The organism is Priestia sp. D3YE.R1 (assembly GCF_049199565.1).
GTDB lineage: Bacteria > Bacillota > Bacilli > Bacillales > Bacillaceae_H > Priestia > Priestia aryabhattai.
Window position 1 is genome coordinate 57,534 of sequence record NZ_JBLTHW010000001.1, and the last position, 115,343, is coordinate 172,876.

The 115,343-nt window shown below is 38.6% G+C and carries 111 protein-coding genes and 4 other annotated features (1 of these 115 only partly in view); of the genes, 90 read left to right on the top strand and 21 right to left on the bottom strand.

Annotated elements, in window-relative coordinates; all coding sequences use genetic code 11:
* Both ACOZIR_RS00325 and ACOZIR_RS00330 read left to right on the top strand, forming a co-directional pair.
* A protein-coding gene (locus ACOZIR_RS00325; RefSeq protein WP_310878338.1) for a polysaccharide biosynthesis protein crosses the window boundary here: on the top strand, positions 1-225 show its 3' portion. It extends 1,419 nt beyond the left edge of the window; only the last 225 of its 1,644 coding nucleotides appear in the window; its start codon lies off the left edge, out of view; the stop codon is at positions 223-225.
* 51 nt (positions 226-276) lie between these two features.
* A complete protein-coding gene (locus ACOZIR_RS00330; RefSeq protein ID WP_045291263.1) occupies positions 277-993 on the top strand; it encodes a pseudouridine synthase in 717 nt (238 codons plus the stop codon).
* 221 nt (positions 994-1,214) lie between these two features.
* On the opposite strand, the gene ACOZIR_RS00335 is transcribed toward ACOZIR_RS00330, so the two are convergent.
* Complete coding sequence (locus ACOZIR_RS00335) at positions 1,215-1,436, bottom strand: DeoR family transcriptional regulator (protein WP_013059517.1); 222 nt, start codon at positions 1,434-1,436, stop codon at positions 1,215-1,217.
* Between the two features lie 408 nt (positions 1,437-1,844).
* Here ACOZIR_RS00335 and pepV point away from each other — a divergent pair, with 408 nt between their 5' ends.
* Complete coding sequence (gene pepV, locus ACOZIR_RS00340; protein WP_045291261.1) at positions 1,845-3,248, top strand: dipeptidase PepV; 1,404 nt, start codon at positions 1,845-1,847, stop codon at positions 3,246-3,248.
* Between the two features lie 32 nt (positions 3,249-3,280).
* On the opposite strand, the gene cysK is transcribed toward pepV, so the two are convergent.
* Positions 3,281-4,213, bottom strand: a complete 933-nt coding sequence (cysK, locus tag ACOZIR_RS00345; protein ID WP_045291259.1) for a cysteine synthase A — start codon at positions 4,211-4,213, stop codon at positions 3,281-3,283.
* A 189-nt stretch (positions 4,214-4,402) separates the two neighbouring features.
* Between cysK and thpR the strand changes: the two genes are divergently transcribed.
* From thpR to ACOZIR_RS00365, 4 genes are all read left to right on the top strand, one after another.
* Positions 4,403-4,957: an RNA 2',3'-cyclic phosphodiesterase gene (gene thpR / locus ACOZIR_RS00350; RefSeq protein WP_310878337.1), complete on the top strand. Its 555-nt coding sequence runs from the start codon at positions 4,403-4,405 to the stop codon at positions 4,955-4,957.
* 135 nt (positions 4,958-5,092) lie between these two features.
* Positions 5,093-6,019, top strand: a complete 927-nt coding sequence (locus ACOZIR_RS00355) for a hypothetical protein (RefSeq protein WP_045291255.1) — start codon at positions 5,093-5,095, stop codon at positions 6,017-6,019.
* A gap of 92 nt (positions 6,020-6,111) precedes the next feature.
* The gene (gene pulA, locus ACOZIR_RS00360; RefSeq protein ID WP_045291253.1) at positions 6,112-8,253 is read left to right on the top strand and encodes a type I pullulanase; all 2,142 of its coding nucleotides are present in this window, start codon (positions 6,112-6,114) and stop codon (positions 8,251-8,253) included.
* Positions 8,254-8,444: 191 nt separating this feature from the next.
* Positions 8,445-9,239, top strand: coding sequence for a phosphotransferase (locus ACOZIR_RS00365; protein ID WP_421535487.1), 795 nt, complete (start codon positions 8,445-8,447; stop codon positions 9,237-9,239).
* A gap of 6 nt (positions 9,240-9,245) precedes the next feature.
* Here ACOZIR_RS00365 and ACOZIR_RS00370 read toward each other — a convergent pair whose 3' ends face one another.
* Complete coding sequence (locus ACOZIR_RS00370) at positions 9,246-9,524, bottom strand: YtzH-like family protein (protein WP_045291248.1); 279 nt, start codon at positions 9,522-9,524, stop codon at positions 9,246-9,248.
* Between the two features lie 127 nt (positions 9,525-9,651).
* On the opposite strand from ACOZIR_RS00370, the gene trmB reads away from it, so the two are divergent.
* Positions 9,652-10,302 carry a tRNA (guanosine(46)-N7)-methyltransferase TrmB gene (gene trmB, locus ACOZIR_RS00375; protein ID WP_045291247.1) on the top strand — a complete coding sequence of 217 codons (651 nt, stop codon included), beginning with the start codon at positions 9,652-9,654 and terminating at the stop codon, positions 10,300-10,302.
* 75 nt (positions 10,303-10,377) lie between these two features.
* Entirely contained in the window at positions 10,378-11,235 is an 858-nt protein-coding gene (locus ACOZIR_RS00380; RefSeq protein ID WP_310878336.1) for a YtnP family quorum-quenching lactonase, read from the top strand.
* On the opposite strand, the gene ACOZIR_RS00385 is transcribed toward ACOZIR_RS00380, so the two are convergent.
* The gene (locus ACOZIR_RS00385) at positions 11,204-11,515 is read right to left on the bottom strand and encodes a PepSY domain-containing protein (protein ID WP_045291243.1); all 312 of its coding nucleotides are present in this window, start codon (positions 11,513-11,515) and stop codon (positions 11,204-11,206) included. The two genes, ACOZIR_RS00380 and ACOZIR_RS00385, sit on opposite strands and share 32 nt — an antisense overlap.
* A 152-nt stretch (positions 11,516-11,667) precedes the next feature.
* Here ACOZIR_RS00385 and ACOZIR_RS00390 point away from each other — a divergent pair, with 152 nt between their 5' ends.
* The 8 genes from ACOZIR_RS00390 (at position 11,668) to murC (ending at position 21,302) form a co-directional block, all read left to right on the top strand.
* Complete coding sequence (locus tag ACOZIR_RS00390) at positions 11,668-12,741, top strand: M42 family metallopeptidase (protein ID WP_045291242.1); 1,074 nt, start codon at positions 11,668-11,670, stop codon at positions 12,739-12,741.
* 58 nt (positions 12,742-12,799) lie between these two features.
* Positions 12,800-13,324, top strand: coding sequence for a DUF84 family protein (locus ACOZIR_RS00395; protein WP_045291240.1), 525 nt, complete (start codon positions 12,800-12,802; stop codon positions 13,322-13,324).
* Between the two features lie 153 nt (positions 13,325-13,477).
* Positions 13,478-13,795: a thioredoxin family protein gene (locus ACOZIR_RS00400; RefSeq protein WP_013059504.1), complete on the top strand. Its 318-nt coding sequence runs from the start codon at positions 13,478-13,480 to the stop codon at positions 13,793-13,795.
* Between the two features lie 72 nt (positions 13,796-13,867).
* On the top strand, positions 13,868-14,680 hold the full coding sequence (locus tag ACOZIR_RS00405; RefSeq protein WP_014457994.1) for a DUF1444 domain-containing protein: 813 nt from the start codon (positions 13,868-13,870) through the stop codon (positions 14,678-14,680).
* Positions 14,681-14,682: 2 nt separating this feature from the next.
* The gene (ytpR, locus tag ACOZIR_RS00410) at positions 14,683-15,288 is read left to right on the top strand and encodes a YtpR family tRNA-binding protein (protein ID WP_045291238.1); all 606 of its coding nucleotides are present in this window, start codon (positions 14,683-14,685) and stop codon (positions 15,286-15,288) included.
* Positions 15,289-15,717: 429 nt separating this feature from the next.
* Entirely contained in the window at positions 15,718-18,822 is a 3,105-nt protein-coding gene (locus tag ACOZIR_RS00415; RefSeq protein WP_310878335.1) for a DNA translocase FtsK, read from the top strand.
* A gap of 339 nt (positions 18,823-19,161) precedes the next feature.
* Complete coding sequence (locus ACOZIR_RS00420) at positions 19,162-19,815, top strand: hypothetical protein (RefSeq protein ID WP_045291236.1); 654 nt, start codon at positions 19,162-19,164, stop codon at positions 19,813-19,815.
* A 185-nt stretch (positions 19,816-20,000) separates the two neighbouring features.
* Positions 20,001-21,302 carry a UDP-N-acetylmuramate--L-alanine ligase gene (gene murC / locus ACOZIR_RS00425; protein WP_310878334.1) on the top strand — a complete coding sequence of 434 codons (1,302 nt, stop codon included), beginning with the start codon at positions 20,001-20,003 and terminating at the stop codon, positions 21,300-21,302.
* 41 nt (positions 21,303-21,343) lie between these two features.
* Here murC and ACOZIR_RS00430 read toward each other — a convergent pair whose 3' ends face one another.
* Positions 21,344-22,459: an aminopeptidase gene (locus ACOZIR_RS00430; protein WP_310878333.1), complete on the bottom strand. Its 1,116-nt coding sequence runs from the start codon at positions 22,457-22,459 to the stop codon at positions 21,344-21,346.
* Positions 22,460-22,739: 280 nt separating this feature from the next.
* Here ACOZIR_RS00430 and ACOZIR_RS00435 point away from each other — a divergent pair, with 280 nt between their 5' ends.
* From ACOZIR_RS00435 to motS, 7 genes are all read left to right on the top strand, one after another.
* Positions 22,740-23,225, top strand: coding sequence for a DUF948 domain-containing protein (locus ACOZIR_RS00435; protein ID WP_013059497.1), 486 nt, complete (start codon positions 22,740-22,742; stop codon positions 23,223-23,225).
* Positions 23,226-23,252: 27 nt separating this feature from the next.
* Positions 23,253-23,708, top strand: a complete 456-nt coding sequence (locus ACOZIR_RS00440; protein ID WP_013059496.1) for a YtxH domain-containing protein — start codon at positions 23,253-23,255, stop codon at positions 23,706-23,708.
* Between the two features lie 398 nt (positions 23,709-24,106).
* Positions 24,107-24,430, top strand: coding sequence for a bacillithiol system redox-active protein YtxJ (gene ytxJ / locus ACOZIR_RS00445; RefSeq protein ID WP_045291234.1), 324 nt, complete (start codon positions 24,107-24,109; stop codon positions 24,428-24,430).
* Positions 24,431-24,658: 228 nt separating this feature from the next.
* Positions 24,659-25,735: a bifunctional 3-deoxy-7-phosphoheptulonate synthase/chorismate mutase gene (locus ACOZIR_RS00450; protein ID WP_045291231.1), complete on the top strand. Its 1,077-nt coding sequence runs from the start codon at positions 24,659-24,661 to the stop codon at positions 25,733-25,735.
* A gap of 559 nt (positions 25,736-26,294) precedes the next feature.
* Positions 26,295-27,293, top strand: coding sequence for a catabolite control protein A (ccpA, locus tag ACOZIR_RS00455; protein ID WP_025750682.1), 999 nt, complete (start codon positions 26,295-26,297; stop codon positions 27,291-27,293).
* Between the two features lie 53 nt (positions 27,294-27,346).
* Entirely contained in the window at positions 27,347-28,150 is an 804-nt protein-coding gene (gene motP, locus ACOZIR_RS00460) for a flagellar motor protein MotP (RefSeq protein WP_033579602.1), read from the top strand.
* Positions 28,116-28,796 carry a flagellar motor protein MotS gene (gene motS, locus ACOZIR_RS00465; RefSeq protein WP_074678001.1) on the top strand — a complete coding sequence of 227 codons (681 nt, stop codon included), beginning with the start codon at positions 28,116-28,118 and terminating at the stop codon, positions 28,794-28,796. Before motP ends, motS begins: the two co-directional genes overlap by 35 nt.
* 29 nt (positions 28,797-28,825) lie before the next feature.
* On the opposite strand, the gene ACOZIR_RS00470 is transcribed toward motS, so the two are convergent.
* Genes ACOZIR_RS00470 through ACOZIR_RS00480 form a run of 3 tightly spaced genes read right to left on the bottom strand, consistent with a single transcriptional unit; the run spans position 28,826 to position 31,293 of the window.
* Positions 28,826-29,989 carry an acetoin utilization protein AcuC gene (locus ACOZIR_RS00470; RefSeq protein ID WP_045291229.1) on the bottom strand — a complete coding sequence of 388 codons (1,164 nt, stop codon included), beginning with the start codon at positions 29,987-29,989 and terminating at the stop codon, positions 28,826-28,828.
* Positions 29,989-30,630 (bottom strand): acetoin utilization AcuB family protein, encoded by a 642-nt coding sequence (locus ACOZIR_RS00475; RefSeq protein WP_045291227.1) that lies wholly within the window; start codon positions 30,628-30,630, stop codon positions 29,989-29,991. Before ACOZIR_RS00475 ends, ACOZIR_RS00470 begins: the two co-directional genes overlap by 1 nt.
* 30 nt (positions 30,631-30,660) lie before the next feature.
* Positions 30,661-31,293, bottom strand: coding sequence for a hypothetical protein (locus ACOZIR_RS00480; RefSeq protein WP_045291225.1), 633 nt, complete (start codon positions 31,291-31,293; stop codon positions 30,661-30,663).
* Positions 31,294-31,578: 285 nt separating this feature from the next.
* On the opposite strand from ACOZIR_RS00480, the gene acsA reads away from it, so the two are divergent.
* Positions 31,579-33,294: an acetate--CoA ligase gene (gene acsA, locus ACOZIR_RS00485; protein WP_045291223.1), complete on the top strand. Its 1,716-nt coding sequence runs from the start codon at positions 31,579-31,581 to the stop codon at positions 33,292-33,294.
* A 139-nt stretch (positions 33,295-33,433) separates the two neighbouring features.
* Positions 33,434-33,644 (top strand) — a binding site (T-box leader).
* Between the two features lie 73 nt (positions 33,645-33,717).
* Positions 33,718-34,977 carry a tyrosine--tRNA ligase gene (gene tyrS, locus ACOZIR_RS00490; protein WP_045291221.1) on the top strand — a complete coding sequence of 420 codons (1,260 nt, stop codon included), beginning with the start codon at positions 33,718-33,720 and terminating at the stop codon, positions 34,975-34,977.
* A 73-nt stretch (positions 34,978-35,050) separates the two neighbouring features.
* Here the strand turns inward: tyrS and rpsD are convergent, their stop codons facing one another.
* Positions 35,051-35,653 (bottom strand): 30S ribosomal protein S4, encoded by a 603-nt coding sequence (gene rpsD, locus ACOZIR_RS00495; RefSeq protein WP_013059485.1) that lies wholly within the window; start codon positions 35,651-35,653, stop codon positions 35,051-35,053.
* A 416-nt stretch (positions 35,654-36,069) separates the two neighbouring features.
* Positions 36,070-36,549: a GAF domain-containing protein gene (locus ACOZIR_RS00500; RefSeq protein WP_014458011.1), complete on the bottom strand. Its 480-nt coding sequence runs from the start codon at positions 36,547-36,549 to the stop codon at positions 36,070-36,072.
* A gap of 217 nt (positions 36,550-36,766) precedes the next feature.
* Between ACOZIR_RS00500 and refZ the strand changes: the two genes are divergently transcribed.
* Positions 36,767-37,414, top strand: a complete 648-nt coding sequence (refZ, locus tag ACOZIR_RS00505) for a forespore capture DNA-binding protein RefZ (protein ID WP_013059482.1) — start codon at positions 36,767-36,769, stop codon at positions 37,412-37,414.
* Here the strand turns inward: refZ and hisJ are convergent.
* On the bottom strand, positions 37,406-38,200 hold the full coding sequence (gene hisJ, locus ACOZIR_RS00510; protein ID WP_045291220.1) for a histidinol-phosphatase HisJ: 795 nt from the start codon (positions 38,198-38,200) through the stop codon (positions 37,406-37,408). The two genes, refZ and hisJ, sit on opposite strands and share 9 nt — an antisense overlap.
* Before the next feature lie 213 nt (positions 38,201-38,413).
* Here hisJ and ezrA point away from each other — a divergent pair, with 213 nt between their 5' ends.
* The 5 genes from ezrA (at position 38,414) to ACOZIR_RS00535 (ending at position 44,735) form a co-directional block, all read left to right on the top strand.
* Entirely contained in the window at positions 38,414-40,105 is a 1,692-nt protein-coding gene (gene ezrA / locus ACOZIR_RS00515) for a septation ring formation regulator EzrA (RefSeq protein WP_013059480.1), read from the top strand.
* 276 nt (positions 40,106-40,381) lie between these two features.
* Positions 40,382-41,524 (top strand): cysteine desulfurase family protein, encoded by a 1,143-nt coding sequence (locus ACOZIR_RS00520; RefSeq protein ID WP_045291219.1) that lies wholly within the window; start codon positions 40,382-40,384, stop codon positions 41,522-41,524.
* A gap of 6 nt (positions 41,525-41,530) precedes the next feature.
* Positions 41,531-42,742, top strand: a complete 1,212-nt coding sequence (thiI, locus tag ACOZIR_RS00525; protein WP_045291217.1) for a tRNA uracil 4-sulfurtransferase ThiI — start codon at positions 41,531-41,533, stop codon at positions 42,740-42,742.
* Between the two features lie 88 nt (positions 42,743-42,830).
* Positions 42,831-43,019: an alpha/beta-type small acid-soluble spore protein gene (locus tag ACOZIR_RS00530; protein WP_013059477.1), complete on the top strand. Its 189-nt coding sequence runs from the start codon at positions 42,831-42,833 to the stop codon at positions 43,017-43,019.
* A gap of 123 nt (positions 43,020-43,142) precedes the next feature.
* A complete protein-coding gene (locus ACOZIR_RS00535; protein ID WP_421535488.1) occupies positions 43,143-44,735 on the top strand; it encodes an amidohydrolase in 1,593 nt (530 codons plus the stop codon).
* A 23-nt stretch (positions 44,736-44,758) separates the two neighbouring features.
* Here the strand turns inward: ACOZIR_RS00535 and ACOZIR_RS00540 are convergent, their stop codons facing one another.
* A complete protein-coding gene (locus ACOZIR_RS00540; RefSeq protein WP_045291213.1) occupies positions 44,759-45,559 on the bottom strand; it encodes an NAD kinase in 801 nt (266 codons plus the stop codon).
* Positions 45,560-45,708: 149 nt separating this feature from the next.
* Here ACOZIR_RS00540 and sppA point away from each other — a divergent pair, with 149 nt between their 5' ends.
* From sppA to ACOZIR_RS00580, 8 genes are all read left to right on the top strand, one after another.
* Positions 45,709-46,719, top strand: coding sequence for a signal peptide peptidase SppA (gene sppA / locus ACOZIR_RS00545; protein WP_310878331.1), 1,011 nt, complete (start codon positions 45,709-45,711; stop codon positions 46,717-46,719).
* Between the two features lie 10 nt (positions 46,720-46,729).
* Positions 46,730-47,233 carry an RDD family protein gene (locus tag ACOZIR_RS00550; protein ID WP_071270314.1) on the top strand — a complete coding sequence of 168 codons (504 nt, stop codon included), beginning with the start codon at positions 46,730-46,732 and terminating at the stop codon, positions 47,231-47,233.
* A gap of 224 nt (positions 47,234-47,457) precedes the next feature.
* A complete protein-coding gene (locus ACOZIR_RS00555) occupies positions 47,458-48,156 on the top strand; it encodes a DUF2953 domain-containing protein (protein WP_071270317.1) in 699 nt (232 codons plus the stop codon).
* Positions 48,157-48,169: 13 nt separating this feature from the next.
* A complete protein-coding gene (gene ytfJ / locus ACOZIR_RS00560; protein ID WP_013085211.1) occupies positions 48,170-48,634 on the top strand; it encodes a GerW family sporulation protein in 465 nt (154 codons plus the stop codon).
* A 138-nt stretch (positions 48,635-48,772) separates the two neighbouring features.
* Entirely contained in the window at positions 48,773-49,306 is a 534-nt protein-coding gene (tpx, locus tag ACOZIR_RS00565; RefSeq protein WP_045291207.1) for a thiol peroxidase, read from the top strand.
* A gap of 147 nt (positions 49,307-49,453) precedes the next feature.
* Positions 49,454-50,446 carry a class I SAM-dependent methyltransferase gene (locus ACOZIR_RS00570; RefSeq protein WP_421535489.1) on the top strand — a complete coding sequence of 331 codons (993 nt, stop codon included), beginning with the start codon at positions 49,454-49,456 and terminating at the stop codon, positions 50,444-50,446.
* Between the two features lie 196 nt (positions 50,447-50,642).
* The gene (locus ACOZIR_RS00575; protein ID WP_013059468.1) at positions 50,643-51,833 is read left to right on the top strand and encodes an acetate kinase; all 1,191 of its coding nucleotides are present in this window, start codon (positions 50,643-50,645) and stop codon (positions 51,831-51,833) included.
* Positions 51,834-52,061: 228 nt separating this feature from the next.
* Positions 52,062-52,907, top strand: coding sequence for an EcsC family protein (locus tag ACOZIR_RS00580; protein ID WP_237758411.1), 846 nt, complete (start codon positions 52,062-52,064; stop codon positions 52,905-52,907).
* Between the two features lie 25 nt (positions 52,908-52,932).
* Here the strand turns inward: ACOZIR_RS00580 and ACOZIR_RS00585 are convergent, their stop codons facing one another.
* Complete coding sequence (locus ACOZIR_RS00585; protein WP_028411794.1) at positions 52,933-53,247, bottom strand: hypothetical protein; 315 nt, start codon at positions 53,245-53,247, stop codon at positions 52,933-52,935.
* Positions 53,248-53,561: 314 nt separating this feature from the next.
* Between ACOZIR_RS00585 and ACOZIR_RS00590 the strand changes: the two genes are divergently transcribed.
* The 8 genes from ACOZIR_RS00590 (at position 53,562) to ACOZIR_RS00625 (ending at position 60,594) form a co-directional block, all read left to right on the top strand.
* Positions 53,562-54,770: an argininosuccinate synthase gene (locus tag ACOZIR_RS00590; RefSeq protein WP_033579611.1), complete on the top strand. Its 1,209-nt coding sequence runs from the start codon at positions 53,562-53,564 to the stop codon at positions 54,768-54,770.
* Positions 54,767-56,155, top strand: a complete 1,389-nt coding sequence (gene argH / locus ACOZIR_RS00595; protein WP_045291201.1) for an argininosuccinate lyase — start codon at positions 54,767-54,769, stop codon at positions 56,153-56,155. Before ACOZIR_RS00590 ends, argH begins: the two co-directional genes overlap by 4 nt.
* A 163-nt stretch (positions 56,156-56,318) precedes the next feature.
* On the top strand, positions 56,319-56,486 hold the full coding sequence (locus ACOZIR_RS00600) for a hypothetical protein (protein ID WP_310878330.1): 168 nt from the start codon (positions 56,319-56,321) through the stop codon (positions 56,484-56,486).
* 150 nt (positions 56,487-56,636) lie between these two features.
* Positions 56,637-57,758 (top strand): alanine dehydrogenase, encoded by a 1,122-nt coding sequence (gene ald / locus ACOZIR_RS00605; protein ID WP_013059462.1) that lies wholly within the window; start codon positions 56,637-56,639, stop codon positions 57,756-57,758.
* Positions 57,759-57,871: 113 nt separating this feature from the next.
* Positions 57,872-58,549 (top strand): metal-dependent hydrolase, encoded by a 678-nt coding sequence (locus ACOZIR_RS00610; protein WP_045291287.1) that lies wholly within the window; start codon positions 57,872-57,874, stop codon positions 58,547-58,549.
* A 132-nt stretch (positions 58,550-58,681) separates the two neighbouring features.
* On the top strand, positions 58,682-58,861 hold the full coding sequence (locus ACOZIR_RS00615) for a hypothetical protein (RefSeq protein WP_080890147.1): 180 nt from the start codon (positions 58,682-58,684) through the stop codon (positions 58,859-58,861).
* Between the two features lie 98 nt (positions 58,862-58,959).
* Positions 58,960-59,196 (top strand): hypothetical protein, encoded by a 237-nt coding sequence (locus ACOZIR_RS00620; RefSeq protein WP_074677783.1) that lies wholly within the window; start codon positions 58,960-58,962, stop codon positions 59,194-59,196.
* A gap of 81 nt (positions 59,197-59,277) precedes the next feature.
* The gene (locus tag ACOZIR_RS00625) at positions 59,278-60,594 is read left to right on the top strand and encodes a CBS domain-containing protein (protein ID WP_045291199.1); all 1,317 of its coding nucleotides are present in this window, start codon (positions 59,278-59,280) and stop codon (positions 60,592-60,594) included.
* Positions 60,595-60,619: 25 nt separating this feature from the next.
* Here the strand turns inward: ACOZIR_RS00625 and ACOZIR_RS00630 are convergent, their stop codons facing one another.
* Positions 60,620-60,916, bottom strand: a complete 297-nt coding sequence (locus ACOZIR_RS00630) for a YtpI family protein (RefSeq protein ID WP_045291198.1) — start codon at positions 60,914-60,916, stop codon at positions 60,620-60,622.
* A 251-nt stretch (positions 60,917-61,167) separates the two neighbouring features.
* On the opposite strand from ACOZIR_RS00630, the gene ACOZIR_RS00635 reads away from it, so the two are divergent.
* Positions 61,168-62,106: a DHH family phosphoesterase gene (locus tag ACOZIR_RS00635; RefSeq protein ID WP_045291196.1), complete on the top strand. Its 939-nt coding sequence runs from the start codon at positions 61,168-61,170 to the stop codon at positions 62,104-62,106.
* Between the two features lie 38 nt (positions 62,107-62,144).
* Here ACOZIR_RS00635 and ytrI read toward each other — a convergent pair whose 3' ends face one another.
* Together ytrI and ACOZIR_RS00645 are read right to left on the bottom strand one after the other, a co-directional pair.
* The gene (ytrI, locus tag ACOZIR_RS00640) at positions 62,145-62,663 is read right to left on the bottom strand and encodes a sporulation membrane protein YtrI (protein WP_045291194.1); all 519 of its coding nucleotides are present in this window, start codon (positions 62,661-62,663) and stop codon (positions 62,145-62,147) included.
* Positions 62,660-62,995 (bottom strand): YtrH family sporulation protein, encoded by a 336-nt coding sequence (locus tag ACOZIR_RS00645; RefSeq protein WP_045291192.1) that lies wholly within the window; start codon positions 62,993-62,995, stop codon positions 62,660-62,662. Before ACOZIR_RS00645 ends, ytrI begins: the two co-directional genes overlap by 4 nt.
* A gap of 141 nt (positions 62,996-63,136) precedes the next feature.
* Between ACOZIR_RS00645 and dnaE the strand changes: the two genes are divergently transcribed.
* The 7 genes from dnaE (at position 63,137) to ACOZIR_RS00680 (ending at position 73,392) form a co-directional block, all read left to right on the top strand.
* The gene (gene dnaE, locus ACOZIR_RS00650) at positions 63,137-66,487 is read left to right on the top strand and encodes a DNA polymerase III subunit alpha (protein ID WP_045291190.1); all 3,351 of its coding nucleotides are present in this window, start codon (positions 63,137-63,139) and stop codon (positions 66,485-66,487) included.
* 201 nt (positions 66,488-66,688) lie between these two features.
* Positions 66,689-67,918 carry an NAD(P)-dependent malic enzyme gene (locus ACOZIR_RS00655; protein ID WP_013059453.1) on the top strand — a complete coding sequence of 410 codons (1,230 nt, stop codon included), beginning with the start codon at positions 66,689-66,691 and terminating at the stop codon, positions 67,916-67,918.
* Positions 67,919-67,997: 79 nt separating this feature from the next.
* Entirely contained in the window at positions 67,998-68,600 is a 603-nt protein-coding gene (locus tag ACOZIR_RS00660) for a FadR/GntR family transcriptional regulator (protein ID WP_045291188.1), read from the top strand.
* A gap of 226 nt (positions 68,601-68,826) precedes the next feature.
* Positions 68,827-69,708, top strand: coding sequence for an acetyl-CoA carboxylase, carboxyltransferase subunit beta (accD, locus tag ACOZIR_RS00665; RefSeq protein ID WP_013059451.1), 882 nt, complete (start codon positions 68,827-68,829; stop codon positions 69,706-69,708).
* The gene (gene accA / locus ACOZIR_RS00670; RefSeq protein ID WP_045291186.1) at positions 69,702-70,679 is read left to right on the top strand and encodes an acetyl-CoA carboxylase carboxyl transferase subunit alpha; all 978 of its coding nucleotides are present in this window, start codon (positions 69,702-69,704) and stop codon (positions 70,677-70,679) included. The genes accD and accA overlap by 7 nt, the downstream gene beginning before the upstream one ends.
* A gap of 479 nt (positions 70,680-71,158) precedes the next feature.
* Entirely contained in the window at positions 71,159-72,919 is a 1,761-nt protein-coding gene (gene pyk, locus ACOZIR_RS00675) for a pyruvate kinase (protein ID WP_045291184.1), read from the top strand.
* 80 nt (positions 72,920-72,999) lie between these two features.
* Positions 73,000-73,392, top strand: coding sequence for an FxsA family protein (locus ACOZIR_RS00680; protein WP_025750656.1), 393 nt, complete (start codon positions 73,000-73,002; stop codon positions 73,390-73,392).
* Between the two features lie 39 nt (positions 73,393-73,431).
* Here the strand turns inward: ACOZIR_RS00680 and ytvI are convergent, their stop codons facing one another.
* Positions 73,432-74,541, bottom strand: a complete 1,110-nt coding sequence (gene ytvI / locus ACOZIR_RS00685; RefSeq protein ID WP_045291182.1) for a sporulation integral membrane protein YtvI — start codon at positions 74,539-74,541, stop codon at positions 73,432-73,434.
* 113 nt (positions 74,542-74,654) lie between these two features.
* Between ytvI and ACOZIR_RS00690 the strand changes: the two genes are divergently transcribed.
* The 23 genes from ACOZIR_RS00690 (at position 74,655) to ACOZIR_RS00800 (ending at position 98,146) form a co-directional block, all read left to right on the top strand.
* A complete protein-coding gene (locus ACOZIR_RS00690) occupies positions 74,655-75,116 on the top strand; it encodes a DUF441 domain-containing protein (RefSeq protein ID WP_045291179.1) in 462 nt (153 codons plus the stop codon).
* Between the two features lie 360 nt (positions 75,117-75,476).
* The gene (citZ, locus tag ACOZIR_RS00695; protein WP_016765709.1) at positions 75,477-76,595 is read left to right on the top strand and encodes a citrate synthase; all 1,119 of its coding nucleotides are present in this window, start codon (positions 75,477-75,479) and stop codon (positions 76,593-76,595) included.
* 75 nt (positions 76,596-76,670) lie between these two features.
* Positions 76,671-77,963, top strand: a complete 1,293-nt coding sequence (icd, locus tag ACOZIR_RS00700; protein ID WP_255255780.1) for an NADP-dependent isocitrate dehydrogenase — start codon at positions 76,671-76,673, stop codon at positions 77,961-77,963.
* Positions 77,964-77,991: 28 nt separating this feature from the next.
* Positions 77,992-78,930 (top strand): malate dehydrogenase, encoded by a 939-nt coding sequence (mdh, locus tag ACOZIR_RS00705; RefSeq protein WP_013059443.1) that lies wholly within the window; start codon positions 77,992-77,994, stop codon positions 78,928-78,930.
* A gap of 133 nt (positions 78,931-79,063) precedes the next feature.
* A complete protein-coding gene (locus ACOZIR_RS00710) occupies positions 79,064-79,540 on the top strand; it encodes a MaoC family dehydratase (protein ID WP_045291177.1) in 477 nt (158 codons plus the stop codon).
* 178 nt (positions 79,541-79,718) lie between these two features.
* Positions 79,719-80,435 (top strand): response regulator transcription factor, encoded by a 717-nt coding sequence (locus ACOZIR_RS00715; protein WP_045291175.1) that lies wholly within the window; start codon positions 79,719-79,721, stop codon positions 80,433-80,435.
* The gene (pnpS, locus tag ACOZIR_RS00720) at positions 80,428-82,200 is read left to right on the top strand and encodes a two-component system histidine kinase PnpS (protein WP_045291173.1); all 1,773 of its coding nucleotides are present in this window, start codon (positions 80,428-80,430) and stop codon (positions 82,198-82,200) included. The genes ACOZIR_RS00715 and pnpS overlap by 8 nt, the downstream gene beginning before the upstream one ends.
* A gap of 328 nt (positions 82,201-82,528) precedes the next feature.
* Positions 82,529-85,156 carry a DNA polymerase I gene (polA, locus tag ACOZIR_RS00725; RefSeq protein WP_045291172.1) on the top strand — a complete coding sequence of 876 codons (2,628 nt, stop codon included), beginning with the start codon at positions 82,529-82,531 and terminating at the stop codon, positions 85,154-85,156.
* Positions 85,157-85,177: 21 nt separating this feature from the next.
* Positions 85,178-86,011: a DNA-formamidopyrimidine glycosylase gene (gene mutM, locus ACOZIR_RS00730; RefSeq protein WP_045291171.1), complete on the top strand. Its 834-nt coding sequence runs from the start codon at positions 85,178-85,180 to the stop codon at positions 86,009-86,011.
* Positions 86,012-86,071: 60 nt separating this feature from the next.
* The gene (gene ytaF, locus ACOZIR_RS00735; RefSeq protein WP_033579623.1) at positions 86,072-86,701 is read left to right on the top strand and encodes a sporulation membrane protein YtaF; all 630 of its coding nucleotides are present in this window, start codon (positions 86,072-86,074) and stop codon (positions 86,699-86,701) included.
* A gap of 23 nt (positions 86,702-86,724) precedes the next feature.
* Positions 86,725-87,321 carry a dephospho-CoA kinase gene (gene coaE / locus ACOZIR_RS00740; protein WP_071270351.1) on the top strand — a complete coding sequence of 199 codons (597 nt, stop codon included), beginning with the start codon at positions 86,725-86,727 and terminating at the stop codon, positions 87,319-87,321.
* Between the two features lie 274 nt (positions 87,322-87,595).
* Positions 87,596-88,627 (top strand): glyceraldehyde-3-phosphate dehydrogenase, encoded by a 1,032-nt coding sequence (locus ACOZIR_RS00745; RefSeq protein ID WP_013059435.1) that lies wholly within the window; start codon positions 87,596-87,598, stop codon positions 88,625-88,627.
* 424 nt (positions 88,628-89,051) lie between these two features.
* Positions 89,052-89,432, top strand: a complete 381-nt coding sequence (gene speD, locus ACOZIR_RS00750) for an adenosylmethionine decarboxylase (protein WP_013059434.1) — start codon at positions 89,052-89,054, stop codon at positions 89,430-89,432.
* Positions 89,433-89,525: 93 nt separating this feature from the next.
* Complete coding sequence (locus tag ACOZIR_RS00755; RefSeq protein WP_045291167.1) at positions 89,526-89,912, top strand: hypothetical protein; 387 nt, start codon at positions 89,526-89,528, stop codon at positions 89,910-89,912.
* 243 nt (positions 89,913-90,155) lie between these two features.
* Positions 90,156-90,617, top strand: coding sequence for a transcriptional regulator NrdR (gene nrdR / locus ACOZIR_RS00760; protein WP_013059432.1), 462 nt, complete (start codon positions 90,156-90,158; stop codon positions 90,615-90,617).
* A 72-nt stretch (positions 90,618-90,689) separates the two neighbouring features.
* A complete protein-coding gene (locus ACOZIR_RS00765) occupies positions 90,690-92,105 on the top strand; it encodes a replication initiation and membrane attachment family protein (RefSeq protein ID WP_045291165.1) in 1,416 nt (471 codons plus the stop codon).
* Positions 92,106-92,136: 31 nt separating this feature from the next.
* Positions 92,137-93,069 (top strand): primosomal protein DnaI, encoded by a 933-nt coding sequence (gene dnaI, locus ACOZIR_RS00770; protein WP_075419707.1) that lies wholly within the window; start codon positions 92,137-92,139, stop codon positions 93,067-93,069.
* 96 nt (positions 93,070-93,165) lie between these two features.
* Complete coding sequence (ytxC, locus tag ACOZIR_RS00775) at positions 93,166-94,026, top strand: sporulation protein YtxC (protein ID WP_045291163.1); 861 nt, start codon at positions 93,166-93,168, stop codon at positions 94,024-94,026.
* 60 nt (positions 94,027-94,086) lie between these two features.
* Positions 94,087-94,335, top strand: a binding site (T-box leader).
* 43 nt (positions 94,336-94,378) lie between these two features.
* The gene (thrS, locus tag ACOZIR_RS00780) at positions 94,379-96,337 is read left to right on the top strand and encodes a threonine--tRNA ligase (RefSeq protein WP_253202932.1); all 1,959 of its coding nucleotides are present in this window, start codon (positions 94,379-94,381) and stop codon (positions 96,335-96,337) included.
* Between the two features lie 171 nt (positions 96,338-96,508).
* Positions 96,509-96,631 (top strand) — a sequence feature (ribosomal protein L20 leader region).
* A gap of 69 nt (positions 96,632-96,700) precedes the next feature.
* Positions 96,701-97,204, top strand: coding sequence for a translation initiation factor IF-3 (gene infC, locus ACOZIR_RS00785; protein ID WP_013059427.1), 504 nt, complete (start codon positions 96,701-96,703; stop codon positions 97,202-97,204).
* A gap of 21 nt (positions 97,205-97,225) precedes the next feature.
* A complete protein-coding gene (gene rpmI / locus ACOZIR_RS00790; protein ID WP_013059426.1) occupies positions 97,226-97,426 on the top strand; it encodes a 50S ribosomal protein L35 in 201 nt (66 codons plus the stop codon).
* A gap of 39 nt (positions 97,427-97,465) precedes the next feature.
* On the top strand, positions 97,466-97,825 hold the full coding sequence (gene rplT / locus ACOZIR_RS00795) for a 50S ribosomal protein L20 (protein ID WP_013059425.1): 360 nt from the start codon (positions 97,466-97,468) through the stop codon (positions 97,823-97,825).
* Positions 97,826-97,885: 60 nt separating this feature from the next.
* The gene (locus ACOZIR_RS00800; protein ID WP_045291160.1) at positions 97,886-98,146 is read left to right on the top strand and encodes a DUF1294 domain-containing protein; all 261 of its coding nucleotides are present in this window, start codon (positions 97,886-97,888) and stop codon (positions 98,144-98,146) included.
* 18 nt (positions 98,147-98,164) lie between these two features.
* Here ACOZIR_RS00800 and ACOZIR_RS00805 read toward each other — a convergent pair whose 3' ends face one another.
* A complete protein-coding gene (locus ACOZIR_RS00805; RefSeq protein ID WP_045291158.1) occupies positions 98,165-98,542 on the bottom strand; it encodes a hypothetical protein in 378 nt (125 codons plus the stop codon).
* Between the two features lie 132 nt (positions 98,543-98,674).
* Between ACOZIR_RS00805 and ACOZIR_RS00810 the strand changes: the two genes are divergently transcribed.
* Positions 98,675-99,163: a dUTP diphosphatase gene (locus ACOZIR_RS00810; protein WP_045291156.1), complete on the top strand. Its 489-nt coding sequence runs from the start codon at positions 98,675-98,677 to the stop codon at positions 99,161-99,163.
* Between the two features lie 77 nt (positions 99,164-99,240).
* Positions 99,241-100,326, top strand: a complete 1,086-nt coding sequence (locus tag ACOZIR_RS00815) for a M42 family metallopeptidase (protein WP_045291154.1) — start codon at positions 99,241-99,243, stop codon at positions 100,324-100,326.
* A gap of 56 nt (positions 100,327-100,382) precedes the next feature.
* Here ACOZIR_RS00815 and sspI read toward each other — a convergent pair whose 3' ends face one another.
* Complete coding sequence (sspI, locus tag ACOZIR_RS00820) at positions 100,383-100,589, bottom strand: small acid-soluble spore protein SspI (RefSeq protein ID WP_013059420.1); 207 nt, start codon at positions 100,587-100,589, stop codon at positions 100,383-100,385.
* 140 nt (positions 100,590-100,729) lie between these two features.
* On the opposite strand from sspI, the gene ACOZIR_RS00825 reads away from it, so the two are divergent.
* The 3 genes from ACOZIR_RS00825 (at position 100,730) to pheT (ending at position 105,295) form a co-directional block, all read left to right on the top strand.
* Positions 100,730-101,494: a TrmH family RNA methyltransferase gene (locus ACOZIR_RS00825; protein WP_421535490.1), complete on the top strand. Its 765-nt coding sequence runs from the start codon at positions 100,730-100,732 to the stop codon at positions 101,492-101,494.
* A 48-nt stretch (positions 101,495-101,542) separates the two neighbouring features.
* Positions 101,543-101,778, top strand: a binding site (T-box leader).
* Positions 101,779-101,832: 54 nt separating this feature from the next.
* Complete coding sequence (pheS, locus tag ACOZIR_RS00830; RefSeq protein WP_014458064.1) at positions 101,833-102,867, top strand: phenylalanine--tRNA ligase subunit alpha; 1,035 nt, start codon at positions 101,833-101,835, stop codon at positions 102,865-102,867.
* Positions 102,868-102,880: 13 nt separating this feature from the next.
* Positions 102,881-105,295, top strand: coding sequence for a phenylalanine--tRNA ligase subunit beta (pheT, locus tag ACOZIR_RS00835; protein ID WP_045291149.1), 2,415 nt, complete (start codon positions 102,881-102,883; stop codon positions 105,293-105,295).
* Between the two features lie 33 nt (positions 105,296-105,328).
* On the opposite strand, the gene rnhC is transcribed toward pheT, so the two are convergent.
* Entirely contained in the window at positions 105,329-106,243 is a 915-nt protein-coding gene (rnhC, locus tag ACOZIR_RS00840) for a ribonuclease HIII (protein WP_421535491.1), read from the bottom strand.
* 143 nt (positions 106,244-106,386) lie between these two features.
* On the opposite strand from rnhC, the gene zapA reads away from it, so the two are divergent.
* The 5 genes from zapA to ACOZIR_RS00865 all read left to right on the top strand — a co-directional run bounded on the left by zapA (position 106,387) and on the right by ACOZIR_RS00865 (position 112,084).
* Positions 106,387-106,647, top strand: coding sequence for a cell division protein ZapA (zapA, locus tag ACOZIR_RS00845; RefSeq protein ID WP_013059415.1), 261 nt, complete (start codon positions 106,387-106,389; stop codon positions 106,645-106,647).
* Complete coding sequence (locus ACOZIR_RS00850) at positions 106,644-107,201, top strand: CvpA family protein (RefSeq protein WP_014458067.1); 558 nt, start codon at positions 106,644-106,646, stop codon at positions 107,199-107,201. Before zapA ends, ACOZIR_RS00850 begins: the two co-directional genes overlap by 4 nt.
* Positions 107,202-107,399: 198 nt before the next feature.
* Complete coding sequence (gene polX / locus ACOZIR_RS00855) at positions 107,400-109,112, top strand: DNA polymerase/3'-5' exonuclease PolX (protein ID WP_045291145.1); 1,713 nt, start codon at positions 107,400-107,402, stop codon at positions 109,110-109,112.
* Positions 109,113-109,131: 19 nt separating this feature from the next.
* Positions 109,132-111,495 carry an endonuclease MutS2 gene (locus tag ACOZIR_RS00860; protein ID WP_045291142.1) on the top strand — a complete coding sequence of 788 codons (2,364 nt, stop codon included), beginning with the start codon at positions 109,132-109,134 and terminating at the stop codon, positions 111,493-111,495.
* A 181-nt stretch (positions 111,496-111,676) separates the two neighbouring features.
* On the top strand, positions 111,677-112,084 hold the full coding sequence (locus tag ACOZIR_RS00865; RefSeq protein WP_013059411.1) for a DUF350 domain-containing protein: 408 nt from the start codon (positions 111,677-111,679) through the stop codon (positions 112,082-112,084).
* Positions 112,085-112,235: 151 nt separating this feature from the next.
* Here ACOZIR_RS00865 and ACOZIR_RS00870 read toward each other — a convergent pair whose 3' ends face one another.
* The gene (locus ACOZIR_RS00870) at positions 112,236-113,342 is read right to left on the bottom strand and encodes a 5-methyltetrahydropteroyltriglutamate--homocysteine S-methyltransferase (protein ID WP_045291141.1); all 1,107 of its coding nucleotides are present in this window, start codon (positions 113,340-113,342) and stop codon (positions 112,236-112,238) included.
* 218 nt (positions 113,343-113,560) lie between these two features.
* Here ACOZIR_RS00870 and ACOZIR_RS00875 point away from each other — a divergent pair, with 218 nt between their 5' ends.
* Positions 113,561-115,252, top strand: coding sequence for an AMP-binding protein (locus tag ACOZIR_RS00875; RefSeq protein ID WP_310878321.1), 1,692 nt, complete (start codon positions 113,561-113,563; stop codon positions 115,250-115,252).
* The last annotated feature ends 91 nt before the right edge of the window (positions 115,253-115,343 follow it).

Here is a 115,343-nt window from a genome sequence, read left to right on the forward strand (position 1 = left end):
ATTATGGGAATCAGCGTAAAAATTGTCGCAGCAGTGATTGGTCTGTTTACAGAGCCAGGACGATTCTCCGCCACTGTTATTACGATTATAGGAGCAGCAGTAGGCGGCCTTATTTACTTTATCATTACCTATCGTTCAAGCCTGCTTGAAAAAGTAATGGGAGCGAGGGTAACAGGTGCAATTGAACGAAAGATACTGCGCCGAAATAAACAGCGCAGTGCATAAGAAGATGACTCGTTAGAGTCATCTTCTTTTCAAAAAAGAGGAGGATATTACATGCGTTTGGATAAATTGCTTTCTACTATTGGGTACGGAAGCCGAAAAGAAGTGAAAGGTCTTTTAAAGACAGGAGTTGTTAAGGTAGATGGTACAGCGGTTAAAGATGCCAAGGTACACGTTAATCCAGATGAACAAGAAATAACTGTACATGGCGAAGCCGTTTCTTACCGAGAATTTGTTTACTTTATGCTGCATAAGCCGCAAGGTGTCATATCAGCGACCGAAGATTCTCTTCATGAAACAGTGTTGGACTTACTTGAACTTGACGATGCTGTGTACGATCCATTTCCGGTAGGGCGTTTAGACAAAGATACAGAAGGGCTCTTGCTGCTGACGAATGACGGTCAGCTTGCACATCAGCTGCTATCTCCTAAAAAGCATGTTCCTAAAACGTATTTTGCAAAAATTAATGCACCGGTGACTGAAGAAGATGCTGAAGCATTTAGACAGGGTGTCACTCTTGATGATGGATACGTAACAAAATCAGCAGAATTAAAGATACTAACAAGCAATATGGAATCAGAAATTGAATTAACGATCGTTGAAGGGAAATTTCATCAAGTGAAGCGTATGTTTGAAGCAAGAGGAAAAAAAGTAACGTATTTAAAACGTTTATCTATGGGAGCTTTGCTATTAGACGAGTCGTTAGATTTAGGAGAGTACAGGGAGTTAACCGAAGAAGAACTAGCTTTATTACAAAAATCAAATGCCTAAGAAGAGGCGAAAGAAAAAGGAACCTAAGTCTAAAATGGTTCCTTTTTTGTCCACTTTATTAGACAAGTGAAACATTTCACGTTAAAGCACTTAAACGAGTACCAACTCTGCTTGACGTGCAAATGGAGCGGGGGACTATGCACTCGTCCAAGTCTTGACTTTCTACTGCGTAGAATTTTATCTCTATATATAAATCACTTACTACCCTTGAAATAAACTTACTAGGATGACATCTTGACCTTCTTTTGCGTAGTCGTCCATGTACCGCGACTTGGGCTGCGAACTAAATCATTATATGCTAACACATTCAAGTCACGCTGAATGGTTCTTGGTGTAATACCAAATTCGTCTACGAGCTCTTGCGTTGTAACTGTTCCATTTTTACAAATGAACATATAGACCGATTTGATACGAGTTAGCATTCGATTAGTTGAAGGTTTCAAAAAACCACTTCCTTATTCGTTTTTCGTAAGGCACAACTTCTTTATAACTCTGAGATGTCAAGCACTATTTCAGTCCTTATCCTTATTGTACACAAAATCGACAGAAAAATAAAAGAGAAAACGCAAATTAACACAATATTTACAAAAAATGATATAAATATGTAATCCTTTCGTAACATCTCCTTCCTCTATTTGCACATTTTTTATAGTATATGTAAACAATAAACAAATAGAATCCGTTTTTATCGATTGTGCCTACAAATTATTTCCCGGAATTTTGACTCTGTAAACCTTTGATATGAAAGGAAAGAGACAATTATTTCTTTCTATATAAAGGTATGATAAAGTTAAATTTACCAATAGTAATGATAGATACAATCTGGAAAAGCAGGCAAAGGAGACAAATAGATGACGGCAATTAATTGGAAAGAGGAAGTTCAAAAAAGAGAAGCTGAAATTCTAGCTGAGACGCAGCGTTTTCTACAAATTAAAAGTGTTTTGACAAGCACAGAAAAACAAGAAGAGCCATTTGGACCTGGAATTGCCCAAGCGCTTCACTTTCTTTTAAATAAAGGAAAAAATGACGGGTTTTCCGTCAAGAATGTGGATGGATATGCAGGCCATATTGAAGCGGGAGAAGGAAAAGACCTTCTTGGCATTCTTTGTCACGTAGACGTTGTTCCTGAAGGAGACGGATGGTCGGTTGATCCATACGGCGGCGAAATAAAAGATGGGAAAATTTTTGCTAGAGGAGCAATCGATGACAAAGGCCCGACGATGGCTGCTTATTATGCGATGAAAATTGTGAAAGATTTAGGGCTTCCTCTATCTAAGCGGGTTCGAATGATTATTGGAACGGATGAAGAAAGTGACTGGAGATGTGTGGACCACTACTTCAACCATGAAGAGATGCCAACGATGGGATTTGCGCCGGATGCGGATTTTCCTATCATTTATGCTGAAAAAGGCATTACAGACGTAGAAATTCGCCAGCAGCCAATTGAAGGAACAAAGGGAAGCGTCCAGCTTACATCATTTGTCTCTGGGCGACGCTACAATATGGTTCCTGATCTTGCAACAGCTGTTCTTGAATTCCATAGTGAAACGGATATTAAAAATAAATATGATCAATTTTTAAAAGATGAGTCTTTAAAAGGTTCAATAACCGAAAAGAGCGGTGCGTATACACTTACTCTAGAAGGAGTTTCAGCACATGGCAGCGTGCCTGATAAAGGGAAAAATGCTGGGCTTACACTTCTTCGCTTTTTACATACATTAGAACTTGATGAACAAGCTAATCAGTTTGTAGGTTATGCAAATGCGTATTTAGTTCAAGATGCACTAGGAGAAAAAATGGGCTTGAATCGCAAAGATGAGGTCACGGGTGATTTAACGATAAATGTGGGAATCATGTCTTATAGTCAAGAAGAAGCGGGGCACTTTGGCTTAAATATTCGCTATCCTGTATCAGCTCATATTGACGATATTATTGATACGATTAAAGAAAAAAGTGAATCTTATCAAATGACCATCAAACATTTTACAGATTCTAAACCACATCACGTCGATCAAAAACATGAGCTTATTCAAACGCTTCAAAAGGTTTACCAAGAACAAACAAATGAAGAACCTACACTTATTTCAATCGGAGGAGGAACATATGCCAGAGCATTAGAAGCGGGTGTGGCATTTGGCCCTCTTTTCCCAGGCCGTGAAGAAGTAGCGCACGAAAAAGATGAGTACATGGTAATTGAAGATTTACTTCGTGCAACAGCTATCTATGCACAGGCTATTTACGAATTAGCTAAATAAAAAAGCGAACGCCTTTGCGTTCGCTTTTTTTATTATTCAAATGAGAAGAGGTCGCTTGATAAATAACGTTCACCCGTATCGCAAGCAATACATACGACCACTTGATCGGGAGATAATTTTTTGGCTACCTCGATAGCAGCATAGCACGCAGCGCCTGATGAAGGGCCGACTAAAATTCCTTCTTCAGAAGCTAAGCGTCGCGTAATATCGTAGGCTTGTTCATCTTTAATTTTTAAAATTTCGTCGTAAACATCTACGTTAAGCGTATCAGGAATAAATCCAGGGCTTGTTCCTACAAGCTTGTGCTTTCCAGGTCTTCCTCCAGATAATACAGGAGAACCAGCGGGTTCCACAACGTGAACGGTCATGTCTGGGTAGTTCTCTCTTAGAACTTCACCTGTGCCTGTGATCGTTCCGCCTGTTCCAGCAGTAGCAACAAAAGCGGATAAGTCTTTTCCTAAATCGTTCATCGCCTCAATAATTTCCTTAGCAGTCGTTTTTCGATGTGCGTCAGGGTTTGCATTATTTTCAAACTGCATAGGCATAAATGCATTTGGAATTTCTTTTGTAAGCTCTTCTGCTTTGCGAATTGCCCCGCGCATTTTTTCATCGCCCGGTGTTAGAACCACTTCAGCACCATATGCTTTTAACAAGTTAATTCGTTCTTGAGTCATGGTATCTGGCATGACTAAAATAGAACGATACCCTCTTGCCGCGGCATTCATAGCTAAGCCAATACCTGTATTTCCGCTCGTTGGTTCAATAATTGTGGAATTTTCATTGAGCAAGCCTGCTTTTTCAGCTTCCATGATCATATTAAAAGCAGCACGGTCTTTTACACTACGGCTCGGATTAAAAAATTCTAGTTTTAAGTAAACGGATGCTCCATCTGCTGGTTGAAGGCGATTTAATTTAACAAGAGGTGTCTCGCCAATCAAATCAGCCATATTGTTAACAACTTTCATTTTTCTCATCCTTTTCTTATAAAAATTCTCTGTATTGTTTCTATGATAACACAAATTCTTATTTTTTAAGCACATGGCAAATTTTCAGAAAAACCTCTCTATTTTATCCAAAAAACCTTTAAAATAAATCTAGTTCTTTTTGAACATAACAAATTGGGGAAAGATAATGAAAAGAAAAGGAGGGATTTGATGAAAGGTGATCAACACTATTTTATTGGAATCAACGTGCCTGTCTCCATTGCACGTCAGGCAGAAAGTTGGGCAAAGGAATTAACACCTTTTCCTTTCAAACAATGGACATACCCTGACGATTATCATATAACGCTACAATTTTTAGGATTTGTCGGGAACAAAAAGGAAAAGCTGATTAGTCGCTTAAAAGAAGTAGCCTCCCGTCATTCAAGTTTTTCACTGCAGACAGGTCAGTACGATGTGTTCGGTGCGTATAACAAGCCTAGAGTGCTTTATGTAAGCCTTAAGCCAAATGATAAGCTTATGAATCTACAAAGGGATATACAGGCCGTATGGGGAGACCTAAGCGGCTTATACGAAAAACGTCCTTATCGTGCTCATATTACGATTGCAAAGAAGTGGGGAGGGGAAGCCGGGCTTTCTGAAGAGCATTTAAAGCAAACGTTGATTAAAGAACAGTTTCAAGTGAGTTCGTTTGCTCTTTTTGAAGTTCATCCTGCTAGCAAACCTAAATATAAAAAAATACTATCTTTTTCCTTGCCGTCACAGTAGCATATGAACATACAAGCATGGAGAGAGGGTATTTAAAAATCACTCTTATCAAAGGAAAGAAAACGCCGATGATAATAGAGAAATGATCGGTGAACAAAGTTTTAGAGGAATTTTAATTAGGGGATTGATGTAAACGTGGCGCAGCTACTTAAGGTGCAAGATTATATTTCCCGTTATGAAAAAGACGTTTATCACTACACGTCTCAGTTTAATCATTTAAAAAAACATAATTGGAAGAAAGCAAAGCAATTATTTGAAGAAGGGCTATTACATGAGCCGCCTGTACAAGAAGAAACAAAAGCTCAACGTTCATTTTTGCAAAAAGCAAAAGAGCGGTTTACAAGAAAAAAACAAACGTTTGAAGTGGAAGAAGCGTTCTCTAGCGATAGCGTGGAAAATCAAGAGCTATTAAGGTTTACAACTCTTCCACAAACAGCGGAAGATTTGAAAATATTGTTTTTAGAAAATGTATTTGATCTTCAAATGAAATGGGCTACATCCACTTTATTTGAGTTCTCGCAAGCAGATCGTAAATATTACCATGATGAAGCTCTCCGTTATTTTATTCAGCGCTTTCCTGATACGTATCTTGTGATGTACAAGCCTATTTTCCTGATTAATAAAGCTCCGGTAGAAGGGGATATCATTATTGTTACTCCAACGGAAACCCTCTGTATTTGTTTAATAGAAACATATAAAAGCGCTGTTTTTCAGTATTCAAAAGAAAATTTTTGGACAGAGTTAAGAGGAAGAGATCAAAAAAAGATATTAAATCCTTTAATTGGGTTAAATCGAATGGAGCAAATTGTCCGAAGCATTTATCGTACTCACGATATTGAACATAGCGTAAAGAAAATATTACTAAGCAGAAATGGATACATTGACTACGCTGCGGAGCCTTATCAGGTTGAATTTGTAGATGCTAGAAAGTATGAAGAATGGTTTTATGAACTTCGGAAATCTAAGGCGCCTTTAAAGTTTAAACAGATGAAAGCAGCTCAGGTACTGCTCGAACACAGCCAGAGTATTTATTTTGACCGGGAATTCGAAGCAGGTGAATAATCCGAACATTCATGCTATGAAAGTGCTTTCGTTTTTGCGTTTGCTACATATAATGCTACTAAAGAGGTAATTGGCATAAGGAGGAGAAAAGGATGACTGGTGATAATAAGTTTCAGGCTTATTTAGATCAAATAGATCGTATTACTCTTTTAGTTCCAACTTCTTATCATGAAGGTCAAATTGATTTTTTTGTGATTAAAAGTGCACAAATCCATGAGACCATCTCTATTGAAAACGTACATGAATTAGAAGGTTTTATCAAATATGAAGGCAAGGTCGAAGATAGCATAGAAATTGGACATTCGTACGTTATCTGTGATAACTACGGGGAGAAAGTTCCGCTGCAAGTAGGGGCTGTTATACGAACAAAAGAGTTTGATGAAAGATTTTATTATAATCAAAATGATTTGGGTGCAGCCTTTTATTCAGATCATATTATGATAAAAGTCTGGGCTCCGACTGCATCAGCAGTGGTTTTAAAATTAATACATGCAAACAGCGGAGAAGAAGAACTGTACGTTATGACTCGTCAAAGAAAAGGCGTATGGGAAAAGGAACTTTCTTTAGATAAAGAAGGGTATTATTATCGATTTTTAATAGATGTAAACGGTCGGACAAATGAAGCGGTGGACCCTTATGCCGTTGCAGCTACAGCAAATAGTGAATACGGAGTTCTGGTAAATCTTCATACAGCCTATGTTCATCTCCATGAAAAGCCGCCTTTCCTTCAGTCAACGGATGCCGTTATTTACGAAATGCATGTTCGAGACTTTTCTGTTCATCCTTCAAGCGGGATAGAAAAAAAAGGTACGTACCTAGCTGTTACTGAATCAAGCGGTCAGCCAGGCAAAACAACAGGTCTCCATTATTTAAAAGAGCTAGGAGTGACCCACCTTGAATTTCTTCCGATTAACGACTTTGGCGGAGTAGATGAATTAAATCCTCATGCTTCTTATAATTGGGGGTATAATCCATTGTTGTTTAATGTGCCGGAAGGAAGCTACTCTGCTGACCCTTCAAATCCCGCCACTCGTATTGTTGAAGTGAAGCAATTAATATCAACACTTCATCAACAGGGATTCCGTGTTATTATAGATGTAGTTTATAATCACGTATTTGTACGTGAAGAATCACCTTTTGAAAAAATTGTTCCCGGCTATTATTTTCGGCATGATGAGTTTGGGATGCCTTCGAACGGGACGGGAGTAGGAAATGATTTTGCTTCTGAACGGAAAATGGCGCAAAAGTTTATTATCGATTCAGTATTATTTTGGATAAAAGAGTACGATGTTGATGGTTTTCGCTTTGACCTCATGGGGATTTTAGATATAGAAACGATGAAAATCATTCGGGAAAAAATAAATGAAATTGATTCTACTATTTTGGTGTTTGGCGAAGGCTGGGATTTAAATACTCCTCTTCCCCACAATCAAAAAGCAATGATGGCGAATGCCCGCCAAACGCCTCAAATCGGCTATTTTAATGACCGCTTTCGAGATTCTGTAAAAGGAAGCACGTTTGATGTGCATGAAAAAGGTTTTATCAGCGGAAATATTCATCAAAAAGAAGCGGTGCAATCTGTGATAGCGGGGAGCATTCTGGATAAAGAAGACAGTCCCGCTTTATTTATAAATCCAGCACAGTCAATTAATTATGTTGAATCACATGATAATCATACGCTGTGGGATAAGTTAACGAATTCAAACGGAGACGAAGACGAAGACACTCGTAGAAGTCGTCATCGCCTTGCTACTGCTATTGTGCTTCTTTCGCAAGGCATACCGTTTCTTCATAGTGGTCAAGAGTTTTACCGCACTAAAAAAGGCGTAGAGAACAGCTATAATTCACCCGATGATATTAATGCAATTGATTGGAATCGAAGAATGGAATTTTCTGCTGATGTGAATTGGGTTCAAGAGCTGATTCGTATTCGCAAACAGCACGGTGCATTTCGCTTGGGGGATGCTTCAGCGATTAGGCAGCATGTCTCTTTCCTAAACACGCCGAAATCCGTTATTGGCTATTTCTTATCAAACGTATTGGCCTACGGTCCGTGGAAGAATATTATTGTGTTTTTTAATCAAGGCCTAATGGAAGAAAAAGTAGTTTTGCCAGAAGGACCATGGAAAATAGTACTTGATCATTGTAAAGTATATAAAAATGGGTATCCTACTATAGAGGATAATGCTATAAATGTTCCAAGGCTTAGCGTTCTTATTTTATTTCAAACATAATTATTGTCTTCAACCACTTGACGAAAAAAGTGTGATGGAGATAATATTTATAAAGGATGGCTATTGATACATATCCTCAATAGCCGTCTTTTTTATTTACTAAGAAAATAACGTCATGATGTCTTAATAGATTGCTTTATTGAGTGAAATTTTTAAACGAAATGTGTGTGTTGAAATTGAAGGTGAATTGGTTGGAAGATATATTAGGAAGCGAATGGGAAATTACTCCTGCTGGCGGAGCGACAGGAGAAGCTTATTTTGCAAAATTTCAAGACCGAAAGCTTTTTTTAAAGCGTAATTCATCACCTTTTTTAGCAGTATTGTCAGCTGAAGGAATTGTACCGAAGCTCGTGTGGACAAGACGAATGGAAAATGGAGATGTGATCACAGCTCAGCACTGGCTAGATGGTCGAGAATTAAAACCAAAAGATATGAATTCGAGTCGAGTGACAGAATTGCTTAGTAAAATTCATCATTCAAACGAGTTATTAGATATGTTGAAAAGGTTAGGGAAAACACCGCTTCTTCCCGAAGACGTGCTAGCTGATATTCTAGAGAACGTGGACGAACGACTTCAAAAAGAGAGTATTGTAGAGCAGGGAATCAGCTATTTACAAGCAGAGCTTCCGTCCATTCGGACAGATAAATATGTTGTGTGTCACTGTGATGTGAACCACAATAACTGGATGCTTGGAGAGAATACGCAGCTATATTTAATCGATTGGGACGGAGCGATGATTGCAGATCCTGCTATTGATTTAGGTTTATTGCTTTATTGGTACATCAATCCATCTCAGTGGGAAGAATGGCTTGAGCATTATGGGATTGAACTAACTGAGAACTTGAAAAAGAGAATGAAGTGGTATGTGATAAGTCAAACCATTTTATTCATTGAATGGCATCGTTCGAAAAACGAACATTCTGAAATGAATTACTGGCTTGAATATCTTCGGATGTTGCTCGTCAACGACATTCAAGCACAGTAGCAAAGATTATGACAAGGTAGATAGTTCTTGGACCCATTGTGATAAATTTTGTTGATTGGTTTGAATATGTTCGTCTAAATGAGCAGCACTTTTTGCATCCTGCGTGTATTGATACACGTTTTGTAGTGTTGCTTGTACGTCTGTGCTAGCATGTCCTTTTGCTAACATTGATTGAATTAAACGTTCAACCTGTTCACATTCCGCAACCGTTCCGCAGCAATCACTTTGATGATTAGATAAAATATCTTTTAATATATTCATTTGGTGTTCGGCATTTAAAGGCATTAAGCATCATCCTTTCTCGTATGATGCTCTTATTTTTTTCTATCTAAACACAATTATGCATGAGAATGTCGGTTGTTTCGAATAACCGACATTTTCAATGCGTCAAAATAAATTAAAGAGGTGCAACATGAGATTACGAAACAAACCTTGGGCAAAAGATAAAATTGCTGAAAATCCCCAATACGTGGTTCCAAACCCAACGGAGTATAAAGGAAACTGGAAAGAAGTTTTTGGGAATGAAAATCCTCTTCATATTGAAGTAGGAACAGGAAAAGGCCAATTTTTAGTAGGGATGGCTAAACAAAATCCGCATATTAACTATATTGGAATTGAAATGTACGAAAGTGTCATCTTAAGTGCTCTAGAACGATTGATTGAAGAAGAGCTTCCAAATTTAAAGCTGTTGAATGTAGATGCTAACCACCTTAGTGAGTTTTTTACAAAAAATGATGTGGGTCGCGTTTATCTCAATTTCTCTGATCCATGGCCAAAAAAGAGACATGCCAAGCGCCGTTTAACATACAAAACGTTCTTAAGCATGTATGAAAATCTGCTGGTTGATGGTGGAGAAATTCACTTTAAAACAGATAATCAAGGGCTATTTGAGTATTCATTGACAAGCTTTTCAGAATATGGGCTTCTTCTCAAGTACATTAGCTTAGATTTGCATAAAAGTGATTTTGAAGGCAATGTTATGACGGAATATGAAGAGAAATTTTCACAAAAAGGCAGCCGCATTTACCGCTGTGAAGTAAAATACCTGAATGAAAAAGACTGAGTTCCTCAGTCTTTTTTTGTTCAAAAAGAGAAGGGGATAGTGATAAAATAAAAAGGAATATAATGGAGGTGTAAAATGGAAACGTTAACAATAGGCGAATTAAAAGTGACATGGCTTCGTGGAGGGAATAATCATTTAGACGGAGGGGCAATGTTTGGTGTTGTTCCAAAAGAGCTTTGGACAAAAAAATATCCTATCTCAGAAGGAAATCGAATTCCAATGAGGACTGATCCTTTGCTCGTTCAAACTGAAAAACACCTCATGTTAATTGATGCAGGCATAGGAAAAGGGATGTTGGATGAGAAAAAAAAGCGTCATTTTGGCGTAACGGAAGAATCATTTATTGCTGAAGACTTACAAAAGTTAGGGTTTACGTGTGAAGATATTACTCATATCATTATGACGCATCTCCACTTTGATCATGTGTCAGGCTTAACAAAATGTATCAACGGAAATTTTTCCTCTGCTTTTCCAAATGCAAGAATTTTTGTTAGCGACATCGAGTGGAATGAAATGAGAAATCCTAATATACGTTCTAAAAATACGTATTGGAAACAAAATTGGGAATTTATTCAGCATCAAATAATAACATTTAGCGACAAAGATGAAATTGTGCCTGGAGTAACTGTTCATCATACCGGCGGTCACAGCGATGGCCATGCTGTAGTTGTATTAAAAGGAAACAACGACATCTTAGTGCACATGGGCGATCTTTTGCCAACACATGCACATCAAAATGTCTTATGGGTAATGGCATATGATGATTATCCAATGACTTCGATTGAACAAAAACAGCAGTGGCTAGCTTATGCCTATGAGCATCAAGCTTGGCTAAGTTTTTATCATGATGCTTTTTATCGAGCTGTAAAATGGGATAATAAAGGAGAAATAGTTGACGAAATTAAACGGGTGCATTCAACGTCAATTCAATAATAGCACCGCTTTTTTTATCAATGAAAAACTCGTAATGTTCCTGTTTTGCATCACGTGTTCTGATAATTCCACCTGTATAACCATAAAAAGAGAGACCATGTTTTTGAATGACTTTAGTTGTTGTTTCAATCCATGAGCCGTCGATTGCCCCGTTTTGTTTAAAAGCGCTTTTAACAATCGCAAGGGCTTCCGATGAGGAAATTGACGACTTTCTTTTTTGAATAATATAAGCGCTTGCAAATCCGACTGCAGCTCCTGCTATTAGTTGAGTCCATTTCACGTTATTCACCTGCTTTTTAAGGATATGTTTTCATTATTATATCAAATTGTCGAATGCTTTGTTAAGTTGAGTCATAGAAGAGAAGGACGGAACTAGCAACTATTTCCGGTTTTCGATACAATAAAGAAAATGATACATAAAGGAGAGTATATATGAACAATGAAACGCTATCTCTATTTAAAACATTAACGGAGTTACCAGGTGCCGCTGGAAACGAACATCAAGTACGTTCATTTATGCGCTCGCAAATTGAACCCCTTGTAGATGAAGTCATTCAAGATGGGTTAGGAAGTTTATTCGGCGTTCGTTATAATGAAGAAAAAGGTCCTAAAGTAATGGTAGCAGGACATATGGACGAAGTAGGATTTATGGTTACATCTGTAACAGATAAAGGAATGCTTCGTTTTCAAACTCTAGGAGGATGGTGGAGTCAAGTACTTCTAGCTCAACGCGTCCATGTTGTTACAAAAAAAGGTCCTATCACCGGCGTAATTGCTTCTATTCCTCCCCATTTATTAGATGAATCACAGCGCAACAAGCCGATGGCCATTAAAAATATGATGATTGATGTGGGCGCAGATAGCAAGCAGGAAGTAGCAGAAATGGGCATTCGTCCTGGCGATCAAATTGTACCGATTTGTCCGTTTACGCCAATGGCAAATGAAAAGAAAATATTGGCGAAAGCATGGGATAACCGCTATGGGTGCGGACTTGCGGTTGAATTATTAAAAGAAGTAAAAAATGAAAAATTGCCAAATATCTTATATTCTGGAGCTACTGTTCAAGAAGAAGTAGGACTTCGCGGTGCTCAATCAGCTGCGAATATGATTAAACCGGATTTGTTTTATGCACTAGATGCTAGTCCTGCTAACGATACATCAGGCGATAAAAATGCATTTGGACAATTAGGAAAAGGCGTATTACTTCGTATCTTTGACCGTACGATGGTCACACATAGAGGAATGAGAGAATTTATTTTAGATACAGCTGAGACAAACAGCATCCCTTATCAATACTTCGTTTCTCCAGGAGGTACGGATGCAGGGCGCGTTCATACTTCTAATAATGGCGTTCCTTCTGCAGTAATCGGCGTATGTTCACGTTATATTCATACTCATGCATCTATGATTCATGTGGATGACTATGCAGCTGCAAAAGAATTATTAGTTAAACTTGTACGTTCTACAGACCAAACAACGCTTGATACGATTAAGCAAAACGGATAAAGAAGAACAAAGCAGCTGCTTTTGCGGTTGCTTTGTTTCATAATGACAGGAGAAAAAAATGAAAATTGCAATCGGAACGAAGAATCCAACAAAAGTAAATGCAGTAAAAAAAGTATTTGGAGATACTTTTACATACGTAGAGGTAGACGTGCAGTCCGGGGTGTCGCCACAGCCTTTTTCTGATGAAGAAACCATCCAAGGAGCGATTAACCGCGCGCGTGCTGCTGTCAAAGCGACAGGTGCTGATATAGGCATTGGACTTGAAGGAGGGGTGCAGGAAACGCCTCATGGCTTATTCCTTTGCAACTGGGGAAGTCTTGTTACCTCTAAGGACCTTGAACCGATTTTAGGTGGAGGAGCTCGTATTCTGCTTCCTGAAGCGGTAGCCGGTATGCTTCGTCATGATAAAAAAGAATTAGCCGAAGCTATGGAAGTGTATACAAACCAAAAGAATATTCGAAAAAAAGAAGGAGCAATCGGTATTTTCACCAATGGAAATTTAGATCGGACCGCTATGTTTTATCAAGTTGTTTTAATGCTAAAAGGACAGCTGGATTTTAGGACAAATCAAGCTGTTCAATAGGAAATTTCTTTGTAACCCTTTATAATAGAAAAGCATCAGTGTATGATAGTTGCAACAACTCATATACTATGTTTTGATGTAGAAGGATTAAATAATGTATGGGGCTTTAGCCGTTTAAATACGAAAGTAAAAGAAAAAGTGGAGGAAAGAAAAATGGAAAAAATGCAAACAATTGAACAATACAAAGAAATCATTAAAGAAGGAAAACATATCATGATGTTTTCAGCAGACTGGTGCCCAGATTGCCGAGTAATCGAGCCTGTGCTTCCAGAAATTGAGGCGAATCATAGCGAGTATACATTTCACTATGTCGACCGCGACGACTTCATCGATCTTTGTGCAGAATTAAGCATCTTTGGAATTCCAAGCTTTGTTGGTTACAGCAACGGAGAAGAAACAGGGCGTTTTGTCAGCAAAGACCGTAAAACAAAAGAAGAAATTGAAGAGTTTATTAACGGCTTAAATGCATAAATCAAGTGAAGACTGATAGCTATCTACAGCTATCAGTCTTCATACATAAAAATGAGAAAAGGAGGCGTAAATATGGCGAAAATGAATAGTCAAAAGATGAGAAAACTACTAGAAGAGCGATTAACGGGTGCGGATTGGTCATTTTTATTTGATCGTGAAAAAGATACGCTGCGCGTTGAACATCAGGAAACGAAAAAAGGTGTAACCATTTCTTTACCTGGGCTAATTGCAAAATGGGAAGAAAAAAAGGAAGCAGCTCTAGATGAAATGGTATATTATATAAAAGAAGCTCTTCGTGTTATGAACGATGAACAGCAGGTAACGGGAAAAGAAAAGCGCATTTATCCAGTTATTCGCTCAACGTCTTTTCCGGATAAATCGAATGAAGACGTGCCGTTGATTTATGATGAACATACAGCTGAAACACGCATTTATTATGCGCTTGATTTAGGCAATACATATCGTCTATTAGATGAGAAACTAATTCGCAAGGAAAATTTAGATCTATCCGCAGTGCGGGAAATGGCTAAATTTAATCTTCGCTCTTTGCCGATTTCCCATAAAAAAGATACGGTAGCAGGCAATGACTTTTATTTTGTAAATCAAAACGATGGATACGATGCAAGCCGAATTCTTAATGAGGCATTTTTGCAAGATTTTGCTTCTAGTGTTTCGGGCACAATGGCTGTAGCAGTACCTCACCAAGATGTGCTGATTCTAGCTGATATCCAAAACGAAACGGGTTATGATATTCTTGCGCAGATGACCATGAGCTTTTTTGCAAGTGGACGTGTACCCATCACAGCTCTTTCATTTTTATACGAAAACGGCGAGCTAGAACCTATTTTTATCCTAGGAAAAAATCGCAGTAAAGGACGGGACTAATTATGAATCTTTTTTATAATAAAGAAGGCATCGGCGATACGTTAATCGTCAAGCTAGAAGAGATCGCAATTGAAAATCGCACGTTTGAAACAAAAGGCGACGTTGTGCGTATCTTTGATCAAAAATCAAACACAACAGCTGGCTATAACATTTTTCATGCTTCTTCTAAGTTGAAAGTAGAGGGAAATGGTTCTCTTGAATTGACAGAAGAAATGGTGGAAGAAGTAAATCGTGTACTTAGCGAAAGCGGTTTTGAAGGTAAACTTGAAGTGGATTTATCTCCTAAATTCGTAGTGGGATATGTTCAAGAAAAAGAGAAGCATCCAAATGCAGATAAGCTGAACATCTGTAAAGTAGATGTTGGCACAGAAACACTTCAAATTGTATGCGGAGCACCAAATGTAGACGCAGGTCAAAAAGTGGTGGTAGCAAAAGTAGGCGCGGTTATGCCAAGTGGTATGATCATTAAAGATGCAGAGCTGCGCGGTGTGCCTTCTTCAGGTATGATTTGCTCTGCTAAAGAGCTGGCGCTTCCGAACGCTCCTCAAGAAAAAGGGATTTTAGTACTTGAAGACAAATATGAAGTAGGTCAGCCTTTTCAAGCATAAAAGCAGAGTGCGATACTGATTTATAGGGCAAAAGCATGATGTTTTTTTACACGTATATTTCAAAGCGTTACAGTTGCTGAAAAGCAATTGTCAATTCTTAAAAAGGTTTGATAAAATTAAAAGCCACTAGTATATACTAGTGGCTTTTTTCGCGTTTAATTATAAGTGCTAATTAAACGTGAAAAAATATTTTTGCAAAGAGGAATTTTACTGTATAAATAAGGGAAGCAAAATAGTAGATTTTATAGTAAGAGTTCAAGCATACGTGATAGAATGATAAATGAAAAGATAGTATATATATCCATCTCAGAGAATACTTTGAGGCCAAAGGTAAATAAAGGATGCATGGATAGCTTTTTGTAGATATCGCAGCACTGCGGTATAAGAGGCTAAACGAAGTAAGATAGTCTGATAGAAAGAGTGATAAAAATGGGTTTTGTACGAAAAGTAATGGATTATTTACTAGGATACGAAGTGAAAGAAATTGTTGTAGACGAACATGGAAATACAACGGAAGAATACCCTTTAAATAGAGAAAAAACAATTCCTAAAAAGAAGGCTCCTAAGCCTAAACAAATGCAGTCAGTTCATCAAAAGCCAGTGATGAAAGCAGCGCCAAAACCTTCTGTTCCACACTCGGCCAGAACGCAAAAACGGAGTTACAGTGAAGAACAGCAAGATGTTCATACAAAAGTAGCTTATCAATATCCAAAAGGAACGTTTCGTTTCCCTTTAATTGATGATATGGGAGAAACAAAAAAGTCAGCAATTCCTAAAAATGAACCAAGGCCTGTAGCAAAAAAGGCACCGGCTCCGTTTTATCAAGAGCCTGTTCGCAAGTCGGCGCTAACGCAGCCTAAGTCAGTATCTCAGCCGTTAAAAACAGTATCTGAAAAGAAAGAAGCGATTCCGCAAGTAAGAAAACGTCCGTTTCGTCCGACTGAAATTCCTTCACCTGTCTATGGGTTTAATAAGCGGCCTTCTAATGTTGTACAAACCGGGAGTGAGGAAGTAGTAGAATATGAGCTTCCGAGTACACAGTTATCAAAAGCAGCGTTTGAAGATGAAATTTACCGACGAGCCATGAATACGTCTGTTGTAGAGCCGTTAAGAAAACCAGTTTCTAAGCCTGTAGCCGAAGAAGCGCCGGTTCAAGAAACGGAAGAAATGATGCAACTGTCTTCTCAGCGTTTTGCTCAGTGGAAGCAATATGAGGAAAATCAAAAAGAGAAGCTATCATTTCCTGAAGAAAAGCTAAGTTCTTCAGTAGCCGTAAAAGAACAGGAAGAGGCTCCAACTTTTGAAGAATCACACGCGGTCGAACCGTTAGTGGCAAAAGAGAAAGCTCCTGACTGGGATTTGGCGGAAGAAACAGCAGTAGCCGAAGAGGCTTCAATTTCAAAGGAAACGCCTCCGTTTGAATCATCCGTTTCGTTCCAACAAGAGATCGGAAATGAAGCTGAAGAGGTAAAAGCAGAAACGTTGATGGAAGAAAGCATAGCTCTTTTACAAGCAGCAGAAGAAGTAGAAGCACTAAAGCCTAGAAAGATAGAAGAAGCTCCAGCCGCTGAGAAAGAAAGTGACGTCATTCTAGAAGAGCCAACAAACAGTGTTCATATTGAAGCAGAACACGAGTTGAATTCTGAAAGTTTACATCCATCGCAACCCGCAGCTGATGAATGGCAACCAGAAGCGGCACCGGCTGTTGTTCACCAAGAGCTTGAAAATTCAGTGATAAAAGAGGAAGAGAGCAGTATACAAGAAAGTCAAGAGTTACAAGGACAAGTACAGCAAGAGTCAGCTGTAGAACCTCTTGTACCTGCAGAACAGCCAGGGAATGCTGAACGAGCTCGCGGCAAGCGATTAGTACCTTTTAATGTGATGATGCTGAAAAAAGACCGCACAAAGATGGATAACAGCGCTCGAGAAAAAAGTCAGCCGTCCCAAGGTTCATACCAAAGGCAGGAAGCAGAAGGTCTGCAAAAAAAAACGGAAGTAAGTAGGCAAGAAGAAGTTCACGGTGAAAAAACCAAAGAAGCGGTTCCGCAGGCTTCATTAAAAGCTGAAGAACCTGTAAATGTAAAAGCTTCTTCTCCTTATACATTTCCTGGAATGAACTTGCTTAACATTCCTCCGGCCGCTATTGAAGAAGATAATCAATGGGCGGATGAGCAGCGTGAGCTTTTGGATATGACATTAAAAAACTTTAACGTTCGAGCTAAGGTCGTAAACGTCACGCAAGGTCCTACCGTGACCAGATTTGAAGTACATCCTGAGCCCGGTGTGAAAGTGAACAAAATTACAAATTTAACAGATGATATTAAACTGAGCCTAGCCGCGCGTGATATCCGAATTGAAGCGCCAATTCCAGGGAAAAATACGATTGGAATTGAAGTCCCAAACCGTCAAAGTAAGCCGGTGTTAATTCGCGAAATTTTGAGGCATCCTTCTTTTAGAAAAGATAACTCTCCTTTAACGGTGGCGTTAGGGTTAGATATTTCAGGAACGCCGGTTGTGACTGACTTGAACAAAATGCCTCACGGTTTAATTGCCGGAGCGACGGGGTCTGGTAAAAGTGTCTGTATTAATACCATTATCGTCAGCTTGCTTTATAAAGCTGCGCCACACGAAGTCAAGCTTATGTTAATTGACCCTAAAATGGTTGAACTAGCTCCTTACAACGGAATTCCGCATTTAGTCAGCCCGGTTATCACGGATGCTAAAGCAGCTACTACAGCTTTAAAATGGGCAGTAGAGGAAATGGAGCGCCGTTATGAACTGTTTGCACATGCGGGCGTACGTGATATTACAAAATACAACGAACGTGTAAAAGAACACCATGAAAAAAGCGGGGAGCTGCCATATCTAGTTATTATTATTGATGAACTTGCCGACTTAATGATGGTATCTCCGGGGGAAGTAGAGGAAGCTATTTGCCGTATTGCGCAAAAGGCAAGAGCGTGTGGCATTCACTTATTGCTTGCAACGCAGCGTCCTTCCGTAGATGTTATTACAGGCTTAATTAAAGCGAATGTGCCAACGCGTATCGCATTTTCTGTTTCTTCGCAAGTTGATTCACGTACAATTATCGACACAGGAGGAGCAGAAAAGCTATTAGGTAAAGGTGATATGCTGCTTCTTGAAAACGGATCTTCTAAAAGCGTTCGAATTCAAGGGAACTTTGTTTCAGATGAAGAAATTGATCGCGTTGTAGATCATGTCAAAAAACAAATGAAGCCAACATACTTATTTGATCAAGAAGATTTGTTGAAAAAGCAGCAAAGCTTTGCTTCGAATGAAGAAGATGAGCTTTTCTATGAAGCATGCGAGTTTGTGCTAGATCAAGGCGGTGCATCTACTTCCAGTCTGCAAAGGCGCTTCAGAATGGGGTACAATCGCGCAGCGCGCCTAATTGATATGATGGAGCAGCAAGGAATTATTTCAGAAGCAAGAGGAAGCAAGCCGAGAGATGTGCTCATTACCGAAAACGAGCTTCAGGAAATGGAAAGTCAAACAGCCACCTCTACATTTTAAGCTGTTTTTCTGCATGTAGGTTAAAAAAGGAGGCTATGCAAGATCAGCAGGATACAGCTTTATGTGAGCTAACGCTCTGTCACTGTATCCATCGCCTCTTTTTTCCTGCTTTAAGTTCGTTTATACAGAATTTGAGTAGAGATTTTGGAAGAAATACATCAGGAAAAAAAGGAAAAGGTTTGTCAGAACTAGTAAAATGATTTACTATATGTAAGGATAATGTGTGTTTTGCTTTTTTAGCATGTGATAGTTTGCTATCATTTCTCACCAGCAGAAACATATGAGCTGAAGGCGTTTAAAGAGGACAAATCAAAATAATTAGAGTACGAGTGAAGAGTAATGACAGAAGAAAATCATGAACTGATTAACTTTAATGAAATTCGTGAACAAAAGCAGCTTCAGTCTGATAATGCTATTTGCGACTTTTACAATCAATATTTCTTTTTTGTGAACCGCTATACGAATATACGAGAAAAAGTGCGGGCTTCACATCTATTTAAAGAGTTAGTAAACTTGCCTCATGAGGCGCCTCTGTCTGATTCCCATGAACAATTATTTTTTCAGTGGTTTGCATTTGAATATGTAACCATCCAGGGGAAAACCCTGCTGCAGCTTTTTTTAGCTGATCAGGCGAAGCAGAAAACAGAGTCGTTTTTGATTCAAGGAGCCTTTTTTTTGACGAGTGTACTAGAGCCAATTATTGTGTCTAAAGTACCTAATTCGTTTTTCTTAAAAGGATATACCCCATTGACAAATGAGCAGGTTATCATCAAAGATGTAAGAGGAAGATTTGCAAATTTAGAGGAACAACAAGTAATTTGGATTCGAAAAATAAAATCAATCGGATATGACGTGTTAATTGACTCTTTCTTTTTAGGACATAAACAACGCATTGAACAGTTAGTAACGCAATATAATAACAAAAAAAATGCAATGACATGGCGCTCATTTTTAAAACAGCAGGCTATATACTATGTGATGAAGCCAAAATAAAAGGCCGTTTCGCAAGGGAAGAGAGTAGAAATGGAGTCATGGAGTTATGTTATAAGAAGTGATATAATGTACGAATGTTATCGTGAAATCAGCAATCAAACGACATTTATATACGTTTGTAAGAGCAATTCTAGATAACCGTCATATACTGTCTTACAGATAGACGAATGTTGGAGGTTCTTTATATGACAGTTTACCATTTTGTAGGTATTAAAGGAACAGGAATGAGTGCGCTTGCGCAAATCCTAAACGATATGGGCTTTCAAGTTCAAGGATCGGATATTGAAAAAGAAATTTTTACGCAAAAAGCACTAGAACAGCAGGGAATTCCTGTTTTACCATTTGATAAAAATAATATTAAAGACGGCATGACTGTAATCGCAGGAAATGCTTTTCCTGATACGCATGAAGAAATTGCAGAAGCTGCTTCAAAAGAAGGAGTCACGCTTGTACGCTATCACCGTTTCTTAGGTGACTTTATGAAACAGTATACGAGTGTAGCCGTAACAGGAGCACACGGAAAAACATCCACAACGGGTATGTTAGCGCATGTGATTCAAGGAGCTGAACCTACTTCATATTTAATTGGAGACGGTACGGGTAAAGGTGTAAAAGACAGCAAGTATTTTGCGTTTGAGGCATGTGAGTATCGCCGCCACTTCTTATCTTATACGCCAGACTATGCAATTATGACGAATATTGATTTTGATCACCCTGATTATTTTGCCAATATCGATGATGTATTCAGCGCGTTCCAAGAGATGGCACTTCAAGTCAAAAAAGGAATTATTGCCTGTGGTGACGATGAACATCTGCAGCAAATTCAAGCGAAGGTACCTGTTCTTTATTACGGATTAGGCGAAGAAAATGATTTCCAAGCACGTAATATCGTAAAAAGCACAACAGGCACAACATTTGATGTGTTCGTTCGTAATACATTCCACGCATCATTTGAAATTCCAGGGTATGGCGACCATAACATCTTAAATGCACTTTCTGTTATTGCACTTTGTCATTATGAAGAAATTGATGTTTCTGTGCTGCAAGAGCGTTTTAAAACATATCAAGGTGTAAAGCGTCGTTTCAGTGAAAAGAACGTTGGCAAACAAGTGCTAATCGATGATTATGCACACCATCCAACGGAAATTAATGCAACGATTTCAGCTGCCCGTCAAAAGTATCCAAACCGTGAAGTTGTGGCTGTTTTCCAACCGCATACGTTTACGCGTACACAAACGTTCTTAGAGGACTTTGCAGCAAGCTTACAGCACGCTGATAAAGTATATCTATGTGACATTTTTGGATCAGCTCGTGAGCACCAAGGTAAATTATCAATTGAAGATTTACGAAGCAAAATCAGCGGAGCTGAATTAATTAATGAAGAAACAATTGAATCGTTAAAAGACCATAATGAAGCTGTATTAGTATTTATGGGTGCTGGAGACATTCAAAAGTTTGAAAAACTATATCAGCAGACCGTATCATAAAAAAAAGGCACTCTCCTGAGTGCCTTTTTTTATTTCAAAACTCATTTTAAATTTTCAGGATTTAACGCTTTTAATTCCTCAATGACAAATAGCCCGTCTTTACGAATCAACACGTCATCGAAATAAATCTCACCGCCGCCGTATTCTGGGCGCTGAATCATCACCATGTCCCAGTGAATATTTGACTTGTTTCCATTATACGCATCTTCGTAGCACTCGCCAGGAGTGAAGTGGAAGCTTCCGTCAATTTTTTCATCAAATAAAATGTCTTGCATTGGATGTTGAATATACGGATTTACACCAATCGCAAATTCGCCAACAAAACGAGCGCCTTCATCCGTATCAAAAATGCCGTTGATGCGTTCTGTATCATTAGCGGTTGCTTCAACAATCTTACCGTTTTTAAATGTTAAGGATACATTCTCAAACGTAAAGCCTTGATAGTTAGAAGGAGTGTTGTAAGAAATTGTTCCGTTTACAGAATCACGGACAGGAGCCGTGTATACTTCACCATCCGGAATATTCATTTCTCCGGCACATTTCACTGCAGGAATATCTTTAATAGAGAACGTTAAGTCCGTATTCTCACCTGTTAAACGCACTTTGTCCGTACGGTTCATGAGCTCAACTAAAGCATCCATCGCTTTGCTCATTTTGCCATAGTCTAAGTTACATACATCAAAGTAAAAATCTTCAAATGCTTCTGTACTCATTTTAGCAAGCTGCGCCATTGAATCGTTTGGATAGCGAAGAACGACCCATTTTGTTTTTGGAACGCGAATTTCTCTATGTACTTTTTTACCGATCGTATTCCCTTGGATTTTCATTTTATCTGCCGGAACGTCTGATTGTTCAAAAATGTTTGAACCAGAACGCAAGCCAATATAAGCATCCATTTCTTTCATCACATTTACTTCGAAGTCTGCCATCATATTGAACTGCTCTTCTTGTGCACCGTTTAAAAGAGCTCGGTCTACTGAATGATCTTTTAGCAGTACAAACGGATAGCCACCGGCCTTGTACGCTTCATCTACAAGTGCTGTCACAAGTTCGCGCTGAAGTCCAAAGTTTTCGATTAATACTTTTTCTCCTTTTTGAAGGCGAACAGAATAATTAATTAAATTTTTAGCTAATGTTGCAATTCTAGGGTCTTTCATAAATAGTGCCTCCTTAAAATAACAATGATTGGTGATTCACTTTCTATTGTACCCCACTGAGCTTATTTTGTTTGTTTTTATGCTTTAAAATCCTTTTTTTCTTTAGGAAGGGAAATAACTCATATATCGCGAAATAATGTAGCAATCTTCCCTTTTTATGAATAAAAGCAGAGAGAATATGGTAAAGTTAAAGAGTCTATAGGGAATAGAAGGTTTAATTGTTTATAAAATTGGGAAAGTAGTTATAACAAGAGATGAAAATAGGAGGTGCCTTGCACAGATGGTTATTATTCTTTATTTAAGCGCTGCTATTGTTGCCATTGCGATTTTTTACCTGGTGGTTTCCGTGTCCAAAACATTGAAATCCGTTCAGCACACATTAAATTCAGTGGCAGGTACTTTAGATGGTGTAGAAAAGCAAATGACAGGAATCACAGCTGAAACAACTGCACTTTTACATAAGACTAATCTGTTAGCTGAAGATATTCAGCGTAAATCTGAAGCGCTGAACACAGTGGTGGATTCCGTTAAAGGCGTAGGTGACTCAATCCAAGACTTAAATAAGTCTATTAAAAGCGTATCATCAAGCGTTTCAGAGAAAGTAGAAGAAAATAAAGAAACTGTTGCTCAAGTCGTTCAGTGGAGCAATGTTGCATTAGACGTATGGGAACGTATAAAATTAAGAAAACAGAAAAAAGTTGATGCAGAGCCTGTACCTGTTGAAGTAAAAGAAAAAGCGGTTCAACGCTCACGCTCATTTTCATAAGGATGAACTTTAAAGGAGGAGACGCATATGTCAAACAAACCGAATAAACCAAACAACACTTCAAATAAAGGCTTTTTAGTAGGAACAGTGATTGGAGGAGTTGTAGGAGCTGCAACGGCATTACTACTTGCTCCAAAATCAGGTAAAGAGTTCCGTTCCGATTTGAATGAGCAGGCAGCTTACGTTCGTTTAAAAACGGAGCAAGCGAAAAACAGCGCTGTTGAAAAAGGACAAGGGTTTGCTCAAACGGCAAAAGAAAAAACGGCTGGTTTATCACAAACACTGTCTGAGCAATCTTCACAAGTAGTGGACAAAGTGAAAAACTTCCGTAAAGTAGATCCTGAACACGAAGCATTACCTCCAACTAGCTTAGAAGTGCTTGCTGATGAAGTGGAGTCTCAAAGCAACGAAGACGTTCAGCAGAAGCTAACAGAAGCTCAAAAAGCATTAGATGAAGTGGAAAGCACAGTGCCACGACCATAATAAAGAATCAAAAGCGTTTACCCTATAGGGTGAACGCTTTTTTGTATGTAACTTAGGCTGGGTAAAAGCAAGTAAATGCTAGTTTTATCATAGGAACTTTAATTTAAGCAAAAAGGCTGGTGTAAAAAAATGGAACATATTTTTATAATGATATAGTCAGTAAATGAAAAGGAGAGATTATGTTTAATATAAAAAAGTCTTAGTATGACGTTTGCCTATACGGAAGAAGAGGTTGGTTCACAATCTTTGCCTTTATCAAGTTCTTTTCTTTCTATGCAGAAAAAAACTCCACTTTATAAATAAATTTATTAGCATCATACATAAAGCTGAGCACTCTTTTTGTATGGAAACGGTCAAACCATGTAAACTTAAGAGTAAGTACAGAAAGGGTGAAAAAAATGAAAAAAATTTCAACAGTTGAAGAGTTCGAACAAATTGTAAAGGAAAACAATCGCTTTTTATTTTTAAAGCACAGCACAACGTGTCCAATTAGTGCAGCTGGTCATGAGGCATTTTCAGCGTTTGCTTCTAGTCATGAAGACATTCCTTCTTATTATCTTCATGTGCAAGATTCACGAGATGTATCTAACTATATCTCTGAGACGTATGAAGTGAAGCATGAATCACCTCAAGCGCTTCTGTTTGAAGATGGAAAAGTGAAGTGGCATGCTTCTCACTGGAACATTAACGAAGACGAATTAGCGAAAAAAGTAGCTCATTAATTGAAAGAGGCTGTGACAAAAGCAGTTTAGGTGAAGGAAGATCCGAACGATTAATCGTTCGGTTTTTTTTTATATGCTGATTGCGGTTTCATCCGCTTTTTCGTACAATAGATGTAGTTTAGCACATAAAAGCAGAGAAGCCTCTTACATATATCCTCCATCATCTATCATCTTATGTAGTAACCCTGCTAAACAGATTTTTTAAAATCAGTGAAAGGGTGGACGTACATGACGAATTCAGATCTTCAGCATTTGCGATCTCAAATTGACGAAGTAAATATGAAACTGTTAAAGCTTATTAATGAGCGAGGAGAGCTTGTTCAAGAAATAGGAAAGTTAAAAGGAATGCAGTCAACCAAACGCTTTGACCCTGTTCGTGAACGAGCAATGCTTGACTCCATTTTGAGCAAAAACGAAGGACCGTTTCAAACGTCGACGCTTCAACATATTTTCAAAGAGATTTTCAAAGCTCATTTAGAGCTTCAAGAAGATGATCATCGTAAAGCACTTCTTGTATCCCGTAAAAAGAAGCCGGAAAATACAATCGTTACGGTAAAAGGAGAAACAATTGGTGACGGACTTCAGCGTTTTGTAGCAGGACCTTGTTCCGTTGAAAGCTATGAGCAAGTAGCAGCCGTAGCAAAAGCCGTGAAGCAGCAGGGCGTGCGGATGCTTAGAGGGGGAGCCTATAAGCCAAGAACATCTCCTTATGATTTTCAAGGCCTTGGCTTAGAAGGACTGCACATTTTAAAAAGAGTAGCTGACGAATATGATTTAGCCGTTATTAGTGAAATTGTCGACCCCGCTGATATTGAAACAGCTGTGGAATACGTAGATGTGATTCAAATTGGTGCTCGTAATATGCAAAATTTTGAGCTGTTAAAAGAAGCGGGTGCGGTGAAAAAGCCTGTCTTATTAAAGCGAGGCTTAGCCGCTACGATTGATGAGTTTATTAATGCTGCTGAATACATTGTGTCACAAGGAAATGATCAGCTGATTTTGTGTGAACGAGGAATTCGTACGTATGAGCGAGCAACGCGAAATACGCTGGATATTTCAGCCGTTCCCATTTTAAAACAAGAAACTCATTTACCTGTTTTAGTTGACGTGACGCATTCAACAGGAAGACGAGATTTACTTGTTCCAACGGCTAAAGCGGCTCTTGCCATTGGTGCGGATGGAATTATGGCAGAAGTTCATCCAGATCCTGCGGTAGCACTTTCTGACTCAGCTCAGCAAATGGATATTCCGCAATTTACAGAATTTATGAAGCAGCTAAAGCCTATATGTAACTTAAATTTATAAAAAAACGTAAAAATGAAAAATTCGTATACTTTTATGACAAGTTTGAGGCACTTAATGGTTTCAAGCTTGTTTGCCTTTCGTTATAATAAAGATAAGCGAAATTATCACGTATTTTGAAAACAGTCGATAACTTTTGTCAAAATAGGAAAGAATAAGTGCAAATCCAAAAAACAAGAATTTATGAAATTCTCGTGAAACTTGTCGGAAAAAGTCGGTAAATACGTTGCGATGAAGCACATAGTATCGTATAGTAGTTACAGATATTCGCTATCATTCTGTGATTGCATATGATATAAATTCGCGATTCACTTTTTTTATTTACTTACTATACACCGTCTTTTACATTGTTACATATAAACTGGTAAAATTGTCTTTGCACACGTAATAATAAGGGCATAACAGGAATGATTTAGATGCATACAGGGTATCTAAGCTGTATGTAAGAGTGAAGGAGCTAGAAATAGCCATTCTATAAAGGAAGATGGATTTATATACGTAAATACAAGAAATGAAATAAGGATAAAATAAACGAAATGTTTTTCGATAAGGAGTGTTTGTTGTGAACGTAACAATTTATGATGTAGCAAGGGAAGCAAGCGTGTCGATGGCAACGGTTTCTCGTGTGGTAAACGGAAATCCAAATGTAAAACCATCAACTAGAAAAAAAGTATTAGAAACAATTGAAAGACTAGGCTATCGTCCGAACGCAGTAGCGCGTGGATTAGCAAGTAAAAAAACAACAACAGTAGGAGTTATCATTCCTGATATTTCAAATATTTTCTATGCAGAGTTAGCGCGTGGAATCGAAGATATTGCAACAATGTACAAGTATAATATCATCTTAAGTAACTCCGATCAAAATCAAGATAAAGAACTTCACCTTTTAAATAACATGCTTGGTAAACAAGTAGACGGAATCATCTTCATGAGTGGGAATGTAACGGAAGAACACGTAGAAGAGTTAAAAAAATCACCGGTTCCAGTTGTACTTGCGGCATCAATCGAATCAACTAACCAAATCCCATCCGTCACTATTGATTATGAACAAGCAGCTTTTGATGCAGTGCAATCACTAATTGACAGCGGTCATAAAAATATTGCATTCGTTTCAGGTACGCTAGAAGAACCAATCAATCATGCAAAAAAAGTAAAAGGGTATAAACGTGCTCTTACTGAAAGCGGATTGCCTGTACGTGATTCTTATATTGTAGAAGGAGACTACACGTACGATTCTGGTATTGAAGCGGTTGAAAAACTATTAGAAGAAGCTGAAAAGCCAACTGCTATTTTCGTTGGAACAGATGAAATGGCATTAGGCGTTATTCACGGGGCACAAGATCGCGGGTTGAATGTACCAAACGATCTAGAAGTTATCGGTTTTGATAACACAAGACTTTCAACAATGGTTCGTCCTCAGTTAACATCTGTCGTACAGCCAATGTATGATATTGGTGCAGTAGCGATGCGTCTCTTAACGAAATACATGAACAAAGAAACGGTAGACAGCAGCATCGTACAGCTTCCTCACCGCATCGAGTTCAGACAATCAACAAAATAATACCTGTGAATGAATAAGAACGAATCCAAAGTTCAGACACGGGGAGATAGAATATGAAAAAAATTGATATGCTCACCCCTATAGGGATACTAATTGGTATCTCTATGGTTGTGTTTGGGGTTATTTCAAGTGGAGGAATGAGCGGTTTTTTAGCTTTTATTGATGTGCCATCGATTTTAATTGTACTGGGAGGCGTTTTTGGTACGCTGTGCGTGAGCTTTCCGTTAAAGCAATTAAAAAATATGGGAAGAGTAGGGAAACAAGCATTTCAATCGAAAGAAATAAACGTAGAAGAAATTGTAGGAACATTTGTACATTTATCGGAAAAAGCACGTCGAGAAGGACTTCTATCGTTAGAGGCAGAGCTTGAACAAATCGATGATTCATTTGTGAAAAAAGGTATTTTGCTAGCCATTGATGGAGTAGAACCGGAAATGATTCGAGAGCTGCTTGAAGCAGAAATAGCTGCAGTAGAAGAAAGACATACGAGAGGTCGAAGTATGTTTGAAAAAGCAGGAGATTATGCCCCTGCTTGGGGAATGATTGGGACGCTCGTTGGACTAGTGCTAATGCTAAAAAGCCTTAATACCCCTTCATCGCTTGGCCCTAACATGGCAATTGCTCTTTTAACGACTTTCTACGGGGCGCTGCTTTCAAACTTGTTTTTTCAGCCAATTGCAGCTAAATTAGCTGGTAAAACGGAGCATGAGCTTTTTGTTAAAGAAGTAATTATCGAAGGTGTTATTGGTTTGCAGGCGGGGCAAAATTCTCGCTTTGTGCAAGCAAAGTTAAAAGTATTTGCCCCTGTTGAAAAACGAAAGCTTGAAGAAAAGAGAGAGCACGTTCGTGAAGCGTAGAAGAAAAAGGTATTCGGCGCAGTCGCCAAAATGGATGGTAACATTTGCTGATCTGGTGACGTTAATATTAGTTTTTTTTATTTTATTATTTTCAATGTCTAGCGTTGATAATCAAAAGTTTCAAACCGTTGTCAATTCGCTTACAAGCGGTGGCTCATTAGCTTCTGTGGAAAAGAGCCAGCAGTCTCAAAAGCTGGATAACATTTTAGCGAAAGTGCAGGGCTACCTGAAGGAAAATAAGCTTCAGCATGTCATTACTGCTAAGCGAGATGAACGCGGAGTGGTGCTTATTTTACAAGAACAGGTGCTGTTTGAAACAGGACAAGCAGACATTTTGAAAAAAGGTACTCCTTTTCTAGATGAATTAGGAAGGTTATTCAGTACTATTCCAAATGATATTAAAGTAGAAGGTCATACCGACAATCGACCCATTCATACCTATCGTTATCCATCTAATTGGGAACTATCGGCAGCGCGTGCTAGCGGTGTCATACGTTATTTAACGAACCATTTTTCTCTTTCTGCTAACCGCTTTGAAGCACTTGGATACGGAGATACAAAGCCGCTTGTTCCGAACACGTCTAATGACAATCTGCAAAAAAATAGACGCGTCGAAATTATTATTTCAGATCCCGAAGCACAGTGAAAAAGGCCATACGCTTGTATAGCCTTTTTTTAAGAATGAGATGTATGAGAACGAATAGGATAAAGAGCGCGCTCAAGAGTTTGAGCGTTTTTTTCTGTTATTTCTGGTTTTCTTGGAATTGGCTGATAGATATTAGGTTCATCATCCCACAGCGTGCAAACGGGATGAGGCGATACTTTTGTCCATTTTTCAAGCCATGACAGAGGAAGCATGCCTTCTGCCTTTCGTTCAATCATTTCAAGCCAAATGAATGACCAAGCCCGAGGAACAACCCGCCAAATATCATAACCTCCTCCGCCAACCGCAATCCATCTTCCCTGACAGTATTCATGAGCAATTTCATGAGCAATTTTAGGAATTTCACGGTATATTTTCGTGGTGCCGCATAAATGAGTGAGCGGATCGTAATAATGAGAATCTGCTCCATTTTGTGTTAAGATAACATCTGGTTTAAAAAAAGCAGCTACTTCTTTTAAAGAGGTTTTATAAACGTCGAGCCAAGACTCATCTTCGGTATAAGCATCAACAGGCACATTAAATGAATAACCATAGCCTTCACTATGCCCGCGTTCGTTAACGTTTCCCGTGCCTGGAAACAAGTAGCGTCCCGTTTCATGAATGGAAAGAGTACAAACGGAAGGGTCGTCATAAAATGTCCATTGAACACCGTCACCGTGGTGAGCATCTGTATCGACATAGAGAACGCGCGCGTTGTACTTTTGCTGCATATATTTGATGGCTACCGCGCTATCGTTATAAATACAGAAGCCTGAAGCTTTCCCTCGAAAGCCGTGGTGCAATCCTCCTCCTAAATTCAGAGCATGCTTAGCTTTTCCAGTCATCACATAATCTACAGCAGTAAGTGTACCCCCAACTAAAAATGCACTGGCTTCATGCATGTTGGGAAACATAGGTGTGTCTTCTGTTCCAAGACCAAAATCTGCTGCTTTTTCAACAGAAAGCTCCCCGCTTCCTGCTAATTTTACCGCTTGAATATAGCTAGTATCATGGACAAGCTGAAGTTCTTCATCAGATGCCATCCGCGGTAATACAATATCTTGATTGGTTAAAGCGCCAAATTCCCGTAACAGTTCATATGTTAGTTGAACACGAAGCTGGTTAAACGGATGATTATTGCTGAATTTGTACGAAAGAATATCATCTGAATAAATAAATACAGCATTACTAGTCATTACGTCATCTCCGGTAATTTAGGCCATAGCACCTCATAGCCGTTTTCTTTTAATGTATTTATACTAATCAATGGATTGATAGCTTGAATGCGAAGTACAAGGATTTTATATCGTTCATCTACATCAGGGTAGACAAGTACGCTTAAGATGTTTGTTCTCTTTGAACCAAAGAGGGATGTAACTTCAGCGAGCACGCCAGCCTTATTTTCTACTTTTATTTCAATTTGTGAACCTGGTTTATTGGTGCCGGTAAGCTGAATAAACGTATGTAATAGATCTCTTTCGGTAACAACGCCTACTAACCGCTTGTTTTTTGTGACGGGAATACAACCGATTTGATGTTCATAAAAAATACTTGCAATTTCTTCAACAAAATCAAGAGGGTGAGCTGTAATGACTTCTGTTTGCATAATTATCCGCACGGGTTCGGATAGAAGAACAGATGTATAAGTATTATCTAAAATAGATGGACTTGCATCTCTTACGTCTCGGTCAGAAATGATGCCAACTACATGATGAAGATCATTAACGATAGGAATATGTCTAATCTTATGTGTATCTAAAAGTTTTATAGCTTCAGCAATCGTATGGTCGGGGGTTAAGGTAACGAGATCGGTTTTCATCATTTCTTCAACAATCATCAGACACGGCTCCTTTTCTTAAAGATCAGCTTAATACATAAAGCGATTTCGAAAGCGCAGGCTATCAAATTCTTGCATGCTTTCTTGAGAGACTCTGCTCCCGATTCTTACCATCAAACAATTAGCAGGGTGGGAGCTAATTTCCGGATCATCTGTAGCAAACCACGTCAGTCCGCCTTTATTCATCATTTTCTCCATAATTTTGCGATAATCCCACACATTTAGCCCTGTTCCTTTTAAATCCCAATGCCAGTAGTATTCTGTCGTAATGACAATATAATCTTCCATTGCATCATCCATCATAGATACGATAAGCAGGTTTTTACCAACAGCGTAGCTGCGAAATGGAGCAGCTACCTCTATAGCTCCTAATTCGATTAAATTCTCCATATTTCCTTCCGACCATCGTTCTAGAGGATCGGGATATAAGAAGGTTACGTAACCAATGATTGTATGATGATAGCGAGCAATAATGATTCTACCTTCAGGCAAGTTGGCAATCTCGATCAATGCTTCTTTTTGCTGTTCAGGTGGACGAAAGGCCGTTAGTTGCTCATGAAAATCAAGTTGTTGCAAGGTCTGTGAGGAGACAGGTCCTTCAATAACAATTGTTCCAACAGCTGTTTTTAGTTCTTTCATATTGTACGTTTGGGAATGTTTCACATGAATCACCACCTTCAAGCAGTCTTATCTGTATTATAATACAAAAAAAACGCTGGATTAAAGCGTTTTCAAAAAATTAAATAAAAGAAAAGGAGTTTTTTTAAAAACATAGAATAGAAAATTATAAAGAGATTCTTGTTAATTCGACACTTATATAACAAAGGTTGTCATATAACAAGGGAGACTATTATCCTAATTCCGACAAATAATTTTTATAAAATTGTGAAAAGTCTATTTTTGTTATATAATAGGTTTGTAAATTTTATACATAAGGGGGAGTTTGTGATGAAGGTGGAAGCGCTTCCTGTAATTGAAGGGGTATACAACTTACAGGACTACGATAAAACGTATCAAACCTTTGACTGGTCACAAGTGGAGAAGGAATTTTCATGGCATGAAACAGGTAAATTAAATGCAGCTTATGAAGCAATTGATAAGCACGCAAACTCTACGCGTAAAAATAAAGTTGCGCTTTATTATCGAGATGCGCAGCGCAATGAAAAATATACATTCAAAGAAATGAAAGAATGGTCAAACAAAGCCGCAAACGTGCTAAAACAAGCAGACGTAGAGAAGGGAGATCGCGTGTTTATCTTTATGCCTCGCTCTCCGGAACTTTATTTTGCATTGTTAGGCGCGGTAAAGCTTGGCGCTATTGTTGGGCCTTTGTTTGAAGCGTTCATGGAAGGTGCAGTAAAAGATCGTTTGCAAGACAGTGATGCAAAAGTGTTAATTACAACGCCTGAATTGCTGAGCCGCGTTCCTGTGAAAGATTTGCCAGCTTTAAAACACATTTTCCTTGTAGGGGAAAATGTAGAAGAAGAAGGCATTCAACTAGATTTTCTGAAGCGACTAGAAGCGGCGAATAAAGAGGTGGAGATTGAGTGGGTAGATAGAACAGATGGCATGCTGCTTCATTATACATCAGGTTCAACTGGAAAACCAAAAGGGGTGCTTCACGTTCATAATGCAATGCTTCAGCATTATCAAACTGCTAAGTGGGTGCTCGACTTAAAAGATGACGATGTGTATTGGTGTACAGCAGATCCGGGTTGGGTAACGGGAACTTCCTACGGAATTTTTGGTCCTTGGCTTGCTGGAGCAACAAATGTGATTATAGGGGGACGCTTTAGTCCAGATGCATGGTATCAAGCACTTGAAGATTTTGGCGTAACGGTGTGGTACAGTGCACCTACAGCATTTCGTATGCTAATGGGTGCTGGCGATGACTTAGTTAAACGCTATGATTTAAGCAACCTCAGACATGTATTAAGCGTGGGAGAACCATTAAATCCTGAAGTGGTACGCTGGGGAATGAAGGTTTTCCAAAAACGTATTCATGACACGTGGTGGATGACTGAAACTGGCGGTCAGACGATTTGTAATTATCCGTCTATGAAAATTAAACCAGGATCTATGGGAAAACCTATTCCGGGTGTACAAGCAGCAATCGTTGACGATCAAGGACAAGAGCTTCCACCTTATCGAATGGGGAACTTAGCAATTAAAAAAGGCTGGCCATCTATGATGCATGCAATTTGGAACAACAAAGAAAAGTATGAGTCATATTTTATGCCAGGTGATTGGTACGTATCAGGTGATTCGGCGTATATGGATGAAGACGGTTATTTTTGGTTCCAAGGCCGAATCGATGACGTTATTATGACGGCAGGAGAACGTGTGGGTCCATTTGAAGTAGAAAGTAAGCTTGTTGAACACCCAGCTGTAGCAGAAGCGGGTGTCATTGGTAAGCCTGATCCTGTGCGCGGGGAAATTATTAAAGCATTTATCGCACTTAGAGATGGGTATGAATCTTCAGATGAACTGATTGAAGATATTCGTCAATTTGTGAAAAAAGGGTTAGCTGCTCATGCAGCTCCGCGTGAAATCGAGTTTAAAGATAAGCTGCCTAAAACACGAAGTGGTAAAATTATGCGCCGCGTTTTAAAAGCATGGGAATTAGATTTGCCAACGGGCGATTTGTCAACGATGGAAGACTAAGGAGTAAACGTTTCAATCTTTGTAGGGAAAATAAATGATTTTTATAAAGTTCAAACAGCCAGCTGTTTGAACTTTTTTTTGGACTTGAATTTTAAAATGAAATCATTCATAATTGTGGGGTGTAAACTTTTAAATAAAATAAACTGCAGTGATAGGAAGAAGTAATACTTGTCTCCCTGTTTAAGAGAGCTGATGGTTGCTGAAAATCAGTACATAGACAAATATGAAATACGTCCTTGAGCATCTTTTGTGAACTTACAGTAGCAAAAGACGGGTAGACCGTTACATCATTTAAGTGGGAAATAATTTATTTCCAAATAGGGTGGTACCGCGATATTTTCGTCCCTTCTTTTTTAAGAAGGGGCGTTTTTTATGTTGTTCAACAAATTGTAACGAGCAATTAGATAAAGGAGAGAATATAACATGGATATTTTACAAGATCTTGAGTTTCGAGGGCTCATTAACCAACAAACGGATGAAAAAGGTTTAAGTGAACTTTTGAGTAAAGAGTCTGTTCGTTTGTACTGCGGATTTGATCCGACAGCCGACAGTCTTCACATCGGCCACATGCTTCCTGTTTTAATTTTGCGTCGCTTTCAACAAGCTGGACACCAACCGATTGCATTAGTTGGTGGAGGTACGGGTCTTATTGGAGATCCAAGCGGTAAAAAAGCAGAGCGTACGTTAAATGAAAAAGAAACGGTTGCCATGTTTAGTGAGCGTATAAAAGGTCAGCTTTCACGTTTCTTAGATTTTGAAGAAGGTGAAAATGCAGCAGTTATTGCGAATAACTATGACTGGATTGGCACGTTGGATGTTATTACATTCCTACGAGATATCGGTAAAAACTTTGGTATTAACTATATGATGGCAAAGGATTCTGTTCAATCTCGTATCGAATCAGGCATCTCATTTACGGAATTCAGCTACATGATTTTACAATCATATGATTTCTTAAACTTATACCAAACGTATAACTGTAAGCTTCAAATTGGCGGCAGCGACCAATGGGGAAATATTACAGCTGGCTTAGAATTAATTCGTAAATCAGAAGAAGATGCAAAAGCATTTGGATTAACAGTTCCTCTGGTAACAAAAGCAGACGGTACGAAGTTCGGTAAAACAGAAGGCGGAGCAATTTGGTTAGACGCTGAAAAAACAAGTCCGTATGAATTCTACCAGTTCTGGATTAATACAGATGATCGTGATGTTATAAAATATTTAAAATACTTTACATTCTTATCACACGAAGAAATTAATGAATTAGCAGCGTCTGCAAAAGAAGCTCCTGAAAAACGCGAAGCACAAAAAGCACTAGCGGCAGCGATGACTACACTTGTACACGGTGAAGAAGCTCTTGAGCAAGCCATTCGTATTTCGCAAGCTTTATTTAGCGGAAGTATTTCAGAGTTAACAGCAGAAGAAATTAAGCAAGGATTCAAGGATGTTCCTTCTTACACGCATACAGGTGAAGATATTGGTTTAATCGATTTACTTGTAGAAAGTAAAATCTCTCCTTCTAAACGTCAAGCACGTGAAGATATTTCAAACGGTGCGATTTACTTAAACGGTGAGCGTGAGCAAGATTTGCAAAAAACAGTAGGTGCAGAAGACCGTATTGAAGGTCAATTCACAGTAATTCGTCGAGGCAAGAAAAAATATACGCTTATTCAATACGCATAAAAAAAGGCCGAAAGGCCTTTTTTTTATATAAAGACAGTAAAAAAGCCGCCCCATAAGGAACGGCTTTTTACTATTAACGAGAGTAGAACTCTACGATTAGTGCTTCGTTGATTTCAGCAGATAATTCAGAACGCTCAGGTAAGCGAGTGAATGTACCTTCTAATTTCTCAGCGTCTACTGTTAAGTAGTCTGGTACGAAGTTGTTAACTTCAAGCGCTTCTTTCACGATTGAAAGGTTGCGAGATTTTTCGCGAACACCGATCACTTGACCAGGTTGTACACGGTAAGATGGGATGTCAACGCGTTTACCGTCAACTAAAACGTGACCGTGGTTAACTAATTGACGAGCTTGACGACGAGTGCGTGCAAGACCCATACGGTATACTAAGTTATCAAGACGAGCTTCTAAAAGAATCATGAAGTTCTCACCGTGCTTACCAGTTAATTTACCAGCAGCAACGAATAAGTTACGGAATTGACGCTCAGTTACACCATACATGTGGCGTAATTTTTGCTTTTCTTGTAATTGTAAACCGTACTCAGAAATTTTCTTACGTTGACCTGGGCCGTGTGGACCTGGAGCGTAAGGGCGTTTTTCTAATTCTTTACCTGTACCACTTAGAGAAAGACCTAAGCGACGAGAGATTTTCCAACTTGGACCTGTATAACGAGCCATGATGACTCCTCCTTGTTTGTGTTTTTATTTTATGCAAAACAAAAACAGACACATTCTAGCGATATGCTCATTTTGTTTTCATGTACCATCGCTCTAGCAGCAGAGAGTTACACGATACACCATCTTGTTAAAAGAATTGCTACTTCTGTAAAACAACCTTTTAATGAGGAACAAAATGAAAAAACATAAAGAAGATTGTATAAGCTGCAATATTTCACACAACGAGTATTATAGGTGTTTCCTCGTATAAAGTCAAGGGAGATTGAAGATTAAAAGAATGTAAAAGAAAGGATATATTCATCTGAAGTATGAAAGGAGAAGAAAGAACGTAAGAAAACGGTGGTGATGGGCTAATCAAACGTTTGTTTAATAAGCAAAAACCGCTGATTCGCAGCGGTTTTTTTGCTTATTCATATTCAAAGAAAAGAAGTAAGTTCTTTGACGAATTCTTCAAGATACTGTTGATCGATTTCATCAAAGCGATTTTTGATTGGACTGTCGATATCAAGAACACCTAAAAGCTGACCGTCTTTTACAATTGGTACAACGATTTCAGATTGAGAAGCAGCGTCACATGCAATGTGGCCAGGGAAGGCGTGAACATCTTCGATTCGCTCTGTTTTTTGATTTTGAGCTGCTGTACCGCATACGCCTTTTCCAAGTGGAATACGAACGCAAGCCGGCAGTCCCTGGAAAGGTCCAAGCACTAACTCTCCGTCTTCCATTAAATAAAAACCTACCCAGTTTACTTCATTTAAAAATTGATTTAGCAAAGCGGAAGCATTTGCTAGATTAGCAATCGTATTGCTTTCTCCTTCTAATAAGGCGCGTAATTGCTTAATTACTAATTCATAATCTTTTTGTTTTGAGCCGCTGTAGTTTTCGACATTAAACAATGTATTCTCCTCCATTCAACATAAGATTTAATGAATTTTTATCAGGAAACGTCAGTTTTAACGCTACTTTGTCGATAAAAGATTACAGGAACTAAAAAGCCTATCACGAATTATGTAGAGAGGCTACTAAAATCCTTTTTAAATACTGTAACGATTTCTACACAATTTTGCAATCATATATGTTTTGTAAAAATAAATCGAAATGAGGTGTAGATAGATGGCTGTACAGTCAAAAACGAAAGAGAAAATTATTGATGCGGCTGTTTCTCTTTTTAACGTAAAAGGTTTTGATGGTACGTCGGTACGCGAGATTGCAGGAAAAGCGAAAGTGAACGTAGCGAATATTTCATATTATTTTCATAGCAAAGAAGGATTACTTGAAAGTTTAGTGATTTCTTATTTTGAAGGTTATATTGGGGTGCTGGAGCAAGCGTTCCAAGAAATGAAAAAGCTGTCTTCAACAGAAAGTATGATCGTGATGATTCGAGCTATCTTACATTATCAGCACGAAAATAGGCATATTGCCCGGCTCGTATATAGAGAAATCTCTCTTGACACGATTTTAATTCGAGAAGTTATGACTACGTATTTAACCAAGGAAAAATACTACTTAAAAACAATCCTTGAAAGAGGGATGAAAGAAAAGGAGTTTCGAAAGCTGCACGTTTCCTTTACAATTATTGAACTTAAGGGCATGCTCTCTATGCCTTATCTTCATCCTCAGTATCTAAGTGAAGTTCTTCATATATTGCCTCACGAACCGTATTTTGTTCAGCAATATGCGATTGAGCTTGAGCAATGGGTGCACACAACGGTATGTTTGCCATATGAGCGGACAAACAAACTGCGCGTTCAATTATCCTAAATGGAGCTCTCCATAGCCTTGGCCTAAATCCTTCGCACAGTGGGCGTCTGACCCATATACGAGAGGGATTTTTTTCTGTTGGGCTGCTTTTACGACAAAGGGAGCTGGATACGCTTCCTTGCACAAAGGTTTAAACAATCCTGCACCATTATAATCTAACGCCAGATCTTTCATTTTTATTTCATCGAGTATTGATAAAATAATAGGGGAAAGTGTGTCTTCATATGGAAAGCGACTTTGAAATTTATGTACGAGTGTCATATGACCAATGCGCTTAGGCTTATAAACGCCTAAACTGGCCTGTACAGAGCGTAATACCGTGTTGTAATACTTATCATATACTTTGCTTACGCTGCCAAACTTCTGTACAATATGTGCAAATACGTCAGCGCTAAAATCTAGGCAGTCATATCCTTCTTCGTGCTTTAAGAAGTGAACAGAAAGGATGCTGTCATCGAGATAAGGACCATATTCGTTTAAGAAATCGGTTGTTTCGTGTTCAAATCCTTCAATAAAGTCAACTTCCAATCCGATATTAATACGAATATCGCGCTCAAACTCTTTTTTTACTTGCTGTACGTTTTGAATGTAGCGATCAAGTTTGTCAGGAGCCATTCCGCTGTCTCGATCAGGCGTCGGATCAATGAAGCTTTTTGGTAATGGAGCATGCTCTGTAAACGAAATCTCGCCAAAGTTCAGGGAAATCGCCTGTTCAACATATTGTTGCAATGAATCAGGCGAACCGTGTGGGCAAAATGGAGTATGAATATGTTTGTCAACTTTCATAAAAAATGCCTCCTTTTTTCTTCTTTTTCCATTGTAACGACACAAAGTGACTCCATGCCAATATTTTGTATAAAAAAATTTAATTTTTTGCTCAAAAGTTGGACTTTACATGGTATCATAAAAACATTGACGCAAAAAAATTTAAAGGATTAAATTCACCCTTTTTATAAATAAGAAACTTGTCATGTAGAACGCACTGTAAGGGGGCTTAGTATGGAATTCATTATAGCACTAATCATACTCATTATCGGATTAGTTGTGTACGGAATGTTTTCACGTAAAAAGATTTATCAAGAAATTGATCGCCTGGAAACGATCAAAGTCGAATTAGCAAATACGCCAGTTGCAGAGGAAATTTCAAAAGTAAAAGAATTGAACATGACAGGTCAAACTGAAGAGCTATTTGAACGTTGGCGTGAGCAGTGGGATGAAATTATATCAACTAATCTCCCGAAAATTGATAAAGAACTGTTTGAAACGGAAGAAGCAGCAGATAAATACCGATTTAAAAAAGCGAAGCAGTTATCTATACATATTGATCAAGCCTTAGAACAAACCAAGATAGATATTGAAAACATACTTACTGAACTTCAAAATTTAATTGGTAGCGAACAAGATAATCGATATGATATTGAGGAATTAAATCAGCTTCACCGCCATGTGAAAAAAAAATTGCTCGCACATCGGTATTCCTATGGAAATGCTGAAAAAACGTTAGAATACGCAATTAATACATCTAAAGAGCAGTTTAAAAAATACGAGGAAGAGACGATTAACGGAAACTATCTTCAAGCACGTGAGATTGTTCTTCAATTAAAAACTGATTTAACAGCTATTGATTCGTATTTAGAACAAATTCCAAAAGTGTTAGTTGAGTGTCAGACCACTCTTCCTGTTCAGTTCAATGAACTGCTTGACGGGTTCCGCGAAATGAGTGAGCAGGGATATGTGTTAGATCATCTGCAAGTAGAAGAAACGGTAGAGCTTTTAAAACAAGAAACTGCTGAAATTATTGCAGATATTGAAGAATTATATGTGGAAGAAGCGATTACAAAACTAGATGATGTTAATGAACGCTTAGAGCAGTTATATGACTCACTTGAGCATGAGGTTTTCTCCTATCATAAAATGAACCGTGAATCTCATACGGTATCTAACTTCCTTCGTATGCTTCAAGAACGAAACCGTGAACTTCGTGAAGAAACGCTATTTGTACAGCAAAGCTATCATTTTAAAGAGCGCGATTTAGACGTATATTATAAAATGGACCGCGAACTAAAACGATTAACTAACTTGTACTATAATATTTCGGACAAGGTAGCGGAGCATAATTTAGCCTACAGTGTGATCCAAGAAGAACTCGAAGACGTTTCCAAACAGCTTAACCAATTAAAAGAATCTCAGGAATCCTATAGCGATATGCTACAAGCTCTTCGCAAAGATGAGCTCTCAGCTAAGGACAAAATAGAAGAACTGAAATCTCAGTTGATTGAAGCACGACGCCTTATTCAAAAAAGCAACCTTCCCGGTGTTCCTGAAGAATATAAAGTTCAGCTTGAAAAAACGGTTCATATCTTAAATGAAGTAACCGCTAAGCTGAAAGAAAAACCGCTTAATATTCAAGCTGTTCAATCTTTACTTGAAGATGCTGTTGGTTTTGTTCAGGATACATTTGATGAAACAGAGGCAATGTTAGAAGAAGCGCGACTCGTTGAAAGAGTGATTCAATACGGTAACCGTTATAGAAGTACTCATCACTCGATTGCACAGTCTTTAGAAGAAGCAGAAGAAGCATTTCGTCATTATGAATATAAAGAAGCATTAAAACAGGCATCTGCAGCTATTGAGCAAGTGGACCCTGGTGCGCTTGATCGTATACAGCGTATTGTATCTTCACAGAGTTAAAAAGCTCGTGTCCAAAGGACACGAGCTTTTTTTTGACGCTTTTCTTTTCTATCTGTTTGATGATAACCTTCTGAAACACTAATAATATAGCCTACGAACGTGCCAGCAACTGTTGGGAAGGACCAGTCAACACCTTGGTTATAAAGTGGTAAATAGTTTTTGAAAAGATGGTCTATACTTGTTATGATTACTAAGGCAAAGCCTAATTTAAAAAAGTACCAAGGTGTGGTATGATAATACGTTGTTCCGAAAAAATGAAGAAGGGGGCGCGCATCCTTGATTTATTTAGATAATAGCGCTACAACAAAACCCTATAATGAAGTCATACAATCTTTTACGAAAGTAGCTACAACTTATTATGGCAATCCATCGTCCCTCCATCAATTTGGCGTGCAAGCGGAGAATTTGTTGAGCCGTTCACGTGAGCAAGTAGCAGAATTGCTGCACGTATCGTCAAATGAAATTATCTTTACATCAGGAGGAACAGAAGGGAATAATTTGGCTATTAAAGGCGTAGCGATGCAATATAAAAGCCGAGGTCAGCATATCATTACGACAAATATTGAACATGATTCCGTTCATGAACCATTTAAGCAGTTAGAAGCACTAGGATTTAACGTTACGTATGTTCCAGTAGATTCAAGTGGATTTGTTTCACCTGAGGCTATTGAGTCAGCTATTACGGATGAAACCATCTTAGTATCGGTTATGCATGTAAATAATGAAATTGGCACCATTCAGCCAATTGAAAAAATTGGACAAATGCTGATGAACTATTCGAAGGTGCTTTTTCATGTCGATCATGTGCAAGGGGTTGGAAAAGTTCCGCTTTCTTTAGCGGATCACAAAATTGATTTATGCACATTATCAGGACACAAAATTCATGGCTTAAAAGGGACGGGAATTTTATATAAGCGAAATGGAGTTCAGCTTCATCCCTTACTTAGCGGAGGCTCTCAGGAAATGCAGCATCGATCAGGCACGGAAAATGTGCCAGGAATTGTGGCATTTGCTAAAGCACTTCGTTTAACACTTGAACATGCAGCTCAGAATCAGCAAAAAATGCAGAAAATAAAAGCAGAACTGATAGACAAACTTTCTGCTCACGAAAGAATCACGATTAATACGCCGAATGAGCATTCGGCACCCCATATTATAAATTTTACAGCACAAGGTATTAAAGGTGAGGTTTTTGTTCACGCTCTTGAGGAAAAAGGAGTGTTTGTATCCACTACATCTGCTTGCTCATCAAAGCGAAAAAAGCCAAGTAAAACGCTTTTAGCCATCGGTAAAAATTATGAAGAAGCAGATCAGTCCATTCGTTTGAGCTTGTCCGGCTTAAATGATTATAATGAAGTAACGCCCATTGTAAATGCTATTTTCACAGTAATTGAAGATCTAAAGAAAGTAATGAGGTAAATGATCATGATATATAACCATATTTTAATTCGGTACGGAGAAATCTCAACTAAAGGACAAAACAGAAAGAAATTTGTTGCACAGTTAAGAAAAAACATTGTAACGGCTCTTAGTGCATTCAAAAACATTCACGTAAAATACACGAGAGACCGCATGTATATTCACTTAAACGGTGAAAATCACGAGCCTATTATTGAACGTCTTCAGCAAATCTTCGGTATTCAAAGCTTTAGTTTAGCATTAAAAGTTGAAAATGAGCTTGAAGCGATTCAAGAAGCAGCTTTAGAAGCAATGAAAGAATTTGATATAGCAGGAAAAACATTTAAAGTATCTACTCGGAGAGCGTACAAACAATTTCCTCTTGATACAAACGAATTGAATTATGCAGTAGGAAGTCATGTTCTTCGAAATACAGAGCATCTACAAGTAAACGTAAAAGAACCGAGCGTAAATGTACGAGTAGAAGTGAGAAGTGAAGCAACGTATATTACATGTTTTGATTATCGCGGAGCAGGAGGTCTTCCAGTTGGTACGAGTGGAAAAGCAATGCTGATGCTTTCTGGAGGGATCGACAGTCCGGTTGCAGGATACTTAGCAATGAAGCGAGGCTTGGAAATAGAAGCGGTTCATTTTTATAGCCCGCCTTTTACGAGTGAACGTTCTAAGCAAAAAGTAATTGATTTAACGCAAAAATTAACGGCTTATCACGAAAAAGTAAAGCTTCACATTGTACCGTTTACAGCTGTACAGCAAGCGATTCAAAAACAAATTCCAGAGAATTATACAATGACCTCTACACGCCGTATGATGCTTCGAATTACGGACCTTATTCGTGAAAAAAATGAATCGTTAGCTATCGTAACTGGCGACAGCTTAGGACAAGTAGCTAGTCAAACGGTTGAGAGCATGTATGCGATTAATGAAGTGACGAATACGCCAATTTTGCGTCCGCTTGTGACAATGGATAAAACGGAGATTGTAGAAATTGCCCGTAAAATTGATACACATGAAATTTCGAATCGTCCGTATGAAGACTGCTGTACAATTTTTACGCCAAGCTCACCAAAAACTAAGCCAAAGCGTGAAAAAATAAATCGATACGAACAATTTTATGATTTTGAAACATTAATTCAAGAAGCGGTAAATAATGTAGAAACGCTTGAGATGACAGCTTCTTCGGCTGCAAATACCGCAGACAATGTAGAAGATTTGTTTTAAAAGAAAAATTTCATAAAATTACCAAAAAAATAATGTATGATGCCATGTGTTTTGACACAATCTATATTCAACAAGGAGGTGAAAACACATGGCAAACACAAACAAATTAGTAGCTCCTGGTTCAGCAGCTGCTATCGACCAAATGAAATACGAAATCGCTTCTGAATTCGGTGTAAACCTTGGACCAGAAGCAACAGCTCGCGCTAACGGATCTGTTGGTGGAGAAATCACTAAACGCTTAGTTCAAATGGCTGAGCAACAACTTGGTGGTAAATAAGTCATATTAATTAAATAATGATGGCTAAAAAGAGTGGGGGAAACCCCACTCTTTTGTCTTGTTTGTTTTGTCACGTATAATAGAGACAAGATCAAGCTTTATAAAGTAAAGGAGATGTTGGCGATGGGGACTTTATTTTACGGCGGCAAAATATATACGATGCTAAAAAAAGATGAGTATGTAGAAAGCGTATATGTTGAGAAAGGATTCATTGAAGATATAGGTGCAGAAGAAGATTTAAGAATCAAATGGGATGCTGTGATTGACAAAGAAGTACCCCTCAAAGGATATCCAATGTATCCGGGCTTTGTAGATAGCCATCTTCACTTAATTGGTCACGGTGAAAAGCTCCTTAGGCTTGATTTGTCTCAAGCTACTTCCAAGGAAGACGTGCTGATGCGCGTTCGGCAAAAAGTAGAGAGTACACCAAAAGGACAATGGGTAATTGGAGAAGGGTGGGATGAAAATCAGTGGGAAGATTCCTCTTTGATTCAGTATCAAGATCTTGATCAGCTTTCAACTGAACATCCTATTATGTTGAAGCGAGTCTGTCGTCACGGATTAGTAGTAAACGGGACTGCTCTTAAAATAGCGAGGATTACAGCTGAAACACGTGATCCGGAAGGAGGGATTATCCAGAGGGATGAAGCTGGAAATCCTACCGGTTTTTTGGCCGATCAAGCGCAAGAATTAGTAACGGCTCATATTCCTCAAGTATCAGAAGCCTACATTCGACAAGCGCTCTCAGTAGCGATTAAAGATTGTGTTCAGCACGGATTAACGGGTGGACATACGGAAGATTTAAATTATTATGGAGGCTTTTTGCGTACATATCAAGCATTTCAAGACGTTATTCATAAAGAAAAGCAGCTGTTTCGTGCTCATTTACTTGTTCATCATGAAGTTGTAGATGATATGTATACATACTGTGAAGAAAAGAAAGACACATCCGATTTTATTGAAATAGGACCAATGAAGATTTTTGCTGATGGTTCGCTCGGCAGTCAATCTGCGCTTTTAAGCTTTCCTTATAAAAGCGACCCTTCTACAAGAGGTGTAGCTATTCAATCACTAGATGAATTAAAGCAGCTAGTGAGGAAAGCGAGAGAATTGGGCATGACCGTTGCAATTCATGCGATTGGGGATTTAGCGTTTCAATATGTAGTGGAAAGCATCGAACAATATCCTCCTCAAACAGGGCAAAGAGATCGTATCATCCATGCGCAAATTCTACGAAAAGATTTAGTTGATCGTGTAAAAAAGCTCCCTGTTGTGCTGGATATTCAGCCTCGGTTTTTAGCCAGTGATTTTCCATGGGTCATTGAAAAAATTGGAGAAGAGCATTTGGACTATTGCTATGCGTGGAAAACGTTATTGGACGAGGGCGTTATGTGTGCAGGAGGATCAGATGCGCCTATTGAACCTATCAATCCAATGTTAACGATTCATGCAGCGGTTTCCAGGAAAACTTCTCCGAACAGCTCGGTCGTTTACATACCGTCTGAGCGACTGACTGTATTTGAAGCTGTTCAGCTGTTTACGTTAGGAAGCGCGCAGGCCATTCATCAAGAGCATAAAAAAGGATATGTTCAAAAGGGCTATGTAGCTGATTTTACCGTATTAGAAAGAGATCTGTTTGAGATACCTGCAGATGATATTCCAGGGGTACAGGTGCAGATGACTGCTATTAATGGAGAAATTGTATATCAAAAATAAAAAGCGCCCTTGGGCGCTTTTTATTATAGAAATGTACGCTTAACTCGTTGCCAGAAAGAGTTATCTTTCAGCTTAACCGTTTTAATTTGACGGTCGCTTAAACGAATTTGAATTTGATCAACTTGACGTGCATTTAATGCTTCATTATCAATTCCAATAATTGGATTATGGTTGTTGTCATTGGATAATTTTAAAGTGAGCGTATGCTCAGCGCTTAGGATGAATGAAGACCCTAACGTACGATAGTTATTGTTATTTAATGATGCCAATTCGCTGACTTGCATGCAAGGGATTAATGGATCAACTACGGCTCCACTTACTGATTTGTTATAAGCCGTACTGCCTGTTGGTGTTGAAATAATCATCCCATCCCCACGGAATGTTTCAAAGTGATTTTCGTTAATAAAAACGTCTAGACTGAATGTTTTTATAACACCTGATCGAATGGAACATTCATTTAAGCAATAAAAAGAAGTTCCTTGATCAATTTGAGTTTGTAAAACGGGAAAGCGACGTACTTCTATATTTTCTGTCGTAATAGCTTCAATCATTTTATCCGTTTCATCAATATGAAAATCGCAGTAAAAGCTTAGTTGGTCTGAAGTTGTGACGCCAGCATATAAGCAGTCATCTCGAAAGCCAGATTGACGGACAGCCTGCAAGAAAGCTCCGTCACCGCCAATACTTACAATGATGTTAGCGCTGTCGAAATTGTCTACTACATGGAAGTCATATTGTTTTGCAAGTTCAATAAGTGGACTTACGAGCGCTTTTGTTTCCTTGTTTTTTGGATGAAAGAAATAAACGTTGCGACGATTTGGCATAGATAGTTCCCCCTTGTTTGTCTGATATGTAAAATATTAGCGATAAAGTAAACTTTTTAAAAAAAGTTTGTTACAATAATTATAGCATTATTGCTTTAAGAATTAAAAGAATAATCTTTTAATTCTGACACCTAAAAAGGAGGATTTTCATGAACAAAAAAAGGTGGATTGCTCTTTTAATTGCGGCCTGCTTATTCATTTTTTCTGCGATTGTTAATATTGGTTTTTCAGTCAAAGAAGAAAAAGATGACGGTCTGGCAGGCATATTTGGAGGAGACGACAGTGAACTATCAGAAACAGTTATCGAAAAAGGGGATGCAGCTAAGAAAATTGCAGTGCTAGAGGTCAATGGAACGATTCAAGATACAGGAAGCGGTTCCTCTCCGCTTATGTCCCAAAATGGTTATAACCACCAAGCGTTTTTGAAGCAGCTAGAAGCTGCAAAAAATGATAAGACAGTTAAAGGAGTCATTATTAAGGTGAATTCACCGGGCGGCGGCGTCGTTGAAAGTGCTGAAATACATAAAAAAATTGAAGAGCTGAAGAAAGACACGAAAAAGCCAGTGTATATTTCAATGGGATCAATGGCTGCTTCAGGAGGCTATTACATTTCAACAGCTGCTACTAAAATCTATGCAATCCCTGACACTTTAACAGGTTCATTAGGTGTAATTATGCAAAGCGTTAACTACGGCAAGCTGGCTGATAAACTGGGAGTAGAATCTGTTGTTATTAAAAGCGGGGCTCATAAAGATATTATGTCTCCAACAAGAGAAATGACTGGAGAAGAAAAAGAAATTATGCAAACCCTTGTAGACAACTCGTACGATGGTTTCGTTAATGTTATCTCTGAAGGACGTCACCTGTCTAAAGAAAAAGTGCGTTCTATTGCGGATGGCCGAGTGTACGATGGACGTCAGGCTAAAGAGCTGAAGCTGATCGATCAACTAGGCTATTTTGAAGATGCGGTAAAAGGAATGGAGAAAGATTACAAGTTAAAAGGTGCACAAGTAATTCAATACAATCAAGGATTCGGACTGCCTTCTTGGCTTTCGATGAGCATGCAAAAAGTGATTGGTGGAGATGAACAAGTCACCGCAATGTTAAAAACATTTGCGCAGCCAAGCTCTCCGCGCTTGATGTATTTATATGCAGAATAGAGGTGGGAACATGGAAAATCAGTCTCATTCAACCGAATCAAACGATAATATAAAACATGAGCCAGCGGTAAGTGCTCCAATAGGTAGTGAATTTCATTATGCAGGCTTTTGGATGCGCTTTTGGGCATATCTTTTGGATCTAGCTGTGGTAGCTAGCTTGAACTCCCTTCTGATCAAGCCCATTTTCCATTTAGCAGGTATTCCTCAAGGAGATGGATTTTTTTCTCCCTATACGATTGTAACGGTGATTATCTTTTATGGTTATTTTGTATTAATGACCAAGTATTTTGGACAAACGCTTGGAAAGATGGTGTTTGGGCTTAAAGTAGTATCGCTGAAAGACTCCACTTTAACTTGGCCTGTTGTGCTGTTTCGTGAAGGAGTTGGACGTTATATTTCTAAAACAGTTTTTTTACTTGGCTATTTATTAGTTGCTTTTTTACCTAAAAAGCAAGGAGCGCATGATTACTACGCAGATACAACCGTCATACATGAAGGTACAATAAGCAGATAATAAAAAGAAGCTGGGACAAAAGGGTTTTAGACGAAGTGAAAAACGCACCACTGATCAAGATTTTTGATTAGTGGTGCGTTTTTTTGTTATGGTAAATGCAGGTTTCATTTGTTCGTCTTGAGGTTGGATTCATTTGGTTATGTCTCAACCTCTTTTTATTGTTTCCATAAGGTTTAATATTCTGCGTTTTGGAGATAATGTGAAGCTAAGAAGGAGTGAAGGATGTGCTATGGCTTTTATGGATATTGCTAGCACTTTTAATTGTTATTGTACTTATTGTATGGACAAAAATCACGCTATTTGTAGATCTTCACCATGTCCGAGATAACGATTATTACAGAGTGAGACTCAGGGCTTGGTTTGGTCTTATTCGCTATACATATGAAATTCCGGTAGTGAAAGTAAAAAAAGATTCTCCTCGTTTGCTTGTTGAAAAGAAGAAAGGAATGGGTGATCAAGGAAAAGAAGACGAGAATTCATGGAGTGATTATTCTGTAGAAGACGGGTTAAGCATGTTAGAAAATGCGAAGCAATTCCTTGAACAGGTAGTCGGTTTTCATAAAATTTTTCGTCGTTTCTTACAGAAAGTGACGGTAAGTGATATTAGATGGCACAGCCGTTTCGGCTTAGGTGATGCTGCGTTAACAGGCGTACTTACCGGGGCTGTATGGTCTGCAAAGGGGGGCATAGTTGGTATAATCAGCCGTTATATGAAACTAAAAGATATGCCTGTAATGAGCGTTACTCCTGTATTTCAACATCTTTGGTCAGAAACGGTATTTGAGTGCATAATTTCTTTTCGAGTTGGTCAAGCTATGCTAGTAGGTTTACGGACCTTGAGATACTGGCGGCATACGTCCAAAAAGCGTCGCAAAAGATGGAAGTCGTCAAATAAGAACAAGACACACTCTGTAAAAACATAAGGAGGTTATCTTAATGGCAGAACATCCAATTAAAAGTTTGATGTCGACAGCTATGGAGAATTTAAAGGAAATGATTGATGTTAATACAATCATTGGTGATCCTGTAGAAACACCTGATGGCAGCGTTATTTTAACTGTCTCAAAAGTAGGTTTTGGTTTTGCAGCGGGCGGAAGCGAGTTTGGAGTAGAAGGGCATGCACCATCTTCTCCGGGGCAGCATCAGCAAGAATCAGGTCATCCATTTGGCGGAGGTAGCGGTGGCGGTGTATCAATTACGCCAATTGCCTTTTTAATTGTAAGTGGAAGCGGAATTAAAATGCTTCACCTTAATGAAAGTACACATTTATATGAAAAGATTTTAGATACAGCACCTCAAGCCATTGAACGCGTGCAGCAAATGTTCAAGCGAAATAACCATCAGCAGGATCATAATCAACAAAATCAGCATCATGACGGTGCAAATGATTTTAATTTGTAAAGATAAACTAAAGCTTTGCTTGCTTCTTTGAACGATAAAAGAAACAAGCAAAGCTTTTTTTTATTGGGCATGTTTTCTAGCATACAGCGCTATATTATGTATGTCATTTAATTGCAATATAGAGACAGACAAGCTAATATGAACAGTGTACATACTTATTTAAAGGAGGAATTATTCGTGACTAAATTTAAAGGTAACGATGTAACATTATTAGGAAATCAAGTAAAGGTTGGAGACAAGGCGCCAAACTTTACCGTTTTAGCAAATGATTTATCAGAAGTAACGCTTGACAGCACAAAGGGTTCTGTTCGCCTAATTAGTGTAGTTCCTTCTATTGATACTGGAGTTTGTGATGCGCAAACTCGCCGCTTCAACGAAGAAGCAGCTAAATTAGATAACGTAAAAGTATTAACAGTGAGCGTAGATTTACCGTTTGCTCAAAAGCGCTGGTGTGGTGCTAATGGCATTGATAATGTTCAAACGCTATCTGACCACCGCGACTTATCTTTCGGCGAAGCATATGGTGTAGCTATCCAAGAATTACGCTTATTGGCTCGTTCAATCTTTGTAGTAGACTCAAATGACAACGTAACGTATGTTGAGTACTTACCAGAAGTAACTGAGCATCCGAACTACGAAGCAGCAATCGAAGCAGCTAAAGCAGCTAAGTAAGATTGTCCATGAGGTTCGGCAGAAGGCGGAAAACAATGTTTTTCGCCTTCTTTGTGTTTTAAGAAGCTTTTATGATAAAATATGATGTTCCAAATAGGACGTTTACTCATTTATATAGATATTATTTCATCACACAGGAGGCAGAATATGAGTCAATTAGCTAGTATGGAAAAGCTATTTGGTGTAATTGATCAAACAGCTATTATTTTAAGAAAAGAACTAAACTGCGTATATTTAGAAGCAGTAGCTGAAACGGGAGAAAACTTGTTTCAAGGAACTATTTTGCAAGAAGAGCTAGATGAGGTAACCAAAAAACGTTTAAAAAAAGAATACGATTCAATCACACTTGATCATTTTGAGAAAGAAACGATTCGAAAAGCATATCAGCTAGCTATCTTAAAAGGGATGAAAGAAGCAGTTCAGCCTAACCACCAAATGACGCCTGATGCTGTAGGACTATTTGTCAGCTATTTAGTTGGAAAATTCATGGCAGGAAAAGATAAATATACGCTTTTAGATCCAGCAGTAGGAGCTGGAAACTTATTAACAACAATTTTAAATACACACGCTGCGTCAATTGAACATGTATACGGTGTAGATGTGGATGATTTATTACTTCAATTGACATATGTAAATGCAAACTTACAGAAGCACGGCGTTCAATTATTTAATCAAGACAGCTTACAGCCGCTTTTTATTGATCCTGTTGATTTAGTTGTCTGTGACCTGCCGGTTGGTTATTATCCAAACGATGAAGGGGCAAAAGAGTATAAAGTAAGAGCTGAAGAAGGTCATACCTATGCTCATCACTTATTCATTGAACAAAGCTTGCGCCATGTAAAAGACGGAGGATACGTAATTGCTCTTATTCCAAATAACTTGTTCGAATCTGAACAGTCGCATTTATTACAGCCGCTGCTAAAAGAGGAGGCAATCGTTCAAGGAATCGTTCAGCTGCCGCTTTCAATGTTCAAACAAGAGCAGGCTGCTAAGAGTATTATCATTCTTCAAAAGCAGGGAGAAGGGGTAATAGTGCCTGATCAAGCGCTATTTGTGAATTTGCCGAAGTTCAGTAATCGAGAAGCAATGAGTGATATTATGGCTCAAATGGACCAATGGTTCCGCGTTAATAAAAAGTAAGTCTTTTTCGAAAATAATGAATATTTTTCGGTAGCGTTTTCATGGTGTATAGCTCTTGAAATCTATTGTCGTGAATGATTAAATGAATAAGGATAGAAATCGTGTCGAAATGCATAGAATATTGTAGAGATTACACTTTTATGTTCTGTTCGTTATGTTTATGATGCACGTATAATAAAGAAGGAGCTGTTTTTTTATGTCAAAAATCATGGCAATCAACGCCGGCAGTTCTTCACTTAAGTTTCAATTATTTGAAATGCCAAGTGAGACGGTATTAACAAAAGGTTTAGTAGAACGAATTGGTTTAGATAACGCTGTTTTCACGATCTCGGTAAATGGTGAAAAACAAACGGATATTACAGAAATCCCTGACCATGCTGTTGCAGTTAAAATTTTAGTTGAAAAGTTACTTTCTCAAAACATCATTCAATCATACGATGAAATCACTGGTGTAGGTCACCGTGTAGTACACGGCGGAGAGAAATTTGCTGACTCTGTTTTAATCACAGATGAAACACTAGCGGAAATTGAAGCTTTATCTGATTTAGCACCGCTTCACAACCCAGCAAACATTGTGGGAATTAAAGCGTTCCAAGATATTCTGCCAAATGTTCCAGCTGTAGCAGTCTTCGATACAGCATTCCATCAAACAATGCCAGAAAAATCATTCTTGTACAGCTTACCGTACGAGTACTATGAAAAGTATGGCGTTCGTAAATACGGTTTCCACGGCACATCTCATAAATATGTTTCTGAGCGTGCAGCTGAGCTTCTTGGACGCCCAATTGAACAATTACGCTTAATTTCTTGTCACTTAGGTAACGGTGCAAGTATCGCTGCAATTGAAGGCGGAAAGTCAATTGATACATCAATGGGCTTCACACCATTAGCTGGTGTAGCAATGGGAACTCGTTCAGGTAACATTGATCCTGCATTAATTCCATTTATTATGGAGAAAACAGGAAAAACTGCTGACGAAGTATTAAATGTATTAAATAAAGAAAGTGGTCTTTTAGGTGTATCTGGTATTTCTAGTGACCTACGCGATCTAATCAAAGCAAGCGCTGAAGGCAATGAACGCGCTGAAACAGCACTTGAAGTATTTGCTAGCCGTATTCATAAATATATCGGTTCTTATGCTGCTCGTATGTCTGGTGTAGATGCAATCATCTTCACAGCAGGTATTGGAGAAAACAGTGATGTTGTACGTGCTCGCGTTCTTCGCGGTTTAGAGTTCATGGGCGTTTATTGGGATCCAGCTTTAAATAGTGTACAAGGAGAAGAAGCATTTATTAGCTACCCTCATTCTCCAGTTAAAGTTATGGTTATTCCGACAGACGAAGAAGTTATGATTGCACGTGACGTTACTCGTTTAGCGAATATTTAAGTTCATAAAGTGCCTCTTCAATGCATGAATTCTCATAAATTGTCAGGCAAACTAACGAAAAGCTGATTTCCTTGTTAGGAAATCAGCTTTTTTATATAGCGTAAGTAGCTGACGATTGAAAGAAGGTTTACAACGTATAGAAGAAAGAAATAATATAGGAAGCAAAATGTAACGGATGCATTATTTGTTATAATAAAAATAAAACTACTTATTTCTTGAAAGGGTGACATGATGATACTAACGAATCGAGAAGAACAGCTTTTAGAAGAAATCTATAAATGGGAAGAGAGCTTACAGAGCGTAGAAGCAACTGAGATGGAGTTATTGTACGAAGAGTGGTTAGAAAAAGGGCTTAACTTAATTCCAGCTTCTGTTCGTGAGACCTATTTACATAAAATTGATGAGGGACTCTTTCAGTTAACTGCATTAATTCAAGGTACGGAAATGCAAACTCAAGCGACAAAACGAATTATTGAAACGGCCCGTGTATTCAAAGAAGATATCACAGATCTGTCAGAATTGAATTCCCTTCAAGTAGATCAGCTTTCTTATATATGCGAACAGCAAATGGCCAAGCTTCGGTTGTATGCGCTGAGTCAAGGAGCACTTTCAGGAACCGGCCAATCGCTGCTAGTCGGTATTGATATACCCGCTGTTTTATGCATGAATATTCAAGCAGTGCAACAGGCAGCAATGAGCTACGGCTATCATATCCAGACTCCTTCAGAGCTTATGCTAACGCTAAAAGTTTTTCATGCCGCAACGTTACCTAGACATCTTCAGGCTGAGGGGTGGCATCAATTAAAGAGTGAGCTAAGCCAAGAATTTGACCCGTATTTTTATGAAGGTGTTGATCAAATTGTAGATAAGACGTGGCTGCAAAAAATCGTTGTGCAAATTGGAAAAACGCTAGCTATATTTGCTGCGAAGCGAAAAGTTTATAATCGTTTGCCAATTGTGAGTATGATGGTTGGCGGAGGGATGAATTATCGAATGGCCAAACAAGTGACAGATTATGCGAAGCGCTTTTACCAATACCGCTATTTACTGGATAAAAAAAACGAGTCTCATTAATTTTTCATGAGACTCGTTTTTTTGTCTATCCGTGAACTTTTTTTGATATTTCCTCATTTGTTCGATACCAAATCCACAAATCATTAATAATAGAAGCAAGTTCTCCTATCTCGCTATTTAATTCACAGGAGCGGATAAAATTAGTCTCATCTTCTAACGCCGCTTGTTTTTGATTAATCCTCTTTTCTACAGATTGAATTTTGTCTGGAATCTGCCCCCGAATGGATTCCCATGTTAGGAGGATATCCTGCTGAACTTTTTCAGAATAGAATGTCCATTCTCTTTCGAGAGCAGGAATTTTTATACCGAGTCTGTTGTCATAAGTAAAAAAGCGCTCCATTTTTTCACCTCTTTCCTTCCATTTTATACAATGACAAAAGCCAGATCTACCGTAAGTGAAAAATAAATCATTTATACTTGATTTATGCATATAAATATACACGGCGTTTAAGACAGGAATATTCATTCACGTCTATTTTTAAAGTATTTTAAGAGCTTTTATCCTATTAAATTAAAAAAAACGTGAATTTATATACTTTTTTTTGAATAACTATTGAAAATAGATTAAAAAGTTGTTAAAGTAATAGTAGATTAAATGAATAAAAATTAAAACGGTTGTATTAATATATATATAATTTGTAGGAGGAATAGATGATGAGTAATCCAAAAGTTGTTTTAGCATATTCCGGAGGTTTAGATACATCAGTTGCAATTAAGTGGTTACAGGAAAAAGGGTACGATGTGGTAGCGTGCTGTTTAGACGTAGGCGAAGGAAAAGATTTAAAATTCGTTAAAGAAAAAGCATTAACAGTTGGAGCGGTATCATCATATGTGATTGATGCAAAAGAAGAATATGCTAATACATTTGCATTAGCAGCACTTCAAGCCCACACATTATATGAAGGGAAATATCCATTAGTATCTGCACTATCTAGACCGCTAATCGCTAAAAAGCTTGTAGAAGTAGCAGAACAAGAAAATGCAGTAGCTGTCGCACATGGATGTACGGGAAAAGGAAATGACCAAGTGCGTTTCGAAGTATCAATTAAAGCATTAAATCCACACTTAGAGGTTTTAGCTCCTGTTCGTGACTGGAAATGGTCTCGTGAAGAAGAAATCGAGTATGCAAAAGAAAAGAATATTCCAATTCCAATTAACTTAGACAGCCCATTTTCAATTGACCAAAACTTATGGGGAAGAAGTAACGAGTGCGGCGTGCTTGAAGATCCTTGGGCAGCCCCACCTGAAGAAGCATATGACCTAACGGCTTCTCTTGAAAACACTCCGGACACAGCCGATGTAGTAGAAATTGAATTCGTTGAAGGTGTTCCAGTAGCATTAAATGGCCAATCTTACACGCTAGCTCAGTTAATTCTAGAATTGAATGAAATTGCAGGTAAGCACGGAGTGGGACGTATTGATCATGTAGAAAATCGTCTTGTGGGAATCAAATCACGTGAAGTATATGAGTGTCCAGCTGCTATGACATTAATTAAAGCGCACAAAGAGCTTGAAGATTTAACATTAGTGAAAGAAGTAGCGCACTTCAAACCAGTCATTGAGAAAAAATTAACAGAAGTTATCTACGAAGGTTTATGGTTCTCTCCATTAACAAATTCACTGCTGGCATTCTTAAAAGACACGCAGCAATATGTGAACGGAACAGTGAGAGTAAAACTGTTTAAAGGGCATGCTATCGTAGAGGGACGTAAATCTCCTAATTCTTTATACAATGAAAAACTTGCAACATATACAAAAGAAGATGAATTTGATCACAATGCAGCAGTTGGTTTTATCTCATTATGGGGTCTTCCAACACAAGTGAGCAGCATGGTAAATCAAAAGAAGGTGACAACGGTATGACCAAACTTTGGGGAGGGCGTTTTACGAAACGCCCTGAACAATGGATTGACGAGTTCGGTGCGTCAATTTCATTTGATCAGCATCTTGTAGAAGAAGATATTGAAGGCAGTTTAGCACATGTAACAATGCTTGAGAAATGCAACATTCTTTCTGGAGATGAAGCGTCACAAATTAAAAAAGGCCTTCAAACACTGCTTGAAAAAGCTAAGAAGAAAGAATTAACATTTTCTGCTCAATATGAAGATATTCATTTGAATTTAGAAAAGCTATTAATTGATGAAATTGGTCCGGTTGGAGGAAAGCTTCATACGGGTCGAAGCCGTAATGATCAAGTTGCTACAGATATGCACTTATATTTAAAAAAGCATGTTCAGCAAATTGTAGGACTGATCGAAAATCTAGAAGATGTGCTGCTTACAAAAGCAGATCAGCATGTCGAAACTATTTTTCCAGGCTACACACATTTACAGCGCGCGCAGCCGGTTTCTTTTGCTCATCATTTAATGGCTTATGTTTCAATGTTTAAGCGTGATGCAGAGCGTTATGCGGAATCACTAAAGCGTATTGATTTATCTCCTTTAGGGGCAGGAGCTTTAGCTGGTACGACATTTCCAATTGATCGTCATTACAGCGCGGAGCTTCTAGGTTTTAATGGGATTTATCAAAACAGTATGGATGCTGTCAGCGACCGTGACTTTATTTTAGAGTTTTTAAGCAACAGTTCTATTTTAATGATGCATTTATCTCGTTTTTGTGAAGAGTTAATTTTATGGTCTAGTCAAGAGTTTCAATTTATTGAAATGGATGATACGTACGCAACAGGCAGCAGTATTATGCCTCAAAAGAAAAATCCTGATATGGCGGAGTTAATTCGTGGTAAAACAGGACGAGTATATGGTCATTTATTTAGCTTATTGACTGTATTAAAAGGCACGCCTTTAACATACAACAAAGACCTGCAAGAAGATAAAGAAGGCATGTTCGATACGGTTACAACGATTGAAGGATGTTTGACCATTTTTGCTGGCATGATCGAAACAATGACAGTAAAAACAAATGTGATGGAAAAAGCTACGAAACAAGATTTTTCAAATGCAACGGAGTTAGCTGACTATCTTGCTTCAAAAGGTATGCCGTTTCGTGAAGCACATGAAGTGGTTGGGAAACTAGTTCTCGTTTGTATTCAGAAAAATATCTACCTAATGGATTTGCCGCTTGAGCAATATAAAGAAGCGTCAGATTTATTCGAGGAAGACATCTACCATGTATTGAGTCCAAAAACAGCTGTTAATCGCCGCAATAGCGCGGGAGGAACAGGGTTTGAACAAGTAAAAAAAGCAATTCAGCTAGCTAAAGATGAATTGCATGAAAAAACATCGATATAAAAAATTATCAAAACGCCCGCAGAAAAATCTGCGGGCGTTTTTTGATGTGAGATAAATGGTATAACTAGAGCATTTAAGAAGAAAATAGAAAAGATCATGTAAGGGATTATGAAGTAAAGTTCACATTCGTAAAGAAAATAGAGTGAAAAAGGAGAAGTGACATATGAAAGACAAAAAACATCCGCAGCATGTATATGAATATGATTTTGAAGGAGAAAAAGAGACATCAAGACAGCTAATGGATTCTTATTCAAGCGGCGTCATTGGCGATGCTATGGCTTCTGTAGTCGAAAATCCAGAAGCACAGAGTGATAGCGAACTATATGAATAACTACATGCATATACTGTATATAGACTAAGAAAAGCAGGATTATGCTGAGCTCTATCGAAAGGTAACGTCATAGTAAATCCGATTTTCTAAAGGATTTGGTGTGGCGTTCTTTTTTCAGTGAATCACTGATATAAGAAAAGAGGGATAAAGGTGAAAATTGGAGTGCCGAAAGAAGTAAAAAACAATGAAAATCGCGTGGCTATTACTCCAGCTGGTGTTACAGCTTTAGTTAACGGTGGGCATGATGTATACATTGAAACACAGGCAGGAGAAGGCTCTGGATTTCATGATGAAGATTACACAAATGCAGGAGCTTCTATTGTAAATACGGCAAAAGAAGCATGGGATGCTGAAATGGTTATGAAAGTAAAAGAACCGATTTCAGAAGAATACGGATATTTTCGTGAAGGACTTATTTTGTTTACGTATTTACATTTGGCCGCTGAAGAAGCATTAACGAAAGCATTGATTGATAAAAAGGTGGTAGGCATCGCTTATGAAACTGTACAGCTTCCAAACAAAAGCTTACCTCTGTTAACGCCGATGAGCGAAGTTGCAGGAAGAATGTCTTCTCAGATTGGAGCTCAATTTTTAGAGAAAACAAAAGGTGGCAAAGGGATTTTATTAAGTGGAGTTCCAGGCGTGCAAAGGGGGAAAGTAACAATTATTGGAGGAGGAGTAGCAGGGACCAACGCTGCTAAAATTGCGGTCGGATTAGGGGCTGATGTCACAATAATTGATTTAAACGCCGATCGCCTTCGCCAGCTTGATGATTTATTTGGTAAAGAAGTGACGACATTAATGTCAAATCACTACAATATTGCACAATCCGTAAAAGAGTCAGATTTAGTGATAGGAGCGGTTCTCATACCCGGAGCTAAAGCGCCAAAGCTTGTCACCGAGGAAATGGTTCAAACGATGTCAAAAGGGTCAGTTGTGGTTGATATTGCTATTGATCAAGGCGGGATTTTTGAAACAACTGATCGCATTACCACTCACGATAACCCGACTTATTCGAAGCATGAGGTCTTGCATTATGCCGTTGCTAATATGCCAGGAGCTGTTCCCCGCACGTCGACTTTAGCACTGACCAACGTAACGGTGCCCTATGCTCTGCAAATAGCAAGTCAAGGATATAAAAAAGCGTGCTTAAAAAACCCTTCCCTTCTTCAAGGAATCAACACCCTAAACGGGTTTGTCACTTACGCAGCTGTGGCAGATGCGCACGGTCTAACTTACGCTGATGCAACAACTTTATTAGAGCAAGCATAATAAGGCATGTTTTTACGCAGTTTGTGATATGATAGCCGCGTATTCACTTGTTTTGTAACCAAAACAGACGGGTAGAATATAGAAAAGGTTAGTGTAAAAGGAGAGAATAAATGATGCACGTTTCTTATCATGGACATTCTATTGTTAAAATTGAAACAAAAGGAAAAACAATTTTAATTGACCCGTTTATCACTGGAAATGAATTAACAGATTTAAATGCTGAAGAGGTAAAAGCAGATGTGATTTTACTGACTCATGGCCATAATGATCATGTAGGCGACACGGTTGAAATTGCTAAGCGCAGCGGTGCACTTGTTGTGGCAGTAGCAGAATTAGCTACATATCTTAGCTGGCAAGGCTTAAACGTACATCCAATGAGCATAGGTGGAGCCTATACATTTGATTTTGGCACGGTGAAATTAACACAAGCTTTCCACGGTTCAAGTTATACAGAAAATAATGAGAAAATTATTTATACAGGAATGCCGGCTGGTTTGCTTTTAACAATTGAAGGAAAGACGATTTATCATGCTGGAGATACGGCTTTATTTTCTGATTTGAAATTAATTGGTCGTCATAAGCCCGACTTAGCGTTTCTACCAATTGGAGATAACTTTACAATGGGACCTGAAGATGCGGCCATCGCAGCGGAATGGGTGCAGGCAAAGCTTGTTGTGCCAATTCACTACAATACATTTCCTGTCATTAAGCAAGATCCTCATCAATTTGTTGAGTCTTTATCCGGTATTGAAGGAAAAGTGTTGAAAGCTGGAGAAGGATTGGATCTTTAATCATAAATAGAGGCTGGAACAAAACGATTTTAGTTAAAGTTAAAAAAGAACGAGTAATCGATAATATCGATCGCTCGTTCTTTTTTTTGTTATGGTGAACGCAGGTTTCATATATGTAGCGACTTCTAGCTGTTGACTGGAGGGCAAGACGAAGACTCCTTCGGGAAAAGCGGAATAAGTGAGACCCCGCAGGAGTGCAAGCGGCGAGGAGGCTCACCGGCCGCCCGCGGAAAGCGAAGTCTTGCACGGAAATCAACTGCGGCGTCACAAGCGGTTCAGTTCATATCTCACATTTATTCGTCTTTAGATTGAAACGATGCAGTTATGTCTTAATCTCTTTTTATTTGCAAAGAAACGTTCTGCTTTTTTTACTTCCCTGCATACGATAGTAATAATAAGGAGGGAGAGCTATGGAAAAAAATCGAGTTATTTTATCGCTTTTACTATGCGGAGTGATGCTTTACTATGCAATGCCGCACTTAGTGTTAACAACTTCGAGTTTGCAAGGGATTTTTAGTATAAGCTGGCTTACCTTTGCTCTTTTTGCAGCCGGAGGAAATTTGTCGTCACTACTTTATGCACCGCGCCGTAAAAAGGCAGGTATTCAAAAAAATAGTGTGAGAAAGCCTTTGCGTCAAAGAGGTTAGATTGAATCCATTTCACTTCCCCCGTATAATAAAAGAAAAGACATATGAAACGTAAAAACGTTTTAGAAGGGTGAAGTACACGTGGCGACAAAACATGAGCAAATTTTACAGTATATCGATTCGCTTCCAATTGGTGAAAAAATTTCAGTGCGCCAAATTGCCAAAGAACTGACTGTCAGTGAAGGCACGGCGTACCGAGCAATAAAAGACGCGGAAAATAAAGGATATGTTTCAACGATTGAACGAGTAGGGACTATTCGAATTGAACGAAAGAAGAAAGAAAACATTGAAAAGCTCACGTTTGCTGAAGTAGTAAACATCGTAGATGGACAAGTGCTGGGCGGACGTGAAGGCTTGCATAAAACGTTAAATAAGTTTGTTATTGGAGCGATGAAGCTTGATGCTATGATGAGATATACGGAGGCTGGAAACCTTCTTATCGTAGGGAATCGAGTAAACGCTCATGAATTAGCTCTTGAAGCAGGAGCAGCCGTGTTAATTACGGGCGGCTTTGATACGGAAGAATGGGTTAAGAAGCTTGCAGATGATCTTAAGCTTCCTATTATTTCAACGAGCTATGATACGTTTACAGTTGCAACGATGATTAATCGGGCTATTTATGATCAGCTGATAAAAAAAGAAATTGTGCTTGTCGAGGATATTTTAACACCCGTCTCTGAAGCGGTTAGCTTGCAGTTAACCGATACAATTGAAAAATGGCACGAATGCAACGATCAAACTCACCACAGTCGTTTTCCTGTAGTAGATCAGCATATGAAAGTTCATGGTATGGTCACCTCAAAAGATGTTATTGGATATGATCTTTCCACTGCGATTGAAAAAGTTATGACAAAAAATCCGATGACCGTTCACGGGAAAACTTCGGTCGCTTCTTCTGCTCATATGATGGTATGGGAAGGGATTGAAGTGCTGCCTGTAGTGGACGATTACCACCGACTAGAAGGCATTATCAGCCGTCAAGATGTCTTAAAAGCGCTGCAAATGATTCAGCGCCAACCACAGGTAGGAGAAACCATTGATGACATTGTAACGAATCAGTTTATGGACGTACAAGAGACCAAAGAAGCACCGGTCTATCGCTGTGAAGTAACGCCACAAATGACGAATTATATGGGAACTATTTCATACGGAGTTTTTACTACTATTGTGACGGAAGCTGCCAATCGTGTTCTTCGCTTATATAAAAAAGGTGATTTGGTTATTGAAAACATTACCGTTTATTTTATTAAACCGGTTCAAATTGAAAGTGTGATTGAAATTCGCCCTAAGCTGCTAGAACTTGGTCGGAAGTTTGCTAAATTAGATGTAGAAGTCTACAACGCCGGAGTTGTAGTAGGAAAAGCAATGATGATGGCTCAGTTATTAGACAGAGTATAAAAAAGAAGCTGCTTTGCAGCTTCTTTTACATTTGATCTGCTTCTTTTATTGCATAAGGCTGATAGTGCTTATAAGCTTTGACACCTGCTATTATGCTGCCTGAACCGAATAATACAAATAATATGCCGATAATAAGCGAAAGGTTTGTTTCGTAAATAAACCATTGATTGATCCCAAAAAATAATACAAAAGAGCCAAGACAAATACTCGACTTAGCGGAAATCCACTTTCGTTCCATTGGGCGTTTCGAACGTACGTATTTTACCTTTAAATACATGTAGAAAACAAAGGACACAACGATTAAAATCATAAAAAATGGCACAGACGCCCCTCCAGTCCGGTGTATTTCTATCCGTAATGTTTCTAGATGCTAGTAATGCGTAGTGTTGAAAGTGTTTACAGTAGTATCTATTATTTTACAGGTCGATGACAGAAAATTCTACTATTGATTGATTCTTCTTTTAAAAAAGAGAAGAGATATGATTTAATAAATAATATGAATACAGCGCTGTGGAAATGTAAGTCCATGTGGTACGTACATAAAACAAGAACAGTATTGACAGGAGAGAGAAAATGAAAGCACAAATATTAGAAGCTATTAAGCAGTTTGACACCATCATTATTCATCGGCACATTCGTCCAGATCCAGATGCATACGGATCTCAGTGCGGATTAGCAGAATTGTTAAAAACATCTTTTCCAGAGAAGAAGGTATACGTAACGGGAGAAGAAGCGGAGTCGTTAAAATTTTTATACCGTATGGATGATATCGCCAATGACACCTATGAAGATGCGCTTGTTATCGTTTGTGATACGGCTAATGAAGCGCGAGTATCAGATCAGCGCTACGTAAATGGAAAAATGATCATTAAAATTGATCACCATCCGAATCAAACTCCTTACGGGGATTTACTTTGGGTTGAGACGTCTGCTTCTTCAACAAGTGAAATGATTTATGAGTTTTACTTGGAAGGAAAAGAAAAGGGATTAGCTCTTAATGATGAAGGAGCAAAGTTAATTTTCACTGGTATCGTCGGTGATACAGGCCGATTTTTATTTCCAAATACAAAGCCAAAAACGTTTTGCTATGCAAGTGAATTGATTCAATATGGTTTCAATTTTAAAGATGTATATGATCAGTTATACAAAACAAAAGAAAATGTCGCTCATTTACATGGATATGTGCTGCAAAACTTCACGATGTCTCAGGCGGGAGTTGCCCACATGAAAATTCCGAATGAAATTCTTCGAAAATATGATGTGACACCTGCTGATGCCTCTCAGCTAGTCGGTTCGTTAGGACAAATTGATGGAGTAAAAACGTGGGTGTTTTTTGTGGAGGAAGAAAATCAGATTCGTGTCCGCCTGCGTTCAAAAGAGCTTGTGATTAATACAATTGCCAGAAAATACAACGGAGGAGGCCATCCTCTTGCGTCCGGCGCTTCCATTTACTCATGGGAAGAAGTAGAGCCTTTGCTGCGTGACTTAGAAGAGCTCTGCAGTCAGGAGTAATCTGTAAAATAAGCCGTTGATTTTACATCAGCGGCTTTTTATAATACCTTTTCCATCTTTTTAATTCGAATTTCAATTGAAAGCGTTGTATAAAAATAAATTTGATGAACTTCAACTTCATAAATCGTTTTATCAAATTCGTACTTTTTATTTTCAATTGCTTTTTTTAAGATATCCCTGCTTCGATACGCACTTTCAATATCTTGGGCAATTAAGTGCTGCGCTTCTTCATCAACGCTTTTTTGAATATTGTATTCAACGACAGAATTGACTTTATAACGATGACCGTTTACTAATTTTACTTTTACATTTTGAATAATTAAATGCTGCTTCATTTCCTTGTTTAATGCTTTTACATCTTCTTGCCATGCGCTAATTTGCAAATTTGCTTTTTTTAGCTTATCATTAGCAATTCGAATCTCCTCTAGCTCTCTATCTCTTGAAACGCCGTAAATCGTTAAAAACACTCCCCAGCTGACAATTGCTCCAATGACAATACCGGCAAAAAAACGCTGCCAGTCGGAGCGCTTGAACATTCGCTCACTGGGTACCCTCATACAAAGTGCTCCTGCGTTAACCACTTGATGATCAGAGCCCCGGTCTGAGCTCCTCCCATAGCGGATAGAATTAAAAGAATTTGTTTGAATACATCTTTTGTCGCTCCTTCAAAGAGTCCTCGCTCAAAGCTGTAAAACGTATCAAATGTTCCTCCGATGGCTCCGACAATGGCCCAGATTTTTAGACTATTGCTGAGGGTATGCATGACGTACAGGGGAGATTTTCCAATTAAAAATCCCGCAAATGCTCCGATTAATGAACCACCTAAAATAATGCCTAATGAAGTAAAGTAGCTCCAAATAAAAAGAGACATAAAAGGCTCTTTTGCCATGATGCGTCCTCCTTTGCTATTTTATTGATAACTCATGCTTCCTACATATATATGGACAAACGTTCAGAGTTATGTAATTTGTCTACGTCCGCAACAAAATTTATAATGAGAATAAAGAATTAAAGAAAGGTGGGAAGTCCTGTGCCTTTTGTTCACTTACAGCTTCAAAGTTCTTATAGCTTACTAAGCAGTTCTGTTCGTATTCATGAACTTGTAGAAACAGCTAAAAGAATGAACTATGAAGCGATTGCTTTGACCGATGAAAATGTAATGTACGGAGTCATTCCTTTTTATAAAGCCTGCGTGAAAGCGGGGATTAAGCCGATTATTGGGCTCACACTATCAATTTTGGAACATGAAGAAAGCGAGCAAGCGTATCCTTTAGTTTTGCTAGCAGAAAATGATAAGGGCTATGAAAATCTATTAAAACTAAGCAGTTTAGTTCAAACAAAGGAAAAACACGGTGTAAAGAAAAAATGGCTCCAGCATTATAGCAGCGGGCTGATTGCTATTACACCTGGCGTAAGGGGAGAAGTAGAAACTCTGCTAGCAGAAAACAAGCTTCAAGATGCAAAGCGAGTGCTTCAATTCTTTAAAAAAGTATATTCTCAGTCTTTGTATATATCGATACAGCGCCACGGACAGGATGAAACTTTGATAAATCAGCAGTTAACGGAGCTTGCTGCTGAAGAAAATGTCCCGCTCGTAGCAACGAATCAAGTGAAATATTTAAAAAAAGAAGATCGGGACGCATATGATTGCTTAGCGGCTATTCGAGACGGAGAGAAGTTACATAGCGGTGAACAGGTGCAAGAAGAAAGCAGCGAGTACTATTTCAAATCACCTCATGAAATGGAAGTTCTCTTTCATGATCAGCATTTTTTAATAGAAGAAAGTATAAAAATCGCAAGACGATGCGAGCTTAAAATTTCTCTAGGCGTAATGTCCATTCCAAAATACCCTGTTCCTCCGTCAGTTACATCATCAACCTACTTGCGCACTCTTTGCGAAAAAGGACTGCAAGAAAGAGTTCAAGTAATCACGGAACAATATCAGAAACGCTTAGATTATGAGCTGAACATTATTGAAAGTATGCGCTTTAGCGATTACTTCCTTATCGTATGGGATTTTATGAATTATGCTCATGAACATGGTATTTTAACAGGTCCAGGCCGTGGCTCAGCGGCGGGCTCACTAGTTTCATACACCTTACGAATTACAAATGTTGATCCACTTCAGCATCAGCTTCTCTTTGAGCGCTTTTTAAATCCTGAACGTATTTCGATGCCTGATATTGATATCGATTTTCCTGATAATAAACGAGATCAAGTCATTCAGTATGTGGCTCAAAAATATGGAGCGCTGCATGTAGCTCAAATTATTACATTTGGAACATTAGCGGCTAAAGCAGCCGTACGCGATGTAGGAAGAGTGATGGGATTTGATCAAGAGGCGCTAAACAAAATGTCCAAAGCGATCCCAACTAAACCAGGTACAACGTTAAAAAGTGCTCTTCGTGATTCAAGAGTTCTTCAAGACTATTTATCTGAAAATGAAGCCCGAAAGCAATGGTATAACATTGCCATGAAGATAGAAGGACTGCCAAGGCATACTTCCACACACGCAGCAGGCGTTGTGATCAGTGAGAAGCCGCTGACGCAATCTATAGCTGTACAAGAAGGACATGATAATGTATATCTGACTCAATATCCAATGGAAGCTCTGCAAGACGTTGGGCTTTTGAAAATGGACTTTTTAGGTTTGCGCAACTTAACCATTTTAGATCACATTTTAAAGAAAATTGAGCGGGACATGAATCAAAAGCTGTCACTGTCTCACATTCCATTTAACGATGAGAAAACTTTTGAACTGCTGAGCAAAGGAGATACGACAGGGATTTTTCAGCTGGAGTCAGATGGAATGAGAAGAGTTCTTCAGCAATTAAAACCTACAGAGCTAGAAGATATTGTAGCAGTTAACGCGCTGTATAGACCCGGTCCGATGGAAAATATTCCAACCTATATTAAGCGCAAGCACGGAGTGGAGAGCGTCATATATGACCATCCTACGCTTCAAGACATTTTACAATCCACGCATGGCGTTATCGTGTATCAGGAGCAAATTATGCAGATTGCTTCAAAGATGGCTGGTTTTTCCCTTGGAGAAGCAGATTTATTGAGAAGAGCAGTTAGTAAAAAAGAACGAGCCGTGCTTGATCGTGAACGAGCACATTTTGTTCAAGGAAGCGAGAAGAAAGGATATGACCTATCCGTTGCTAATCGGGTCTATGACCTTATTGTGCGCTTTGCTGATTATGGCTTCAACCGGAGCCATGCCGTTGCTTACAGTATGGTGGCTTATCAGTTAGCTTATTTAAAAGCGCATTATCCTCTACAGTTCTTTTCAGCGTTGTTAACGAGCGTTATTGGAAACGAAGGGAAAATTGCTCAATATATTAATGAACTCAAAAGAAAAAAAATACAAGTTCTCCCACCTTCTATTAACAAGAGTATGTATTCGTTTAATGTAGAAGGTGAAAGAATAAGATATAGCCTTGCAGCGATTAAACATATTGGTGCGGCAGCTATGCAGGAAATAACAGAAGAGAGAAAGAAAAAAAGATTTGAAGACTTATTTGATTTTTGTGCACGTGTTTCACCAAAAGTCGTGAATAAAAAAGCGCTTGAAGCTATGATTTTGTCTGGAGGCTTTGATGAATTTGGAGAAAATCGAGCAACTTTATTAGCAACGATTGATGTAGCATTTGAACACGCAAGCTTGGTGCTCCCTGATGACGACTTTGGATTTGGAGCTGAATTTTCGTTAAAGCCTAAATATATGGAAAAAGAGGAACTGAAAATAGAAGATCGGCTTCAGTATGAAAAAGATATGCTAGGTTTTTATTTATCAAGCCACCCTGCTTCTCAGTATGAAGCACTAAATTCATTTTATTCTGTTGTTTCTCTTCACGATATGAAAGAATACGCTTCAGGAAAAGCGGTCTCTCTTTTAGTATTTGTGTTGGATATTCGCGTCATTCGCACGAAAAAAGGAGAGCAAATGGCCTTTTTGCGCATTACGGATGAAAGTGGAGAAGGAGAAGTTGTTGCGTTTCCCCGCGTATTTGAGCAAAATCGTCTTTTGTTTGAACAAGGGAAGGTTTTACTGATACAAGGAAAGATAGATGAAAGAAATGGACAGCAGCAAATTGTTTGTCAACGTGCTGAAGCTGCTAGCGAAGCGGTCCGAAAATTACCGTCAGAAGAATTGTACTTACGTATAGAAACAAAGCAAGGTACGGAAAAGCTGCTTCATACTATTTATCAGCATTTTCAGTCTCATAGAGGAGAAATTCCCGTGAAAATTTATTATGAGGCAGAACGTCAATTGGTCAAGCTTCCTGTTCACTATTCTGTTGAACGAAGCGATGAGTTGATAAAAACTTTAAAAGCAATGCTTGGAGAGAAGCACGTTGTGTTCAAGAAGATATAGTCTTTACAGATTTCATGTGATGTTATATGGTAAAATAGTTAAAAAAGTGGTCTGACCACCGTTTTTTTATAAAATATACGAATTAGATGCGTTTTTCTTGAAATGAAATGCAATTGGATTTATAACATCATATGAGTGTGGGAAAGAACATGGTTCAGGCGCAGTATTTGTTATCATTTTGTTTATTGGGAGTGAAATTCATTGTCTTTACGTGAAGAAGCATTGCATATGCACCGCATTAACAAAGGTAAACTAGAATCAAAGTCCAAAATTCCTGTTCGAAACGCAGAGGATTTAAGCCTTGCTTATTCCCCTGGTGTAGCAGAACCTTGCAAAGAAATATATGATGATGTAAACAATGTATATGAATATACGATGAAAGGAAATATGGTAGCTGTTGTATCTGATGGCACTGCCGTATTGGGCTTGGGCAATATAGGCCCTGAAGCTGCTCTGCCAGTAATGGAAGGGAAAGCTGTCCTTTTTAAAAGTTTTGCCGGCGTAGATGCATTCCCAATTTGTTTAAACACGACAGATGTGGACAAAATTATAGAAACTGTTAAATTGCTAGAACCTACTTTTGGAGGCGTTAATTTAGAAGATATTGCGGCTCCTAACTGTTTTGAAATTGAAGAGCGGTTGAAAAAGGAAACAAATATCCCGGTTTTTCATGATGATCAGCATGGGACGGCTATTGTTACGGTAGCGGGTCTTCTTAATGCCCTGAAGCTGACAGGAAGAAAAATGTCACAAATCAAAGTGGTAGCGAATGGAGCAGGAGCTGCTGGCATTGCTATTATTAAATTATTATACAGCTATGGAGTGCGCGATATTATTATGTGTGATTCCAAAGGAACGATTTATGACAAGCGTCCTCACGGCATGAACCGTATAAAAGATGAAGTTGCAGCCTATACAAATCGAAGCAAAGTAGAAGGTACGTTAGCCGATGCGTTAGAAGAAGCTGACGTATTTATTGGAGTTTCGGTTGAAGGAGCACTCACACCGGAAATGATTGGAAAGATGAATCCAGACCCAATCATTTTTGCAATGGCAAATCCAGTGCCTGAAATTATGCCAGAAGAAGCTAAGAAAGCTGGCGCGAAAGTAATCGGCACCGGACGTTCAGATTTTCCTAATCAAGTGAACAACGTCTTAGCGTTTCCGGGGATATTTCGAGGTGCACTAGATGTGCGTGCTACTCATATTAATGAAAAAATGAAAATGGCTGCAGTTGAGGCCATTGCTAATTTAATTACGGAAGAGGACTTGAATACAGACTATGTGATTCCAGGGCCATTTGATGCCCGAGTGGCTCCGGCAGTAGCTGCCGCTGTTGCAAAAGCAGCTATGGAAACAGGCGTTGCCCGAATAAAAGTAAAGCCAGAAGCCGTAGCTGAAAATACACGTCGTTTAGCGATTATTGAATAAGGTTACATCAACTGTTCTTTGACAGGCATGATGCTTCAAGCATGCCTGTTAAAGTAATGTAAAGTGAGTGGTAATAAACTTGAAGAATGAACGTTCAAAAGTATATGTAGAAATTCTAAAACAAATTCGCCAGCTAATGGAAGATGATCGTTTAACTACGGGTGATAAAATCCCGTCAGAACGAGAACTTTCTGAACGGTTAGGCGCAGGACGTTCTTCCGTTCGAGAAGCGCTCAGAGCGTTAGAGCTAATTGGGTTGATTGAAACCAGAAGAGGTGAAGGTACGTTTATTAAAGAAGTGGGAGATCATCAATTTATTGATTTATTAGCTACTTTTTTAATACAAGACGGTAAAACAAAATCAGACTTAATTCAGACGAGATATATTCTTGAAAAAAGCTGTTTGTTTTCTGTTTTAGCAGAACAGAACGAAATCAATGTTTCGAAAGCAATTCAAAAGCAGAATGACGAGTGTTTAAAGAACTTGTTTGACTATTTGTTTTCTTTGCAGCCTAATCGGCTATTGCACCGAATTTGGCTGATTATTTGCCGTTTTTCTCAAACCTTTCAACAAAACTCAGCGCCAAGCGACACTCTTATAAATGAATTAGTAGAGGCGCTAGTTAAAAAAGATGAAGCAGCTGTATTAAATCTTCACCATCAGTGCTACAAACAAGTGTGAAAGAAGGAATTTGTCGAAAGAGACATGCCATCTTTCTACACAAAATCAAACCGTCATCTAGTAAAGTAAATAGCAACTAATAAAGTGAAGCGAACAATTCATCCAATTTTTTCTTATCTGGCGCTTGTTTTTGCGTTTGAGACGGGCTTTCATAACTTTTAAAGTAGAAGAAGAGGAAGAAGAAAGGTTCTTATGTTAAAGAAAAGAACCAAAAGGAGGTTACACCTTGTTACGAGATTTATTTACAAAAAACACAAAAACTCCAAAAAAACGAAAATATGCTACGATTCCTTCTGAGCATATGAGACAAGATGTACCTGAAGGGATTATGACCAAGTGTAAAAAGTGCAAGAAAATCATGTATACAAAAGAGTTAAATAAAAACTTAAAAGTATGCTTAAACTGTGGATATCATCATCAAATGACAGCGCCGGAGCGTATTGAAAGCTTGATCGACAGCGGTACGTTTGTTGAATACGACAAAGATATGACGTCAGAAAATCCTCTTGGGTTCCCGGATTATCTTGAAAAGCTCGAAAAAGATCGTGAGAAAACTAATTTAAGTGAAGCGATTGTTACGGGTGAAGGGGATATTGAAGGGATTAAAGTAGTGGTTGCTGTTATGGATTCACATTTCCGTATGGGAAGCATGGGTTCTGTAGTAGGTGAGAAAATTACTCGCGCCATTGAAAAAGCAAAGGAAATGCATGTTCCATTCCTTATTTTTACAGCTTCAGGCGGTGCACGTATGCAAGAAGGTGTTCTGAGCTTGATGCAAATGGCTAAAACTAGCGCAGCCCTTAAAATGTTCAGTGATGAAGGCGGCTTAATCATTTCGATCATGACACACCCTACTACGGGAGGAGTGTCAGCAAGCTTTGCTTCGCTAGGCGATTATAATTTAGCCGAGCCGGGTGCGTTAATTGGCTTTGCTGGAAGACGTATTATTGAACAAACGATTAGAGAAGAGCTTCCAGAAGATTTTCAGACGTCTGAATTTCTGTTGAAGCATGGTCAGCTAGATGGAGTTATTGACCGTCACGATTTAAAAGAAACGTTAACAACTATTTTAGATATACACGTAGCAGGAGGTGACATCGAGTGGTAAGTGAATTAGAGTTTGAACGTCCAATTGTTGAGTTACGCGACAAGATTGCAGAACTGAAAGAGTTTGCTAAAAATACAGAAGTGGATTTATCTAGCGAAATTGATAAGTTGGAAAAGCGCTTAGAAAAAGTAGAAAACGATATTTACAATCATCTAAGCCCGTGGAACCGTGTTCAAATTGCTCGTCATCCTGAGCGTCCTACAACACTCGATTATATTTCTCGCTTGTTCACAAACTTTTTAGAGTGTCATGGAGATCGCTTTTATGGAGATGATGAAGCAATCGTCGGAGGAATTGCCAAGTTTAATGGCGTGCCCGTTACCGTGATTGGGCATCAGAGAGGTAAAGATACGAAAGAAAATATTCGCCGTAATTTTGGTATGCCTCATCCTGAAGGCTACCGTAAAGCACTGCGCCTAATGAAGCAAGCGGAGAAATTTAACCGCCCAATTATTTGCTTTATTGATACAAAAGGAGCTTATCCAGGGAAAGCGGCAGAAGAGCGCGGACAAAGCGAAGCTATTGCGAAAAACCTTTTCGAAATGGCTGGCTTAACTGTACCTGTTATTTGTATTGTAATTGGAGAAGGAGGAAGCGGAGGAGCCTTGGCATTAGGTTTAGGAAATCACCTTCATATGCTTGAGAACTCGACGTATTCAGTTATTTCTCCAGAAGGAGCGGCTGCCATTCTTTGGAAAGATTCTTCTCTTGCGAAAAAAGCTGCTGAAACGATGAAGATTACAGCACCAGATTTGAAAGAACTGGGTATTGTAGATGAAATGGTTTCAGAGGTAAAAGGCGGAGCTCACCGAGATATCGATGCACAAGCTGGATACATGGAAAGCATTATCAAGAAATCATTAAAAGAGCTGATGAATTTATCAAAAGAAGAGCTAGTGGAAGAGCGTTATTTAAAATACAAAAAAATCGGACAATTTGCAGCTGAAAACGATGCCATTACTATAAAATAAAGAAACGTGCACTCTTGAAAAATAAGGGTGCGCGTTTTTGTGCGGTTTGTATAGCCCTTCTCTATTGTGTTTACAAGTTCTTCGTGGTATTTTATAGACAGCAAAAACCTTTAAGTAAAAGTAGAAAAAGAGTGTTTTTAAAAAATTTCCTATGGTTATTAGCAGCTGTGCGAGCGTTTGTCTTTTCTCTAATACTTGAGATATATAAGACAAATCAGGCAGCAAGTATTGCTGTATGAATTGCAGGGAATAGTAAAACAAGAAGCAAACGATGAAGAAATTCATCGTTAAAGTGCTGTGTATTTGTTTGCTATTTGATTCAGCGCTACGTAGGTGTTTCATAAGTTACACGTAAAGCAAGGTGAACGAGTTAAGGTAACAAAATATTTGTTCACAGCCTGCTTGTAAAAGGTTAGTAAAGGAAATAGCTGTTTGCTCTACTTAAAGAGTAAATAGTAAATATATAGGAGGAAATTTGAATGCGTAAAACTAAAATTGTATGTACTATTGGACCAGCGAGTGAAAGTGTAGAAAAATTAGTTGAACTAATTAACTCAGGCTTAAACGTTTGTCGCCTAAACTTCTCTCACGGTGACTTTGAAGAGCACGGTGCACGTATTGTTAACATTCGTGAAGCTGCGAAACAAACAGGTAAAACAGTAGGTATCTTACTTGATACAAAAGGACCTGAAATTCGTACAAACACAATGGAAAATGGTGCAATTGAGTTAGAAGAAGGCGCTGAAATCATTGTTTCTATGACAGAAGTAGTGGGAACAACTGAAAAATTCTCAATTACATATCCAGGTCTAATTGATGACGTACACGTAGGATCAAAAATCCTTTTAGATGACGGTTTAATCGGTCTTGAAGTACTAGACGTCAATAAAACTGATGGTGAAATCAAAACGAAAGTCCTTAACCCTGGTACATTAAAAAATAAAAAAGGTGTAAACGTGCCAAACGTAAGTGTAAACCTTCCTGGTATCACTGAAAAAGATGCAAACGATATTGTATTTGGTATCGAACAAGGCATTGATTTTATCGCTGCTTCTTTTGTGCGTCGTGCATCTGATGTATTAGAAATTCGTGAACTACTAGAAAAACACAATGCAGCTCACATTCAAATCATCTCAAAAATCGAAAACCAAGAAGGCGTAGATAACATCAAAGAAATTCTTGAAGTTTCAGACGGCTTAATGGTTGCTCGTGGTGACTTAGGAGTAGAAATTCCTGCTGAAGAAGTACCATTAGTACAAAAAGATCTGATCAAACAATGTAATGCACTTGGCAAACCAGTTATTACAGCTACACAAATGCTTGATTCAATGCAACGCAACCCGCGCCCGACTCGTGCGGAAGCAAGTGACGTTGCCAATGCTATCTTTGATGGTACAGATGCAATTATGTTATCTGGTGAAACAGCTGCAGGTTCTTACCCAGTTGAAGCTGTACAAACAATGCATTCAATTGCTTCTCGTGCTGAGCAAGCTCTAAACTACTCTGAGATTTTACAACAGCGCAGCAAGCAAGTTGGCCCATCTATTACAGATGCAATCGGACAATCTGTTGTACACACAGCGCTTAACTTAAACGCTAGTGCAATCGTAGCGCCAACAGAAAGTGGTTATACAGCGAAAATCGTTTCTAAATATCGTCCGCAATCTCCAATCGTAGCTGTTGCAGCAAACGATTCTGTTGCACGTCGTCTGTCTCTAGTATGGGGTGTTACACCAGTTGTTGGTGAGCGCGTAAGTACAATTGACGACATGTTAGATCACGCTGTAAATGACGCAGTAAAAACAGGCGTTGTAGCACACGGTGATTTAGTTGTTATTACTGCTGGTGTTCCAGTTGGAGAATCAGGTGCAACGAACTTAATGAAAGTTCAAGTTGTAGGTGACGTTCTTGCTAAAGGACAAGGAATTGGTCGTAAAGCAGCAGTTGGTAAAGTAGTTATTGCTAAAACTGCTGAAGAAGCAAATGCAAAAATGACTGAAGGTGCTATCCTTGTTACAAACAGCACAGATCGCGATATGATCAGTGCAATCGAAAAAGCAGGGGCTCTTATTACGGAAGAAGGCGGTCTAACAAGCCATGCAGCTGTAGTAGGATTAAACTTAAGCATTCCTGTCATTGTAGGCGTAGAAAACGCAACAAGCGTATTCTCAGAAGATCAAGATATTACAGTTGATGCTTCACGTGGTGTTGTATACAACGGACACGCAAGCGTACTGTAAGAACACGTAGATGATTGAAAAAAGAGAAGGGGAAATCCTTCTCTTTTTGTTTAGGCAATTCAATAAGCGAAGAGGTGATGATGGTGAGGAAGCTCCTTCCGCTCCTTCTTATTGTACCTGCTGTTGAGGTAATGATTTTGATTTATTCAAGTCATCTCATTGGTGTAATGTCAACATTTTTACTGATTATTGCTACCAGTTTTATTGGTGCGTTTCTAGCGAAAAAACAAGGAACATCTCTTTTTCAAAAGGCACAGCGTCAGATGAGCCAGGGACATGTTCCGAGCGGTGAAATCCTTGATGGTATGTGTGTACTATTTGGCGGACTGTTTCTGCTGTTTCCAGGCTTCTTGACAGATGTTGTGGGCTTTATCTTTTTACTGCCGTTTACACGCAGAATCGTTAAGCCTTTTCTTTTAACGTGGCTAAGAAGATTTTTTCAAGGGCGTAATCGAATGACGATTATACGTTAACTAGAAAGTGTGTGAAAGAAGCTTCTTTCACACACTTTTTCATTTTCCTATAATAAACTGCCACGTTTCTTTAAAAACCCCCGTTGTATGAAGTGTTTTTAGAATAACAAGAATAACAGGGCCAACTATTAATCCGAAAAATCCAATCAGTTGATATCCTACAAATAAAGCAATTAATGTAGCGAGAGGATCAAGACCAATGCTTGATGACAAAATTTTTGGTTCCATAATTTGTCGCTGCACAAGTACTACAGCATATAGTACCGAAAGCCCTACAGCAAATGACACGTTATCTGTTGCAAAGGCATAAATCATCCACGGAACAAAAACCAGTCCTGTTCCGAGATAAGGAAGAATATCTACTAAGCCGATTAATAAAGCGACTGTAATAGCATAATCAACCTTAAGAACAAGTAAACCAAAAAGAACGATGATTGTAGTGATCGAAATAAGCGTAAGCTGAGCTTTAATAAAACCAAACAGTGCATTTTTAAGCTCCAGAACAACTGTCTGTCCATTTTCTCTTACTTTTTTAGGAATAAACAAGCTGCTTTTAGCCATCAGCTTGTACCAATCTTTACTAATAAAAAAAGTAGCCAGCAATGAAAAAATAATCACAGTAGCTGCATTAGGCAATACGGATAAAAGTACTGGGATGCTTTGCAATACATTTTGCAGAAAATCGCCCACCGTTTGAGCGATATGGTTGCCTACCCCTTTAATGTTCGATAAAATAGTTGCTTGCTGACCGGTATTTAAGTTATTAAACATAGAAGTAATACGTTCATAAAACGGAAGTATTTGTTCTGTAGCAATATTTTCAATAAATATGACCACTTCTTTGAAATTTGTGGGAACAACTTTCGCTAAGTACGTACTTCCTGCAATGATTTCTGTGATAAGTAACGTAATAAGTCCGGCCAAAAGAGAGAAGATAAGAACCATTGACAGTAAAACAGCTAAGTAGCGAGGTAAACGCAGCTTCAATTCAAATAGATTAACCATAGGATTTATAAAAAAAGCGATGCAGCAGGCGATAATAAATGGATATATGAGAGAAGAGACATAATAACTAAAAAATATAGATGCTGCAATAATTACCAACACACAAGCTAAGCGAAATAGTCGATGTAAATGGAGCTTGTACACAATAAATAGAGGCCTCCTTGTAAACGATAGTCAACAAAAGAAAAAGCTACTCATAAAATATTTACGTAATACGCTTTAGATTTATCACAATAAAAAAAGAAAGGATGAGTAAAATGTTCTCACAACCCATGCTTTTTTTAGCTGTTTTACTCGTAATTGGATTAGTGGCTAAAAACCAATCATTAATCATTGCAGTTGCATTTTTACTTATTTTAAAATTAATCGGGTTAGACGGTAAGATTTTTCCGTTTCTACAATCAAAAGGAATTAATATTGGAGTAACGGTTATTACGATTGCCGTTCTTGTGCCAATTGCAACAGGAGACATAGGGTTCAAACAATTAGGAGAAGCCGTGAAATCTTCGTATGCCTGGATTGCTTTAGGAGCCGGAATTGCTGTAGCAATTATTGCCAAATATGGACTTACGCTCTTGGAAGATGATCCGCATATTACGACCGCTTTAGTTTTTGGCACAATTCTTGCTGTGGCGCTGTTTCAAGGGGTAGCAGTAGGTCCGTTAATCGGTGCTGGAATCGCTTATTTATTTATGAAATTAACCGAACTTTTTTCGTAGAAATTTTTGTATAATAATAATTTTTTTAAAATTTCTTCTCTCTTTTGATTCACAAAAGTCAGATAATTGTTTATAATATATTTTGAGGCCGCATCTTTTTACATACAATTGTATGTTTTACCTATAGGGCTGTAACAAAACAATGACACATGCAGATGTTTTGATTTTGTGTGTTATTGAAACAAATGGAAATGTAAGCATTTTCTTTGCGTGGGGTGAAGGAATGTTCTTCCAAGATATATATTCAAAAGAGGCGCTTCGTATATCACTTAATGTCTAGTTGAGCAGAGGCTCAATTTTGTTTTTCACGTTTTACACAGAAAGGTATGGGGAATTTTTTCTGTAAAGGAGTGGAGATTTATGACAGCAACTCGAGGTCTAGAAGGGGTAGTCGCTACAACGTCAGCAGTAAGTTCAATTATTGATGACACTTTAACATATCAAGGCTACAATATTGATGATTTAGCGAATTATGCAACATTTGAAGAAGTGGTGTATTTACTATGGCACGGAAAATTACCTAACAAAGAAGAATTATCTGTGTTTTCTAGATTACTAGCAGAAAACGCTAAATTACCCCAAGAAGTCTTAGATCATTTCAAAACTTATCCAATTAAAGATGTTCATCCAATGGCAGCTTTAAGAACAGTCGTATCACTATTGGGGTTGTACGATCCTGAAGCTGATCTAATGGATGAAGAAGCAAATTATCGCAAAGCTGTTCGTTTGCAAGCACAATTACCAACGGTGGTAACGGCTTTTTCAAGAGTCCGTAACGGATTAGAGCCAATTGAACCAAACGAAAACTATAGCATTGCCGCTAACTTTTTATATATGTTAACTGGCGAAGAGCCAACTGATATCCAAGTAGAGGCATTTGATAAGGCACTTGTCTTACACGCTGACCATGAGCTAAATGCTTCAACTTTTACAGCTCGTGTCTGTGTGGCAACATTATCCGATATTTATTCAGGAATTACAGCCGCTATTGGAGCGTTAAAGGGTCCTCTTCACGGGGGAGCGAATGAAGCTGTTATGAAAATGTTGTCTGACATTCAAACAGTTGAAAACGCAGAACCTTATATTCGCGAAAAGCTCGCGAAAAAAGAAAAGATTATGGGATTTGGACATCGTGTGTATCAGCAGGGTGATCCTCGTGCCAAGCACTTGAAAGAAATGTCTGAAAAACTTACCAAACAAGCAGGAGATACAACGCTATACGATATGTCAGTGAAAATTGAAGAGATCGTAACAGGCGAGAAAAAGCTTCCGCCAAACGTTGATTTCTATTCAGCTTCTGTATACCACAGCTTAGGTATTGATCACGATCTATTTACTCCGATCTTTGCCGTAAGCCGCGTATCAGGATGGATTGCTCACATTTTAGAGCAGTATTCAAACAATCGTTTGATTCGTCCAAGAGCTGATTATATCGGTCCTGGAAAACAAACGTACATTCCGCTTGAAGAGCGCAGCTAAACAATGTGACGAAGGTGCTCACGTTCGTTGAGCACTTTTCCATAAGTGAAAGTAGACAAATTTTTTAAGGAGGTCATTCTCATGACAAAAGGTGAACAAATTTCTGTAGCAAACGGCGTGTTAAACGTACCAAATAATCCAATTATTCCATTTATCGAAGGTGACGGAATTGGTCCGGATATCTGGGCAGCAGCTTCCCGCGTATTAGAAGCAGCGGTTGCAAAAGCATACAATGGTGAAAAAGAAATCGTTTGGAAAGAAGTATTAGCAGGTGAAAAAGCATTTAATCAAACTGGCGAATGGTTACCGGAAGAAACGTTAGATGCAATTCGCGAATACATAATTGCAATCAAAGGACCATTAACAACACCAGTAGGCGGTGGAATTCGTTCTCTAAACGTGGCATTGCGTCAAGAATTAGACTTATTCACATGCTTACGTCCTGTTCGCTACTTTGACGGCGTACCTTCTCCAATTAAGCGCCCAGAAGATACAGATATGGTTATCTTCCGTGAAAACACTGAAGATATTTATGCTGGTATTGAATATGCAAAGGGTTCTGAAGAAGTACAAAAACTTGTTTCATTCCTACAAACGGAATTAGGCGTAAATAAAATCCGTTTCCCTGAAACTTCTGGATTAGGTATTAAGCCTATTTCTTCTGAAGGAACAGAGCGTCTTGTGCGTGCAGCAATCAACTATGCAATTGAACAGGGCCGCAAGTCTGTTACGCTTGTACACAAAGGTAACATTATGAAATATACAGAAGGCGCATTTAAAAATTGGGGCTATGAGCTAGCTGAAAAAGAATTCGGCGATAAAGTATTTACTTGGGCTCAATATGACCGCATCGTTGAAAAAGAAGGTGCACAAGCTGCAAACAAAGCTCAAGCAGAAGCGGAAGCAGCAGGGAAAATTATTGTAAAAGATTCAATTGCAGATATCTTCTTACAACAAATTTTAACTCGTCCACGTGAATTTGATGTAGTAGCAACAATGAATTTAAATGGAGATTACATTTCAGATGCATTAGCAGCACAAGTTGGCGGTATCGGAATTGCTCCAGGAGCAAACATCAACTATGAAACTGGACATGCTATCTTTGAAGCCACTCACGGTACAGCACCTAAATATGCTGGTTTAGATAAAGTAAACCCATCTTCTGTATTATTATCAGGTGTGTTAATGCTTGAACACCTTGGCTGGAATGAAGCAGCGGATTTAATCATGAAATCAATGGAAAAAACAATTGCTTCAAAAGTAGTAACATATGATTTCGCACGTTTAATGGACGGTGCAACAGAAGTGAAGTGTTCAGAGTTTGCTGATGAATTAATTAGCAATCTAGGAAAACAAGTAACAGTTTAATAGCTATTCATTTAGGGGAGGAATTATAATGGCAAATATGCGTAAAAAAGTATCTGTTATCGGAGCGGGCTTTACGGGAGCTACAACTGCTTTTTTAATTGGTCAAAAAGAATTAGCTGATGTTGTATTAGTTGATATTCCGCAATTAGAAAATCCAGCTAAAGGTAAAGCGCTGGATATGTTAGAAGCAAGTCCTGTACAAGGCTTTGACGCTAACATTACAGGAACAGCCAACTACGAAGACACAGCTGACTCTGACATTGTCATTATTACAGCTGGTATCGCGCGTAAGCCAGGTATGAGTCGCGATGATTTAGTCACAACAAACCAAAAAATTATGAAGTCTGTTACTCAAGAAGTTGTTAAATACTCGCCAAACTGTCACATTATCGTGTTAACAAACCCGGTAGATGCTATGACGTACACAGTATTTAAAGAATCTGGTTTTCCTAAAAACCGTGTAATCGGTCAATCAGGCGTGTTAGATTCTGCACGTTTCCGTACGTTCGTAGCGCAGGAGTTAAACATTTCAGTGAAAGATATCACAGGCTTTGTACTTGGTGGACATGGCGACGATATGGTACCTCTTGTACGCTACTCATATGCTGGCGGTATTCCTCTTGAAACGCTTATTCCCAAAGCGCGTCTTGAAGCAATTGTTGAAAGAACACGCAAAGGCGGCGGCGAGATCGTAAACTTATTAGGGAACGGAAGTGCGTACTACGCTCCTGCTGCTTCTTTAGTGGAAATGACAGAAGCGATCTTAAAAGATCAGCGTCGTATTTTACCAGCGATTGCTTACCTAGAAGGTGAATATGGTTATAACGGCATCTACTTAGGTGTTCCGACCGTATTAGGAGCTGCAGGAATTGAGCAAGTAATTGAATTAGAACTTACTGATTCTGAAAAAGCTGCGTTAGATCAATCAGCAAAATCAGTCAAAACTGTCATGGGTGTATTAGCTTAATACAATAAAGTAGGTTTGAGTATAGGTTTTTATCAATATTCAAACAATAGTCACAAGGAAAATTCGAGGGAAACCTCGAATTTTTCTTGTATATAAAGAAAAACTATTACTTTATACAAAAGGTGGAATGATGATGGTATTAGGTAAAAAACAAAAAATAGGTCGAAGTATTGAAGATATAAAAGTTGGAGAAAAATTAACGCTAACTGAACGAATTGAAGATAAAGATATCTTATTGTACTTAGGGCTAACAAATGATTCTAACCCTTTATACATTCAGCATGATTACGCATCTCAGACACCTTTTAAGAAACCTATTGTGCCAAGCATTATGATTACCGGTATTATGACAGCAGCCATTTCAAAGTACTTGCCTGGGCCTGGAAGTCATGTTGCAGAACATACGGTTGCCTTCCCCAAAAAAATTCATCATTATAGTACGATTGAATTTTTATTTGAAGTCACAGAGGTAGATGTTTCTTCTAAAACTGTTACGATTGAAGTGGAAGCGGTCAATGAGCAAAAAGAGAAAGTAGTAACGGCCCGGTTTCTTGTGTATCCGCCGTTTAGACTTCCATCAGTAGAGACACATGACTTTGAAAATTTTTAAAACCTCTTAAATATCTATAAATATAGAAGAAACTCTTTAGCCATATTTTCTGAAAATGTTGAAATGTATTGGAGAACCAGGCTAAAACATTGTATGATAAGAGAAGATAAATAGAAAATAATATCATTTGGATGAAGCTGCGGTTTAATTTAACTAGATGGAGGCTTATATCGTTAATATGAGTAAGAAATTATTAGTCGTAGATGATGAACAATCAATTTCAACATTATTACAATATAATTTACAACAAGCTGGCTTTACAGTAGAAACAGCTGAAGACGGGGAAGAAGGATACAACAAGGCACTAGGAGGAAAACCTGATTTAATTGTGTTAGACTTGATGCTTCCTAAGATGGATGGAATTGAAGTTTGTAAAAAGCTTCGTCAGCAAAAAGTGATGACGCCTATTTTAATGTTAACTGCAAAAGACGATGAGTTTGACAAGGTATTAGGGCTAGAACTTGGCGCAGATGACTACATGACGAAACCATTTAGCCCTCGAGAAGTAGTAGCGCGTGTAAAAGCCATTTTACGCAGAACACAAATTATTGCTCAGGAAAATGAACAAGAGGAAGATGGCGAGCGCATCATGATCGGTGATTTAAAAATTCTTCCAGATCATTATGAGGCCTACTTTAATCAAGAGCAGCTTGAGCTTACTCCAAAAGAATTTGAGTTATTATTATATTTGGCAAAGTACAAGGGGCGGGTATTAACTCGTGATCAGCTGCTAAGTGCAGTGTGGAATTATGATTTTGCCGGAGATACACGAATTGTAGATGTGCACATCAGCCATTTGCGTGAGAAAATTGAACACAACACGCGAAAACCTGTTTATATAAAAACGATTAGAGGATTAGGATATAAGCTGGAGGAACCAAAGGTAGATGAATAAATTTCGTTCAAGGCTACTTTTGGCTCTATTAGTACTTATCATTATTGTATTAGTAGGTCTTGGCCTGCTGCTGGGGCAGTTGTTTAAAAACTTTTATTTTCAGACGTTTCAAGAGCGAATGGAAAAAGAAGCAAAGCTTGTGGAAATGTACATTAGCGAAGAAGGCATCACAAGTCCTGCTTTAAAATCTAAAGTTGATCAAATCAGTCATTCGCTAAGTGTACGAACGACTGTCGTTCAAAAAGATGGAAAAATATTAGTTGACTCAAATCCAGGTAGCAAGCAGCAAAGAATCGAAAAAAGTATTGTAATCCAACAAGTATTGAAAAAGCAGTTAAACAGCAAAAAAAGCTTTGATCAAATTAAAGAAGATTACGACTTATATTACTATGGTATCCCGCTTATTATAGAAGGTAAGCAAGAGGGATTTGTTGTTCTGAGTACATCGTTTGATTCATTAAAACAAGTAAATCAGCAAATCTGGGGCCTTCTTATTGGAAGCTTAGGTCTAGCTTTGATTGTGATTTTACTCTTAGGTGTAAAGATTATGGGGCGCTATACCCGTCCTATTGAATCGGCAACCAAGGTGGCTATGGAACTTGCAAAAGGGAATTATAAAGCTCGTACATATGAAGATTATGTAGATGAAACAGGGATGCTGAGTCAGTCTATTAACGCACTTGCTCGTAATCTGCAAGAGTCTATCACTAATCAAGAAATGCAGCAGGACAGGCTGCGCACGCTAATTGAAAATATGGGAAGCGGCATGCTTCTTATCGATAGTCGAGGCTATATAAACTTAGTGAATCGAGCTTATAAAGAGCAGTTTCATATACATCCAGACGACTTCCTTTATCACTTGTATTATGAGGTATTTGAGCACAAAGAAATCATTAAACTTGTGGAAAAAATATTTATGACCGAAGTAAAGGTTCGAAAACAAGTGGTTCTGCCTTTAAATATTGAACGAAGATATTTTGATGTTTACGGAGCGCCGATTATTGGCTTAAACGATGAATGGAAAGGAATTGTGCTTGTTTTCCATGATATTACTGAGCTGAAAAAACTAGAACAAGTTCGCCGTGACTTTGTAGCGAATGTGTCTCATGAACTAAAAACTCCTATTACGTCTATAAAAGGATTTAGTGAGACATTACTAGACGGTGCCATGGAAGATCCGCAGCTGCGACAGCAGTTTCTATCTATTATTTTAACGGAAAGTCAGCGCATGGAGAGCTTGATTCAAGATCTTTTGGATTTATCTAAAGTTGAACAGCAAGGTTTTAAACTAAGCATTCATTCGGTAGATTTGAATACCCTTCTCTATGAGGTCATAACAGTGCTATCAAACCGAGCGAATGAAAAAGAAATCACGCTAACGTTAGATACGCTTCCTGAAGAAGCGTGGATTGATGGTGACAGTCAGCGCCTTATGCAAGTGTTCGTTAACTTAATTGGCAATGCGCTCATGTATACAATGTCTGGAGGAACCGTTCACGTTTCGCTTGAAGAGGAAGAAGAAACGATTACGGTTCATGTTCAAGATACAGGTATCGGTATTGATTCTGATGAAATTTCACGTATTTTTGAGCGTTTTTACAGAGTAGATAAAGCAAGAAGCCGTAATTCCGGAGGAACAGGTCTTGGATTAGCAATTGTTAAGCATCTTGTTGAAGCTCATAAAGGGGAAATTGAAGTGAAAAGTGAAGTCAATAAAGGGACAACTTTTTCGGTGAAGCTGCACAAGTATTTGCCGCAGATGTAAAATGTTTACGTTCCTTTTACAATTTATTTAATGTAGCTTAATAATTAATTGATACAATTTTTCATGGAAACCCCTTCATCCAAGGAGCCAATATGTAAGGCGAAAATAGCTTTAACCGTGCTATTTTCGCCGATTCTTTCTGACAATTTCTATCCATTCACATGCTACACCGCCTAAAATAACTAGGCGGTGTTTTTATTTTATGATGTACAAATCTTATGGCCGCATGAAAATAAAACGTTGAATTCAAGAGTACTTTTTGTCCTTAAAGCTTATTGTTTGCTAAAATAAAGGTAAGATAAGAAGAGAGCGAAATGGAGGAACATGAATGACACAAAAACTAGTATTAATTGACGGGAATAGTATTGCCTACCGTGCATTTTTTGCTTTGCCGCTTTTAAACAATGATAAAGGAATACATACAAATGCCATATACGGCTTTACTACAATGCTGACACGTATTTTAGAAGAAGAGAAGCCGACGCATTTACTCGTGGCTTTTGATGCAGGGAAAACAACGTTTCGTCACAAAACATTTACAGAATATAAAGGTGGCAGACAAAAGACGCCTCCTGAACTTTCAGAGCAGTTTCCCTTTATTCGTGAGTTGTTAGATGCATATGGGATTAAGCGCTATGAACTGCCTGATTATGAAGCAGATGATATTATCGGTACACTTTCAAAACAAGCTGAACAAAAAGGAATGGCCGTAAAAGTCATTTCTGGGGATAAAGATTTACTTCAGCTTGTGTCAGAGCATGTAACCGTAGATATTACGAGAAAAGGGATCACAGATGTCGATTCATATACGCCGGCAGCCATTGATGAAAAGTATGGTATTACGGCTGCACAAATCATTGATATGAAAGGCCTTATGGGAGACAGCTCGGATAATATCCCAGGCGTGCCCGGAGTCGGGGAAAAAACAGCCTTAAAGCTATTAAAAGAGTTTGAAACGGTTGAAAACGTATTGCAATCTATCGATCAAGTCAGCGGTAAAAAATTAAAAGAAAAGCTAGAAGATAATCGTGAATCAGCCATCATGAGTAAAAAGCTTGCAACTATTTATTGCGAAGCGCCTCTTAAAGTATCTGTAGAAGATGCAAAATATGACGGGTTTGAATCTTCAAAGGTCATCTCTTTATTTAAAGAGCTTGGGTTTAATTCTCTGCTTGCTAAATTCGGTGAAACAGCAGAAGAGGAAGCAGATTTTGAAGAACTGACGTTTGAGATAGCGGAAGAAATTCACGATGATATGTTAACAAGCGAAGCAGCTCTGATCGTAGAAGGGTATGAAGAAAACTATCATCACAATCAGCTGCTCGGTTTTGGAATCAGCAACAAAAATGGCCACTATTTTATTGATAAAGACACAGCTCTTTCATCTCCTAAATTTAAAGCATGGTTAGAAGACGAACGTGTAAAAAAGACGGTGTTTAATGGAAAACGTACAATTGTATCCTTAAAATGGGCGGGGCATGAAATTAAAGGAATTGAACATGATGTCATGATTGCTTCTTACATCTTGAATCCTGCTGAGGCAAATGATGATCTAGCGACAATTGCAAAATTAAAAGGATATCATCAAGTACAATCAGATGAAGCTGTGTATGGAAAGGGAGCTAAGCGAAGCATTGCAGAAGACGATCAGCTAGCTGAGCATGTTATAAGAAAAGCAGCCGCCGTAGCGTATTTAAAAGAAGTGTTAGAAAAAGAATTGGTTGAGAATGAACAGTTTGAGCTGTTTGAAAAGCTTGAAATGCCTCTTGCCATTGTCCTTGCTGATATGGAATATCAAGGGGTGAAAATTGACCGGGCGCGTTTGGATGAAATGGGCGAAGATCTTCGAGAACAGCTTGAAAAAATTGAAGCGAAAATCTACGAATACGCGGGGCAAGAATTCAATATTAATTCACCAAAGCAGCTAGGAGTTGTTCTTTTTGAAAAAATGCAGCTTCCAGTCATAAAGAAAACAAAAACAGGCTATTCCACATCAGCTGATGTATTAGAGCAATTAGCTAGCGCCCATGATATTATCCCAGAGATTTTACAATACCGTCAGCTAGGAAAATTACAGTCTACGTATATTGAAGGATTAAAAAAGGTTATTCATGAAAGCGATGGGAAAGTTCATACCCGCTTTAATCAAACGTTAACTCAAACGGGAAGATTAAGCTCAGTAGATCCTAACTTGCAAAACATCCCGATTCGTCTTGAAGAAGGTAAAAAAATAAGAGGTGCATTCGTGCCTTCACAGCCTGATTGGTTAATATTTGCGGCAGATTATTCACAAATTGAGCTGCGCGTACTGGCTCATATTGCAGATGATGAAAAGCTAATTGATGCGTTTAAGCATGACTTAGATATTCATACTAAAACAGCGATGGATGTGTTCCATGTCGAAAGAGAAGAAGTAACGTCCAATATGCGCCGTCAGGCTAAAGCAGTTAATTTTGGAATCGTCTACGGCATCAGTGATTACGGTTTATCGCAAAGTTTAGGAATTACAAGAAAAGCAGCGGCTACTTTTATTGAACGCTATTTAAAAAGCTTCCCGGGTGTACAGGAGTATATGGATACGATTGTGCGCGATGCAAAAGAAAAGGGATATGTAACAACGCTCTTGCACCGCCGACGTTACTTGCCTGAAATCACGAGCCGAAACTTTAATCTCCGCAGCTTCGCTGAGCGTACAGCTATGAATACGCCTATTCAAGGGACAGCAGCTGATATTATTAAAAAAGCAATGATTGAAATGGCTAAGCGCTTAAAAGATGAAAATCTTCAGGCTAAGCTACTGCTTCAAGTACACGATGAGCTGATTTTTGAAGCTCCAGAAGAAGAAATTAAAATTTTAGAGAAAATCGTACCAGAAGTAATGGAGCATGCTTTAGAGCTAGAAGTTCCGTTGAAAGTAGATTATTCTTACGGAAAGACTTGGTACGAAGCAAAGTAGTGGAAAAAGGATGTGACAAACGTGCCAGAATTACCAGAAGTTGAAACCGTCAGACGTACGTTGATTGAATTAGCCAGTGGTAAGACCATTGAGCGTGTAACCGTTAAATGGCCTAATATTATCAAACGTCCTGAGCAAGTTGAGCAGTTTTGTGACGCGCTTGTTGGGCAAACCATTCAAGATGTTGAACGCAGAGGTAAGTTTTTGAAAATTGTACTCGATGATTATACGATGGTTTCTCATCTGCGTATGGAAGGAAAATATGCTCTCCATGAAAATGCAGAAGAACCAGATAAGCATGTACACGTCTTTTTTCACTTCACCGATGGAACAGAATTGCGATACCGGGATGTAAGGAAGTTTGGTACCATGCACTTATTTAAAAAGGGAGAGGAAGACCTGTTTCCTCCTCTTATTGGCCTTGGACCTGAACCGTTTGACGAAACATTTAATCCAAGTCAATTAAAAATGCGAATCGGCAAAACCTCTCGAAAAATCAAGCCGGTTTTACTCGATCAAAATGTTGTGGTTGGGCTCGGGAATATTTATGTAGATGAAGCACTATTTCGCGCAGGGATTCACCCTGAACGAGTAGCCAGCCAATTAACAGACGAAGAGTATGAAAAATTGTACGAAGAAATTGTAGCGACTCTTCAAGAAGCGGTGAAACAAGGGGGCAGCACAATTCGCACGTATGTAAACACACAGGGGCAAATAGGCATGTTTCAGCAGCAGCTGTACGTGTACGGAAGAAAAGGCGAATCCTGTAAAATGTGCGGTACCCCAATTGAAAAATTTGTTGTAGGCGGCAGAGGAACACACATCTGCCCAAATTGTCAGCCGGCTAAAAAATAACAATGGATGGGCTCCTTTCATATACTACGTATAGACAGAAAGGAAAGGAGTCCTCTCATCATGATAACATTTTCTTTACTTATTCTTGCTTTTGCCGTAAGTCTTGACAGCTTTAGCGTTGGCCTGACATACGGACTTCGAAAGGTGAAAATCCCGCTGAAATCCATTTTTATTATTTCATGTTGCTCAGCATTTTCTTTAATGTTTTCTATGTTTTTAGGAAAGGTACTTACGCATCTATTTTCAGTGGATGTACTAAATAAAGTAGGCGGAGGTATTCTTGTTCTACTTGGAATGTGGATTTTATACCAGTTTTTTTGTCCGGCAGATTCATCGCGGGTGAAAGAAGAAAAAACATTAGTGAAGATTGAAATTAAGTCGATTGGCTTAGTCATTAACGTATTGAAAAAACCGACGGCAGCAGATTTAGATAATTCAGGTTCCATCACTGGGATTGAAGCATTTATACTTGGAATTGCATTATCTCTTGATGCATTTGGAGCAGGATTTGGAGCAGCTTTATTAGGTTATTCGCCGTATGCTTTAGCAATTGCTGTAGCTCTTATGAGTTCACTTTTTTTAAGTGCTGGCATACAGTTTGGCAAAGTTTTTTCACGTTTATCATGGATGAAAATGTTTTCCTTTTTACCGGGAGTTCTGCTTATTATTTTAGGTATTTTTAGATTTTAAATAAAGCGATAAAGGAGAGGCCAATGTCAATTGTAATTGGATTAACGGGCGGAATTGCTAGTGGAAAAAGCACGGTAACTGGAATGCTGAGAGATATTAATATTCCGGTAATCGATGCTGACCACATTGCAAAAGAAGTCGTCGAACCAGGAAAAGAAGCATACAACCAAATTGTAGAGACGTTCGGCCGTGCCATTCTTCACGAAAATGCGGAGATCAATCGAGCGGCTTTAGGGGAAATTGTGTTTTATCAAGAGGAAGAACGTAAAAAGTTGAATGCAATTGTACATCCTGCGGTAAGAAAAGAAATGCTTTCTCAAAAGGAAAGGTATATCGAGGAAGGATACGATGCTGTGGTATTAGATATTCCGCTGCTGTTTGAAAGTGATTTAACACACTTAGTTGATAAAGTAGTGGTTGTATATGTCGATGAGCCTGTGCAGCTAGAAAGGTTAAAGTCTCGTAATGATCTTTCGACGGAGGATGCCTATGCACGTATCCACGCACAGCTGCCTTTAATTCAAAAAGTAGCCTTAGCCGATGCGGTGATCAATAACAACGGACCTGTAGAGGAAACAAAACAACAGCTTTTAAGTATATTAGCCCTGTGGCTAGATTAAAGAGGCTGGGACAAAAGTATGTTAGCTGAAGGAAAATCTGAACGAGCTTGATTCTTGAGGGAGAATCAAGCTCGTTCGGATTTTTTATTGCGAATATTTAAGGGCTGCTAAAAAAGAATGTGTTAAATATCTGTTCTCGCTATATACATATAGTAAAACTTAATTAAAATAATTTATTAAAAAAAATTAATATTATTCACTTTTTAAATATTTATGTTATACTATTCAATATAAAAAGTTAAATAGTATAACACATATAGAGAGGGGTATAGCCATGAAAGCACGTATTGCCATTAATGGTTTTGGGAGAATAGGAAGAATGGTGTTTCGCACAGCGATTATAGAGGAGAATTTAGATATTATTGCAATAAATGCATCTTATCCAGCCGAAACATTAGCACATTTAATCAAGTATGACTCTATACACGGACCATTTAATGGAGATGTTAAATGTGATGATGATGCGCTAATTGTTAACGGTAAAAGAATCCAGCTATTAAATTCACGTGATCCGCTGAATTTGCCTTGGAAAGAGCTTGGGATTGATCTAGTTGTTGAAGCAACGGGGAAATTTAATTCAAGAGAAAAAGCGCAGTTACATATTGAAGCAGGTGCGAAAAAAGTTGTCTTAACGGCACCGGGTAAACAAGAAGATATTACCATTGTGATGGGCGTAAACGAACGAGAGTTTGATGTGAATCAGCATAACATTATCTCTAATGCTTCTTGTACGACAAATTGTCTAGCTCCAGTTGTCAAGGTGTTAGACGAAGCGTTCACAATTGAAAACGGTTTAATGACGACCGTTCACGCATATACAAATGATCAAAAGAATATTGATAACCCGCATAAAGATTTGCGAAGAGCCCGTGCGTGTGCTCAATCAATTATTCCTACAACAACTGGAGCAGCCAAGGCGCTTTCATTAGTTCTTCCTCACTTAAAAGGAAAGCTTCATGGAATGGCGCTGCGCGTTCCTACGCCGAACGTATCGCTTGTCGATTTAGTTGTGGATGTAAGGAAACCTGTGACGATGGAAGATGTTAATTTAGCGTTTATTAAAGCTGCTGAAGGACCATTAAAGAATATTTTAAATTTAACAATGGAACCACTCGTATCAATTGACTTTAATACAAATCCTCATTCAGCTATTGTAGATGGACTATCCACGATCGTAATGGAGGATCATAAAATTAAAGTGTTAGCTTGGTACGATAACGAGTGGGGCTACTCTCAGCGCGTAGTCGATTTGGTAAGATATATTGCTGCAGAAATGCGTAATGGATCAAAAATAAGAGTAAGCTAAGAAAGCTATAGATTGCTTTTTAAAAAAACAGGGAGCTATCGCCCTGTTTTTTTTTGTTTTTATTCAAAAGAATAGGGAAAAGCAATAAGATAAGCATGCAAAGGGGTGTTTCTTTTTCTCAATTTTAATAAAAAATTAATAGTCGTTTAGCAGCTTTTACACACTGTCTCACGAGAATACAGGGGTAATTTGTATAGGTCTATCTGCGGGAACAATCTTTAATAAAATCAAAACACGTATTGCAAAATAAATGTAAACAAAGTATACTATGTTTCGTGAACTTCTTGTGTACCTTTCGGTGATGTGGCTACTTAAAGGGTTAGGACCTCTTTGGACTAACTTTCCCCCGTGGTAGTTAACATGCTATATGGCGAAAGAACTTCATGTTTAACGATTAAAAATTGTTAAAGGGGGAAATATCATTATGGAAACAATGGGTCGTCATGTCATCTCAGAATTATGGGGATGCGATTTCGATAAGTTAAATGATATTGATTATATTGAAAAAACGTTTGTTGATGCAGCTTTAAAATCTGGTGCGGAAGTTCGCGAAGTAGCGTTCCATAAATTTGCACCTCAAGGTGTAAGTGGCGTTGTTATTATTTCAGAATCACATTTAACGATTCACAGCTTCCCAGAGCATGGTTATGCAAGTATCGATGTTTATACTTGTGGTCATTTAGATCCTACAATCGCAGCAGATTATATTGCAGATGCTCTAAGTGCACAGACACGTGAAACAATTGAATTACCACGTGGAATGGGTCCTGTTCAGGTAAAACAAACTAAAGCGAATGCACTTTAATAGTGTCGATTGATTACGTAAGTTAAGAGGTGTATTACACACCTCTTTTTAGTATATAAATTTTTAATACGCAAAAACAAAGGGGATAACAACATGGGGGTAGTACAAGCAGTTAAATCTTTATTTTCTAATCATGTAGAAACAAGCGATCGCCATTCAGATCCGACTCTAAAAACGCACTATTACAAAACAACGGCTGGGAATGCATTTAAGCAAGTTCATGAAATGTTGAAGCACATGCAAGGGATAGAGATAATTGCTGCATATGAAGAGCGAGGAGAAATTAGCTTAAACGTTGTAAAAGGAAGAAAAGCTTTTGTTGTGATTACCATTATTAGCGTACGTCCTCTTGAAACCGCTATCGATTTTTCTGCTACAACAGAGTCAAAAGTGGTGCCAGTTGATTTTGGTTTTAGTAAAGAACTTGTACGTACGCTTTATAAGAGCTTTGATCAAAAACTTATTCCTCTTTCTTCGTAAGTTCCTTATTATTTTTGAATTTCAGGGAATAAAATGGGGAAATTCCTTTTCCTTTACTTGTATTCAAGCCTTGTTTTCTATAAGATGGAATAAAGCAAATCCTTTAATATAGCATCGTGTTTGATAAAGGAAATGATGATGACAATCATAATAAATGGCGAATAGCCGGCTAACATAGATGGAAATTAACTTATATGAGAGAAAATAAAAAGAAAAACAAGGTTTATTATTGGAGCTGAGAATATGAAGTGCCCATCCTGTCATTACAATGGAACGAGAGTGCTGGACTCGCGCCCTGTAGAAGAAGGCCGCTCTATTCGTAGAAGACGTGAATGCGAAGAGTGTCACTATCGTTTTACAACTTTTGAGAAAGTAGAAGAACTTCCGTTAATTGTTGTAAAAAAAGATGGAGCGAGAGAAGAGTTCAGCAAAGACAAAATCCTTCGAGGGTTAATTAAGGCGTGTGAAAAACGCCAAGTAAGCTTAAAGCAACTGGAAGATACCGTACACGATATTGAAACAGAGCTGCGCAGTCAGGGTACATCAGAGGTGCAGTCAGATGTGGTAGGAGAAATGGTGATGGAGCGATTAGCTGCTATCGATGAAGTCTCTTATGTTCGATTTGCTTCGGTATACCGACAATTTAAAGACATCAATGTATTTATTGATGAATTAAAAGATTTAATTAAGAAGGAACGACTGTAAAAGAGCTATTGAAGTATTCTTTAGGCTCTTTTTTTGTCATTTCTATTACTTTAAAAGTAGGTAGGGAACGACATGAAAGAACAACATTGGAAAGAAATGATACCGGTCGATCGTTATGTTGTTCGTTCGAGCGGCATACTGCAGGAATACGACCGAAAGATTTTAACAATGCTCTATCAGCCGTTGGTGGGTACGACGTGTTTTGGTTTGTATATGACGCTATGGAGCGAGCTGGAACAAGATCGTTTATGGGGAAAAGAGTCTACGCATCATCACCTAATGTCAATGATGCAAATTAATTTGAAAGCTATTTACCATGAACGGTTAAAATTAGAAGGCATCGGTTTGTTAAAAACATATATTAAGGAAGAAGATGATGTTCGTGTGTTCATTTATGAGCTCATTCCTCCTCTTACGCCCCATCAGTTCTTTAACGATGGCGTGTTAAATGTATATTTATATAACCGACTAGGAAAATCCATCTTTCAAAAAGTAAAAAATTATTTTTCGGATTCACTCGTGGATGATCAATCGTTCAAAGATGTGACGCATTCATTTAACGATGTATTTAAATCAGTTAAAGCAACGGAGCTGGCTCCAAGTTTTCAGTCTGAAAGCAAGGATGTATTTTCTCCTGATGCTCAAACGGACTTTATAGATTCTTCAAACCGTGCTTCTATTGAGATGAGCCCGGATTCCTTTGATTTTGATTTATTTTTAGCAGGCCTAACAGATTCAATGATTTCGAAAAGGTCCATTACATCTAAAGTAAAACAAGCGATTGAAAAGTTAGCTTTTTTATACGGCATCGATCCTCTTCAAATGAAAAATGTAGTGCTCGATTCGCTAAATGAGAATGATCAAGTTGATATTGAATTGCTTAGAAAAGCAGCACAGTCCTTTTACCAATTTGAAAATGGAGAAGCACTTCCAAATCTAAGCGAACAAATTCAGCCTCCTATGCTTCGTACCATGCAGGAAAAGCAGCCTCAGACAAAAGAAGAGCAGCTCATTCAACAGCTTGAAGTCACCTCTCCTCGACAGCTATTGATCGAGTTTTCAGGGGGAGCAGAGCCATCAAAAGCAGATTTGCAAATGATTGAAGAAGTGATGTTTAATCAAAAGCTTTCACCAGGGGTAGTAAATGTTCTGATTTACTATGTTATGCTAAGATCCGATATGAAACTATCTAAGAGCTATGTAGAGAAAATCGCTGGACACTGGGCGCGGAAAAAGGTACAAACTGTTCAAGAAGCGATGAATTTAGCTAAAAATGAACAGAAAGAATATCAAAACTGGACGGAAGCCAAGCAAAATAAAAAAACGGCCGGACGAAAAATTGTGCGTGAAGAAATGGTGCCAAACTGGTTAAAAAATAAAGAGCAGGTAGAGAAAAAAGCAGAGCCAGCATATGATGCAGAGTTTGAAGAACGAAAACGTAAACTAGAAGAAAAGTTAAAAAAGCTTGACCCAAAGCATAAAGAATAAAAAATTGTTATGATAGAAGTGGGGTGAAATAATGAAACCTATTAACGACTCATTAAATCAGTTGATTAATAAAAAAGATTTTAAAGCGCGATTAGAAGCATTAAAAAAGAATATTATGTCAAACCAAGATGTGAGAGCATTCATCCAAGAGCATCGCTATGAGTTAGATGAGCAAATGGTTGACCGGGGCTTGATGAAGATGCATGAATTTATCGACCAAAGCAAATGCTGCGATAAATGTCCTTCTCTGCAAAGCTGTGTCAATATGGTGAAGGGATATCACCCTCAGCTGGTTGTAAAAGGCCGTAATATTGATGTGCAGTATGAACGCTGCCCTAGAAAAGTCCAAGAAGATGAGCGAAAAGAACAAGAATCTCTTATTCAATGTATGTACATTCCCAAAGAAATTTTGCAAGCAACGATGTCTAAGATTACACTTGAACGTGAACGATTTGAAGCTGTTACTTTAGCAGAAGAGTTTGTTAGTGAATATGAGCCAGGCAAAAAGATGAAGGCACTATACTTGTACGGAGAGTTCGGGGTTGGTAAAACTTTTATCCTTGGAGCGATTGCTAATTCGTTAGCTGAAAAGAAAGTGAAGTCCACAATTTTATACGTCCCAGAGTTTTTGCGTGAGTTAAAAGGTTCATTTCAAGATCAAAGCTTTAATGAGAAAATAGAGTATGTTAAAAAAGTACCGGTTCTTATGCTTGATGATCTCGGAGCTGAATCCGTAACGAGCTGGATGCGAGACGATGTGCTCGGAACCATTTTACAATTCCGCATGCTTGAAAATTTGCCGACATTTTTCAGCTCGAATTTAAATTTTAAAGAGCTTGAACATCATTTGACATATACCCAAAGAGGCGAGAAGGAAGAACTCAAAGCCGCTCGTGTCATGGAGCGAATTAAGTCTCTAGCCACTCCTGTTGAAATAACTGGAGATAATAGAAGAGATAGATGAGCAGGTCGTTTTACATTTCTTGTAACGACTTGCTCATTTTTTTGCATGTTGCCCCATATACATTAATAAAGCGTGTCCAAAGGGGGGCTATGAGGAATGAAAATATTCTTTAAATATGTAGAAGACGCAGTCATTGTATATGAGTCTTTATGCGCGAAGCGAAGCGCTTTATCATATGGTTCACAGTGCTTGAAGCTGGTGAATAATCAGCTTTTAGTCATTGATGAGACATACAATAGAGAGGCCATTTTACAAGACATGGTGATACCGGTATTAACGCACGTAATTTTAAAAAAGAAAGAGAAAAAGATGATGGTAAACATATTAAAAGAACAATTTTTCTATTCAGAAGAGGAAGAGCAAGATTTGCTGCTTCAAATTATGGGGGGGATTATGGAAGGAGAGAGAGGCGAAATTCCGCAAAAAACATTTTCTCTTCCAAGAGAATTACTTATCCGCCAGGCTCTTCAAGACTTCTTCATTCATAATGTAACATTCACTTTTGAGTCTTTTCTCCAATTCCGTTTAAAAGAATATCAAGAGCGGCTGCGCTATTATGCTGAGCTGGCGATTGATGAATATAAGCTTGAACAAGACTATCAAATTCTTATTCATCAGCTGCGTCAAGCAGCTAATGAAAGACAGTCATCTACAGGCGATGTGTATGTAATGCACTTGAATAAAAACAAGTTTGTATTGTACGACCAAAGCAGTAGATATGTTCCGGAACGTGAATGTACAGCCCTAGCAGAGGCCTTTCTATCTGAACAAGAATCAGTATACATAGACTCAACTATTATCGCGCCTTTGCTGAGTTTATCTCCAGCTGCTATTCATCTGTATAGCGACCAGCATGATCATGATTTTGTTTATACCATTCAAAATATTTTTCAAGAAAAAGTTATGTTATACGATAAAAATGAATTTCCGTTTGATCAAAAGCAAAATATAACGTGAAAGGTTGATTTCTATTTTGAAAATGAATATAATAAATGCATATTGAAAAACAGCTATATGTCACAAGTTATGATGAGGACATGAGTGTATATTTACGGTTTATAGAGAGGGAGATCCAGGCTGAAAATCTCCTAACACGGAATATATTCTTACCACCTCTAAACTTCAGTAGTAAACGAGCAGCGTCTCTAGTAATTACTGACGGAATTTCCGTTATAAAACCTCGAGCCGCTTCGGGTTCTTTGGGTTATCCAAGATACGAAGAGGAAACAAGGGTGGTACCGCGTGTATACACAACTCGTCCCTTTTTATAAGGGACGAGTTTTTTGTTTTTACAAAAAGTTTATTAGTTATGTTAAAGGAGTGGAAAGTTGTGTCAGAAGTAATCAAAATGACATTTCCTGATGGAGCTGTTAAAGAGTATCCAAAAGGATCATCAACAGAAGATATTGCGGCTTCTATTAGCCCGGGATTAAAGAAAAAAGCGTTGGCAGGTAAAGTAAACGGCGAGCTGCTGGATTTGCGTACGCCAATCGAACAAGATGGCAGTCTTGAAATCATTACACAAGATGCTCCTGAAGCGCTTGAAATTATGCGTCATAGTACAGCGCATTTAATGGCTCAAGCAATCAAACGTTTATACAAAGATACAAAAGTACAGCTAGGTGTAGGACCGGTTATCGAAAATGGTTTTTACTATGACATCGATATGGAAGAATCAATTACTCCTGAAGATTTAGGTAAAATTGAAAAAGAAATGAAAAAAATCGTTAATGCAAATATTGAAATTGAACGAAAAGAAGTTTCTCGTGAAGAAGCCATTCAACTTTTTAAAGAAGTTGGCGATGAACTAAAACTTGAATTGATTGATGCGATTCCAGCAGGTGAAACGGTTACGATTTACCAACAAGGCGAATTCTTTGATCTTTGCCGAGGCGTGCACGTGCCGTCAACAGGCAAAATTAAAGAATTTAAACTATTAAGCGTAGCAGGTGCTTATTGGCGCGGAGACAGCGACAATCAAATGCTGCAGCGTATTTACGGTACAGCATTTTTTACAAAAGCAGATTTAGACGAGCATCTTCGTCTTCTTGAAGAAGCAAAAGAGCGTGACCACCGTAAACTTGGCAAAGAGTTAAACTTATTTACAAATTCTCAAAAAGTAGGACAAGGTCTGCCTTTATGGCTTCCAAAAGGTGCAACGATTCGCCGTATTATCGAGCGTTATATCGTAGATAAAGAAGTAAGCCTTGGTTATCAGCACGTTTACACGCCAGTGCTTGGAAGTGTAGAACTTTACAAAACGTCTGGTCACTGGGAGCACTACCAAGATGACATGTTCCCTGCAATGGAAATGGATAACGAAGACCTGGTTCTTCGTCCAATGAACTGTCCTCATCACATGATGGTTTACAAACAAGGTATTCACAGCTATCGTGAGCTTCCAATCCGTATTGCTGAACTTGGAACGATGCACCGCTACGAAATGTCAGGAGCATTATCAGGACTTCAGCGCGTTCGAGGCATGACGTTAAATGATGCACATATCTTTGTACGTCCGGATCAAATCAAAGAAGAATTTATTCGTGTGGTTCGCTTAGTTGAAGCGGTTTATAAAGATTTTGGATTTGAAAATTATTCATTCCGTCTCTCTTACCGTGACCCTGAAGATACAGAAAAATACTTCGATGATGATGCAATGTGGGAAAAAGCACAAAGCATGTTAAAAGACGCAATGGATGAACTTGACCTTGATTATTATGAAGCTGAAGGCGAAGCGGCATTCTACGGTCCAAAGCTAGATGTTCAAGTTAAAACAGCTCTTGGCAAAGAAGAGACGCTATCTACGGTTCAATTGGATTTCTTACTTCCTGAACGCTTTGACTTAACGTATGTAGGGGAAGACGGAAAACAACATCGACCTGTTGTTATTCACCGCGGCGTGGTGTCAACAATGGAACGTTTTGTAGCTTTCTTAATCGAAGAATACAAAGGAGCTTTCCCAACGTGGTTAGCACCTGTACAAGTTCAAGTGATTCCGGTATCACCTACGGTTCACCTTGAGTATGCAAAAGAAGTGCAAGAACAGCTTCAACTTGCGGGTATTCGCGTGGAACTTGATTCTCGCGATGAGAAAATTGGCTATAAAATCCGTGAGGCTCAAATGCAAAAAATTCCTTACATGCTTGTTGTAGGGGATAAAGAAGTAGAGGATAAAGCAGTAAACGTACGTAAATATGGTGAGCAGAATTCAGAAACGGTGGATTTCCAAGCCTTTTTACAAAATGTAAAAGCAGAAGCATCTCGTTAATAGAAAAAGCAGAGAATTGAAATTCTCTGCTTTTTTATACAACATTTATAAAAAACTGTTGCATAAATGTTTTTCCTTTGATACAATAACTTTTGTTGTTAAAAAAGAACGAAATCATTGACTTTTGTCTTTGTTGATACTATAATAGCTTAAGTAATTGAATACTTGTTTATACAGAAGAAGAAGCACCCGCTTCTCACCTGAGTGACGCATAGAGCAGTTAGCAGGTACATCGTATCTTAATTAAAACGATAGAAGTGTGGGTGCAGTATGTACTCACACTTTTTTGTGTGAGTTAATAATCGGTCTAAGCAAGCGTATTCGCTCATTAAACCTTGGAGGTGGCTACTTATTAGCAAGGACATGATGGTAAACGAGGGCATTCGAGCTCGCGAAGTTCGTCTAATTGATCAAAATGGTGAACAATTAGGAATTAAATCAAAAAATGAAGCATTAGAAATTGCTTCACGAGTAAATCTTGACTTAGTAATGGTTGCTGCAAATGCGAAACCGCCGGTATGTCGTATTATGGACTACGGTAAATTCCGCTATGAGCAACAACGTAAAGAAAGAGAAGCTCGTAAAAACCAAAAAGTTGTAAACTTAAAAGAAGTTCGTTTAAGTCCAACAATTGATGAACATGATTTTAACACTAAACTTCGTAACGCACGCAAGTTCCTTGAAAAAGGTGACAAAGTGAAAGCGTCTATTCGCTTTAAAGGTCGTGCCATTACTCATAAAGGGATTGGCCAAAAAGTACTTGAACGTTTTTCACAAGCTTGCGAAGATGTAAGTTCAGTTGAATCGGCTCCTAAAATGGAAGGCCGCAGCATGTTCTTAGTCTTGGCACCTAAAAACGAAAAGTAATAGAACGAGGAGGAACACCCCATGCCAAAAATGAAAACACATCGTGGCGCTGCAAAGCGTTTCAAAAAGACTGGAAGCGGTAAATTAAAACGTGCTCGTGCTTACACAAGCCATTTATTCGCTAACAAATCTACAAAACAAAAGCGTAAATTACGTAAAGGTTCTTTAGTAAGCAAAGGTGACTTCAAACGTATCCGTCACTTATTAGATAACATTAAGTAATTTGGGTTGAGATAGAAACAATACAGGAGGTAAACAATTATGCCACGCGTAAAAGGCGGTACAGTAACACGCAAACGTCGTAAAAAAGTTTTAAAATTAGCTAAAGGTTTCTTCGGTTCGAAGCATAGATTATATAAAGTTGCTAATCAGCAAGTTATGAAATCTCACATGTATGCTTATCGTGACCGTCGTCAGAAAAAACGTGACTTCCGTAAATTATGGATCACACGTATTAATGCAGCTGCTCGTATGAACGGTCTTTCTTACAGCCGTTTAATGCACGGTTTAAAATTAGCAGGTATTGAAGTTAACCGCAAAATGCTTGCTGACTTAGCTGTAGCTGATGAAAAAGCATTTGCTGAATTAGCAACTGCTGCTAAAAAAGGCTTAGATAAGTAATGAATATAAAGTCTCGTCATCTTTAGATGATGAGGCTTTTTTGCTATCGGAGGAGATATCATGAATGAACTGCTGCTTACCTATTTTATTGTTATTAATATAGTAGGGATAGGAATGATGTATAGAGATAAACAAAAAGCAAAAAGACATGAGTGGAGAATTGCCGAAAGTACGCTGTGGACGGTAGCTGCTGTCGGAGGAGCCATTGGAGGACTGATTGGTATGTATTGCTATCGTCATAAAACGAAGCACACATCGTTTACAGTAGGCTTTCCTATTCTTGCCGCTCTTGATTTACTTTTCTTTTTTGTTATCAGCTGAGCACAAATGATTTTGTGCTCAGTGTAAAAATTCTCGAACGGGGCTTTTCCAGCGAATAGGAGCATTTGGGTACATGTCGTGTACGTGATTTTCCAGCAGCTTGAAATCTTGTTTTTGCAGTTCATGTAATCGAGATGGATCGGTTAACACCATTGTAATTGATAAAGATTCTGGTTCATTGGGATTGCTGTATTTTTCTCCTTCAAATAAAATACCTTTATACGTTAATAGAAAATTTTTGCGGATATTCGTTTTTTCGTCGACGACAAAAAATTGCTGATGTTCCTGAGCTGCTACAAGCTTCCGCTTTGGACTGCGAAAATGCTGAACCAGCTTTAATAGTGTGTAAGCAACAAGCGCGAAAATGAACACGCGAACGATAACAATAACAAACATAACGCTCCCTCCTTTACAAGGCACAGTTTTCTTACTTTACGTTTCAGTCTCTAAAAAGTTTCATGATTTTTGATATAATTTCTTTATTGGTTTACAAAGAAGAAGATATACATAATTACAGGAGTGATTACATTGAATTTACAACAGCTATTTACCATGCAGCGTCAGCTGGATCAGCATATAGAAGATAAGCATCAGCTTCATAAGGAAGACTTGGTTCCGAGAAAACTTTTAGCTCTGCTTGTTGAAATGGGAGAGCTGGCAAACGAAACGCGCTGCTTCAAATTTTGGAGCGTCAAACCTCCGGCTGAAGATGCTGTTATTTTAGAAGAATTTGTGGACGGCGTACATTTTATTCTGTCTTTAGGGATTGAAAAAGGATACGATGATTTAACTGAGTTACCAAATGCAAAAGCAGGTGATTCAAAAACAGCACAATTTTTACAGTTGTTTGCACAAGTTGCTGCTTTCGAGCAGGATCTGTCGAAAGAAAACTATGTGAACATGTTTGTATCTTACATGACGCTTGGCGATATGTTTGGTTTTTCCGCTGAACATATTGAAGAGGCGTACATCTCAAAAAATGAAGTGAATTTTAAACGCCAAGAACAAGGATACTAGAAATAAAGGGATGGGAAATTTTACTTCAACCTCTTTTTAGCTATAATAGAGGTATACATATGAAAGGGGTAATCCATATGACAAAGTTAGATGAAACATTAATGATGCTTAAAGCACTAACAGATGCAAAAGGAATTCCTGGAAATGAACGTGAACCGCGTGAGGTTATGAAGAAATATATTGCACCTTATGCAGATGAAGTAACGACGGATGGGCTAGGCAGTTTGATTGCGAAAAAGGTGGGCAACGAACAAGGGCCTAAAATTATGGTAGCCGGCCACTTAGATGAAGTAGGTTTTATGGTGACTCAAATTGATGAACGCGGCTTTATTCGTTTTCAAACGGTAGGCGGATGGTGGTCTCAAGTCATGCTTGCTCAACGAGTAACCATCGTTACATCTAAAGGAGAGGTAACGGGGATTATTGGCTCAAAGCCTCCTCATATCCTGCCTCCAGAAGTTCGCAAAAAGCCAGTTGACATTAAAGATATGTTCATCGATATCGGCGCTTCTAGCAGAGAAGAAGTAGCGGAGTGGGGAGTGAAACCTGGTGATCAGGTTGTACCTTATTTCGAATTTACGGTTATGAACAACGAAAAGATGCTGCTAGCGAAAGCCTGGGATAACCGTATAGGCTGTGCAATCGCTATCGATGTATTAAAAGCTTTAAAAAATGAAGCGCATGAAAATGTTGTGTATGGTGTGGGAACAGTGCAAGAAGAAGTTGGACTTCGAGGTGCAAAAACATCCGCTAACTTTATTGAACCGGATATTGCATTTGCTGTTGATGTGGGCATCGCGGGAGATACACCTGGCGTTTCTGATAAAGAAGCTTCTTCTAAAATGGGAGATGGTCCGCAAATCATTTTATATGATGCTTCCATGGTCTCTCATAAAGGACTTCGAGATACAGTGGTAGATGTGGCAGATGAATTAAATATTCCGTATCAATTTGATGCAATCGCTGGAGGCGGTACGGACTCAGGTTCTATTCATATTTCAGCTAACGGGGTGCCAGCACTTTCGATTACAATTGCAACTCGTTATATCCATTCTCATGCAGCGATGCTTCATCGTGATGATTATGAAAATGCAGTTAAATTAATTGCGGAAGTGATTAAACGCTTAGACCGAGAAACGGTTAACGCAATTACGTACAATTAAAAAAAGCTCATTCTCCTAGGAGAATGAGCTTTTTGTTGTACATAGGAAAAGGTTATTTATTTTAAACCGTTTTCAAGCGTTGTCAGAATTTCTTCTTTTTCTGATTCCGGAGACTTTTCCCAAAGCACCTCAAATAAAACACCAAGTCCAGGGAGCATTTTTTCTTCACCGCTTTGAATAGCGTCAGAAATTGTAGCCTCAAGCTCTTCTTTTGAGTTTCCTGAAACGTTTGCAATAACAGCATTTCGTAAATTAAGATCCATCATTTTCACCTCAGCTATCGTAAAGTTACCAATAGTTTTTGTTTTCTTTGCGATTTCTATGTACAATAAAGTGAAACTTATCTAATGATTATTGAACAAAATGTAATCGAACTATTTATTTTTGTATAGATAAAGGAGTTATGTTTGTGAAACAAATTGATTCAGTTAAAAATCCGCAGGTAAAAGCGTGGAAAAAGCTGCATAATAAAAAAGACCGTGATAAGCAGGGCCTTTTTATGGTAGAAGGCTTTCATTTAGTAGAAGAGGCTATCAAAAATAACGATTGCGTAAAGGAACTAATTATACGCGAATCGACCGAAGTGCCCGCACAGTGGAATATAGACGGTATCGAAATAACCGTTGTAAACGAAGCAATTATTAAATTATTATCTGACACAGAAACACCTCAAGGAATTATTGCCGTGTGTGTTCAAACAAAGCATGCAGAAATCATTCATACAGCACAGAAAGTATTTCTTTTAGATGCAGTGCAAGATCCAGGTAACCTAGGTACGATTATTCGAACCGCTGATGCTGCCGGAGTGGACGCTATTATCGTTGGAGAGGGCAGCGTGGATGTGTACAACCCAAAAGTCGTTCGTTCAACGCAAGGAGCTATTTTTCACCTTCCAATTGTAAAAGGTGATTTACTCGAAATGATTTCACTGTTAAAAGAAAGAGGCATCGCAGTTTACGGCACGTCGTTACAAAATGGAAAGGTCTACACACACGTAAAACCTTCAAACGAATTTGCGCTGATTGTGGGAAATGAAGGAAAAGGCGTAAGCGAGAAAGTGTTGGAACAAACGGATCAGAATCTGTACATTCCCATCTATGGAAAGAGCGAGTCGCTAAATGTTGCCATCGCTTCTGGAATCTTACTTTATTATTTACGCGGAATGTAGTTGCATCGAGAACGTGTTTTCACTATAATAATACAATAGTTACATATGTAAAAAACGATGAAAGAGAGCAGTAGCTTATGTCCGTTTATGCAGGGAGAAAATGCCGTGACTGAAAGCATTTTTATAAGTGTAATAAGTGAATTCACCTCTTGAGTTGACACTTAGACCATCTTACATAGATGTAAAGGTGTTCCGGAGATTCCGTTAACTTGAATGAAGTGAACTGTATACGTCTGTGTATATAGTTAACAAGGGTGGTAACGCGACTAATCCTCGTCCCTTTTTTGGGAGGAGGTTTTTTTATTTGTCATTTTTTACGTTAAAAGGAGGAATAAGTGATGAAAGAACGTTTACAAGAACTTCAACAAGAAGCAATTGCAAAAGTCGAAGCGGCAAGTGCTTTAAAAGAATTAAACGACGTACGCGTAGCTTATTTAGGAAAGAAAGGCCCTATCACAGAAGTACTTCGCGGTATGGGAAAACTTTCAGCTGAAGAGCGTCCTGTAATGGGAGCACTTGCAAATGAAGTACGTGAAGCGATTGCATCTAAAATTGAAGAAAAACAAACGGCGTTAGAAGCAGCCGAGGTAGAGCGTAAACTTGCTTCAGAAACAATCGACGTAACGCTGCCGGGACGACCTGTTAAAGCAGGTACGCATCACCCGCTAACAAGCGTGGTTGAAGAAGTAGAAGATTTATTCTTAGGAATGGGCTATGAAGTAGCAGAAGGACCGGAAGTAGAGCAGGACTACTATAATTTCGAAGCGCTGAACTTGCCAAAAGGTCACCCAGCACGTGATATGCAAGATACGTTCTATATTACGGAAGAAACGCTTCTTCGTACGCATACATCAACTGTTCAAGCTCGTGTTATGAACAAGAATGAAGGCAAAGGACCTGTTAAAATTATTTGCCCGGGTAAAGTGTACCGCCGCGATGACGATGACGCTACGCATTCTCATCAATTCATGCAAATTGAAGGTCTTGTAGTAGACGAAAACATTCGTATGAGCGATTTAAAAGGCACGCTTGAAGTATTTGTGAAAAAGATGTTCGGTGCAGACCGTGAAATTCGTCTTCGTCCAAGTTTCTTCCCATTCACTGAGCCGTCTGTAGAAGTAGACGTATCGTGTGCAAAATGTGGAGGTAAAGGCTGTAATGTATGTAAACAAACAGGCTGGATTGAAATTTTAGGAGCAGGCATGGTTCATCCAAATGTCCTTGAAATGGCTGGATACGATTCAACTAAATATCGTGGATTTGCTTTTGGAATCGGTGTAGAGCGTATTGCTATGTTAAAACACGGCGTGGATGATATTCGTCATTTCTATACAAATGATGTTCGTTTCTTAGATCAATTTAAACAAGTATAAAGGAGGGACTACGATGTTTGTATCTTATCGTTGGTTACAAGAGTATGTTGACTTATCAGGCATAACGGCAGAAGAGTTAGCTGATAAAATCACAAAAAGTGGAATTGAAGTTGAAGGTGTAGAAAACTTAAATAAAGGCATCAGCGGAGTAGTAATTGGTCACGTTGTCGAACGTGAACAGCATCCAAATGCGGATAAATTAAGCCGCTGTCAAGTAGATCTTGGCGGAGGAGAGATCGTTCAAATCGTGTGCGGAGCACCGAACGTGGCACAAGGTCAAAAAGTAGCGGTTGCAAAAGTGGGAGCTGTACTTCCAGGTAACTTTAAAATCAAGCGTGCTAAGCTTCGCGGTGAAGAATCGAACGGTATGATTTGTTCTCTTCAAGAGCTTGGCATTGAAAGCAAGCTTGTAGCAAAAGATTACCAAGAAGGAATCTTCGTCTTCCCAAGCGATGCTGAAGTAGGAGCGGATGCACTAGATGCACTAAACTTAAACGATGAAGTATTAGAACTAGGGCTAACACCAAATCGTTCAGACTGCTTAAGTATGTTAGGCGTAGCGCATGAAGTAGCGGCTATTTTACGTCGCGAAGTGAAGTATCCGTCAGTAAACGTGCAAACGTCTGATGAGCAAGCGTCTGATTATATTTCCGTTGAAGTAAAGGCAAAAGAAGACAATCCGCTTTACGTAGCGCGCGTTGTGAAAAACGTAAAAATTGCTCCGTCACCACTATGGATGCAAACGCGTTTAATGGCAGCTGGCATTCGACCTCATAACAACGTAGTTGATATTACTAACTATATTTTGCTTGAATACGGTCAGCCGCTGCATGCTTTTGACTACGATCGTCTTGGTTCAAAGGAAATTGTTGTGCGTCACGCGTCAGAAGGCGAGAAGTTTGTAACGCTTGATGACCAAGAGCGCGTATTAAAAGGCAATCAGCTTGTCATTACAAACGGAAGTGAGCCGGTAGCACTTGCAGGTGTAATGGGCGGAGCAAACTCTGAAGTAAAAGACGATACGGTAAATGTTCTCATTGAATCAGCTTACTTCAAAGGCTTAACGGTTCGCCAAGCTTCAAAAGACCACGGTCTTCGCAGTGAGGCAAGCGCTCGTTTTGAAAAAGGAATTGATCCTAACCGTACGCGTGTAGCCGCTGACCGCGCAGCAGAATTAATGGCTGAATACGCTTCAGGTGAAGTGGTAAGCGGTACTGTGGAAGTAGATACACTAACTGTGGAACCTGCTGTTGTAGCTGTGTCACTTGGACGTATTAACGATGTGCTTGGTACAGAGCTATCAATGGAAGAAGTACAAGACATTATGAACCGTCTTCAATTTAAAAACAAAGTGGAAGACGAAACCATTGTTGTAACAGTGCCAACCCGTCGAGGCGATATTACAATTGAAGAAGATATCGTCGAGGAAGTAGCGCGCATGTATGGTTATGACAACCTTCCTACAACGCTTCCTGTAACAGTGGCAACTCCAGGGAAATTAACGGAGTATCAGCTTGGACGCCGCAAAGTTCGCCGTTTCTTAGAAGGAGCGGGACTAGCGCAAACAACAACATATTCGTTAACGAGCACTGAAAAAGCTACTCAGTTCGCACTAAATGCAACAAGTACGATTGGTTTAGCAATGCCGATGAGTGAAGATCGCAGCATCCTTCGTCAAAGCTTAGTGCCTCATTTGCTTGAAGCAGTGAAGCATAACAACGCTCGTCAGTCGGATTCTATTGCGCTATACGAAACAGGCTCAGTGTTCTTATCTAAAGGTGAAGGAGAATTACCGGATGAGCAGGAGCGCGTAGCTGGTGCAATCACGGGTCTATGGCATGCTCACGGCTGGCAAGGTGAAAAGAAAGCCGTTGATTTCTATGTGATTAAAGGTGTACTAGAAGGGTTATTTGCACAGCTTGGTTTGGAGAAACGAATCTCATATGCTCCCGTTAAAAAAGACGGTATGCACCCTGGACGTACAGCGGCTGTATGGTTAGATGAAAAAGAAATTGGATACGTAGGTCAAGTTCATCCTGTTGCTCAGAAACAGTATGGTCTTCGTGAAACATACGTATTTGAATTACACCTTCAAGAGCTATTAGCTGCAGATGTCGAAGAAGTTCGTTATGCAGCTATTCCACGATTCCCATCTATTACGCGTGATATTGCACTTGTTGTAGATAAAAACGTTCTTGCAGGAGAAGTTCAGCGCGTCATCTATGCAGCGGGCGGAGAACTTTTAAAAGATGTAACGGTGTTTGACCTATATGAAGGAGAGCGTATGGAAGAAGGCAAGAAATCTGTAGCTTTCTCTTTACGTTACTTAGATCCTGAACGTACGTTAACGGATGAAGAAGTAGCAAAAGCACATGGTGCAGTGTTAGAAGCTGTTGAAAAAGAATTTGGTGCAACGCTTCGTTCATAAGAATAAAAAAAGAGATGTGGATTTCCACATCTCTTATTTTTTAGCTAATTTTAAAGCTTTTTCTGTATTAGCAAAATGAATTTTAGCTAAAGAGTTCAGCGCACTGACGCCATGTTTTTTAATGATTTTAGCAGCGGCGATATCAACTTGTGCCCCAGCTCCGCGAGGAATGACCATCCCGGTCTTTTCCGTCAGTAAATCCATTTGTTTTAAAAATGCGTATCTGGCAATAATGGAAGCAGCAGCTACAGACAAATGAACGCTTTCTCCTTTTGTACTGAAAAAGACGTTTTCTTTGATAATCTCTTTTTCCTTTACGATGTGTTTATAATAGGTGTTTTTTTCAACAAACTGGTCAATTAAAATCGCATCAGGTTTTTCAGGATCCAATTTTTTTAACACGTTGGATAAAGCTTTGTTGTGCAACAGAGCTTTCATTTTACCTTGTGACATGCCTTTTTCTTGAAATGCATTATACTTTTCGTTATGTAAAACAAGCAAACTATAGGGAATAAACGAAACAAGCTGCTTGGCAATTTCAATGATTTTAGCATCCGTTAACTCTTTTGAATCTCGTACTCCTAATTCTTTTAACAAAGGAAGCTGCTCTTTTTGAACATAGGCAGCAACTACGGTCATAGGGCCAAAATAATCTCCCGTCCCTACCTCGTCAGAACCGATGACCGATAGTGAGCTGAAGTTTGATGGGAGATGTGAGACAGGAGCCTTTTTCGCAGCATCTAAAGGGCCCCCCCACTTAGCCGCTTCTGTTTCAGCTTCTTTTCCTTGAAAAAGTACTTTTCCAGAGCGGTACGCAGTGATAGAACAGCCGGGGGTTTTAGCTGCAAAAATACTTCCCTGCGGAAGTTTGGGCTGTAAATAGGATGTGTAATGAAGCTTCATTTTAGCTATTTGATCAGCTGATACCTTAATAACAGCATGTGACATAATGCTTCACTCCTTTCGGGGTATTTTAGTTTACTTTATAAGCACTATCCCTTATGATAGCTTAAATATAGATATGTTTCCATTGAAGTCTTCTTCGTGGTATGATAGGGATTAGGATTTTTCGTGGAACGGAGGATTTTCTCGTGTCAAGACAAGATAAAACACGTGCGACAGTTGACATCTTTGGTCAGCAGTACAGCATCGTCGGTAGCGAAAGTACAAGCCATATTCGACTTGTCGCCTCTATAGTGGATGAAAAAATGCGTGAAATCAGTACTAAAAACCCTTCTTTAGATATCAATAAATTAGCAGTATTAACAGCTGTGAATGCTGTACACGAATATATAAAACTGAAAGAAGATTATGAGAGACTTGAACAAAAACTTTATGGAAAAGAGGAATGACTGAGTCAATGCTTAATATCATTTTAATTATATTGCTTCTTTTAGGCTTTGTAACAGGTCTTAAAAGAGGGTTTATTTTGCAGCTCATTCATATTGTCAGTTTTGCGGTTTCGTTTATCGTCGCTTATATGTTTAGTGGAGATTTGGCAAGCCGACTTCGCTTGCTGATTCCGTTTCCGGACAATATTCAGCAGCAAAGTGTCGCATCGTTTGTATTTGATTCTGGAACGATAGAAGACGCTTTTTATCGAATGATTGCATTTGCGATTTTATTTTTTGCTACTCACATTGTACTTCGCCTTGCAGGCTCTGTTTTAACGGCTTTAACCGAACTGCCAATTCTGCGCCAGTTAAATAAATGGGGCGGAGGTGCACTTGGATTCGTTGAAGTGTATATCATCGTTTTTATTTTGTTATACATTGGAGCCGTGATTCCGGTAAGTGAAATTCAAACGCCAATTCAACAGTCTTCAATTGCAATCAATATCGTACAAAATACTCCATATTTATCGTCTGCGATTCAAGATTTGTGGACACAGTATGGTGTAATGTAATGAAATTACAATAGCTTGTTGAGAGGGTGTGTCGAAAGTGTCATAATACTTTTGAGATACCCTCTTTTTTTATCGCAGTCTGTTCTGCGGTTTTCACGGAGATAAAAGTATGTCTAGATAAACATTTGAGAGAGTAGATATGTCACTCATCATGTTTTTGAAAGGTTCGTTATTATGATAATAGGCTGGTGAAAAGAGATGAATAAAAAGGATATTATTAAATTGTTAGAAACAATTGCTACATATATGGAATTAAAGGGAGATAACCCTTTTAAAATTTCTGCTTTTCGAAAAGCAGCTGCAGCGCTAGAAACAGACGAGAGAACGCTGACAGAGATTGAGGATTTTACAAAGCTCCAAGGAATTGGAAAAGGAACGGCTGCAGTCATTACAGAGTATATGGAAACAAATGAATCAAGCGTACTAGAAGAACTAAAGCAAGAAGTTCCTGAAGGACTTATTCCTCTGCTTAAGCTGCCGGGGCTTGGAGGTAAAAAAATTGCTAAATTATATAAAGAGCTAGATATTCGAGATATGGAATCACTGCATCAGGCGTGTATGGAAAATCGAGTGCAGGGACTAAGCGGTTTTGGTAAAAAGACGGAAGAGAAAATTATCGCTGCTATTGAAGAGTTTGGGAAGCGTCCTGATCGTTTGCCTCTTGCTTTTATGCTTCCAATAGCGGAAGAAATTTTAGAAGCCCTTAAACAGATGCATAGCATTGAGCGTTTTTCTCAAGCAGGGAGCATCCGCCGCATGAGAGAAACCGTAAAAGATCTTGATTTTATTATTTCAACAGCTGAGCCTCATGCTGTCCGTGAACAGCTAGTATCGCTGCCAAATGTGAAGGATGTCATTGCAAATGGAGATACAAAAGTATCGGTAACGTTAGCTTATGAGTACGATGTATCTGTGGATTTTCGTCTTGTAGAAGATAAAGCGTTTGCCACGACGCTTCATCATTTTACAGGATCAAAAGATCATAACGTGCGCATGCGTCAATTAGCAAAAGAACGCGGTGAAAAAATTAGCGAGTATGGCGTTGAAAATGCGGAGACAGGCGAAGTCATGACATTTGAGTCTGAACAAGCATTCTATGAACATTTTGGGCTGTCTTTTATTCCGCCGGAACTTCGTGAAGATGGAACGGAAGTAGACGCATTTATAAAGCCACAAACGCTCGTGACCTACGGTGCCGTAAAAGGTGATTTGCATATGCACTCTACGTGGAGCGACGGGGCGTATTCAATTGAAGAAATGGCGGAAGCATGTCGCGCGCGAGGCTATGAATACATGGCGATTACAGACCATTCTCAGTATTTAAAAGTAGCTAACGGTCTAACGCCTGAACGCATTCGCAAACAGCGTGAAGAAATTAATCGTTTAAACGCACAGTTCGATGATTTTACAATACTAGCAGGAATTGAAATGGATATTTTGCCCGATGCAACACTTGATTATGATGATGAAATGCTAGCTGAGCTAGATTTTGTTATTGCGTCCATTCACTCTAGTTTTTCACAATCACGCGAAGAAATTATGAATCGCTTAAAGCGAGCGTTAAATAATGTTCATGTAGATTTAATCGCTCATCCGACCGGTCGTTTGATTGGTCGCCGCAACGGATATGATGTAGATATTGATATGCTAATTGAATTAGCTAAAGAAACAAAAACGGCTCTTGAGCTAAATGCGAATCCAAACCGTTTAGATTTAGCCGCTGAGCACATAAAAAAAGCACAAGAGGCAGGAGTTAAAATTGCGATTAATACAGATGCTCACAATCTAGACATGTTAGAGCATATGGAAATTGGAATATCTACGGGAATTAAAGGCTGGCTTAAACCAGAAACGGTATTAAATACGTATAGCCTCAAAGAATTAACCGCCTTTTTAAATCGACATAAATAAGCAACAGGAGGAATCAGTTTTGCAATCACGTATTTTCCATGTACTAGAGTTTAATAAAGTTAAGGAACAGCTTCAGAAAAAAGTAGCTTCTTCTTTAGGCCGAGAAAAAGTAGCGAATTTGATTCCCTCGACTCAGTATGAAGAAGTAGTCAAATGGCAGGAAGCAACAGATGAAGCTACAACCGTGCTGCGATTGCGTGGCAACGTACCGCTAGGAGGCATCTTTGACGTTCGACCTAGCGTAAAGCGCGCTGAAATTGGAGGAACGCTAAGCTCTAATGAACTTCTTGATGTAGCAAGCACTATTTATGCTGCAAGACAAGTTAAGCAATTTATCGAGCAAGTAGTAGAAGACGAAGATTTACAGCTTCCTATTATAACTGAACATATCGAAAAACTAATGCCTCTTCCTGAGGTAGAACAAACAATTAAAATGAGCATTGACGAGAATGGTACAGTGCTAGACGGTGCAAGCGACCAGCTAAGAGGCATTCGTCAAAAACTTCGTTCAACGGAGTCTCGTATTCGCGAAAAGCTAGAAAGTCTTATTCGCTCCTCGTCTGCTCAAAAAATGTTGTCAGATGCGATTGTTACCATTCGAAACGAACGTTTTGTTATTCCTGTTAAGCAAGAGTATCGCAGTGCGTATGGAGGCATTGTGCACGATCAGTCTTCATCTGGAGCAACGTTATTTATTGAGCCACAGGCGATTGTGACGTTAAACAATGAGCTTCAAGAAGCAAAAGTAAAAGAAAAACAAGAAATTGAGCGTATTCTCATTGCTCTAACCGTTCAGGTAGCGGAAGTGGCAAATGAACTCCGTCAAAACGTTTATCTGTTAGGTGAGCTGGACTTCATGTTTGCTAAAGGGCGCTATAGCCATGAGCTAAAAGCTTCAAAACCTAAAATGAACGACCGAGGCTATATTAAGTTAGTGAAGGCAAAACATCCTCTTATTGCACAGGAAGATGTCGTTGCGAATGATATTGAGCTAGGTGATCAATATACGTCTATCGTTATTACAGGACCAAATACCGGCGGTAAAACCGTCACGTTAAAAACACTTGGATTATTTACGTTAATGGCTCAAGCAGGTTTGCAGATTCCTGCGCTGGATGGATCGGAAATGGCTGTGTTTAAACACGTATTTGCTGATATTGGAGATGAGCAGTCCATTGAACAAAGTCTGAGTACCTTTTCATCTCATATGGTCAACATTGTAGATATTTTACAAAAAGTAGATCATGAAAGTCTGGTCTTGTTCGATGAATTGGGAGCAGGAACAGATCCTCAAGAGGGTGCAGCGCTTGCGATTTCGATTTTAGATCAAGTATATGAAAGAGGCGCTCGCGTAGTTGCGACTACTCACTACCCTGAATTAAAAGCGTACGGCTATAACCGTGAAGGAGTGGTCAATGCTAGCGTAGAGTTCGATATTGAAACATTGAGTCCTACTTACAAGCTGCTGATTGGTGTACCGGGCCGAAGCAATGCTTTTGAAATTTCAAAGCGTTTAGGTTTAAGTGCAGAAGTAATTGAACGTGCCAAAGGCTATATTGGCTCAGAAACAAATAAAGTAGAAAATATGATCGCTTCTCTTGAAGATAGCCGCCGTCAATCTGAACACGAGCTAGAAGAAGCTGAAGAGCTAAGAAAAGAGGCTCAGAAGCTTCATAAAGAACTACAGAGTCAGATTATTGAGTTTAATGAAAAACGAGACAAGCTGTACGAAAAAGCTGAAGAAAAAGCTCAAGCCACAGTTCAAGCAGCATCTGAAGAAGCGGAGAAAATCATTAGCGATTTGCGTAAAATGAGTCAAAAAAATCATGCGCTTGTAAAAGAGCATGAATTGATTGAAGCGCGTAAGCGTCTAGAAGATGCGGTTCCAACTCTTGAAAAAAGTAAAAAGAAACCGGCTGTGCCGAAAAAACAAGAGCGCACTCTTCAAGCTGGAGATGAAGTGAAAGTCTTAAGCTGGGGACAAAAAGGAACGCTTGTGGAACAAGTAAGCAATAATGAATGGCAAGTACAAATGGGAATCATGAAAATGAAGGTGAAAGAAAAAGACCTCCAATATATCAGTTCCCCAAAACCAGTAGAAACAAAGCCGCTTGCTATGGTAAAAGGAAAAGATTATCATGTAAATCTAGAACTGGATTTAAGAGGAGAGCGCTATGAAAATGCGCTGATTCGAGTTGAAAAATATATTGATGATGCTTTGTTAGCCAACTATCCGCGCGTTTCGATTATCCACGGTAAAGGAACTGGAGCTCTTCGTAAAGGTGTACAGGAATATTTGAAAAATCATCGTTCTGTTAAAAATATTCGTTTTGGAGAAGCTTCTGAAGGAGGTTCTGGCGTTACGGTTGTGGAATTTAAATAAAAGAATGTTGAAATAAAGGTGTCAGTTGATGCGCTGAACAAGCATATATGAAGATAGAAAATCCGACATGGCTTATGGACTATGCTGGATTTTCTATCTCTTTTAAGAACGATACAAGTATAGGAAAGAGACCTGTCAGTTCATTGCGTGGAGTGTAATATAAATTAGGAGTGATGCAAAAATGAGGGATTTTTGGAAAGACCCGTATATTGAATCCGCCGCTTATTACAGCGTGGTTGTCTTGAGCATTGTCGTCTTTCTTGTTGTGTTTGAGCTCGTTACCAAGTATAAGAACTGGGAAGAGATTCAAAAAGGAAATATGGCTGTTGCGATGGCAACAGGTGGGAAAATATTTGGATTAGCTAATATTTTTCGCTATTCGATTGAGCATAACGACAATTTGTTACGAATGCTCGGATGGGGAATATATGGGTTCGTTCTTTTACTAGTCAGCTATTTTATTTTCGAATTTTTGACGCCGAAATTTCGAATCGATGATGAAATTGAACAAGATAACAGAGCCGTTGGGTTTATTTCACTTGTTATTTCAATCGGTATGTCCTATGTAATAGGAGCAGGGATAGGATAGGAGAGAGTCATGGAGAAGTTAGCGAAAATTTTACTCGTTTTATGCGGAGTGTTTATGCTTATTGGTCTTATCTATTTATCTATATAGCTTTTCCTAACATGGTGATGACAGCAAAAAAGCTGGCCTTAAAGCAGGTCAGCTTTTTTAATGATTACTTCCATACGTCTTCAGCAATTGAAATCACGTGCTTTACTTTATCCCACTGCTGCTCTTCAGTTAGTAAATTTCCTTCTTCTGTAGAAGCAAATCCGCACTGGGGACTCAAACAAATTTGATCAAGAGAAACAAATTCTGCCGCTTCAGCAATTCGTTTTTTCACTGCTTCAGGATCTTCTAAATCTCCAAATTTTGATGTAATAAGACCAAGGACAATCTGAAGATCATTTCGCTTTACATGTCGAAGAGGTTCGAATCCTCCTGAGCGTTCATCATCAAATTCTAAAAATAGTCCATCTACGTTTAACTGACTGAAAATAGCTTTTGACGCATTTTCATATCCGCCGCTTGCTGTATAAGTAGACTGGAAATTTCCTCTGCAAATATGCATTGTGATAACCATATCATCTGGTTTATGCGCAATGGATTCATTGATCGCATCCGTAAAACGTTTCAGTAATTCTTGGGGCGTAAATCCTTTTGACGCGATTTGTTCTTGTCCTTTTTTTGAGAAAAAGACCGCCCACGCAGTATCATCTAACTGTAAATAGCGGCATCCGGCATCATAAAATGCTTGAATGGCTTTTTGATATGTTTTAACTAAATCAGCAAAAAATACATCCGTATCCGAGTAAGCAGACTTTTCAATATGACCTCTGAAAAACAGCATATTGGGACTTGGAATGGTGAACTTAGCCACGTGTTCTTTTCCAGCCGCTTGATGAAGAAATTTATAATCTTCAATCATAGGGTGTTGATTAAAATCTAGTTTTCCAGTCACTCTTATACCGTGAGCTTTTGTTTGGACCCCGTGAAACTGAATTCCCGACTCTGCTTCGTAAAGTTCTACGCCAACAAGTTCTGATAGAAAGTCAAAGTGCCACCACGCACGGCGAAACTCACCGTCTGTGACGGCTTTTAATCCAATTTGTTTTTGCTTTTCTACGAGCTTACTAATTTCTTCATCTTCAATTGCTCGAAGCTGTTTCTTTGTCATTTCCCCGTTTTCCACTTGTAATCGTGCTTGCTTGATACGCTCGGGACGCAAAAAGCTTCCAACGTGATCTGCTTTGAACGGTCCTTTAGTCAATGTTGTTATCAATTTATACAGCTCCTTAAAAAAATCTAATTTTTATTATATACAAAAAATTCGGATAATGTACAGGGGTAAATCCAATTTTTTATTTATTACGCTGCAGGATGAAAGAGTGATTAGGCAGGAAAGAGAACATTCAATAACGATTGCATCTAAAAAAAGAATGAACTATAATTTTAATTAGAAAATTCTAATTTTTTATTTTTTTGAGGGAGAGGATACGTGTGGAATCCACCGAAAAGATATGGCTTTCTCAATATCCAGAGGAAATATCTGCTGCGCTTCATTATGAACAAAAAAATTTAGCACAGCTTTTTGAAGAAGCAGTTCAAAAAGATCCTAAAAAAAACGCAATCTATTTTCTAGGGAAAAAAATGACGTTTTCCCAGCTGCATCAAGATTCTTTGAAACTGTCATCTTACCTTATTGAATTGGGATTAAAAAAAGGGGATAGAGTAGCCATTATGCTTCCAAATTGCCCTCAAGCTGTCATTTCCTTTTATGCTGTTCTTCTTGCCGGAGGAGTAGTCGTTCAAACAAACCCTTTGTATACGGAAAGAGAGTTAGAGTATCAGCTGAATGATTCAGAAGCGACTATGATTATTGCACTTGATTTGCTATATCCGCGTGTAGTAAAAATGAAAGCGTTAACAAGTATAGAACACGTAGTCATTACCTCTATTCAAGATTATCTCCCATTTCCCAAAAACGTACTCTATCCATTTATTCAGCGCAAACAGCAGAAGATAAGCGTGGATGTGAGTCATACGGAGACTACGCATTTATTTAAACGCATTATAAATGAATCCTCTCCAGCAGTATGTAATGCCGAGGGAATTTCAGACGAAGATATCGCGATTTTACAATACACTGGGGGAACAACAGGTTTTCCAAAAGGAGTTATGCTTACTCATAAAAACTTGGTAGCCAATGCAACGATGTGTTCACATTGGTTATACCGCTGCAAGCATGGAGAAGAAAAAGTGCTTGGAATTATCCCGTTTTTTCACGTGTATGGTTTAACAACGGTTCTTGTTCTATCGGTTTTGCAAAACTACGAGATGGTGCTTCTGCCTAAATTTGATGCAAAAACGACGCTCAAAACCATTCATAAGCAGCAGCCTACTTTATTTCCAGGTGCTCCAACAATTTACATCGCTTTATTAAACCATCCTGATTTAGCAAAATACAACCTATCTTCTATTGATTCATGTATGAGCGGTTCGGCTCCTCTTCCTGTGGAAGTACAGGAGCAGTTTGAAAAGCTCACTGGAGGTAAACTAGTGGAAGGATACGGTTTAACAGAAACTTCTCCTGTTACTCATGCTAATTTTCTTTGGAAAGAGAGAATACCAGGAAGCATAGGAGTGCCTTGGCCAGACACGGAGGCCAAAATTCTCTCGTTTGAAACAGGTAAAGAAGCTGCTGTAAGCGAAGTAGGAGAAATTGCGGTTAAAGGTCCTCAGGTAATGAAAGGATATTGGAAACAGCCTGAAGAAACGGAGGCTGTTATGCGAGACGGATGGTTGCTAACAGGTGATGTTGGCTATATGGATGATAAAGGTTATTTTTATGTAGTAGATCGAAAGAAAGATATTATTATTGCCGGGGGATATAATATCTATCCTCGAGAAGTTGAAGAAGTATTATATGAGCATGAAAAAATTCAAGAAGCTGTAGTGGTAGGTGTTCCTGATCCATATAGAGGAGAAACAGTGAAGGCTTACATTGTATTGAAAAATGGTGTAAGATGTACTGAAGAAGAGTTAAATGAGTTTTCTAGAAAGTATTTAGCCGCTTATAAAGTTCCGCGCCTCTATGAATTTCGAAATGAGCTTCCAAAAACAGCGGTCGGTAAGATTTTGCGACGAGCGCTGATTGAAGAAGAAAATGAAAAGCATAAAAAGGCGACGTAGTCGATCGTCGCCTTTGATTTTTTTTGTTGAAACATAATTGACAGATACTTGCGGTTTCTTTATTATAAAGATATGAATGAATAATCATTCA

Excerpts from the sequence above, each read along its gene's own strand:
- sspI (WP_013059420.1), bottom strand. The coding sequence starts at position 100,589 with ATGGATCTTAATTTACGAAATGCTGTTATTGCAAACGTTTCAGGAAAC.
- ytrI (WP_045291194.1), bottom strand. The coding sequence starts at position 62,663 with ATGAGGGTACCCAGTGAGCGAATGTTCAAGCGCTCCGACTGGCAGCGT.
- cysK (WP_045291259.1), bottom strand. The coding sequence starts at position 4,213 with ATGAAAGTTGTTAACAATATGGCTGATTTGATTGGCGAGACACCTCTT.
- ACOZIR_RS00475 (WP_045291227.1), bottom strand. The coding sequence starts at position 30,630 with ATGATTGTTGAAGAAATGATGAAAACCGATCTCGTTACCTTAACCCCC.
- pulA (WP_045291253.1), top strand. The coding sequence starts at position 6,112 with ATGACTGGTGATAATAAGTTTCAGGCTTATTTAGATCAAATAGATCGT.
- ACOZIR_RS00415 (WP_310878335.1), top strand. The coding sequence starts at position 15,718 with ATGGGTTTTGTACGAAAAGTAATGGATTATTTACTAGGATACGAAGTG.
- thiI (WP_045291217.1), top strand. The coding sequence starts at position 41,531 with ATGATATATAACCATATTTTAATTCGGTACGGAGAAATCTCAACTAAA.
- ACOZIR_RS00430 (WP_310878333.1), bottom strand. The coding sequence starts at position 22,459 with ATGAAAGACCCTAGAATTGCAACATTAGCTAAAAATTTAATTAATTAT.
- ACOZIR_RS00765 (WP_045291165.1), top strand. The coding sequence starts at position 90,690 with ATGAAAGAACAACATTGGAAAGAAATGATACCGGTCGATCGTTATGTT.
- ACOZIR_RS00405 (WP_014457994.1), top strand. The coding sequence starts at position 13,868 with ATGGCGAAAATGAATAGTCAAAAGATGAGAAAACTACTAGAAGAGCGA.
- tpx (WP_045291207.1), top strand. The coding sequence starts at position 48,773 with ATGAACAGTGTACATACTTATTTAAAGGAGGAATTATTCGTGACTAAA.
- ACOZIR_RS00600 (WP_310878330.1), top strand. The coding sequence starts at position 56,319 with ATGAAAGACAAAAAACATCCGCAGCATGTATATGAATATGATTTTGAA.
- pyk (WP_045291184.1), top strand. The coding sequence starts at position 71,159 with ATGCGTAAAACTAAAATTGTATGTACTATTGGACCAGCGAGTGAAAGT.
- ezrA (WP_013059480.1), top strand. The coding sequence starts at position 38,414 with ATGGAATTCATTATAGCACTAATCATACTCATTATCGGATTAGTTGTG.
- ACOZIR_RS00825 (WP_421535490.1), top strand. The coding sequence starts at position 100,730 with ATGTTTGTGAAACAAATTGATTCAGTTAAAAATCCGCAGGTAAAAGCG.
- ACOZIR_RS00815 (WP_045291154.1), top strand. The coding sequence starts at position 99,241 with ATGACAAAGTTAGATGAAACATTAATGATGCTTAAAGCACTAACAGAT.
- ACOZIR_RS00805 (WP_045291158.1), bottom strand. The coding sequence starts at position 98,542 with ATGTTTGTTATTGTTATCGTTCGCGTGTTCATTTTCGCGCTTGTTGCT.
- ACOZIR_RS00540 (WP_045291213.1), bottom strand. The coding sequence starts at position 45,559 with ATGCCAAATCGTCGCAACGTTTATTTCTTTCATCCAAAAAACAAGGAA.
- ACOZIR_RS00470 (WP_045291229.1), bottom strand. The coding sequence starts at position 29,989 with ATGACTAGTAATGCTGTATTTATTTATTCAGATGATATTCTTTCGTAC.
- ACOZIR_RS00400 (WP_013059504.1), top strand. The coding sequence starts at position 13,478 with ATGGAAAAAATGCAAACAATTGAACAATACAAAGAAATCATTAAAGAA.
- infC (WP_013059427.1), top strand. The coding sequence starts at position 96,701 with ATGATGGTAAACGAGGGCATTCGAGCTCGCGAAGTTCGTCTAATTGAT.
- pheT (WP_045291149.1), top strand. The coding sequence starts at position 102,881 with ATGTTTGTATCTTATCGTTGGTTACAAGAGTATGTTGACTTATCAGGC.
- coaE (WP_071270351.1), top strand. The coding sequence starts at position 86,725 with ATGTCAATTGTAATTGGATTAACGGGCGGAATTGCTAGTGGAAAAAGC.
- ACOZIR_RS00330 (WP_045291263.1), top strand. The coding sequence starts at position 277 with ATGCGTTTGGATAAATTGCTTTCTACTATTGGGTACGGAAGCCGAAAA.
- ACOZIR_RS00395 (WP_045291240.1), top strand. The coding sequence starts at position 12,800 with ATGAAAATTGCAATCGGAACGAAGAATCCAACAAAAGTAAATGCAGTA.
- polX (WP_045291145.1), top strand. The coding sequence starts at position 107,400 with ATGAATAAAAAGGATATTATTAAATTGTTAGAAACAATTGCTACATAT.
- murC (WP_310878334.1), top strand. The coding sequence starts at position 20,001 with ATGACAGTTTACCATTTTGTAGGTATTAAAGGAACAGGAATGAGTGCG.
- ACOZIR_RS00370 (WP_045291248.1), bottom strand. The coding sequence starts at position 9,524 with ATGCCTTTAAATGCCGAACACCAAATGAATATATTAAAAGATATTTTA.
- ytpR (WP_045291238.1), top strand. The coding sequence starts at position 14,683 with ATGAATCTTTTTTATAATAAAGAAGGCATCGGCGATACGTTAATCGTC.
- ytaF (WP_033579623.1), top strand. The coding sequence starts at position 86,072 with ATGATAACATTTTCTTTACTTATTCTTGCTTTTGCCGTAAGTCTTGAC.
- ytxJ (WP_045291234.1), top strand. The coding sequence starts at position 24,107 with ATGAAAAAAATTTCAACAGTTGAAGAGTTCGAACAAATTGTAAAGGAA.
- acsA (WP_045291223.1), top strand. The coding sequence starts at position 31,579 with ATGAAGGTGGAAGCGCTTCCTGTAATTGAAGGGGTATACAACTTACAG.
- ACOZIR_RS00420 (WP_045291236.1), top strand. The coding sequence starts at position 19,162 with ATGACAGAAGAAAATCATGAACTGATTAACTTTAATGAAATTCGTGAA.
- ACOZIR_RS00755 (WP_045291167.1), top strand. The coding sequence starts at position 89,526 with ATGGGGGTAGTACAAGCAGTTAAATCTTTATTTTCTAATCATGTAGAA.
- ACOZIR_RS00620 (WP_074677783.1), top strand. The coding sequence starts at position 58,960 with ATGGAAAAAAATCGAGTTATTTTATCGCTTTTACTATGCGGAGTGATG.
- motP (WP_033579602.1), top strand. The coding sequence starts at position 27,347 with ATGAAAAAAATTGATATGCTCACCCCTATAGGGATACTAATTGGTATC.
- ACOZIR_RS00850 (WP_014458067.1), top strand. The coding sequence starts at position 106,644 with ATGACTGAGTCAATGCTTAATATCATTTTAATTATATTGCTTCTTTTA.
- ACOZIR_RS00535 (WP_421535488.1), top strand. The coding sequence starts at position 43,143 with ATGGGGACTTTATTTTACGGCGGCAAAATATATACGATGCTAAAAAAA.
- ACOZIR_RS00635 (WP_045291196.1), top strand. The coding sequence starts at position 61,168 with ATGAAAGCACAAATATTAGAAGCTATTAAGCAGTTTGACACCATCATT.
- ytfJ (WP_013085211.1), top strand. The coding sequence starts at position 48,170 with ATGGCAGAACATCCAATTAAAAGTTTGATGTCGACAGCTATGGAGAAT.
- trmB (WP_045291247.1), top strand. The coding sequence starts at position 9,652 with ATGAGATTACGAAACAAACCTTGGGCAAAAGATAAAATTGCTGAAAAT.
- sppA (WP_310878331.1), top strand. The coding sequence starts at position 45,709 with ATGAACAAAAAAAGGTGGATTGCTCTTTTAATTGCGGCCTGCTTATTC.
- rpsD (WP_013059485.1), bottom strand. The coding sequence starts at position 35,653 with ATGGCTCGTTATACAGGTCCAAGTTGGAAAATCTCTCGTCGCTTAGGT.
- ACOZIR_RS00390 (WP_045291242.1), top strand. The coding sequence starts at position 11,668 with ATGAACAATGAAACGCTATCTCTATTTAAAACATTAACGGAGTTACCA.
- ACOZIR_RS00710 (WP_045291177.1), top strand. The coding sequence starts at position 79,064 with ATGGTATTAGGTAAAAAACAAAAAATAGGTCGAAGTATTGAAGATATA.
- rnhC (WP_421535491.1), bottom strand. The coding sequence starts at position 106,243 with ATGTCACATGCTGTTATTAAGGTATCAGCTGATCAAATAGCTAAAATG.
- hisJ (WP_045291220.1), bottom strand. The coding sequence starts at position 38,200 with ATGAAAGTTGACAAACATATTCATACTCCATTTTGCCCACACGGTTCG.
- rpmI (WP_013059426.1), top strand. The coding sequence starts at position 97,226 with ATGCCAAAAATGAAAACACATCGTGGCGCTGCAAAGCGTTTCAAAAAG.
- ACOZIR_RS00580 (WP_237758411.1), top strand. The coding sequence starts at position 52,062 with ATGATGATACTAACGAATCGAGAAGAACAGCTTTTAGAAGAAATCTAT.
- ACOZIR_RS00590 (WP_033579611.1), top strand. The coding sequence starts at position 53,562 with ATGAGTAATCCAAAAGTTGTTTTAGCATATTCCGGAGGTTTAGATACA.
- ACOZIR_RS00645 (WP_045291192.1), bottom strand. The coding sequence starts at position 62,995 with ATGGCAAAAGAGCCTTTTATGTCTCTTTTTATTTGGAGCTACTTTACT.
- thrS (WP_253202932.1), top strand. The coding sequence starts at position 94,379 with ATGTTAAAGGAGTGGAAAGTTGTGTCAGAAGTAATCAAAATGACATTT.
- ACOZIR_RS00715 (WP_045291175.1), top strand. The coding sequence starts at position 79,719 with ATGAGTAAGAAATTATTAGTCGTAGATGATGAACAATCAATTTCAACA.
- ACOZIR_RS00530 (WP_013059477.1), top strand. The coding sequence starts at position 42,831 with ATGGCAAACACAAACAAATTAGTAGCTCCTGGTTCAGCAGCTGCTATC.
- ACOZIR_RS00450 (WP_045291231.1), top strand. The coding sequence starts at position 24,659 with ATGACGAATTCAGATCTTCAGCATTTGCGATCTCAAATTGACGAAGTA.
- ACOZIR_RS00800 (WP_045291160.1), top strand. The coding sequence starts at position 97,886 with ATGAATGAACTGCTGCTTACCTATTTTATTGTTATTAATATAGTAGGG.
- ACOZIR_RS00585 (WP_028411794.1), bottom strand. The coding sequence starts at position 53,247 with ATGGAGCGCTTTTTTACTTATGACAACAGACTCGGTATAAAAATTCCT.
- speD (WP_013059434.1), top strand. The coding sequence starts at position 89,052 with ATGGAAACAATGGGTCGTCATGTCATCTCAGAATTATGGGGATGCGAT.
- ACOZIR_RS00570 (WP_421535489.1), top strand. The coding sequence starts at position 49,454 with ATGAGTCAATTAGCTAGTATGGAAAAGCTATTTGGTGTAATTGATCAA.
- ACOZIR_RS00575 (WP_013059468.1), top strand. The coding sequence starts at position 50,643 with ATGTCAAAAATCATGGCAATCAACGCCGGCAGTTCTTCACTTAAGTTT.
- pnpS (WP_045291173.1), top strand. The coding sequence starts at position 80,428 with ATGAATAAATTTCGTTCAAGGCTACTTTTGGCTCTATTAGTACTTATC.
- pheS (WP_014458064.1), top strand. The coding sequence starts at position 101,833 with ATGAAAGAACGTTTACAAGAACTTCAACAAGAAGCAATTGCAAAAGTC.
- ACOZIR_RS00550 (WP_071270314.1), top strand. The coding sequence starts at position 46,730 with ATGGAAAATCAGTCTCATTCAACCGAATCAAACGATAATATAAAACAT.
- ACOZIR_RS00745 (WP_013059435.1), top strand. The coding sequence starts at position 87,596 with ATGAAAGCACGTATTGCCATTAATGGTTTTGGGAGAATAGGAAGAATG.
- tyrS (WP_045291221.1), top strand. The coding sequence starts at position 33,718 with ATGGATATTTTACAAGATCTTGAGTTTCGAGGGCTCATTAACCAACAA.
- rplT (WP_013059425.1), top strand. The coding sequence starts at position 97,466 with ATGCCACGCGTAAAAGGCGGTACAGTAACACGCAAACGTCGTAAAAAA.
- argH (WP_045291201.1), top strand. The coding sequence starts at position 54,767 with ATGACCAAACTTTGGGGAGGGCGTTTTACGAAACGCCCTGAACAATGG.
- mdh (WP_013059443.1), top strand. The coding sequence starts at position 77,992 with ATGGCAAATATGCGTAAAAAAGTATCTGTTATCGGAGCGGGCTTTACG.
- ACOZIR_RS00690 (WP_045291179.1), top strand. The coding sequence starts at position 74,655 with ATGTTCTCACAACCCATGCTTTTTTTAGCTGTTTTACTCGTAATTGGA.
- ACOZIR_RS00865 (WP_013059411.1), top strand. The coding sequence starts at position 111,677 with ATGAGGGATTTTTGGAAAGACCCGTATATTGAATCCGCCGCTTATTAC.
- ACOZIR_RS00440 (WP_013059496.1), top strand. The coding sequence starts at position 23,253 with ATGTCAAACAAACCGAATAAACCAAACAACACTTCAAATAAAGGCTTT.
- citZ (WP_016765709.1), top strand. The coding sequence starts at position 75,477 with ATGACAGCAACTCGAGGTCTAGAAGGGGTAGTCGCTACAACGTCAGCA.
- polA (WP_045291172.1), top strand. The coding sequence starts at position 82,529 with ATGACACAAAAACTAGTATTAATTGACGGGAATAGTATTGCCTACCGT.
- ACOZIR_RS00680 (WP_025750656.1), top strand. The coding sequence starts at position 73,000 with ATGGTGAGGAAGCTCCTTCCGCTCCTTCTTATTGTACCTGCTGTTGAG.
- ACOZIR_RS00610 (WP_045291287.1), top strand. The coding sequence starts at position 57,872 with ATGCACGTTTCTTATCATGGACATTCTATTGTTAAAATTGAAACAAAA.
- pepV (WP_045291261.1), top strand. The coding sequence starts at position 1,845 with ATGACGGCAATTAATTGGAAAGAGGAAGTTCAAAAAAGAGAAGCTGAA.
- ytxC (WP_045291163.1), top strand. The coding sequence starts at position 93,166 with ATGAAAATATTCTTTAAATATGTAGAAGACGCAGTCATTGTATATGAG.
- ACOZIR_RS00380 (WP_310878336.1), top strand. The coding sequence starts at position 10,378 with ATGGAAACGTTAACAATAGGCGAATTAAAAGTGACATGGCTTCGTGGA.
- refZ (WP_013059482.1), top strand. The coding sequence starts at position 36,767 with ATGGCTGTACAGTCAAAAACGAAAGAGAAAATTATTGATGCGGCTGTT.
- thpR (WP_310878337.1), top strand. The coding sequence starts at position 4,403 with ATGAAAGGTGATCAACACTATTTTATTGGAATCAACGTGCCTGTCTCC.
- dnaI (WP_075419707.1), top strand. The coding sequence starts at position 92,137 with ATGAAACCTATTAACGACTCATTAAATCAGTTGATTAATAAAAAAGAT.
- nrdR (WP_013059432.1), top strand. The coding sequence starts at position 90,156 with ATGAAGTGCCCATCCTGTCATTACAATGGAACGAGAGTGCTGGACTCG.
- ACOZIR_RS00435 (WP_013059497.1), top strand. The coding sequence starts at position 22,740 with ATGGTTATTATTCTTTATTTAAGCGCTGCTATTGTTGCCATTGCGATT.